The organism is Arthrobacter sp. PTI12, from assembly GCF_056679915.1.
In genome coordinates this window covers 3,077,805-3,190,899 of the sequence record NZ_CM155256.1, presented here as the reverse complement: position 1 = coordinate 3,190,899, position 113,095 = coordinate 3,077,805, and the positions used below count along the sequence as shown (strand labels likewise).

Annotated in this window: 106 protein-coding genes, 1 tRNA gene and 2 riboswitches (2 of these 109 only partly in view); of the genes, 58 read left to right on the top strand and 49 right to left on the bottom strand. The window is 64.5% G+C overall.

The features are described 5' to 3' along the window. The 4 genes in view from AC1MBU_RS15230 to mnhG are tightly spaced (at most 7 nt apart) and all read left to right on the top strand, a layout consistent with a single transcriptional unit that may run on beyond the window. Positions 1-1,497, top strand: the 3' portion of a protein-coding gene (locus AC1MBU_RS15230) for a Na+/H+ antiporter subunit D (protein WP_479787845.1). Its footprint begins 144 nt before the window's first position; 1,497 of the gene's 1,641 nt are visible here — the last part of the coding sequence; its start codon lies off the left edge, out of view; it ends in the stop codon at positions 1,495-1,497. Then, positions 1,497-2,066 carry a Na+/H+ antiporter subunit E gene (locus AC1MBU_RS15225; protein ID WP_277357464.1) on the top strand — a complete coding sequence of 190 codons (570 nt, stop codon included), beginning with the start codon at positions 1,497-1,499 and terminating at the stop codon, positions 2,064-2,066. The genes AC1MBU_RS15230 and AC1MBU_RS15225 overlap by 1 nt, the downstream gene beginning before the upstream one ends. Beyond that, positions 2,063-2,320, top strand: coding sequence for an MrpF/PhaF family protein (locus AC1MBU_RS15220; protein WP_056544404.1), 258 nt, complete (start codon positions 2,063-2,065; stop codon positions 2,318-2,320). Before AC1MBU_RS15225 ends, AC1MBU_RS15220 begins: the two co-directional genes overlap by 4 nt. A 7-nt stretch (positions 2,321-2,327) precedes the next feature. Next, positions 2,328-2,711 (top strand): monovalent cation/H(+) antiporter subunit G, encoded by a 384-nt coding sequence (mnhG, locus tag AC1MBU_RS15215; RefSeq protein ID WP_056544401.1) that lies wholly within the window; start codon positions 2,328-2,330, stop codon positions 2,709-2,711. Positions 2,712-2,753: 42 nt separating this feature from the next. Here the strand turns inward: mnhG and AC1MBU_RS15210 are convergent, their stop codons facing one another. Both AC1MBU_RS15210 and AC1MBU_RS15205 read right to left on the bottom strand, forming a co-directional pair. Continuing rightward, positions 2,754-4,235: an HNH endonuclease signature motif containing protein gene (locus AC1MBU_RS15210; RefSeq protein WP_479787844.1), complete on the bottom strand. Its 1,482-nt coding sequence runs from the start codon at positions 4,233-4,235 to the stop codon at positions 2,754-2,756. A 99-nt stretch (positions 4,236-4,334) separates the two neighbouring features. Continuing rightward, on the bottom strand, positions 4,335-4,595 hold the full coding sequence (locus AC1MBU_RS15205; protein WP_056543288.1) for a DUF4235 domain-containing protein: 261 nt from the start codon (positions 4,593-4,595) through the stop codon (positions 4,335-4,337). Between the two features lie 142 nt (positions 4,596-4,737). After that, positions 4,738-4,853, top strand: a riboswitch (TPP riboswitch). A gap of 55 nt (positions 4,854-4,908) precedes the next feature. Here AC1MBU_RS15205 and AC1MBU_RS15200 point away from each other — a divergent pair. The 4 genes from AC1MBU_RS15200 to AC1MBU_RS15185 all read left to right on the top strand — a co-directional run bounded on the left by AC1MBU_RS15200 (position 4,909) and on the right by AC1MBU_RS15185 (position 8,454). After that, on the top strand, positions 4,909-5,520 hold the full coding sequence (locus tag AC1MBU_RS15200) for an ECF transporter S component (protein WP_056543290.1): 612 nt from the start codon (positions 4,909-4,911) through the stop codon (positions 5,518-5,520). A gap of 1 nt (position 5,521) precedes the next feature. Beyond that, positions 5,522-7,015, top strand: coding sequence for an ABC transporter ATP-binding protein (locus AC1MBU_RS15195; RefSeq protein WP_479787842.1), 1,494 nt, complete (start codon positions 5,522-5,524; stop codon positions 7,013-7,015). A 2-nt stretch (positions 7,016-7,017) separates the two neighbouring features. Next, a complete protein-coding gene (locus AC1MBU_RS15190) occupies positions 7,018-7,809 on the top strand; it encodes an energy-coupling factor transporter transmembrane component T family protein (protein ID WP_479789808.1) in 792 nt (263 codons plus the stop codon). 132 nt (positions 7,810-7,941) lie between these two features. Beyond that, on the top strand, positions 7,942-8,454 hold the full coding sequence (locus tag AC1MBU_RS15185) for a sigma-70 family RNA polymerase sigma factor (protein ID WP_056543299.1): 513 nt from the start codon (positions 7,942-7,944) through the stop codon (positions 8,452-8,454). Positions 8,455-8,468: 14 nt separating this feature from the next. On the opposite strand, the gene AC1MBU_RS15180 is transcribed toward AC1MBU_RS15185, so the two are convergent. The 12 genes from AC1MBU_RS15180 to AC1MBU_RS15125 all read right to left on the bottom strand — a co-directional run bounded on the left by AC1MBU_RS15180 (position 8,469) and on the right by AC1MBU_RS15125 (position 20,827). Continuing rightward, complete coding sequence (locus AC1MBU_RS15180; RefSeq protein WP_082565800.1) at positions 8,469-9,038, bottom strand: COG4315 family predicted lipoprotein; 570 nt, start codon at positions 9,036-9,038, stop codon at positions 8,469-8,471. A 145-nt stretch (positions 9,039-9,183) separates the two neighbouring features. Continuing rightward, positions 9,184-10,785 (bottom strand): multicopper oxidase family protein, encoded by a 1,602-nt coding sequence (locus AC1MBU_RS15175; RefSeq protein ID WP_479787839.1) that lies wholly within the window; start codon positions 10,783-10,785, stop codon positions 9,184-9,186. A gap of 170 nt (positions 10,786-10,955) precedes the next feature. Then, complete coding sequence (locus AC1MBU_RS15170; protein ID WP_277357462.1) at positions 10,956-12,161, bottom strand: O-succinylhomoserine sulfhydrylase; 1,206 nt, start codon at positions 12,159-12,161, stop codon at positions 10,956-10,958. An 88-nt stretch (positions 12,162-12,249) separates the two neighbouring features. Next, positions 12,250-12,783 carry a rhodanese-like domain-containing protein gene (locus AC1MBU_RS15165; protein ID WP_277357374.1) on the bottom strand — a complete coding sequence of 178 codons (534 nt, stop codon included), beginning with the start codon at positions 12,781-12,783 and terminating at the stop codon, positions 12,250-12,252. A gap of 6 nt (positions 12,784-12,789) precedes the next feature. Further along, positions 12,790-12,915, bottom strand: a riboswitch (SAM riboswitch). Between the two features lie 305 nt (positions 12,916-13,220). Beyond that, positions 13,221-14,075, bottom strand: a complete 855-nt coding sequence (locus AC1MBU_RS15160; RefSeq protein ID WP_479787835.1) for an aminodeoxychorismate lyase — start codon at positions 14,073-14,075, stop codon at positions 13,221-13,223. A 25-nt stretch (positions 14,076-14,100) separates the two neighbouring features. Beyond that, entirely contained in the window at positions 14,101-14,385 is a 285-nt protein-coding gene (locus AC1MBU_RS15155) for a hypothetical protein (RefSeq protein ID WP_277357372.1), read from the bottom strand. 97 nt (positions 14,386-14,482) lie between these two features. Then, the gene (gene pabB, locus AC1MBU_RS15150) at positions 14,483-16,546 is read right to left on the bottom strand and encodes an aminodeoxychorismate synthase component I (protein ID WP_479787833.1); all 2,064 of its coding nucleotides are present in this window, start codon (positions 16,544-16,546) and stop codon (positions 14,483-14,485) included. A 3-nt stretch (positions 16,547-16,549) separates the two neighbouring features. Further along, positions 16,550-17,167: a LysE family transporter gene (locus AC1MBU_RS15145; RefSeq protein ID WP_479787832.1), complete on the bottom strand. Its 618-nt coding sequence runs from the start codon at positions 17,165-17,167 to the stop codon at positions 16,550-16,552. 155 nt (positions 17,168-17,322) lie between these two features. Further along, the gene (locus AC1MBU_RS15140; RefSeq protein ID WP_471672140.1) at positions 17,323-17,784 is read right to left on the bottom strand and encodes a low molecular weight protein-tyrosine-phosphatase; all 462 of its coding nucleotides are present in this window, start codon (positions 17,782-17,784) and stop codon (positions 17,323-17,325) included. A gap of 105 nt (positions 17,785-17,889) precedes the next feature. Next, positions 17,890-19,503, bottom strand: coding sequence for a phytoene desaturase family protein (locus AC1MBU_RS15135; RefSeq protein WP_471672139.1), 1,614 nt, complete (start codon positions 19,501-19,503; stop codon positions 17,890-17,892). Between the two features lie 45 nt (positions 19,504-19,548). Further along, complete coding sequence (locus AC1MBU_RS15130) at positions 19,549-20,346, bottom strand: methyltransferase domain-containing protein (RefSeq protein ID WP_277357368.1); 798 nt, start codon at positions 20,344-20,346, stop codon at positions 19,549-19,551. A gap of 10 nt (positions 20,347-20,356) precedes the next feature. Further along, positions 20,357-20,827 carry a MarR family transcriptional regulator gene (locus AC1MBU_RS15125; protein ID WP_082565801.1) on the bottom strand — a complete coding sequence of 157 codons (471 nt, stop codon included), beginning with the start codon at positions 20,825-20,827 and terminating at the stop codon, positions 20,357-20,359. A 91-nt stretch (positions 20,828-20,918) separates the two neighbouring features. Here AC1MBU_RS15125 and AC1MBU_RS15120 point away from each other — a divergent pair, with 91 nt between their 5' ends. The 9 genes from AC1MBU_RS15120 to AC1MBU_RS15080 all read left to right on the top strand — a co-directional run bounded on the left by AC1MBU_RS15120 (position 20,919) and on the right by AC1MBU_RS15080 (position 30,538). After that, a complete protein-coding gene (locus AC1MBU_RS15120; protein WP_277357367.1) occupies positions 20,919-23,096 on the top strand; it encodes an MMPL family transporter in 2,178 nt (725 codons plus the stop codon). A 129-nt stretch (positions 23,097-23,225) separates the two neighbouring features. Beyond that, positions 23,226-24,074, top strand: coding sequence for an esterase/lipase family protein (locus AC1MBU_RS15115; protein ID WP_479787831.1), 849 nt, complete (start codon positions 23,226-23,228; stop codon positions 24,072-24,074). A gap of 188 nt (positions 24,075-24,262) precedes the next feature. Then, the gene (dnaK, locus tag AC1MBU_RS15110) at positions 24,263-26,137 is read left to right on the top strand and encodes a molecular chaperone DnaK (protein ID WP_056543330.1); all 1,875 of its coding nucleotides are present in this window, start codon (positions 24,263-24,265) and stop codon (positions 26,135-26,137) included. 2 nt (positions 26,138-26,139) lie between these two features. Beyond that, positions 26,140-26,826: a nucleotide exchange factor GrpE gene (locus tag AC1MBU_RS15105; RefSeq protein WP_056543333.1), complete on the top strand. Its 687-nt coding sequence runs from the start codon at positions 26,140-26,142 to the stop codon at positions 26,824-26,826. Positions 26,827-26,977: 151 nt separating this feature from the next. Further along, positions 26,978-27,973, top strand: a complete 996-nt coding sequence (locus AC1MBU_RS15100) for a DnaJ C-terminal domain-containing protein (RefSeq protein WP_479787828.1) — start codon at positions 26,978-26,980, stop codon at positions 27,971-27,973. Between the two features lie 37 nt (positions 27,974-28,010). Beyond that, a complete protein-coding gene (locus AC1MBU_RS15095; RefSeq protein WP_277357365.1) occupies positions 28,011-28,433 on the top strand; it encodes a heat shock protein transcriptional repressor HspR in 423 nt (140 codons plus the stop codon). Positions 28,434-28,489: 56 nt separating this feature from the next. Beyond that, complete coding sequence (locus AC1MBU_RS15090) at positions 28,490-29,095, top strand: hypothetical protein (RefSeq protein WP_479787826.1); 606 nt, start codon at positions 28,490-28,492, stop codon at positions 29,093-29,095. A 5-nt stretch (positions 29,096-29,100) separates the two neighbouring features. Continuing rightward, a complete protein-coding gene (locus AC1MBU_RS15085; protein ID WP_479787825.1) occupies positions 29,101-29,793 on the top strand; it encodes a PspA/IM30 family protein in 693 nt (230 codons plus the stop codon). A 52-nt stretch (positions 29,794-29,845) separates the two neighbouring features. Then, on the top strand, positions 29,846-30,538 hold the full coding sequence (locus AC1MBU_RS15080; protein ID WP_277357362.1) for an SDR family NAD(P)-dependent oxidoreductase: 693 nt from the start codon (positions 29,846-29,848) through the stop codon (positions 30,536-30,538). Positions 30,539-30,563: 25 nt separating this feature from the next. On the opposite strand, the gene AC1MBU_RS15075 is transcribed toward AC1MBU_RS15080, so the two are convergent. From AC1MBU_RS15075 to AC1MBU_RS15060, 4 genes are read right to left on the bottom strand one after another with little or no spacing between them, the layout of a single operon-like run. Continuing rightward, on the bottom strand, positions 30,564-31,400 hold the full coding sequence (locus AC1MBU_RS15075; protein WP_277357361.1) for an ABC transporter permease: 837 nt from the start codon (positions 31,398-31,400) through the stop codon (positions 30,564-30,566). Next, positions 31,397-32,329, bottom strand: coding sequence for an ABC transporter ATP-binding protein (locus tag AC1MBU_RS15070; protein WP_277357360.1), 933 nt, complete (start codon positions 32,327-32,329; stop codon positions 31,397-31,399). The genes AC1MBU_RS15075 and AC1MBU_RS15070 overlap by 4 nt, the downstream gene beginning before the upstream one ends. Next, a complete protein-coding gene (locus AC1MBU_RS15065; RefSeq protein ID WP_204532227.1) occupies positions 32,326-32,634 on the bottom strand; it encodes a transcriptional regulator in 309 nt (102 codons plus the stop codon). The genes AC1MBU_RS15070 and AC1MBU_RS15065 overlap by 4 nt, the downstream gene beginning before the upstream one ends. Then, positions 32,627-33,295, bottom strand: coding sequence for a hypothetical protein (locus tag AC1MBU_RS15060; RefSeq protein ID WP_277357359.1), 669 nt, complete (start codon positions 33,293-33,295; stop codon positions 32,627-32,629). Before AC1MBU_RS15060 ends, AC1MBU_RS15065 begins: the two co-directional genes overlap by 8 nt. 102 nt (positions 33,296-33,397) lie before the next feature. Between AC1MBU_RS15060 and AC1MBU_RS15055 the strand changes: the two genes are divergently transcribed. Then, entirely contained in the window at positions 33,398-33,910 is a 513-nt protein-coding gene (locus tag AC1MBU_RS15055) for a DinB family protein (RefSeq protein WP_277357358.1), read from the top strand. A 7-nt stretch (positions 33,911-33,917) separates the two neighbouring features. Here the strand turns inward: AC1MBU_RS15055 and trmB are convergent, their stop codons facing one another. Together trmB and AC1MBU_RS15045 are read right to left on the bottom strand one after the other, a co-directional pair. After that, complete coding sequence (gene trmB / locus AC1MBU_RS15050; RefSeq protein WP_479787822.1) at positions 33,918-34,787, bottom strand: tRNA (guanosine(46)-N7)-methyltransferase TrmB; 870 nt, start codon at positions 34,785-34,787, stop codon at positions 33,918-33,920. Positions 34,788-34,856: 69 nt separating this feature from the next. After that, positions 34,857-36,086 (bottom strand): M20 metallopeptidase family protein, encoded by a 1,230-nt coding sequence (locus tag AC1MBU_RS15045; protein WP_479789807.1) that lies wholly within the window; start codon positions 36,084-36,086, stop codon positions 34,857-34,859. A 318-nt stretch (positions 36,087-36,404) separates the two neighbouring features. Between AC1MBU_RS15045 and AC1MBU_RS15040 the strand changes: the two genes are divergently transcribed. Beyond that, positions 36,405-38,051 carry a DEAD/DEAH box helicase gene (locus AC1MBU_RS15040; RefSeq protein ID WP_479787821.1) on the top strand — a complete coding sequence of 549 codons (1,647 nt, stop codon included), beginning with the start codon at positions 36,405-36,407 and terminating at the stop codon, positions 38,049-38,051. A 161-nt stretch (positions 38,052-38,212) separates the two neighbouring features. On the opposite strand, the gene AC1MBU_RS15035 is transcribed toward AC1MBU_RS15040, so the two are convergent. Further along, positions 38,213-40,177, bottom strand: coding sequence for a penicillin-binding transpeptidase domain-containing protein (locus AC1MBU_RS15035; protein ID WP_479787819.1), 1,965 nt, complete (start codon positions 40,175-40,177; stop codon positions 38,213-38,215). Positions 40,178-40,276: 99 nt separating this feature from the next. Here AC1MBU_RS15035 and AC1MBU_RS15030 point away from each other — a divergent pair, with 99 nt between their 5' ends. Together AC1MBU_RS15030 and clpB are read left to right on the top strand one after the other, a co-directional pair. Next, entirely contained in the window at positions 40,277-41,275 is a 999-nt protein-coding gene (locus tag AC1MBU_RS15030; RefSeq protein WP_479787817.1) for an aldo/keto reductase, read from the top strand. Positions 41,276-41,394: 119 nt separating this feature from the next. Beyond that, a complete protein-coding gene (clpB, locus tag AC1MBU_RS15025; RefSeq protein WP_277359836.1) occupies positions 41,395-43,992 on the top strand; it encodes an ATP-dependent chaperone ClpB in 2,598 nt (865 codons plus the stop codon). A 57-nt stretch (positions 43,993-44,049) separates the two neighbouring features. On the opposite strand, the gene AC1MBU_RS15020 is transcribed toward clpB, so the two are convergent. Further along, complete coding sequence (locus AC1MBU_RS15020; RefSeq protein ID WP_471672127.1) at positions 44,050-45,384, bottom strand: septum formation family protein; 1,335 nt, start codon at positions 45,382-45,384, stop codon at positions 44,050-44,052. A 275-nt stretch (positions 45,385-45,659) separates the two neighbouring features. Between AC1MBU_RS15020 and AC1MBU_RS15015 the strand changes: the two genes are divergently transcribed. Next, a complete protein-coding gene (locus AC1MBU_RS15015; RefSeq protein WP_056543382.1) occupies positions 45,660-45,887 on the top strand; it encodes a DUF3073 domain-containing protein in 228 nt (75 codons plus the stop codon). A 178-nt stretch (positions 45,888-46,065) separates the two neighbouring features. Here AC1MBU_RS15015 and purM read toward each other — a convergent pair whose 3' ends face one another. The 7 genes from purM to AC1MBU_RS14980 form a co-directional block, all read right to left on the bottom strand. Then, entirely contained in the window at positions 46,066-47,190 is a 1,125-nt protein-coding gene (gene purM, locus AC1MBU_RS15010) for a phosphoribosylformylglycinamidine cyclo-ligase (RefSeq protein WP_277357780.1), read from the bottom strand. After that, positions 47,187-48,746, bottom strand: coding sequence for an amidophosphoribosyltransferase (purF, locus tag AC1MBU_RS15005; RefSeq protein ID WP_277357779.1), 1,560 nt, complete (start codon positions 48,744-48,746; stop codon positions 47,187-47,189). The genes purM and purF overlap by 4 nt, the downstream gene beginning before the upstream one ends. A gap of 41 nt (positions 48,747-48,787) precedes the next feature. Continuing rightward, positions 48,788-49,075: a hypothetical protein gene (locus AC1MBU_RS15000; protein ID WP_277357778.1), complete on the bottom strand. Its 288-nt coding sequence runs from the start codon at positions 49,073-49,075 to the stop codon at positions 48,788-48,790. Between the two features lie 18 nt (positions 49,076-49,093). Then, positions 49,094-50,542, bottom strand: coding sequence for a DUF2079 domain-containing protein (locus tag AC1MBU_RS14995; RefSeq protein WP_479787813.1), 1,449 nt, complete (start codon positions 50,540-50,542; stop codon positions 49,094-49,096). Next, the gene (locus AC1MBU_RS14990) at positions 50,539-50,928 is read right to left on the bottom strand and encodes a sterol carrier family protein (RefSeq protein WP_479787811.1); all 390 of its coding nucleotides are present in this window, start codon (positions 50,926-50,928) and stop codon (positions 50,539-50,541) included. Before AC1MBU_RS14990 ends, AC1MBU_RS14995 begins: the two co-directional genes overlap by 4 nt. Before the next feature lie 2 nt (positions 50,929-50,930). After that, complete coding sequence (locus AC1MBU_RS14985; protein WP_479787809.1) at positions 50,931-51,935, bottom strand: asparaginase; 1,005 nt, start codon at positions 51,933-51,935, stop codon at positions 50,931-50,933. Positions 51,936-52,026: 91 nt separating this feature from the next. Continuing rightward, positions 52,027-53,640 (bottom strand): molybdopterin-dependent oxidoreductase, encoded by a 1,614-nt coding sequence (locus AC1MBU_RS14980; protein ID WP_479787807.1) that lies wholly within the window; start codon positions 53,638-53,640, stop codon positions 52,027-52,029. Between the two features lie 114 nt (positions 53,641-53,754). Between AC1MBU_RS14980 and purD the strand changes: the two genes are divergently transcribed. Both purD and AC1MBU_RS14970 read left to right on the top strand, forming a co-directional pair. Further along, a complete protein-coding gene (gene purD, locus AC1MBU_RS14975; protein WP_479787805.1) occupies positions 53,755-55,080 on the top strand; it encodes a phosphoribosylamine--glycine ligase in 1,326 nt (441 codons plus the stop codon). A 2-nt stretch (positions 55,081-55,082) separates the two neighbouring features. Then, positions 55,083-55,949: a phosphoribosylaminoimidazolesuccinocarboxamide synthase gene (locus tag AC1MBU_RS14970; protein ID WP_346027329.1), complete on the top strand. Its 867-nt coding sequence runs from the start codon at positions 55,083-55,085 to the stop codon at positions 55,947-55,949. 84 nt (positions 55,950-56,033) lie between these two features. Here the strand turns inward: AC1MBU_RS14970 and AC1MBU_RS14965 are convergent. The 5 genes from AC1MBU_RS14965 to AC1MBU_RS14945 form a co-directional block, all read right to left on the bottom strand. Then, positions 56,034-56,110, bottom strand: a tRNA-Pro gene (locus tag AC1MBU_RS14965). 103 nt (positions 56,111-56,213) lie between these two features. Then, positions 56,214-57,983: an ABC transporter ATP-binding protein gene (locus tag AC1MBU_RS14960; RefSeq protein WP_479789805.1), complete on the bottom strand. Its 1,770-nt coding sequence runs from the start codon at positions 57,981-57,983 to the stop codon at positions 56,214-56,216. 104 nt (positions 57,984-58,087) lie between these two features. Further along, a complete protein-coding gene (locus tag AC1MBU_RS14955; protein WP_277357771.1) occupies positions 58,088-59,908 on the bottom strand; it encodes an ABC transporter ATP-binding protein in 1,821 nt (606 codons plus the stop codon). A gap of 120 nt (positions 59,909-60,028) precedes the next feature. Further along, positions 60,029-60,964: a metallophosphoesterase gene (locus tag AC1MBU_RS14950; protein WP_479787802.1), complete on the bottom strand. Its 936-nt coding sequence runs from the start codon at positions 60,962-60,964 to the stop codon at positions 60,029-60,031. Positions 60,965-60,966: 2 nt separating this feature from the next. Next, the gene (locus AC1MBU_RS14945) at positions 60,967-63,312 is read right to left on the bottom strand and encodes a transglycosylase domain-containing protein (RefSeq protein ID WP_277357769.1); all 2,346 of its coding nucleotides are present in this window, start codon (positions 63,310-63,312) and stop codon (positions 60,967-60,969) included. A gap of 37 nt (positions 63,313-63,349) precedes the next feature. Here AC1MBU_RS14945 and sp36 point away from each other — a divergent pair, with 37 nt between their 5' ends. The 4 genes from sp36 to AC1MBU_RS14925 all read left to right on the top strand — a co-directional run bounded on the left by sp36 (position 63,350) and on the right by AC1MBU_RS14925 (position 66,029). Next, a complete protein-coding gene (gene sp36, locus AC1MBU_RS14940; RefSeq protein ID WP_157358939.1) occupies positions 63,350-63,511 on the top strand; it encodes a Sp36 family protein in 162 nt (53 codons plus the stop codon). Then, on the top strand, positions 63,508-63,990 hold the full coding sequence (locus AC1MBU_RS14935; RefSeq protein ID WP_277357768.1) for a RidA family protein: 483 nt from the start codon (positions 63,508-63,510) through the stop codon (positions 63,988-63,990). Before sp36 ends, AC1MBU_RS14935 begins: the two co-directional genes overlap by 4 nt. Before the next feature lie 5 nt (positions 63,991-63,995). Beyond that, positions 63,996-64,907, top strand: a complete 912-nt coding sequence (locus tag AC1MBU_RS14930; protein ID WP_346027327.1) for an NUDIX hydrolase — start codon at positions 63,996-63,998, stop codon at positions 64,905-64,907. 138 nt (positions 64,908-65,045) lie between these two features. After that, the gene (locus AC1MBU_RS14925) at positions 65,046-66,029 is read left to right on the top strand and encodes a hypothetical protein (protein ID WP_479787799.1); all 984 of its coding nucleotides are present in this window, start codon (positions 65,046-65,048) and stop codon (positions 66,027-66,029) included. 116 nt (positions 66,030-66,145) lie between these two features. On the opposite strand, the gene AC1MBU_RS14920 is transcribed toward AC1MBU_RS14925, so the two are convergent. Then, positions 66,146-66,823 (bottom strand): Crp/Fnr family transcriptional regulator, encoded by a 678-nt coding sequence (locus tag AC1MBU_RS14920; protein ID WP_026544229.1) that lies wholly within the window; start codon positions 66,821-66,823, stop codon positions 66,146-66,148. 207 nt (positions 66,824-67,030) lie between these two features. Here AC1MBU_RS14920 and AC1MBU_RS14915 point away from each other — a divergent pair, with 207 nt between their 5' ends. From AC1MBU_RS14915 to AC1MBU_RS14900, 4 genes are all read left to right on the top strand, one after another. Further along, a complete protein-coding gene (locus AC1MBU_RS14915; RefSeq protein ID WP_277357765.1) occupies positions 67,031-68,215 on the top strand; it encodes a MarP family serine protease in 1,185 nt (394 codons plus the stop codon). 162 nt (positions 68,216-68,377) lie between these two features. Further along, a complete protein-coding gene (locus tag AC1MBU_RS14910; RefSeq protein WP_479787796.1) occupies positions 68,378-70,072 on the top strand; it encodes an ABC transporter substrate-binding protein in 1,695 nt (564 codons plus the stop codon). An 85-nt stretch (positions 70,073-70,157) separates the two neighbouring features. Further along, positions 70,158-71,162, top strand: a complete 1,005-nt coding sequence (locus AC1MBU_RS14905) for an ABC transporter permease (RefSeq protein WP_056543435.1) — start codon at positions 70,158-70,160, stop codon at positions 71,160-71,162. Continuing rightward, entirely contained in the window at positions 71,159-72,103 is a 945-nt protein-coding gene (locus AC1MBU_RS14900; protein WP_056543438.1) for an ABC transporter permease, read from the top strand. Before AC1MBU_RS14905 ends, AC1MBU_RS14900 begins: the two co-directional genes overlap by 4 nt. 167 nt (positions 72,104-72,270) lie before the next feature. Here AC1MBU_RS14900 and AC1MBU_RS14895 read toward each other — a convergent pair whose 3' ends face one another. The 4 genes from AC1MBU_RS14895 to acs all read right to left on the bottom strand — a co-directional run bounded on the left by AC1MBU_RS14895 (position 72,271) and on the right by acs (position 77,978). Next, the gene (locus AC1MBU_RS14895) at positions 72,271-74,004 is read right to left on the bottom strand and encodes an ABC transporter ATP-binding protein (RefSeq protein WP_479787793.1); all 1,734 of its coding nucleotides are present in this window, start codon (positions 74,002-74,004) and stop codon (positions 72,271-72,273) included. 4 nt (positions 74,005-74,008) lie between these two features. Beyond that, the gene (aroQ, locus tag AC1MBU_RS14890; protein ID WP_277357761.1) at positions 74,009-74,485 is read right to left on the bottom strand and encodes a type II 3-dehydroquinate dehydratase; all 477 of its coding nucleotides are present in this window, start codon (positions 74,483-74,485) and stop codon (positions 74,009-74,011) included. Between the two features lie 50 nt (positions 74,486-74,535). Further along, positions 74,536-75,834, bottom strand: coding sequence for an MFS transporter (locus AC1MBU_RS14885; RefSeq protein WP_277357760.1), 1,299 nt, complete (start codon positions 75,832-75,834; stop codon positions 74,536-74,538). A 161-nt stretch (positions 75,835-75,995) separates the two neighbouring features. After that, complete coding sequence (gene acs / locus AC1MBU_RS14880; protein WP_277357759.1) at positions 75,996-77,978, bottom strand: acetate--CoA ligase; 1,983 nt, start codon at positions 77,976-77,978, stop codon at positions 75,996-75,998. 304 nt (positions 77,979-78,282) lie between these two features. On the opposite strand from acs, the gene AC1MBU_RS14875 reads away from it, so the two are divergent. Genes AC1MBU_RS14875 through AC1MBU_RS14865 form a run of 3 tightly spaced genes read left to right on the top strand, consistent with a single transcriptional unit; the run spans position 78,283 to position 81,197 of the window. Further along, positions 78,283-79,698, top strand: coding sequence for a hypothetical protein (locus AC1MBU_RS14875; RefSeq protein WP_479787790.1), 1,416 nt, complete (start codon positions 78,283-78,285; stop codon positions 79,696-79,698). Positions 79,699-79,737: 39 nt separating this feature from the next. Continuing rightward, positions 79,738-80,517, top strand: coding sequence for an endonuclease III (gene nth, locus AC1MBU_RS14870; RefSeq protein WP_277357757.1), 780 nt, complete (start codon positions 79,738-79,740; stop codon positions 80,515-80,517). Next, positions 80,514-81,197: an NUDIX hydrolase gene (locus AC1MBU_RS14865; RefSeq protein ID WP_277357756.1), complete on the top strand. Its 684-nt coding sequence runs from the start codon at positions 80,514-80,516 to the stop codon at positions 81,195-81,197. The genes nth and AC1MBU_RS14865 overlap by 4 nt, the downstream gene beginning before the upstream one ends. Positions 81,198-81,239: 42 nt before the next feature. On the opposite strand, the gene AC1MBU_RS14860 is transcribed toward AC1MBU_RS14865, so the two are convergent. Then, on the bottom strand, positions 81,240-82,946 hold the full coding sequence (locus AC1MBU_RS14860) for a bifunctional 3'-5' exonuclease/DNA polymerase (protein ID WP_479787787.1): 1,707 nt from the start codon (positions 82,944-82,946) through the stop codon (positions 81,240-81,242). Positions 82,947-83,100: 154 nt separating this feature from the next. Between AC1MBU_RS14860 and ssd the strand changes: the two genes are divergently transcribed. From ssd to AC1MBU_RS14825, 7 genes are all read left to right on the top strand, one after another. After that, a complete protein-coding gene (ssd, locus tag AC1MBU_RS14855) occupies positions 83,101-84,168 on the top strand; it encodes a septum site-determining protein Ssd (RefSeq protein ID WP_479787785.1) in 1,068 nt (355 codons plus the stop codon). Then, positions 84,165-85,355: a TadA family conjugal transfer-associated ATPase gene (locus AC1MBU_RS14850; RefSeq protein WP_479787783.1), complete on the top strand. Its 1,191-nt coding sequence runs from the start codon at positions 84,165-84,167 to the stop codon at positions 85,353-85,355. The genes ssd and AC1MBU_RS14850 overlap by 4 nt, the downstream gene beginning before the upstream one ends. Positions 85,356-85,357: 2 nt before the next feature. Continuing rightward, complete coding sequence (locus AC1MBU_RS14845; RefSeq protein WP_277357752.1) at positions 85,358-86,083, top strand: type II secretion system F family protein; 726 nt, start codon at positions 85,358-85,360, stop codon at positions 86,081-86,083. Further along, positions 86,080-86,643, top strand: coding sequence for a type II secretion system F family protein (locus AC1MBU_RS14840; protein WP_471672112.1), 564 nt, complete (start codon positions 86,080-86,082; stop codon positions 86,641-86,643). Before AC1MBU_RS14845 ends, AC1MBU_RS14840 begins: the two co-directional genes overlap by 4 nt. Positions 86,644-86,924: 281 nt before the next feature. Beyond that, complete coding sequence (locus tag AC1MBU_RS14835; protein WP_479787780.1) at positions 86,925-87,251, top strand: DUF4244 domain-containing protein; 327 nt, start codon at positions 86,925-86,927, stop codon at positions 87,249-87,251. 5 nt (positions 87,252-87,256) lie between these two features. Continuing rightward, positions 87,257-87,625 (top strand): TadE family type IV pilus minor pilin, encoded by a 369-nt coding sequence (locus AC1MBU_RS14830; protein ID WP_277357749.1) that lies wholly within the window; start codon positions 87,257-87,259, stop codon positions 87,623-87,625. After that, entirely contained in the window at positions 87,622-87,993 is a 372-nt protein-coding gene (locus tag AC1MBU_RS14825) for an Rv3654c family TadE-like protein (RefSeq protein WP_346027311.1), read from the top strand. Before AC1MBU_RS14830 ends, AC1MBU_RS14825 begins: the two co-directional genes overlap by 4 nt. Here the strand turns inward: AC1MBU_RS14825 and AC1MBU_RS14820 are convergent. Together AC1MBU_RS14820 and AC1MBU_RS14815 are read right to left on the bottom strand one after the other, a co-directional pair. After that, positions 87,990-90,359: a DEAD/DEAH box helicase gene (locus tag AC1MBU_RS14820; protein ID WP_479787778.1), complete on the bottom strand. Its 2,370-nt coding sequence runs from the start codon at positions 90,357-90,359 to the stop codon at positions 87,990-87,992. The two genes, AC1MBU_RS14825 and AC1MBU_RS14820, sit on opposite strands and share 4 nt — an antisense overlap. 27 nt (positions 90,360-90,386) lie before the next feature. After that, positions 90,387-91,037 (bottom strand): GNAT family N-acetyltransferase, encoded by a 651-nt coding sequence (locus tag AC1MBU_RS14815; RefSeq protein ID WP_277357746.1) that lies wholly within the window; start codon positions 91,035-91,037, stop codon positions 90,387-90,389. Between the two features lie 98 nt (positions 91,038-91,135). On the opposite strand from AC1MBU_RS14815, the gene trhO reads away from it, so the two are divergent. Then, positions 91,136-92,053, top strand: a complete 918-nt coding sequence (gene trhO, locus AC1MBU_RS14810) for an oxygen-dependent tRNA uridine(34) hydroxylase TrhO (protein WP_479787775.1) — start codon at positions 91,136-91,138, stop codon at positions 92,051-92,053. Between the two features lie 23 nt (positions 92,054-92,076). Here the strand turns inward: trhO and srmL are convergent, their stop codons facing one another. Next, entirely contained in the window at positions 92,077-93,192 is a 1,116-nt protein-coding gene (gene srmL / locus AC1MBU_RS14805; protein ID WP_479787773.1) for a PheS-related mystery ligase SrmL, read from the bottom strand. A gap of 187 nt (positions 93,193-93,379) precedes the next feature. Continuing rightward, the gene (locus AC1MBU_RS14800) at positions 93,380-93,835 is read right to left on the bottom strand and encodes a hypothetical protein (protein ID WP_277357744.1); all 456 of its coding nucleotides are present in this window, start codon (positions 93,833-93,835) and stop codon (positions 93,380-93,382) included. Positions 93,836-93,882: 47 nt separating this feature from the next. On the opposite strand from AC1MBU_RS14800, the gene AC1MBU_RS14795 reads away from it, so the two are divergent. The 4 genes from AC1MBU_RS14795 (at position 93,883) to proC (ending at position 100,521) form a co-directional block, all read left to right on the top strand. Next, positions 93,883-95,511: a DUF7059 domain-containing protein gene (locus AC1MBU_RS14795; protein WP_346027307.1), complete on the top strand. Its 1,629-nt coding sequence runs from the start codon at positions 93,883-93,885 to the stop codon at positions 95,509-95,511. A 113-nt stretch (positions 95,512-95,624) separates the two neighbouring features. Further along, positions 95,625-98,384: a type I DNA topoisomerase gene (gene topA / locus AC1MBU_RS14790; protein WP_277357742.1), complete on the top strand. Its 2,760-nt coding sequence runs from the start codon at positions 95,625-95,627 to the stop codon at positions 98,382-98,384. A gap of 68 nt (positions 98,385-98,452) precedes the next feature. Next, complete coding sequence (locus tag AC1MBU_RS14785) at positions 98,453-99,439, top strand: Ppx/GppA phosphatase family protein (RefSeq protein WP_277357741.1); 987 nt, start codon at positions 98,453-98,455, stop codon at positions 99,437-99,439. Positions 99,440-99,687: 248 nt separating this feature from the next. After that, entirely contained in the window at positions 99,688-100,521 is an 834-nt protein-coding gene (gene proC, locus AC1MBU_RS14780; RefSeq protein WP_277357788.1) for a pyrroline-5-carboxylate reductase, read from the top strand. A gap of 37 nt (positions 100,522-100,558) precedes the next feature. Here proC and AC1MBU_RS14775 read toward each other — a convergent pair whose 3' ends face one another. Together AC1MBU_RS14775 and AC1MBU_RS14770 are read right to left on the bottom strand one after the other, a co-directional pair. Beyond that, positions 100,559-101,227, bottom strand: coding sequence for a potassium channel family protein (locus AC1MBU_RS14775; protein ID WP_056543507.1), 669 nt, complete (start codon positions 101,225-101,227; stop codon positions 100,559-100,561). Further along, positions 101,220-102,632 (bottom strand): TrkH family potassium uptake protein, encoded by a 1,413-nt coding sequence (locus tag AC1MBU_RS14770; protein WP_277357740.1) that lies wholly within the window; start codon positions 102,630-102,632, stop codon positions 101,220-101,222. The genes AC1MBU_RS14775 and AC1MBU_RS14770 overlap by 8 nt, the downstream gene beginning before the upstream one ends. A 158-nt stretch (positions 102,633-102,790) precedes the next feature. Between AC1MBU_RS14770 and AC1MBU_RS14765 the strand changes: the two genes are divergently transcribed. From AC1MBU_RS14765 to AC1MBU_RS14745, 5 genes are all read left to right on the top strand, one after another. Then, entirely contained in the window at positions 102,791-103,939 is a 1,149-nt protein-coding gene (locus AC1MBU_RS14765; RefSeq protein WP_346028021.1) for an acetoin utilization protein AcuC, read from the top strand. Between the two features lie 111 nt (positions 103,940-104,050). After that, positions 104,051-104,500 (top strand): ArsR/SmtB family transcription factor, encoded by a 450-nt coding sequence (locus AC1MBU_RS14760; RefSeq protein WP_479787769.1) that lies wholly within the window; start codon positions 104,051-104,053, stop codon positions 104,498-104,500. Between the two features lie 286 nt (positions 104,501-104,786). Then, positions 104,787-105,866 carry a 3-deoxy-7-phosphoheptulonate synthase gene (locus tag AC1MBU_RS14755; protein ID WP_479787766.1) on the top strand — a complete coding sequence of 360 codons (1,080 nt, stop codon included), beginning with the start codon at positions 104,787-104,789 and terminating at the stop codon, positions 105,864-105,866. Positions 105,867-106,020: 154 nt separating this feature from the next. Beyond that, complete coding sequence (locus AC1MBU_RS14750) at positions 106,021-106,233, top strand: helix-turn-helix domain-containing protein (protein WP_056543520.1); 213 nt, start codon at positions 106,021-106,023, stop codon at positions 106,231-106,233. Between the two features lie 197 nt (positions 106,234-106,430). After that, positions 106,431-106,529 carry a 30S ribosomal protein bS22 gene (locus tag AC1MBU_RS14745; RefSeq protein ID WP_003792170.1) on the top strand — a complete coding sequence of 33 codons (99 nt, stop codon included), beginning with the start codon at positions 106,431-106,433 and terminating at the stop codon, positions 106,527-106,529. A 48-nt stretch (positions 106,530-106,577) separates the two neighbouring features. On the opposite strand, the gene AC1MBU_RS14740 is transcribed toward AC1MBU_RS14745, so the two are convergent. Next, positions 106,578-107,420, bottom strand: a complete 843-nt coding sequence (locus AC1MBU_RS14740) for an HAD family hydrolase (RefSeq protein WP_479787761.1) — start codon at positions 107,418-107,420, stop codon at positions 106,578-106,580. Between the two features lie 132 nt (positions 107,421-107,552). Here AC1MBU_RS14740 and AC1MBU_RS14735 point away from each other — a divergent pair, with 132 nt between their 5' ends. Together AC1MBU_RS14735 and AC1MBU_RS14730 are read left to right on the top strand one after the other, a co-directional pair. Then, positions 107,553-107,822 (top strand): glutaredoxin family protein, encoded by a 270-nt coding sequence (locus tag AC1MBU_RS14735; protein WP_277357737.1) that lies wholly within the window; start codon positions 107,553-107,555, stop codon positions 107,820-107,822. 142 nt (positions 107,823-107,964) lie between these two features. Next, positions 107,965-108,675, top strand: coding sequence for a redox-sensing transcriptional repressor Rex (locus AC1MBU_RS14730; RefSeq protein ID WP_277357736.1), 711 nt, complete (start codon positions 107,965-107,967; stop codon positions 108,673-108,675). A gap of 25 nt (positions 108,676-108,700) precedes the next feature. Here the strand turns inward: AC1MBU_RS14730 and AC1MBU_RS14725 are convergent, their stop codons facing one another. Together AC1MBU_RS14725 and AC1MBU_RS14720 are read right to left on the bottom strand one after the other, a co-directional pair. Then, entirely contained in the window at positions 108,701-109,369 is a 669-nt protein-coding gene (locus AC1MBU_RS14725) for a hypothetical protein (RefSeq protein WP_277357735.1), read from the bottom strand. Positions 109,370-109,481: 112 nt separating this feature from the next. Continuing rightward, positions 109,482-110,033 carry a YceI family protein gene (locus tag AC1MBU_RS14720; protein ID WP_277357734.1) on the bottom strand — a complete coding sequence of 184 codons (552 nt, stop codon included), beginning with the start codon at positions 110,031-110,033 and terminating at the stop codon, positions 109,482-109,484. Between the two features lie 202 nt (positions 110,034-110,235). Here AC1MBU_RS14720 and AC1MBU_RS14715 point away from each other — a divergent pair, with 202 nt between their 5' ends. From AC1MBU_RS14715 to resB, 4 genes are all read left to right on the top strand, one after another. Next, positions 110,236-110,901, top strand: coding sequence for a histidine phosphatase family protein (locus AC1MBU_RS14715; RefSeq protein WP_277357733.1), 666 nt, complete (start codon positions 110,236-110,238; stop codon positions 110,899-110,901). Positions 110,902-110,987: 86 nt separating this feature from the next. After that, positions 110,988-111,560: a TlpA family protein disulfide reductase gene (locus AC1MBU_RS14710; RefSeq protein ID WP_346028020.1), complete on the top strand. Its 573-nt coding sequence runs from the start codon at positions 110,988-110,990 to the stop codon at positions 111,558-111,560. A gap of 35 nt (positions 111,561-111,595) precedes the next feature. Beyond that, the gene (locus AC1MBU_RS14705) at positions 111,596-112,363 is read left to right on the top strand and encodes a cytochrome c biogenesis CcdA family protein (RefSeq protein WP_479789804.1); all 768 of its coding nucleotides are present in this window, start codon (positions 111,596-111,598) and stop codon (positions 112,361-112,363) included. 31 nt (positions 112,364-112,394) lie between these two features. Further along, positions 112,395-113,095, top strand: the start of a protein-coding gene (gene resB / locus AC1MBU_RS14700) for a cytochrome c biogenesis protein ResB (protein ID WP_479787756.1). It continues 988 nt past the right edge of the window; the window shows 701 of its 1,689 coding nt (coding positions 1-701); its start codon is at positions 112,395-112,397; its stop codon lies off the right edge, out of view.

The window sequence follows — 113,095 nt, the reverse complement described above, 5'->3', positions numbered from 1 at the left end:
CTGCTGATCGACACCAGCGGGAAAGGCACCACGGCGGTCTTCATCGGCAATTGGGCGGCGCCGTTCGGCATCACGATGGTTGTGGATCAGTTTTCTGCCCTGATGCTCGTGGTGTCCTCCGCAGTCAGCCTGGCAGTCCTGATCTATGCCACGGGCCAGGGAATGACAGACGGGGACGAAGACGGTCCCATCTCGATCTTCCATCCGACCTACCTGATTCTGGTGGCAGGGGTCTCCAATGCGTTCCTCGCAGGTGACCTGTTCAATCTGTACGTGGGATTCGAGATCCTGCTGACCGCAAGTTACGTGCTCATGACCCTCGGAGGCACCACGCCGCGCATCCGTGCGGGGGTGACCTACGTCGTCGTCAGTGTGGTGTCATCGATGCTGTTCCTCATCAGTATTGGAATGATCTATGCGGCTACCGGCACCATCAATATGGCGGACCTTGCGCTGAAGCTTGCGGACATTGATCACGGAACGCAGATGATCCTGCACCTGATGCTGCTGGTCGCTTTCGGCATCAAGGCTGCGATCTTCCCGTTGTCCTTTTGGCTCCCTGACTCCTATCCGACTGCCCCTGCGCCCGTCACCGCTGTGTTTGCGGGTTTGCTGACGAAGGTTGGCGTGTACGCCATGGTCCGGACCGAAACCCTTCTGTTTCCCGGAGACCGCATCAACACGCTGCTGATGGTGGTTGCGATGCTCACCATGATCGTCGGAATCCTTGGTGCGCTGGCGCAGTCGGATATCAAACGTATGCTCTCTTTCACGCTGGTCAGCCATATCGGTTACATGGTCTTCGGGCTCGCCATTTCGACGGTTATCGGTCTGGGAGCGACGGTGTACTACGTTGCGCACCACATCATTGTGCAGACCAGCCTGTTCCTCGTGACCGGGCTGATTGAACGTCGGGGTGGGACGGCCAACATGGACCGGCTGGGTGGACTCGCGAAAATCTCCCCGCTACTGGCTCTCTTGTTCTTTGTTCCGGGCATGAACCTGGCCGGCATTCCGCCGTTTTCCGGCTTCCTTGGCAAGCTGGGACTGCTGCAGGCCGGTGTGGAACTGGGAACGCCGTTGGCGTATGTGCTTGTGGGTGCGGGAGTGCTGACGAGCCTGCTGACGCTGCTGGTGATTGCACGGGTGTGGAACCGGGCCTTCTGGCGCCGGCCGGAGGATGCAACCCACCCCGATCCCATCCTGATGGCAACGTCAGCCGACGGCTCAGCCGTTCGAACCTCACGGAGGGTTTCAGGGCATAGCACCGGAAAATTTGCGGGCCGGACTGCCGTGAACCTGTTGCCCCGCAGCATGGTTGGCGCTACTGCCGGGCTGGTGCTGCTGGGCGTCAGCCTGACCCTGTTGGGAGGTCCGCTGTTTGCCCTCAGTGACCAGGCGGCACAGCAGATGCTTGAGCGGACACCCTATATTGACGCTGTCCTGGGCGAAGGCGCTACCGAAGCGGCCACCGAAGCGGCAGGAGCAACCCCATGATGTCCAGACAAAAGATCCCGCTCCGGGTCGAACTGCCGCTGCTGGTCTGGCTCGTCATCGTATGGGGAGCGCTCTGGCAGGACTTCAGCCTGGGAAACATGGTGTTCGGAGCGATCATCGCGTTTGCTGTCGCCAACCTGCTGTATCTCCCGCCAGTTGAGCTCAGTGGGCGGTTCAACGTGCTCTATGCCGTCGGATTCGCCGGACGGTTCCTGCACCAGTTGGTGCTGGCAAGCTTTCAGGTATTCTGGCTGGCACTCACCCGGGGCCCGAAGCTGCAGAACGCAGTTGTGGCTGTGCGCTTGCGCAGTCCGTCCGACCTGCTGGTCACCGCGACCGGGCATGTCCTTTCCCTGATTCCGGGATCCCTGGTGGTGGAGGTGGACCGCTCCACATCCACGCTGTATCTGCACTGCCTGAATGTCACTACCAGGGACGACGCCGAGAAGGTGCGCCAGAACGCCCGGCGTACCGAGGAATGGCTAATCCGGGTCATGGGCACCCGGGAGGACCTGGCGCTGCTCGGCACCGATGCGCCGCACCACCTCGACGGAAGGGGACACCCGTGAACGTGATTCTCGGAATCATCGCTGTAATCCTCGGAGTCTCGGCGTTGTGCGCCATTTACCGGGTGGCGCGTGGTCCTTCGATCCTCGACCGGGTGCTGGCCGTTGACGTTCTGCTCGCGATTGTAGGTGGCGCGCTCGCTGCTGACATGGTCTTCAACGGGCACACCAACAGCCTCGTGATCCTCGTGGCAACGTCCGTCGTCGGATTTATTGCTTCGGTGACGGTCGCCCGGTTCGTCACGGAAAAGAAGTGAGCCGCTGATGGATGCTGCCCTGGATGTCCTGACCGCCGTTTTGCTTCTCGGTGGAGCGCTCATGTCGCTGGCTGCAGCCGTCGGACTGTTGCGGTTTCCTGACCTGCTGAGCCGCATGCACGCGGCAACCAAACCCCAGGTGCTGGGACTGTTGTTGTTCCTGTTGGCCATCGCGGTGCAACAGCGCTCCTGGGCAGTTGTGCCCGTCCTGATCGTCTGCTGGATCTTCCAGTTGCTCACTGCGCCGGTGTCGGCACACATGGTGGGACGCGCCGGGTACCGCACCAAGCACCTGCGCAAGGACCTGCTCAGCATGGACGACCTTGATGATGTCGTGGAACACGCGGCCACCCGGCGCCGTGAGGCCGGGGACCGTGCGTCCGGCGAGTAGGCCCAGCCAGTAGGTTACTGGCTGCCGCAACACTGCCGCTGATCACGGTGGTGCCGTGTGGGTGCCGGCGCCGGCATCGGTGCCGGCATCGGTGCCGATGTGGGTGCGGGTGCTCCTGGACGCGTTGGAGCTCATGCCGGTGTCAGAGCGCGCGAGGTGGTTGTGGATGGCTTGTTCTACTTGCCAGTAGCGGTTGCGTTTGGGTGTTCGTTGCGGGTCGAGGTATGTCGGTGGTGTGAACCAGGGGATTCCGTGGACTGATTCGACTGTCCAGTTTCCTTCGTGGATCTGGTGGTGGTGTCGGGTGCAGAGCAGCACGCCGTCGTGGATGTTGGTGGTTCCGCCTGCAGCCCAGGGGATGATGTGGTGGGCTTCGCACCAGGTTGCGGGTGTGGTGCAGTCGGGGAACGCGCAGCCTTTGTCCCTGGCCACGAGCGCCCGTCGCAGGTGCGGTGGGAAGAGACGTTGGGTGCGGCCGATGTCCAAGACCTGACCCTTGCCGCCGAGAACGAGCGGGAGGATGTCGGCATCGCAGGCAAGCTTGCGGATGCTGCGGGCACTTATCTGTTGGGCGAAGACCGAATGCCCGTCATGTCCACCGTGCCCGTCGTGTCCGCTGTCTGCCAGGTCTTTGAGGAGGTCACGGTAGTTGATGGTGACCATTACCTGGGGTCGGTGTCCTCCGGTCGCTGGAAGACCATCACCTGTTAGCGCGATCCGGCATGCTGAAACCAGCCCGTCGAGCAGGTTCTGTTCACGGGTCGGCTCGTCGGGCGCTGAAACGGTGCCCTGAGTTCTGGGGTTGGCGGCGGTGTTCATGACGGTGATGAGGTGTTCGAACTGCTCATCGGTGGCGCCGATTTCCATGAAGTGCAGTCCGTGGCGCCTACCGCGCAGGAACACGCCCTGACGTGCACGCAGCGTTTTTTCGGTGGGCTCGGTGCCGTCCTGATCGATGATGTCTTCCCAGCGTTGGGCGAGGGCCCGTAGGACGTCTTCGTCGGACTCGACGGCCTGGCGGACCAGGTGCTCTTCCATGGCATCCAGCTCACGGCCGGTCGCGACGGTGGAGACCCGGTGTACGGCGTTGCGGATGATGGTGGCGGCACGGCTGCTGAGCGCACCGACCTTGGTCGCTTCAGCCAGCACACCCAGGGTAGGTGCGGCGGTGGCGCCTGGCCCGGGAACCTCGGGCAGGACGTCATGTCCGAGGCGTAACCGGCGGTTGGCTTCGGAGCGGCTGATACCGATTTTCGCCCGCAAATAGTCCGCAGTGTTCTTGTACGGGTCCCGGGCGTCAACGGTAGCGAGTTGGTGGTCCTCAGCGGCACGGGCAACCACAGTCTGCAAGTGATCGACCAGGTTGGAGAGCTGCTCAACCTCGACCAGGGTCACCGCGACTTCCTCAGGCCGAAGCGTCAGGTAGTTGGACTCGAGATCCCGCACGTAAGCCAGTAAGCCGGACCGCATCCCACCCAGGAGAGACGTGTCCTCCGGGCGGGGTTCGAGCAGTGCGACGGCCATACCCAAATTTTATCGAACACGTGTACTAACCGCGACCGAAAACCACCAATGTGCAGGACAAGTCAAACCGACTTATCCACAGGCCTGCAAAGGAGTGGCCTAGGTGAGGTGGCGGGTGCGCTCGTAGCGGTGGATGGCCCGCTGCGTGGTGCGGTTGGTGAGCACGCGGATGGTGGTGCTGACCGAACCCGAGATCACGGCGAACGCCAGCGCCGACCGGAGGCTGTTCTCCAGACCCTCTTTGTCCTTCGGTGGCTCGTTCCCGGTGGCACGCTTCCAGATGAAGTCCACCAGTTGCGTGCCCACGAGGCCCGCTCCGATGCCCAGTCCAACGCCCATCAGTTTGAAAATCGTGTTCATGGTGCCTCTTTCAGTCGGCTTGGCTTTGGTCCCAGCCTAGCGTTATAGCGGTGATCCATGGAGGGTCCGTGGGTCATCCAGGGACAACCACAATTACGACGACGGCCCCGGCACGGCCCCCGGTGTAGAGTTGGTATCGCTCAAACAACGACAGGGGAGCGCAACCACGTAGGTGGTGGGCGCTGAGAGTGCGGATCACCGCAGACCCTCGAACCTGATCCGGTTAGTACCGGCGAAGGGAGTCGAGTTCTCGAGGCTTCACGGCGTCCTGCCGGAAAGCCTTCCCCTCCTGTACCCAGGAGGATCAACAATCATGACTGCAACACAAAGCATTACCCCGTCCCAATCCCGGCGCCGCTATGAGTGGCGTGTCGTCGATATTGTGGTCGCCTCGGTCATCGCGGTGGCCGTGGGCGTCATCTTCTTCGCCTGGTCCGCCGGCTACAGCGGCATTGCCGCGGTAACAGCTGCCTTTCCGCCTCTCGCCGGGCTGTACTCAGGCGGCTGGCTCATTGCCGGGGTGCTGGGCGGACTCATCATTCGCAAGCCAGGCGCTGCCATCTACTGCGAGGTACTTGCGGCGGCCGTGTCTGCGCTGATCGGAACGCAGTTCGGCATGGCGGTCCTTCTCTCCGGGCTGGTCCAGGGCATTGGCGCGGAACTGATTTTCGCACTGTTCCTCTACAAACGCTGGAACCTCGGCGTAGCTCTGCTCGCAGGTCTGGGCGCCGGACTTGCCCTCGCCATCAGCGAAAACATCATGTACAACGTCGAGTGGACCTTGGACTACAAGTTGATGTACGGAGTCTTCGCCGCCATTTCCGGTGTTGTGCTCGCCGGTCTGCTGCCGTGGCTTGCCACGCGCGGCCTTGCAAAGACCGGTGCCCTGTCCGCGTTTGCCGCAGGCCGCACGGCAGACGTCTAGCATGACCGCCGTCGCGGAGCCCGTCCCGGCGTCGATCACAGCGAAGGGCTGGGGCTGGCGCCACCCCGGACGAACACGCTGGGCCGTCCGAAACATCGACCTGACGATCGAGCCGGGTCAGCGTGTCCTCCTCCTCGGCGCTTCCGGCGCCGGAAAGTCCACACTGCTGCATGGACTCGCCGGCGTCCTGGGAGATCAGGACGAGGGCGAGCAGGCCGGCGAACTCACTATCGACGGCGTCAGCCCGGCTGACTCACGAGGCCGCTCCGGGCTGGTGCTCCAGGACCCGGACAGCCAACTGGTGCTCGCCCGGGTCGGCGACGAAGTGGCGTTCGGTGCCGAAAATCTGGCCGTGCCGCGGAACGAAATCTGGCCACGCGTACGCCAGTCGCTGGACGACGTCGGCCTCGATGTCCCGCTGAATTCCTCCACCACCGCGCTGTCCGGCGGTCAGAAGCAGCGGCTGGCGCTTGCAGCAGTCCTCGCGATGCAACCCGGGTTGCTGCTCCTTGACGAGCCGACCGCCAACCTGGATCCTGCCGGAGTACTGGAAGTGCGTGATGCCGTTCTCCGCGTACTCAACCGAACCTCGGCGACGCTCGTTGTGGTGGAGCACCGAGTTGAGATCTGGGCTGACGTCGTTGATCGGGTAGTGGTGCTCGATTCGGACGGCGGCATCCTCGCCGATGGTGCTCCGGCTACAGTGCTCCGGCACGAATCCACGCGGGCCAGGCTTATTGAGGCAGGAGTCTGGGTGCCGGGTTACCGGCCGGAGACACCAACAGTTCGTACCGGCTCCGGAACGGACCTGCTGCAGGCGTCCGGGCTGTCCGTTGCGCGCACCAAGCGTGGACCGGCAGTTCTCAGCGGCGTCGACCTCACTCTGCGACAGCAGGAAGCAGTCAGCGTGTTGGGGCCCAACGGTGCCGGGAAATCAACGCTCGCGCTCACTCTCGCCGGGCTGCTCCGCCCCCGGGGAGGCGGACTGACAGCTCTGGAGCCGCTCGCCCGCGGCGCCGGCGCGACACCATATGAGTGGAAGTCCGCCGACCTGGTCAACCGGATCGGCACGGTTTTCCAGGAGCCCGAACACCAGTTCCTCACCAACACAGTGCGTGAGGAACTGGAGTTCGGCCCGCGCAGGGTGGCCCGGCTTACCGAGGAGGAGGTACGACGGCGGATTGACCCCATCGCCGAGCGGCTCCGGCTCACGGGGCTGCTGAAAGCGAATCCGTTCACGCTGTCCGGTGGTGAAAAGCGACGGCTGTCCGTTGCCACCATGCTCGCCACCAACCCGGACATCCTCATCCTGGACGAGCCGACCTTCGGCCAGGACGCCAACACCTGGGCGGAGCTGGTAACCCTGCTGGTTGAACTCATCCACGGGGGGACCTGCGTGGTTTCGGTGACGCATGACCGCGAGTACACGGCAGCGCTCGGAAGCCGCATTGCGGCCGTTGACGGTACGTCCGCAACGCTGGAGGCGGCGGCGTGAGCATGAACGTGGTGAATCCCACCGTCACCGGAACGGTGCTTCCGCGGGCCAATCCGCTCTCGAAGCTCTTCGCGGCTGTGGTGATCACCGTCGTCGTGATGCTGAGCGTGGACTGGGTGAGTGCCGGCGTCGTCCTTGGCAGTGAACTGCTGCTGCTCCCGCTGCTGGGCATCAGCGTGCGGAAGCTCTTCCTGAGGACGTGGCCGTTTGTTATCGCGGCGGTGGTCGCCGCGTACGGCACCGCGCTACTGGCTGAAAAGACCGGACGCGTTCTTCTCGAGTTCGGGCCCGTTCTATTCACGCAAGATTCAGTCAACGCCGGGCTCGCGATTGGCCTACGTGGGCTCGCAATCGCGCTGCCCGGGCTATTTCTCCTGACCACCACCGACCCGACGGACCTTGCCGATGCCCTGGCGCAGCGGCTGAAGGCGCCGCACCGGTTTGTGTTGGGAGCACTCGCCGGAATGCGGCTGGTCGGCTTGCTGTTCGACGAATGGCGCACATTGGGCCTCGCCAGGCACGCCCGCGGCGTAGGGCATGAGGGGAACCCGGCAGCGCGGTTCGGGCATTTTCTGGGGCAGGCGTTCGGGCTCATGGTCCAGGCCATCCGCAGGGCCACCCGGCTGGCTGTGGCCATGGAGGCTCGTGGTTTCGGAGCCGGTCCGCGCACCTGGGCCAGGGAAAGCACCTTCAGCCGAGTGGACGTCGTCGTTGTCCTGGTGGGTGTGCTGATCGCAGCGAGCGCCGTGACCGCGGCGGTCCTCGCCGGCACCTGGAACTTCATTTTCGGCTAGCAGGCCCCTGTTCCGGATGCGCTCCGGGGGTGCATCATGAAGGCAGCGTTTCGAAAAGCGCAGGCTTTTCCCAACGTTCCATCGTCTCAATGGGTAGGTACTGCGGTGTGATGTCGAACGTGGGGAACGAACATGGCCGATGGACAGGCTGACTGGCTGAGCGTGATCAGGGACAACCACCTGCGCCCGCTGAGGCGCTTCGTCCGTCGTCTGACAGCGGACGCCTTTCTGGCTGACGAGGTGGTCCAGCTCACCCTGTTGCGGGCGTGGGAGCATCCGGTGATGCGCGGTCACAGCGAGCTTGAAATCCGTGCCTGGCTCTTTGTCGTTGCCCGGAACATCCTGGTGGACTCGTTCCGCAGCGGTTTCCGCCGCCACGAGTTCGATGTGGACGAGGTTCCGGATACTCCTTCCGATGACGAGGTCGAGCAGTTGCTGACCTCGTGGCTGCTGACGGATGCACTGAATGAGCTGTCGCCTGAACACCGCGACGTGGTACTTCACTTCTACTTCCGCGGCGAGACAGCGGCGGAGATTTCACGGTCCCTGTCCATACCGGAAGGGACCGTGAAATCCCGTCTGCACTACGCTTTGCGCTCCCTCAAGAGTGCCCTGCTTGCCCGGGATGTGGCCTCGAGCGGTTAGCCGCGGCCGTTACCTTACTGGATCATCTCGCCGTCAGGGGCTACGACGTACCACACCTCGTTGACGCCCTGGCCGTTGGTGTCACCCGGAGCCTCATCTTCGGCGAAGTAGTAGATCGGCATGCCGTTGATCGTGACCTGCAGTTCACCCTCGGGTGTTTCAATGGTGCCCACTTCGCCCGTAACGCCTTCCACTTCGGGTGTCTCGCTGTCGCTGAGCACCGGCGGCCAGGCTTCAAGGCAGCCGCCCTCACAGGCGCTCACCCCGGAGTTCGCCTCGTCATTGGTGAAGTAATAGACCACCATGCCTTCGGAGTCGACGACGATCTCACCCAGGTCGGTCTCGGCGACACCGAGCGGCGTTCCGACGGTTCCGCCGGCCGCTGCTTCACCGGATGGTTCCTCGGAAGCCCCCTCCGTTGTCTCCGCCTCGGTGGGCTCAGCGCTTGTCGGTTCTTCTGCCGGCGTGGTTTCTGCGGCTGGGGGGCTGGTCTCGGTCTCGGTTGAGGTGGAGCCGCCACAGCCGGTCAACGCCAACAGGCAAACGGCGATGACGGCGAACAAGACACGCATTGCTTTACTCATGTTGATTCCTCCCGTAAACACCCCCTGGACACCCGGGGGATGGGAGTGGCCACTCGACCCCTCTGCTGGGAAGACGCACGAACTACCCCGGATGGTTCAATTTGCGGGAGAACTCACAGGTGAATCCCAGCTTCAGGTCGCCGCGCTACCCGACAGGGCTGTCGAAGACCGGGCGTGCGGCGGTGATGGGGTCGTTGGGATCCGGTTCACCCTGCAACAGGCCGACCCTGAACTGCAGCATCATGTCGTGGTCCTCATGGGGGAGGTTATGGCAGTGAACCATGTAGCGGCCTTTCTGGTGTTCGAACCGCATTATCGCCTGAACGGTCTCGTTCTCACCCACGTACATGACGTCCTTCGGGCCCTCCTCATAGCTGAAGGGGCGCTGTCCGTTCCGGCTGAGGATGTGGAAATCAACCAGGTGGATGTGCACGGGATGGAACCAGCCGCCCGACTTGTTTTCGATTTCCCAGATCTCGACGTCGTTGGCACCGGGATTGGCGATGACCTTCTGGAAGTTGCTCGCGATCACATCCGCCCAGCTCATACCGTTGATCTTCCACTCCCCGTTCTGGCGCTCCACCCGTAGCCGGCGGGTGGCCTTGGCCATCGCCCGGGTCAGCTGCATCGGACTGCTGTTAGCGAGGACTGTGGGAAGTGTCAGCGCAGTCGGATCATTGCGGTCGAAGGCGTCGTCCGTGACGTCAAAGGCCATGACCCGGCGGGTATTGCCGAACTCGATGTTGTTGGGGTTGGAAACGTTCTGCAACTCAATCCGCTGACCCGCCCTGTACTTTGAGAAATCGATCAGGACCTCATAGCGTTCCGAGTTGGCATGCCGGTACTGGGCCACCGGGATCGCGCGAGGCATGAGTCCGCCGTCGGTCGCCACGACTGTCAGCGGCTCCCCGGTGCTGAGCTTGAACCGGAATGATCTTGAGATGCCGCAGACCAGCACCCGGAAGCGGTAGATCCGGCGCTTGACCTTCATGAGCGGCCAGGGGACCCCGTTGACCAGGTTGATGTCACCCCAGAGGCCACTGTGGTTGTGGTCGTCATAGTTTGCGTTTCCGTCGGCGCGCAGCTGGATGTCGCTCACCATGAGCGGCACGTCGAATTCGCCCTGCGGTAGTAAGGCGCGCTCAGCCGGATCGTGGATCTGATACATGGCGACAAGGCCCGAGTATGCGTTCTGCGCCGTGTAATGGACGCCGTGGTCGTGATACCAGAGTGTGCGTGCGGGTTGGAAGTTGGGGTAGTGGTAGTCCTTCCGGAACCCGGGCAGCGTGGTGTCGGAGGCGTAGCCGTCGTATTGCGGCAGGGACGCTGAACCGTGCAGGTGGGTCGACGTTGCCATCGGAGTCCCGAAGTCGGGATGGGCTTTCGGCAACTGGTTCCGCATCGTCACAACGGCATGCGTGCCCTGATCGATGGAAATGGTGGGACCCGGGAAGATCCCGTTGTAGCCGAGGATGCGTGTCTTCAGTCCCGGAACAAGGGAGGCCGTCGCAGCCTTCTGGGTCACGTTGTAGAAGTTCTGCGGTTTCCCGTCCAACGGGTTGATTCCCGTCTTGTACGGCGCCAGGAACGGCGGACGGGTGAACGCGAGCTGATAGGGCTTGAGCTTTGAGCCGTCCAGGACCGGCGCGGACTTCGCGCTGATGGAGGCCAGGGGAGCGGTGAGGGTCGCGGCGGCCAGAGCACCGAAGCCGCCCATCGCCAGGAAATTGCGCCTGCTGACAGACATGGGAACATCCCTTCCAAAGGTGTTTCTTTTGGTGGGACGCGCATCGGGGTGCGTTGAAAACGCCCGCCCAGACTACGTACTCGATGTGTGCCTCAGCAGCAAGATTGCTCCTGCCTTCTTGGGGAAACCTTGGACGATCGTTTGGGTTACGGGGTGAGGCTACCCAGACATCAGGAAGTGAGTGCCTTGCCCAGATCAGTCTGCAGGTCGCTTACGTCTTCAAGGCCCACCGAGAGCCGGATGACGCCGTCGGTCAAGCCGATTGCGGCACGCCCTCCTGGACCCATGGCGCGGTGTGTGGTGGTAGCAGGGTGGGTGATCAGCGTCTTTGAATCGCCCAGGTTATTGGAGATATCGATGACTTTCAGGGCATCGAGCAGCGCAAAGGCGCGCTCCTTCGCCTTTCCCTCGGGTGCATCCAGTTCAAAGGTCACCACCGTGCCGCCGGCTGTCATCTGGGCGGCAGCGAGATCAAACTGCGGGTGCGATTCGAGCAACGGGTAACGGACCCAGTTCACAGCCGGTTGGGCTTCAAGCCAGCGGGCGAGGGTCAGCGCCGAGGACGAGGAGTGGTTCACCCGCAGGGAAAGGGTTTCCAGTCCCTTGAGGAGGGTCCAGGCATTGAATGACGACAGCGCGGGCCCGGTGTGCCGCATGAGTGTCTTCACCGGACCCTCGATGAACTCCCTGCGGCCGAGGATCGCGCCGCCCAGCACCCGGCCCTGCCCGTCGATGTGTTTGGTGCCGGAATAGACGACGACGTCGGCACCCAGTTCCGTACACCGCTGCAGCAGCGGTGTGGCGAAGACATTGTCGACGACGACCTGCGCACCGGCCGCGTGGCCGAGCTCAACGACCGCCCGGATATCGACGATCTCCTGCATCGGATTGGACGGCGACTCGAAGAAGACCGCCGTGGTGGGAATGCTCAGTGCTTCCTGCCACTGGCCGAGGTCCCAGCCGTCCACGAAGACAGTCTCCACACCCCAGCGCGGCAGAATCTCGTTGAGGATGACGAAGCACGAGCCGAAGAGGCTGCGTGAGGCAACAACGCGGTCGCCCGAGGCCAGGAGGGCACCGAGCGCGGTGAAGACGGCAGACATGCCGCTGGCTGTGGCGAAGCACGCCTCCGCACCCTCGAGCAGGCGAAGCCGCTCCTGGAACATGGCGACAGTCGGGTTGCCGTACCGGGAGTATACAAAGCGGTCGACGTCCCCGGTGAAGGCTGCCTCCGCCGCCGCAGCAGAGGAATACACAAAGCCCGAGTTCAGGAAGAGCGCCTCGGACGTCTCCTCGAAGTTGGACCGTGCCAGCCCCCCGCGTACCGCGAGGGTATCGGGTGACCAGGCAGCGCCGTCGTCATCCGGGCGTTGGATTCGGGGGTAGCCGCCGTTCCCCGCGATGGGCTCACGGCTGGCCGCCGGAGAGAACGACGACGGCGCGGGCTCACTTACTGGCGTGTGCTCATTCACGGGCGTCGCCACGGTCCGTTGCCGAACGGGCAGCGCCGGTCCGTTCTGTGATCGCGGTCTGTCCTGTGGTCGTTGCGTGATCTGTCGTATCCGTGCTCTCTGGGGCTTCTTCTGCATGCACTGTGGTGGCGAGGCCGCTGGAGCGCCAGCCGCCGTCGGCCTCAAATCCGTGCAGCACGTTGTAGGCAGTGTGACCGGCGGCGGTGGCATTCTGTGCTGCTGCCACAGAACGGACGCCGGAACGGCACAGGAAAAGCAGTTCGCGGCCCTTGAGCCCGTTCAGCTGGTTGAGGAAGGAGACGTTACGGCTGCCGTCGGAGCGCGTCCACTCGAGGAAGAGGGGGACGGTCCCGGCGTCGGTGAGGTCGGGAACGCCGACGCTCCGCCATTCCTCGACAGTGCGGACATCCACCAGCACGGCGCCCTTGCTGACGCGTTCCACCGCATCACGTGCGGTGATGTTGCCGGCATAGCCGTTGCCGGGCCGGGAATTCGCCGGGGGATGGGGGTTGGAATGCAGTGCCATTGTGTCTCCTCACGCTGTGCACGCTGGTGATCATGGGATGTGATCGTTGTGCCGAGTAGTCACCTGAGGCACCCCGCCGTGAAAGAGGGTTGCCGTCCAGCAAGTCAGGGCTTGGCGCTGGCACTCGTTACTCCGGAATGAACGTAGCACCGGCGGCGCCATGCCTGCCATGCCGGGCCGTAACGTGCGGTAACGCCCGTGGTACTCGGGCCAAAGGCGCCGGGGCGTGGCAGGTCCGAGCCAAAGGCGCCGGGGCGTGGCAGGTCCGAGCCAAAAGCGCCGATGCGTGGCAGGCCTGAGCCAAAAGTGCCGATGCGTGGCAGGTTCGTGGGGATGTCCCCACGATCCTGCGAATTCCCGGCACTTTTGCGGGTGGGGCAGGAGACGGACGAGTGGGCCAGGGAACGGGCGGTCGGGCTGGGGGACGGGCGCTCGGGCTAGGAAACGGACGCTACGAGACCGCTCAACTCCGCGGTCAACTCCGGTGAAACCGTCACCGGCTTTCCGTCGATGGACTCGACCTCGGCGAGCCGACGGACGCTCGAAATCAGCCAAACGCCGTCAGACGCGAACAGGTCTTCCGGCACGAGCGGTCCGTAACCCAATTCCCAACCTGCCTCGCGCGCCGCCGCAAACAGTGCGCCCTGCGAGGTGCCGGGGAGGATCCCGCTCTCAAGCTGAGGCGTGATGAGGTGCTTGACGCCGTCGATGACCCGCGCAATCAGGACCGTCGAGGTCGGGCCTTCGAGGACCTTGCCGTCAGACGAGGTGAAGATGACATCGTCGGCGCCGTGCGAGCGGGCGTAGCGGACCGCCGCCATGTTCACCGCGTAGGAAAGGGTCTTCGCGCCCATCAGCAGCCACGGAGCACGCTGGGCAACCGTGCTGTCATAGCCGCGGTCAAGCAGGAGGACCGACAGCCGCTGGCCGCGCAACCCGACCGGTACGGCGGACACCTGGACCCACGCGGTGGCTCCCGCCTCTGGTTCGCCCCGGGTGGCGACGACCTTGACCACGAGTTCGCCGTCGTCGTCGGCTGCCGCCAGCGCGGTGGTGATGGCGCGTTCCCACACGTCCGACGACGGAATCTTCAGTTCCAGCGCATCGGCGGACGTCGCCAGCCGGGCGAGGTGGGCCTGCAGCTTCCGGGGAGCGCCGTTGACCGCGAGCATTGTTTCGAAGATGCCGTCACCCCGCGTGATCCCGGTGTCGGTAACCATCAGCTGCGGCTGTGCTGCGTCAGCTATGCGGCCGTCGGGACGGGCGGGGTCGAGGAACACCAGAACAGTCATGCGATCAGCATAGTGACCGGGCAGGTCAGGAGCTCGTGTCGTTGTCCTCGTTCAGCCCGCGCTGGGCAAAGTCTGCTTCATCGGAAGCTTCCGCAGGGAGGGGATCGGCAGCGTCCGGAACCTGGTCCGGTGCGTAGTCGATGAGACCGGCGTCGACCCGTTCCTGCTCCGTTGCGGCCGCCAGGGCATCGTCATCGAGGCGTTCAGGCTGCCCCGCATGGCCCTGATGGATGCGCTTGGGAAGGAACTCGTTATCGGGCTCCGGAACGTCGTTCAGGTTGGGCGTGTTTTCATCGTTGGAGCTAGTCATGACCGTTCTCCTTCGTTGCACTTTCCTCGGGCGTCCCATGCTTCCACAGACGCCAAGTGGACGAAAGGCCCGCTCAGCGAACCGCTCGATCGCAGCGTCAGCTGGGGAAGCTCGAACCAAGCGCAGACAGCACCCCGAACGCCTTCGTCCGGACCTCGTCCCACTCCTCGGCGGGGTCGGAATCCGCAGTGATCGCGCCGCCCACTCCGAGTGTGAGGCGGGTGCCGCCGTCGTCGTCCTCCAGCACGAGAGTGCGGATGACGACGGCGAGATCCGCCGCCCCATCGAGGGAAAAGTAGCCGGCGGCGCCGGCGTAGACGCCGCGGGGTGCTTCCTCGAGCCGGTCCAGGATAGCCATGGTGCTGATCTTCGGCGCACCCGTCATTGAGCCGGCGGGAAATGCGGCCGCAACGGCTTCGGCACGGGAGGAACCGGGCCGGAGCCGGGCGTCGATGGTGCTCACCATCTGGTGAACGGTTGCATAGGTCTCGATGTCGCACAACCGGGTCACCGTCACGGTGCCGGGGACTGCAAGGTGGGAGAGGTCATTGCGGAGCAGGTCCACAATCATGATGTTCTCTGCCCGGTCCTTCGTGCTGGTGCGCAGATCCTCCTGGAGGGCGGCGTCTTGGGCTGGGTCCGGGGAGCGGCGCCGGGTTCCTTTGATTGGTTCGGCCCGCATTCCGCCGGTGGAGTCCAGCCGCAGGAATCGTTCGGGCGAGGTGCTCGCGACGGCGAAGCCCGGGAAGGTGAAGTAGTGCGCAAACGGGGCAGGATTGGCGCCTCGCAGGGCGAGGTAGATGCCGAATGGGTCGACGGGCGTTTCCTCGCGTGAGGTCAGGGCCGTCGTCAGGCACACCTCATACGAGTTGCCGTCCGTGATTTCCGCCTTGGCCGCACGGATTTTCTCCAGGTAGGGCTCGCGTGTGTCCCGCGCAGTGAAGCGGGGTGCACTCAGTGGGCGCGGTGCACCCACCGGACTTGTCACCGCCGGAGCAGCGCCCCCGGAAAGCATGACGGCGCGGGCACGTTCCAGCCACGCATCGGCGTCGGCGTCGCGGGAGCCGTCGCTCAAGGTCAGCAGGTAGGTGCGCTGTTCCCGGTGGTCAAGGACGACGGCACGCCCCGCGAAGAGCAGCGAAGCATCCGGAACCGAACTGGAACCGTGCGCAGGAGCGGAACCACCGGTTTCACGCTTCAGCTCGTAGCCAAGGTAGCCCAGCCAGCCGAGTGCGAACGGCCCCGGATAGTCCTCCGGCGACCGGACCGCGCGGCGACCCCACACGCCGTCGAGCCAGCGGAAAAATGGACCGGCAATCCGGGCAGTAACCGGGCCGCTGCTGACCATGGTGACGCCGGAGGTGTGCTGCGCAACCTGCCCGAACCGGCCGCCGTCGTCAGCCAGGATGGAGAAGCGGCTGCGGCCCTGCGGGTCCTGGGCCGCGGAGCTGTCCAGCCAGGCAGCGGCCTCAGCTCCGCCATACAGGGTGGAGAAAACGCCTGCGGCGTCCGGACACCCTGCGACGCTCTCAACCTGCAGCGTAAGACCCCGCCGTGCGGCACGCTCCATGGACATGAGCGATTCACACTGCGGCAGTCCGGCCAAGGCACGACGAAGCTGGTCCGGAACGGCGTTGCCGCGATGGCCCTGGACCAGCAGGTCAGCGTGGGGCGCGGGCCGGTCGGTTGCGAGCCACCGCTCTTCCTGTTCGGACCAACGCTGCCAGAACGGCGCATACGTATTGCCGTCCCGGACGAGTGCACTGGTCCGGCGGAGATTGTCGTCAGCGTGTATCCACACCACCACGTCGAGCAGTTCCCGGGCAGCTGCGCAGGCCGCACCCACGCCCTCGACCACCACAATGTCAGCGGGTTGGGTGAGATGGGTGGCGCCGTCGTCGTTCGTTGTCCAGTCCCACGCCGTCCACCGGGCGGGCAGTCCGGAAGTCAGCGGGGTGAGCACCGTGCGGACGTACCGCTCCATGCCGTCGGCCAGGCCGTCCCAACCGGGGTAGATGTCCTCGAGGTGGAACAGGCTGACGGTGTGGTGTTCGCGCAGCAGTGCAACAAGTTCCACGGCGAGGGTGGTTTTACCCGCTCCGGACCGGCCGTCCACGGCAATGATGAGCGGAGCGACGGCGTTCGCGGACTTGTGACCCATACGTCAGGCGAATGCCAGCAGCGCACCCACGGCCACGAACAGGGTGCCGAACGTGCGGTTGAGGACGCGTTGCCCGCGCGGGCCGCTGGTGAACCGGCTGAAGGAACGTGCAGCGGCGGCGAAGAACAGCCACATCACCAGAACATCAATAACGACGACGGTTCCCGCCAGCACCCCGTACTGGCCGAAAAGCTCCTGCTCGGGCCGGATGAATTGGGGGACGAACGCGAGGAAAAACACGATCGCTTTGGGATTGAGCAGGTTCACCCAGAGGCCGCGGCGAAACATTGACGCAGCGCCCTCGGCGTGGAGTGTGGCCGCCTGCTCGGCTGGCACCAGGGGCTCAAAGAACTTCCGGATGCCCAGGTAAACCAGGTAAGCGGCACCGGCGTAGCGGATGATGCTGAATGCCAGCGGGGACCCGGCGACCAGGAGGCCAACCCCTGCCGCGACGACGCCGATGTGTACCAGCAGTGCCAGCTGCTGGCCGAGGATGCCCCACATGGAGCGGCGAAAGCCGAGGGTGAGCGAGTTGCTCATAGTGTTGACGGCTCCGGCACCCGGGGTGAAACTGATGAGCGCCTGGGCGCCGACCAGCGCCAGCCAAATCGAAAGGGTCACTGGTTAATCTTAGGGGCCGCACGGAACCTTCAACGCCGCTTTCATTGCCGCGGAGGCATACAGGGTCTCGTCCATGCTGCTGATGATCTTGCGAGGCCTCGGTCGAGAGCGTATAGGGCTCTGCCGGGGGAGTAGGACTCCAGCCTCGTCAGCACTCAGCGGGCGGCGTGGCCCCGCGCCAGTTCCTCCAGTACGTACTGAACGATCCCGGGAACGGCGTCGTTAACCATTCGCCACGTGGCTTCGAAGTCTGCCTGATCTCCGTACCACGGGTCGTAAATTCCGAGCTCGGAAACCGGTGTCCCGGCAGCGGCCGGATCGAATTCGCGAAGCATGCGCACCCGGCTCCGGCTCTCGGCGTCGGGCGCTTCCAGGCGGAGGTCCTCGTAGTGGTCAACATCGAGCGCGAGAATGAGGTTGCGCTCGCTGTACCACTCCGGGTCGAACTTCCTCGCACGGTGCGTATCGCTGACAAGCCCGAGTTCGGTGAGCTTCGCGGCCGCCCGCTCATCGATCGGGTTACCTGCTTCCCAGCCGGTGGTGCCGGCGGAATCCACCAGGACGTCATCGGCCAGACCAGCCTCCTCAAAGGCGCGGTTCAGCATAATTTCGGCCATGGGGGAACGACAGATATTGCCGGTGCAGACAGTGACGATCCTGTACATGAATCAATCCTAGGTACTGAAGCGGGACGGTCGCAGGGGACGTGCCGAAATCCTCGGCTAATCCTCTTCCAGCAGCGCCATCGCGGCGCTGTAACCACCGAGTCCGCTCACGCCGCCGCCGCGCCGTGACCCCGCTCCGCACAGCAGGACGCGCGTGTGATCCGTTGCGACACCCCACCGGCGAGCGGGCGTGTCCAGGGGTTCGTCGTCGTCCGCAAAGGGCCACGACAGCGGTCCGTGAAAGATGTTCCCGCCCGTCAGGCCCAACGTTTCCTCGAGATCGAGGGTGGTCTTGGTTTCAATGCAGGGCTCACCCGAGGGTCCGGCGAGGATGCAGTCCTCGATCGGCTCGGCCAGCACGCTGTTCAGCGACGCCAGCACAGCCTGCTGCAGCGCAGCGCGGCGAGCATCGTGGTCCCCTGAAGCGAGCAGCCGGTGAGGGGTCTGCAGGGAAAAGACGGTGAGTGTGTGCGCCCCCGCCTCCCGCAACTCCGGCGACAGGATCGAAGGATCCGCCAGCGAGTGACAGTAGATCTCGATCGGCAACGGGTCGGGTACCCGGCCGGCGGCCGCCTCGTCATAGGCCTTCTCCAGCTGCGGGTACGTCTCGTTGATATGGAACGTCCCGCCGAATGCCTGCTCGGGTTTCACATTCGGGTCGCGGAGCTGCGGAAGCCTGGACAGCAGCATGTTCACCTTCACCTGGGCGCCTTCAGCAACAGGGTGCGACGCCGGTGGGAAGCGTGAGGCATCCGGCCCGCCCATCAGCCGGCCCAGAGCGGCCGGCGTGACATTCGCGAGGACAATTTCGCCGCTCACCCGCTGAGGACCACCGCCTTCGCTGTAATACACAACCGGTGTTCCGCCGACTGTAGCTGCCACAGCGGTCACTTCCGCTTCCGTGCGGATCACCACGCCTGCTTCGCGCGCCGCCCGCTCCAGCTCTCCCGAGACCGCGCCCATTCCACCGACGGGCACATCCCAGTTCCCGGTGCCACCGCCGATCACGTGGTACAGGAGGCACTTGTTCTGCTGCAGATCCTCGTCGTGTGCCTGGGCGAAAGTGCTGATGAGCCCATCGGTCAGTAAGACCCCGCGCACCAGATCGCTGTCCACGCAGCGTTCGATCACCTCACCGACCGGCCGCTCGATGAAGTCTTCCCACACCGAGTCGTCGCCGACCAACGCGCGCGCCTCAGCCCGGCGCAGCAGCGGCTGCGTCACCGTCGGCCACAACTTTTCGCCGAGTATCGAAGTGCTCCGGTGGAAGGACGCGAATCCGCCGGTGTCGTTTTCAGCACCGATGCGTTCGAAGCTGGCGCGGGTCGCCTCGTCATCGGAGATATCGATGAGTAGCCCCACGTCAAAGCCGGGCAGCGGCGTATAGGAGGAGTACCGCCGTCGTACCAGTTGCAGGTCAAGATCGAGGTCCTCGATGATCTGCTGCGGCAGGAGGCTCACCAGGTAGGAGTAGCGGGACAGCCGGGCACCGGTGCCTGGAAACGCTTCGGCCGAGACCGCTGCGCCGCCCACCCGGTCCAGCCGTTCAAGGACCACCACGGACCGGCCGGCACGGGCCAGGTACGCTGCCGCAACCAGGCCGTTGTGGCCGCCACCGACCACCACGATGTCGAAATGCTCAGGATCGGTTGGCAGGGTCCGGCTCATCATCGCCTCACCCTACAACTTCACACGCGAACCGAATCGACAACTGTTTCACACACGGATGATGAGCTCCCCGCACGGAATGAGGAACCAGCCGTCGGGCGATTCACCCCAGCGCCGCCAACCGGCAGCCATCCGTTCCAGCGCGGCGCTGTCCGCCAGACCGCGCTCAAGCGTCTGCTCCGCGAAGCCCGAGCTCAGCACGCGCTCCGCCCAGGTCTCCGCGTGCCAGCGGCGGCGCTCCTGCGTGGCATACAACCAGTTCGACGACGATACCTCCACCTCCGTCAGGCCCGCCTCGTGAGCCCAGGCAAGGAGGTGGCGGCCGGCGTCGGGCTCTGCCCTGTTGCTGCGGGCGAGCTGTTGGTAGGTTTCCATCCACTCGTCCAGCTCCGGAGCCGGCGGGTACCAGGCCATGGCGTGGAAGTCCGCATCACGGACGGCGATGATGCCGCCAGGGCGGGTGACGCGCTGCATCTCGCGTAGCGCCGCAACCGGGTCCGTGAGGTGCTGCAGCACCTGATGGGCGTGCACCACATCAACGGATTCGTCCTCAAGATCGAGGTCATACACATTGCCCGTGCGAAATGAGAGGTTCTCAATGCCGGCATAGGTGCGCGCCGCCAGAGCCACGACGTCCTCGGCCCGATCCATGCCGATCACCACTGCGGGGTCCAGCAGTGCAGCAAAATCGGCGGTAATGCTCCCCGGGCCGCAGCCGATATCGAGCAGGCGCATCCCGGAGGAAAGGTGCTCCAGCAAGTATCCGGCGGAATCCTGCGCCCGGCGCATTGCATGGGCGCTCGTCACGCTGGCGTGGTGGCCATGGGAGTAGACCTCATCATTCATGACCGACAGGTTACTCCGGCGCGTCCTCCGACGCCTGACGGCGCGCGTTCACGGTGGCGTCCGTGACCTTGCGCATCATGGTGCTGAACAACTCGAGTTCTTCGGGGGCGAACCCGGAGAGGGCCTGTTCCACTTCACGTGCCAGGGGGATGAATAGCCGGGACCCGGTTTCGAGTGCCTTCTCCGTCATCTCGAGGTGTACCTGCCGCCGATCCACAGAACTCCGGGAGCGGCGGACGTGCCCCGCTTCATCGAGCCGGTCTATCAGCGCCGTGGTTGCCGGTGAACTCAGGTTCAGGGCGTGGCGGAGCATCCCGGGTGTCACGGTGGCGCCGGCGCGCGCAGCACCCATCATGATCCCCAGTGCGTTCAGATCCGTGCGGTGCAGGGAATCGCGGACGCTGACCGTGTCCACGTAGCGGTCAGTCTCAACGGTGAACTGCTGAAGCAAAGCCAGTAGTTCACGTGATGCGGCGGCCATCTTCCTCCTGTTCATCTCCAAGATTAGAATACTGCGAATTATCTCGATCGTGGATATAGTAGGCAGCAGAGATACTCCAGGAAGGTTGCGCATGTTCAACAAGAAGTGGGTCCGGGTGTTCTTCCCGGCATTCATCGTGGTGCTGTGGTTCATCGGTGCCGGCTTCGGCGGTCCCACTTTCGGCAAGCTGGAGGAGGTTTCCAGTAACGATCAGGCGTCCTTCCTCCCGGCCAGCGCCGAATCGACGGAGGCCGGCGAGCTGCAGGCAGCGTTCACGGAATCCACCGCGGTGCCCGCGGTGATCGTGGTTGAGTCGGAGACCGAGATCCTTCCCCAGGAACTCCCGCTCTATGAGGAGTTGGCTGGTCAGCTGACTGAGGTGCCCGGCCTTGAGCCTGCCGCCGAGGGGCAGCCGGCTGTCATCGGTCCCATCCCCTCGGAGGATGGCCTTGCCATCCAATACATCGCCTCAGTGTCCGACGGCGCCGAGCTGGGTGAGGTGGTCATCGAACTCCGCGAGGTGCTTGAGGCGGAGCTTCCCGCGGGTACCGAGGGCTATGTCACCGGGCCGGCGGGCTTTACCGCTGACCTCGTCAGTGCATTCGGCGGAATTGACGGGATCCTCCTGGCTGTTGCCCTGGCAGCGGTGTTCGTGATCCTCCTGGCCGTGTACCGTGCGCTCATCCTGCCGTTCCTGGTGCTGTTCACCTCCGTCTTCGCGTTGGCAACCTCGATTCTGCTCGTCTACGCCTTCGCCCTGTGGGGCTGGATCGAGCTGAGCGGGCAGAGCCAGGGGATCCTGTCGATCCTGGTGATCGGCGCGGCAACGGACTACGCGCTGCTGCTGGTTGCCCGCTACCGTGAAGCACTCACCGAGTTCAGCTCTAAGTGGGATGCCATGAAAGTTGCTTACCGGGCCTCGGTCGAGCCGATCATCGCCTCCGGGGCCACGGTGATCCTCGCCCTGCTGTGCCTTCTCTTTTCCGATCTCAACTCGAACCGCAGCCTTGGTCCCATTGCCGCGATCGGCATTGTCTTCTCCCTGCTGGCCGCGCTGACCCTCCTGCCCGCCTTCCTCCTGCTTTTCGGGCGAAGCGCTTTCTGGCCGCTACGGCCGAAGGCCGGCACTCATCCGGCCGGTGTCCACGGCCGCAACGTCACCGGTCTGGAAGGACTGCGCGGCGTCTGGAAGCGGGTCGGTGGACTCATCTCACGGTCTTCCCGGCCTGTCTGGATCGTTTCCCTGCTGGTCCTCGTGGCAGGATCCCTCGGGCTGCTTCAACTTCAGGCTTCGGGTGTCCCGCAGTCCTCGCTGATCCTGACTCCGTCGAATGCGGTGGATGGTCAGGATGCACTGGCCCGCCACTTCAACGCCGGCGCCGGCAGCCCGGTGACCATCATCGCTCCCGAAGGGCAGGAAGACGGCGTGCTCGATGTCCTCGAAGCGCAGGAGGGCGTCGCTGAGGCGACCGTTGCCGCTGACCAGGCGGGCGACGTCGTCGTACGCGATGGAAATGTGCTGGTCAGGGCCACGCTTGACTACCAGGCTGACTCCGCAGAGGCCGAGGAGCTCGTCAAGCAGTTGCGCACCGATCTGGACACGGTGAGCGCGGACGTGCTGGTCGGTGGCGTGACCGCCGTCGCGCTGGATACCAACGAGACCGCCCAGGCAGACCTGACGAAGATCATCCCCATCGTCCTGGTGGTGATCCTGGTGGTCCTCATGCTGCTGCTGCGGTCCGTCCTGGCGCCGGTGCTGCTCATCGGTTCAGTGGTGTTGTCCTACGCCACTGCGCTCGGTGTCTCGGCGCTGGTGTTCAACAACCTGCTCGGGTTCGATGGCGCGGACGCGTCGGTTCCGCTGTTCGGCTTCGTGTTCCTGGTCGCGCTCGGCGTCGATTACAACATCTTCCTGATGACCCGGGTACGGGAAGAGTCACTGCGCATCGGAACACGGCCTGGAATTCTCCGCGGGCTGGGTGTGACGGGCGGGGTCATCACCTCCGCGGGCGTAGTGCTGGCTGCAACCTTCGCGGCCCTGGGCGTCATCCCGATCCTGTTCCTCGCGCAGATCGCCTTCATAGTGGCATTCGGCGTGCTGCTCGACACGGTGATTGTGCGTTCACTGCTGGTTCCGGCGCTCGCGTACGACATCGGACCGAAAATCTGGTGGCCTTCCAAGCTGGCACAGCACGACGGCGGCACCCACCCAGACCGGCAGTCTGAAACTGAGCAGGAAGGGCGGAAAGAGCCGGCTCACCGGGCGTAGCTGCGGCGGTTGGCGGGCGCAACCTGCACAAATTCTCACTGGTATTGCGGTTGCTACCGGCGAGTAGCTAGCGTCTGTGCGATGCCCGCTCCCGCCCGGGGAGCGTCGATGATACGAAGAGGTTTCACCATGCCGCACCGCCTGTCGACAATCTTTGCCACCGCCGCCCTGCTAGGCGGAAGCCTCGCCGGGGCAGCTCCCGCCGCTGCCGACACCGAGGACATTTCGCCGCCCGGTGCCAACAACTGGTCCTGCACGCCGAGCGAGGAGCACCCTCATCCCGTCATCCTGGTGCCGGGAACTTTCGAGAGCATGGTGAAGAACTGGTCCACGCTCTCCCCGGTGCTGGCCGGACAGGGGTACTGCGTATTCGCCCTTAACTACGGGACCACGAACGGTATTGACGCCACGGGCCCCGTGGCCGATTCCGCAGCGGAACTTGGCTCGTTCGTCGACGCCGTTCTCGCCGCCACCGGAGCCCGGAAAGTTGACCTGGTGGGACACAGCCAGGGCGGCATGATGCCGCGCTATTACATCGGCTTCCTGGGCGGGGCGAAGAAGGTCAACCACCTGGTGGGAATTGCGCCCTCGAACCATGGCACCGAGGGAGTCCTGGTGCCGGCAGGCGAGGACGCGCCCCTCACTACGTCGGATACCAGCTTTCTCTGCCAGGCCTGCGCAGATCAGGAGGCAGGTTCGCCGTTCCTCACCGAACTCAATTCGATTGGCGACACGGTCAGTGGGCCGTCCTATACGGTCATCAGCACCAGATATGACGAGGTCGTGACGCCCTACACGAGCCAATTCCTGGCGGGCCCTGCACGGCAGGTCACGAACATCACCATCCAGGACATGTGCGCCCTTGACCTGATCGAGCACGACCAGGCACCGAACGATCCGGTAGTGCACAGGCTCGTGACCCATGCCCTCGCCCAGGACGGCCCGGCGGACGCCAAGTTCCAGCCACGCTGCCTCTGACCGTTTGCAGCTGGCTGTAGATGCCCGAGACTGCAGTGCAGGATTCTAGTTGAGTGTTCCTGACTCAACTTCAAATTGACATCCGTGGCGAGCGGAGTACAGTTGAGTGCAGAACGCTCAATCTGGGCGGAATCCCGAATTTCTGGTTGATGGCCACAAGGCCGCCGACTCGCTGAAAGGAAATACGCATGTCACGTGCAGTAGGTATTGACCTCGGAACCACCAACTCCGTCGTTTCCGTGCTCGAAGGTGGCGAGCCCACCGTCATCGCCAACGCAGAAGGCGCCCGCACCACTCCGTCCATCGTCGCTTTCTCCAAGAGTGGAGAGGTCCTGGTCGGCGAGATCGCCAAGCGCCAGGCAGTCAACAACATCGACCGCACCATCGCCTCCGTCAAGCGCCACATGGGAACGGACTGGACCAAGCAGGTTGATGACAAGACTTACACTCCGCAGGAAATCTCCGCGCGCATTCTGCAGAAGCTGAAGACTGACGCCGAGAGCTACCTGGGCGAGAAGGTGACCGACGCCGTCGTCACCGTTCCGGCCTACTTCAATGACGCTGAGCGTCAGGCCACCAAGGAGGCCGGCGAGATCGCGGGCCTGAACGTCCTGCGCATCGTGAACGAGCCCACGGCTGCCGCGCTCGCCTACGGCCTGGACAAGGGCAAGGAAGATGAGCTCATCCTGGTCTTCGACCTCGGTGGCGGAACGTTCGACGTGTCCCTCCTCGAAGTCGGCAAGGACGAGGATGAGTTCTCGACCATCCAGGTGCGCGCAACTTCCGGTGACAACCGCCTCGGCGGCGATGACTGGGATCAGCGCGTCGTCGACTTCCTGCTTGCGCAGGCAAAGGCAAAGGGTGCAGACCTGTCCAAGGACAAGATCGCGCTGCAGCGCCTCAAGGAAGCCGCTGAGCAGGCCAAGAAGGAACTGTCATCCGCCAGCTCGACCAACATCTCCCTCCAGTACCTGTCCGTCACCCCTGACGGCCCGGTTCACCTGGACGAACACCTGAGCCGTGCCAAGTTCCAGGACCTCACCAAGGACCTGCTCGATCGCACCAAGAAGCCGTTCAACGACGTCATCAAGGAAGCCGGCATCAAGGTAGCCGACATCGATCACATCGTGCTTGTCGGTGGCTCCACCCGTATGCCTGCCGTTTCTGAACTGGTCAAGGAGCTTGCCGGAGGCAAGGAGCCCAACAAGGGCGTCAACCCGGACGAGGTTGTTGCAGTCGGCGCAGCACTGCAGGCAGGTGTGCTGAAGGGCGAGCGCAAGGACGTACTCCTTATTGACGTCACCCCGTTGTCCCTCGGCATCGAGACCAAGGGCGGCGTGATGACCCACCTGATTGAGCGCAACACGGCCATCCCCACCAAGCGAAGCGAGACCTTCACCACCGCGGATGACAACCAGCCGTCCGTGGCCATCCAGGTCTTCCAGGGCGAGCGCGAGTTCACCCGCGACAACAAGCCGCTGGGTACCTTCGAGCTCACCGGCATTGCCCCTGCGCCGCGGGGCGTACCGCAGGTCGAGGTGACCTTCGACATCGATGCCAACGGCATTGTGCACGTATCCGCCAAGGACAAGGGCACCGGCACTGAGCAGTCGATGACCATCACCGGTGGTTCCTCGCTCTCCAAGGAAGACATCGACCGCATGGTCCGTGACGCCGAGGAGCACGCTGCCGAAGACAAGCAGCGCCGTGCGGCAGCTGATACCCGTAACGGTGCCGAGCAGCTGGCCTACTCGACCGACAAGCTCATTGCCGATAACTCGGACAAGCTGCCGGAAGAGGTCAAGACGGAGGTTCAGGCTGACGTCGACGCCCTCAAGAAGGCCCTGGAAACCCAGGACAATGATGATGAGGTGAAGGCCGCCTTCGAGAAGCTCCAGGCATCGCAGAGCAAGCTGGGCGAAGCCATCTACGCCCAGGCACAGCAGGAAGGCGCCACCGGTCCCGGTGCTGCCCCAAGCGGTGAGCCGGGCGAAGACGGCACCAAGGCTGACGATGAGGACATCGTAGACGCCGAGGTTGTTGACGAAGACGAGAAGAAGTAGCCATGCCTCACCACGGAAACGAAGAAGAGCATCAGGAGCCGGTCAGCTTCCGGGACAACCGGAAGATCGACCCGGAAACCGGCCAGGTCCGTGGGCAGCAGGATGCCGGCGGGACCGCCGGCTCGGATGACACTGGTTCGGCGCCCTCAGCGGGTGCCGGTCAGGAGTCCGAAGCCCCGACCGACGGCCCTGCAGACGGCCAGGACGCATTGGCCCAGGCGGAAGTCATCCTCAACGAGGCCGGTGGCGGCGAAGAGGTTCCGGCTGCTTCCACCGATGTTGAGGCCGAGCTCCGGAACGACTTCCTGCGGCTGCAGGCGGAGTACGTCAACTACCGCAAGCGCGTGGAGCGTGACCGGGACGTCGCGCGGGACATGGCAGTGATCGGCGTGTTGAATTCGCTGATGCCGGTTCTCGACGACATTGACGCAGCCCGGCAGCACGGCGACCTCGCGGACGGTCCTTTCGCAGCAATCTCCACCAAGCTGGAGAACGCGCTGAAGACCTACGGTCTGTCCCGCATCGATGAGACCGGTGTGGAGTTCGACCCGAACATCCACGAAGCCCTCATCCAGCAGCCCAGCGCCGAGGTCCAGTTCGACAGCGTCAGCCAGATCCTGCGCGTGGGTTACAAGAAAAATGACCGCGTCCTGCGTGCCGCCCAGGTGATCGTCGCAGTTCCGGAGTAGCTGAGCGCGTCCTTTCCCTCCGACCGGGGGCAACGAAATTCCGAGACTCGCAGAGCTCGCTTCGGAATATTAAAGCCCCCTTCCTCGGAGGGAAAGGACGCAACGCTTCCACGAACAGGCAACTTAGAGAGTTATAGAGAGGAGGGGTCAGATGGCCAGTCAGGACTGGGTCGACAAGGACTTCTACAAGATTCTTGGTGTGCCCAAGGACGCCTCCGACGCCGACATCAAGAAGGCTTACCGGAAGCTCGCGCGGAAGCACCACCCGGACCAGAACCAAAGCACCGGGGGCTCTGACAAGATGTTCAAGGACATTTCCGAGGCCTACTCGGTGCTGTCCGACGCTGAGGAACGCCAGCAGTATGACGCGATCCGCGCCATGGGAAGCGGCGCCCGATTCACCGCAGGGGGCCCCGGCGGCCCAGCCGGCGGCGCAGGCTTCGATGACGTCTTCGGGAACCTCTTCGGCCAGTCCGCGGGGCGTCAACGCAGCGGCGGCTTCGGCGGCGGCAGTAACCTGCCACCGGAGTTCGCTGACCTGTTCGGGGGCGCAGGCGGCTACTCGTCCGGCGGCGGTTTTCCGGGCTACCAGACGCCGCCCCGCAAGGGCGCGGACCGCACCGCCAGCACCAGCATCTCCTTCGCAGGGTCAATCCGCGGGACCACCATCGGCCTGCGTGAACCATCGGGCGAAGTCATCGACGTGCGCATTCCAGCCGGCATCCGCGACGGCCAGAAAGTGCGTGTGCGCGGCAAGGGTCAGCCGGGAGCCGCAGGCAACGGGGACCTCATGGTCACCGTCAATGTGAAACCGCATTCCTTCTTCCAGCGCGACGGCGACAACATCCGTGTACACGTGCCGGTCACGTTCCCGGAAGCGACCCTCGGAGCGCAGGTGGAGGTGCCCACCCTGGACGGCGAGAAGGTCACGGTGAAAGTCCCGGCAGGCACTCCCTCGGGAAGGACCCTGCGCGTGAAGGGCCGCGGAGTAAAGACGTCGAAGGCAACCGGCGACCTCCTGGTGACAATTGACATCGTTGTTCCACAAAATCTGAACAAAGACGCCGCAGCCGCAGTGGACGCCTTCTCGAACGCCACGAAAGACGCTGATCCACGGGTCAATCTTGCCGAGAAGGCGCGGCTCTAAGGTGTGGGAGAGCTAGCCAGCGAAAGGGGAGCGACACATGCCTGTTGACATCAATATGCCCATCTATGTCATCTCCGTTGCGGCGGAGTTGGCGGACATGCATCCCCAGACGCTGCGTCAATACGACAGGTTGGGCCTCGTGATTCCCAGCAGGGCGCCGGGGCGTGCCCGGCGCTACTCACAGCGTGACGTCAATGTCCTGCGTGAGGTGCAGCGGCTCTCCCAGGAAGGCGTTTCGCTCGAGGGCATCAGGCGCATCCTGGAGTTGGAGAACCAGGTCCTGGCACTCCAGCACCGGGTGAGTGAACTCACGGACGAACTCGCCCAGCGCCGGAAGTCCGAGGCCACCCGTGTTTTCGCTGCCGGTCTCGCGGGCGACGTGGTTACCCTCGCCCGCGGGCAGCGTCCCCGCCCGCGCAGCCAGGCACTGATGATCTGGCGCGGCGAGCCAACCCGCTGACCGCTCCGGTGCTTCCCACGTGGCGCAACCTGCAATTCCACGGCACACTTAGATACATGCCTGAATCAGAGTTCGTTGACGCCGCGGAATTCCTGCTGGAGGGTGTTCTCCAGCTTCTCCTCTTCGGGGGTGCCGTCCTGGGAATCCTCGCGATTGGCGCTGCAACCGGAACCTGGTTGATTGTGCGCCGCATCCGTCGCTCAGTAATTCTCCGTCGCCGGATCGAGCGCGGCTCCAGCCGGCTGCGTTCCTTTTCCACGGACGCTTCGGCGCGGGAGCTCGCAAGGCTCCGGCTCCAGCTGGAGCGTTCCACTGGCGCCACGCGCCGTTCAGTTGCCGCCGCCATCGCGCAAGGGTCTCCGACGGGTGATCTGGCGGCAACGGCGGATGACCTCACGCGCGCCGAGGCAGTACTCTGCGAACGCATAGCACTTGCTGAGCGTGAACCTAACCGCGCGCTGCGCGAGGACCTCGCGAACAGCATCGGAGAGCAGGTCAACTCCCTGTGCGAACTGTCGGCCCAGCTGCGCCGTACCTTGCTGGAGGTACACCAGGAAACCGGCAGCAGGCAGCTGGAGCGGGCCACCTCCCGCCTCACCATGGAGATCGGCGCGCTGAGGACCTGGAACGCCGCCTACGGCACCGGCACCCGGCGGGCCTAGCGCCAGTGTCCGTCCGACGCCGCATCTCACGCATCATCGCCTCACGCCGAAACGCCCTTGAACCGGGCGATCCCATCACCGCCCTCGGCGAATCGCAGCGCCAACAGGAAGAGAACCTCGACCGCGCGCGCCGCAGCGTCGCTGACCTCGCCGCAGTCCGCCATCGCGTGGATACCCTTGCCCGGCAAGCAGCTGCAGATCTCGATGCGTGCAACCGGGAAGCGGAACGGGCGGTCGCGAACAACAATGACGACGCCGCCCGGTCAGCCCTGCGCCGCGCCCTGGAAATCCAGAAGAGACTCGAGACACTGACCCGCCAACGCGACGACGTCGATCAGCAGTTCCGCTCGCTGGAGTCAGACCTGTACTGGCTTGAAACCTCCCTGCAGGACAACGCGGTGCGCTACGAATCCCTGAAGGCTCAGCACGGTGCAACCCAGGCAGCGCTGGACGTTCGGGGAGCAGTCTCGTCCTCCGCAGGCAACAGTATGGAAACCGCCCGCGCTGCCCGCGAGGCGGAGCAGGAAGCCCGGCGGCTGAGGCACCTGCAGGCTGCGCAGGAAGAACTCGCCTGGTCAGACCCAACTTCCGGGAAGCTCGAAGACGCCTTCGGTGAGCTGGAAGCACGCGAAGCTGCCGAGCAGGAACTCCGCCAGCTGAAGGGTCGGGTGCAGGGAAACCGTCCAAGTTCCGCCTGACAGCCCGGGCACTTCAGGGGGAACCGTCAGGGCCGGTTGTTAGGCTCAGGCAATGGATGATCTCAATGGCAACGGAATCAGCGGCAAACAGTTCCTGGTGGTCGGCGCAACGGGTGAGCTCGGCTCGCGCATCGCGGGGGAGCTGAGCTCCAGGGGAGCTGAACTGACGCTCAGCGGCAGGGACCAGGAGAAACTCGGTGCGCTCGCTGGCCGGCTTGGCGCTCAGTCCATCGCCGCTGACCTCACGCTGCCGGGCGGTCCGGCCGGCATCGTCGATGCGCTTGACGGCCAACCGCTGGACGGCGTGGTGTACGCCGCCGGTGTGGTTGCGTTCGGCGCCTTGGCGGAGCTCGACGACGACACCCTGGATGAGCTGCTCCTCACCAACTTCGTAGGCTATGCCCGGCTTCTGCGGGCAGTGCTTCCGCGCCTGGAGAAGGGCGGGCAGGTGGTTCAGATCAGCGCCGTCGTCGCCGATAGTCCCACCGCAGGAATGGCGGCGTACTCGGCCAGCAAAGCAGCCCTGAGTGCCTTCGGGAAGGCAGCCGCTCTCGAACTGCGCCGCAGCGGTGTCCGTGTGCTGGACGTGCGGCCACCCCATACCGAGACCGGCCTCGCTACCCGTCCAATCGATGGCCAGGCACCCCGCCTGCCGCAGGGCAAGGACCCGGATGCGGTTGCGCGGCGGATTGTGGATGCGATGGCTGCGGGGGAGCGGGACCTGCCGTCGTCGTCGTTCGACTGAGCGGAGGGACAGGAACGCGAAGGGGTCAGCGGAAGCGGCGGCCCTGATCGCGCCGCGCAGCCCAGAGCGCTGCCGCTCCCAGTACCAGCAGCCACGCCAGCAGGCAGACGACGGTGGTCGAGTGCAGCCCCTCACCGGTGAGCGCGAAGACGGACAGGTCCCGTGCGGCACGCGAGGGGAGGAACAGCGAAAGCGTGTTGAGCCACTCAGGGAACATCAGCGGTGGGAGCATCATGCCGCCCGCAAAGGCCAGTGGGAAGAACACCACCTGCGTCACCGCAACGGCTACCTTCGAGGTGCACAGGTGCCCGATGAACAGCCCAAGCGCCAGGAACGGCAGCCCGCACAGCAGCCACACCGCTACAGCGAAGGGAACGCGCCACCAGGGCAGGTCGCCGCTGGTGAAGGCGTCCGGTGCGGAGGTGAGCAAGGCGCCCAGAATCAGGACCGGCAGCAGCGACATGAACGCAAACAGCATTCCGGTCACCGCTCTCCCCAGGATTCCAGGCAGCGCTCCCACCGGGAGTGAGCGGACATAGCTGCTCCACGGGTTGGCGCGGTCCTCCGCCACTCCGACTCCGTAGTTGAACAGGAACGCGCTCATCACACCGAACACGCCAAGCTGCGCTATCGATTCCAGCGAGGCCATCGGATCGGCAGTCACCGCCGGCTGCGGCACCACGAAAAACATCAGCACCAGTGCCGGAAATACCACCGAGGAGATCACCGCGACCGGAATGCGCAGCTGCTCAAGGAGCTGTGCTTTCGTATGCGTGCGGATCAGTGAAAGCTGGGACGGCGCAGTGTGTGCCGTCGCGGTGTTGTGACGAGCCGCGGCGTCAGGTCCTGTGACGGTGCTCATTGCTGCTCCTTGGCGGTGAGGGAAAGGAAGGCTTCTTCGAGGGTTGCCCCATGGACCTCAAGCTGTGAGAACGGCAACCCGTCCTGAACCAGCTGCCGGACTGTGGCGTCGGCGTCCTGGGTTACCACGGTGGTGCGTCCGGTGTCAGCGACCGTGACGTCCACCGTGCCCGGGAGGCACAGGAACGACGACGCGGGCAGGTCCGTTAGGAAGGACACCTTGCTGACTGCCACCCGGCTGCGGATATCATCCACCGTTCCGTCAGCAATGACCGTGCCCCGGTCGATCACCACTACCCGGCTGGAGAGGGCCTGAATCTCCTCGAGGTAATGGCTGGTGATGAGCAGCGTGCCGCCGGAACTGCGGTAAGTGCGAAGTTGGCTCCACAGCGTCTCGCGTGCGTCCACGTCCAGACCGGTGGTTGGTTCATCGAGGATGACCAATTCCGGCCTTCCCACAAGTGCCAGCGCTACCAGCAGGCGCCGCTGCTGGCCGCCGGAGAGGCCGCCGCACTGCTTCCGTTCCGCCTCCACCAGCCCAAAATCCTTCAGCAGCTGTGCGGACGGAATGGGGTCCGGGTAATGTCGTGCGACAAACTGCACGGCTTCATGGACTGTCAGGTTCTGCGGAACCGCAGTGGCCTGCGGAGTGATGCCGAGCCGTAAGCGCGTGCGGGGATGGGAAGGGTTCTCTCCGAATAGCCGGACGGTTCCCGAGTCAGGCCGCCGGAGCCCTGACAGCAGCCCGATCAGGGTTGACTTGCCGGCACCGTTCGGGCCAAGAAGCCCCACAGATTCGCCAGGGTGGATCTGCAGGCTCACTCCGGTGAGCGCAGCGGTCCTTCCGAAGGATTTGGTGACTGCCTCCGCAGAGGCGAGCGGCGCCGTCGTAGTCGGATGGCGCTGTACCAGTGCTGCTGGTGAGGTCATGACTTCTCCGTAAGTTCGGTGGTGAGGAGTTGATGTAGTGCCAGGCGGTAGGCGGCGTAGGCGGCGGTCCCCGCCGGGGTGATGGCCACGTAGGTTGCCGGGGTGCGGCCCTCGATGGTCTTGGAAACGGTGATATAGCCGGCGTCTTCGAGCTTGCGCAGATGGGTTGAGAGATTGCCGGCCGTCATGTCGAGGATCTTCTGCAGCTTGGTGAAGGCGATGCGGTTGCGCTCGCCGACTTCGTTCAGCGTGGTGATGGCCCGCAACCGCGACTCGGCATGGATCACGGGGTCGAGCTCAGGCATGCGTCGGCCTCCGGCGCTGACGGAGCGCCTGTACTACGGCCCCCACAAAGAAGCCGCCGGAACCGAAAATGAAGAACACGGTGAGGAAATGTTCCGGTCCTGCGATGATCGACGCGATATCCACCACGAGGAACCAGACGCCCATGACCACCTGCACCACGTCGTTGAAGGTGGTGCCACCCGTGATGTACAGCAGGCCGACAATCAGGATGGCGATGCCATTGATGAGCATCCCCCGGAGCCAGAAGTCGTCCACTGCCATCCCGATCGTGCCGCTCAATGCCCCCATGACTATGAACCCCAAAATCCAGGCGAGCGCATAGAAGCCTCCCGTGAAGCGTGAGTGCCCGCGGATACCCCGGCCTTGACGGCCGAAAATCACGATGGTCACCGCTACACCGGCGGCAACGAGCAAGCCGAAGAGCGTGAGCGCGGTTTCGGGCTCGAGAGGAATCCAGCCGTTGCGGGATCCATGCAGGGTGCCGAACCCGCTGAGCCAGGTGAGGGCCCACAGGAGATACACCCACGCACCGTTGCCACGCAGTTCCCGTCGTGCACGCCTTTCTGCGGCCTCAACTACGTTGAGCGCGGCGTTCAGGTCCAGAGGGCGTTCGTCGTCGGCCTGATGTGCGCCGTCACTGAGCTTCTTTCGCGAGTTCACGCAAACTACTTTGCGGCACAAACCTGTTTGTCGCAAGAGGCAAGGTGCAATTCACCGTCACAGGATGCAGGCGAAGGGGTAGGTCTGGATACGCTTCCTCCTATGGCGATTGAACCGGATACCAAAGACTGGACCTGGGTGCTCGAGCGTCCCTGCCCCCAGTGCGGCTTCGACGCGTCGGACTATCCGTCCGAAAGCATCGCGGGAAAACACAGGCTGGACCTGCCGCGGTGGCGGAAGGCGCTTGGCAGGGCTGACGTGCGGGACCGCCCGGATGAGGGCACCTGGTCAATGCTTGAGTATGCTGCTCACGTCCGGGATGTCTACGTCCTGTTCAGGGAGCGCACCGAGCTGATGCTGGCGCAGGAAGATCCCATTTTCGAGGACTGGGACCAGGACCGCACTGCCCGGGAGAAGAACTATGCGGCGGAGGATCCGGGCCGCGTAGCGGGCGAGCTGGCGGCAGCGGGGGAGGCCTACGCAGCCCTGTTGGAGTCAGTTCGTGAATGGGACCGGGTTGGACGCCGCAGCAACGGCTCGCGCTTCACCGTGGAAACCCTTGCCCAGTACGGGCTGCACGACGTCGTCCATCACCTTTCCGACGTCCGCGCCTGACGCAGCGCTACCGGACCCGGCGGTACGCCAGGTCGAAGATCGAGCGGCCAGCGTCGTGGGCCTTGTTCTCGAAGCTCGTCAGGATGCGGCCATCGAACCGCGGCGCCCAGCCGCCGATCGAGTCTTCGCCTTCCTGGGCGGAAGCCGTCCCGGCTGGTTCGCGCCCCTCGCGGCGGGGCGTTCCGCCGACCTCGTGCTCTACACCGCTGGCCCAGATCTGGGTGAGCGGGCTGTCGGAGCCGGCGCGTTCGCCGTCGTGCAGGTTCTCGAAAAGCGGTGAGTCATCGGCGGCCGCGCGCATCTGCACTGCGTAGTCGGACCAGTCGGTTGCGAGGCGCAGAATGCCGCCCGGTGACAGCACACGGCCGGCGAGCGCAACAAAGGAGTCTTTCACCAGCCGGCGCTTGTGATGGCGGGTCTTGTGCCAGGGGTCCGGGAAAAACACCCACAGTTCAGCAACCGAGGCCGGGCGGATCATGGTGGCCAGAGCCTCTGCCGCGTTCACCTGCGCAACGCGGACGTTGGTGAGCCCGCCCTGATCGATGCGCAGCAGGGTCTGGGCGAGCCCCGGCTTGTAAACCTCGAGCGCTAGAAAGTTGCGGTCGGGATCGGCCGTCGCGGCGGCCGCCACCGCTTCTCCGAGTCCTGACCCGACCTCCACCACCAGCGGGGCGTCGCGGCCAAAGGAGGCAGCGGCGTCGTACTCCCAGGCAGGATCCACGGACGTGTCCGCTGCAGTGTTGCGGGGCACATCCACCACCAGGCCCTCAGACAGTTCAGCCCAGGCATCACGACGGCGGCCCTGCAGGCGGGAGCCTCGGCGGACGAAAGATACGGGTTGGGTAAGGAAGGGCTGGGGTTCAGGGCGCGTGCTCATCGGTATAAGCGTAGCGAGGCCCGCAAAAGCGCGGTGTCGCTGGATGGTGCCGCTGGATCGTGCCCTGGATCAGACGCCGGACAACTCGGCGATCCGTGCCACGGCCAGCTGCGCGTACAGCGCGGTGCCGTCAGCGAGAATGCTGTCATCGAAGGCAGCGTAGGGAGAGTGGTTGAAGGCGGTGCCCGCCGGATCCACACCGGGTTGAACCGCGGACAGGAAGACGAAGCTTCCGGGCACGGCCGCAAGCACCCGTGAAAAGTCCTCGGAGCCGCTCAGCGGGTTCACCATTTGCGTGTACCGCTCGTCGCCGAAGAGGTCGCGGACGTGCTTTTCGATGTTCGAGGTCTCGCTCGCGTCCGTCACGGTCAGCGGGTACTCCGTTTCATACTCGACCGTCGCGTGGAGCCCGTGCGCCTCGGCGATACCGTTCACCAGCCGGGGGATGGCGGTGCGCATCAGCTCCCGGTTCTGCTCGGAAAACGTCCGGATCGTCGCTTCGATGCGCGCGGATTCGGGGATGACGTTGCGCTTGGTTCCGGCGTGCAGCAGACCAACGGTCAATACCGCGGGGTCGAACATGTCGAACTGGCGGGTGATCATCGTCTGGAGGCTGGTTACGATCTCCGCTGCAACGGTGACCGGATCCTTCGCACGGTGGGGCGCTGATCCATGACCGCCGGCGCCGTGGACGGTCACATACAGCCCATCCGATGCTGACATCAACGTTCCCGGTCGGCTTGCAAACAGACCGTTCGGCAGCAGCGAGGACACCACATGGATGCCGTATGCGGCGTCGGGCCGCCGCCCGGCTGCCTCAAGCACACCCTCGCGGATCATCACGCCTGCGCCGTCGAAACCTTCTTCACCCGGCTGGAACATCAGGACGACGTCGCCGGCCAGTTGATCACGCCGGTCGGCAAGGATTCGCGCGGCTCCTGCGAGCATCGCCGTATGCAGGTCGTGTCCGCAGGCATGCATCGCGCCATCGATGCGCGACGCGTAGGGCGCACCGGTCTGCTCCTGCACCGGAAGCGCGTCCATGTCGCCCCGCAGCAGCACCACCGGCTTCTGGGAGGCCGACGACGGTGCCGTTCCGCGCAGTACGGCCGTCACCGACGTCGTGTCCTTGCCGACGCTCACCTCGTAGGGGAGTCCATCGAGCGCTTCCAAGACCTTTTCCTGCGTCCGTGGAAGGTGCAGTCCAATCTCCGGCTCCTGATGTAGCCGGTGGCGCAACTCCGTCACTTCCCCGGATAAATCTGCAGCATGGGAGCGGATAGCGGCGGCTGTGGACATGGTTCCTCCTGCGTGGATGACGAGGTGTCGGTGGGCAGGCATGGTGGGCTTGCTCACACAAACCCCATCCTCACCAACCGTCGTCAGGAGCGCAACCGGACCACTGATAGACTTGTTTCACTTGCTTGCGGCATCTGGAGCTTTTCCTGGAGATTTCCGGGTTCCTTCAGCCGCAGCCTGCGTCGATGAACGCATTCTTTTGTCCCGCGCTATCTCCCAAGATCGTGAGAGCGGTTGACACTGTCTGACTTTCCTTCGGCGGACTCTGGGCACCAACCGGTGCGCAGGGAAGATGAGAAGAAAGTTCGTGTACTTTACATGACTACCTTTGCTGCGCTTGGCGTGCCCACAGCGCTGGTCCGTTCCCTCACCGACCAGGGAATCACCGAACCGTTCCCCATTCAGGTCAAGACCCTCCCCGACACGCTCGCGGGCCGGGACGTCCTTGGCCGCGGCCGCACCGGCTCCGGCAAGACCCTGGCCTTCGCGCTGCCTATGGTGTCGCGTCTTGCCGAGCGCGAAGCTGCCTACCGCCGCAAGCCCGGCCGTCCGCTGGCTCTGATCCTTGCTCCTACGCGTGAGCTCGCTACGCAGATCAACGCCACCGTTGAGCCTCTGGCCTCCGAACTCGGTCTCAACACCACCGTCATCTACGGTGGCGTGTCACAGGCCCGCCAGGAGAAGGCGCTGCGTGCCGGCGTCGACATCGTTATTGCCTGCCCCGGCCGGCTCGAAGACCTGATGCGCCAGAAGCTGGTTACGCTCGAGTCGGTCGAAATCACCGTGCTTGACGAGGCCGACCACATGGCTGACCTCGGCTTCCTCCCCGTCGTCAAGCGGATCCTCGACACCACGCCCACCGAGGGCCAGCGCATGCTGTTCTCGGCCACCCTGGACAACGGCGTGGACAAGATCGTGCAGCGGTACCTGTCCAACCCGCTGACCCACTCCGTGGACACCACGCAGGCTTCGGTCACCACCATGGAGCACCACGTGCTGCTGATCGGTGACCAGACCCAGAAAAAGCAGCTCATTGTGCAGCTCGCTTCCGGCAAGGGCAAGCGGGTGCTGTTCATGCGCACCAAGCACCACGCACGGAAGCTTGCCAAGACCCTGACCGACGCCGGCATCCCCGCTGTCGATCTGCACGGCAACCTCTCGCAGAATGCGCGTGACCGCAACCTTGCCGAGTTCTCCACCGGAGATGTCCGGGTTCTCGTCGCGACCGACGTCGCAGCGCGCGGCGTCCACGTGGATGACGTCGAGCTCGTGGTGCACGTTGACCCGCCCACTGAGCACAAGGCGTACCTCCACCGCTCCGGCCGTACTGCACGCGCCGGTTCTGACGGCACCGTTGTGACCATCACCCTGCCCGAGCAGAAGGGTGAGGTGCAGAAGCTCATGAAGGCAGCCGGAGTGAGCGTCGGGTTCGAGAACGTCTCCGCGACCTCCCCGCTGGTGGGCAAGCTCATCGGCGATGTTGCAGAGAAAGTCGACCCACGCACCCGCGCCGCCCTGCTGGCCCAGCGGGAGACCCCGCGCGGTGGCGGCTCCTCGACCGGAGCAAACGCCGAGCGCAAGCGAAACCGGCGTGCAGCCCCAACAGCAGGCGGACGCGGCCGCGTGGCAGCGGACGCACAGGGCAACCGAGCAGAAGGCAACCGCGCAGAGCGCCGCAAGGACCAGCCGCAGGCAGCACGTTTCGGTACCGACGGCGAGCGTCGTCGTACCGGTGAGGGTGCAGCAGCCGGCGGCAACCGCACCCGCCGCCCGCGTCCGGCGCGTTCGGGTGACGTCGCCGCTCACAGCGCCACCGGCGGTACCCGTGGTTCGCAGGGCAAGGCGCAGGCCGGTTCCGGGCAGCGCAGTCACGCGCCGTCGTCGGCTGGACGTCCGGCGGGCTCGCGTGGAGCCGGCTCACGCAGGGCGAGCGCACCGGCGTCGAATGAGCGCCGCGGCCGCTAGGTAGCATCCTTGAAACGCCCCTGCCCACCGAGTTGACGAACAACTCGGTGGGCAGAGGCGTTTTTGCGTCGATCAGAACAGTGGCTACCAGGAACGATCGGCAAGGAGATCGTTCCGACATCGGGCAGCCGGTACCTGCAGCGGTTGCGGTAGCGGCCCGGCTACTGACCGGCCCCGCGAAGGAATTCCTCCATCAGCGGGCCGCCGGAGATGGAGCCGCGTTCACCCTCCTCAACGAAAACGGCAACCGCAAGATCCCCCTGCAGAGCTACCACCCAGGCATGCGTCCGGGGCGGATCTTCCGTGCCGAATTCGGCCGTGCCGGTCTTGGCGAGGACCGGCTCGCCCGGGATATCCGCGAGCAGTTGCGCACCACCCACCGTGACGACGGCGCCCATCATCTCCCGAAGTGCTGCCGCCTCGTCGGCCGTCAGGCTACTTGGCGTTGGAGCCGGCTGTGTCTGGGCTTCTGCTGTTTGTTCAGTTGAGGGCTCAGCAGAAGCCAACGACGACGGCGCCTCCTCCGGCGCTGCGGTCCCTGCCAGGAGCGTGGGTGCCACCCGTTCTCCGGCGCCGACCGAGGCGGCCATGATGGCCAGGGACAGTGGGGAGACCAGGACCTCGCCCTGCCCGATCATGGATGCTGCATGAGCAGTGCCGTCCGCCTCCGTCGGAACCGAGCCGAAGAAAGCGGGGGTTCCAATGGGAACGTCGATTCCAATGCCCAGGTCCGCGGCAGCCGAGGCCAGCGCTTCCTGGGAAACGACGTCGCGCTGTGAGATGAAGCCAGTGTTGCAGGATTGCGCAACGGCCTGCAGGAGCGGAATTTTCCCGGTGAACTGCGCGGGATACCCCGGCACGTTGTTGAACGCGCGCCCCTCGACCACCAGCTCCTCGGGGCAGCTGGTGGGGGTCTGCGGGGTGAAGCCGTTCTTGAGCAGGGCAAGTGATGTGGCCACCTTGAAGGTAGATCCGGGCGGATACTGGCCAAGCAGTGCGGTCTGCAAACCCTCGCTGCCGGGGCCGTTCGCGACCGTCAGGATTTCTCCAGTTGACGGCCGGATAGCCACAATCGAGGATGCCGAGGGTTCTTCTGCGAGCACGTTCTCTGCCAGTGTCTGCAGCGCCGGATCAAGTGTGAGTTCCAGCGGCTCTCCGGGAACCGGCGCCTTCTCGAAGAGGACTTCGCTGGTGCGTGCTTCTCCCTCCCCGGTCACGGCTTCGATGACCATCCCGGGGGTGCCGCCCAGCTGCTCGTCATACTGCAACTGAAGACCCGATAAGCCCGCAACATCACCCGGTTCGAGGCGACCAGCAGACTGCTCCACCAGCTCAGCCGTCACCGGCCCAACGGACCCCAGCAGCTCCCGGGCAAAGGTGCGGGTGGGGGCAAGGGACATGGTGTCCGGGATGCCGGATGCTCCCGGGATAGCGTCAATCTCTTCGTCCGAGACGGGGCGGTCCTCGTTGTCACGCAGGACGATCGCCTCGACGAAGGCCTGCTCGCCGGCACTCAGCACCTGTTCTGTGTAGGCGGCAGGATCGATGCCGACTAGTTCGGCCAGCGCGGCGGACGACGATTCAAGCCCGGAAGCATCGATCCGCGTCTTGTCGATGCCCACCCTGATGACCGGGCGGTCTGTCACCAGAACCTCGCCACCGGCGCCGAGGACTTCCGCGCGTTCGGCCGGTGTGCGGGAGACCGCAAGCGAAGCTTCGGCACTGAGGCCGTCAACGGCGACGGAGGGATCCCAGCCCGCCTGCCATTGGTCATCAACCAGCGTCAGCTCGGCGGTGGTGGTGTAGGTCCAATCCTTGTCGCTGTCATCAAGATCCCACACATGATTCAGCTGGGCCGTTGCGGTGTCTTCTCCCGTCGATTCCACGCCCGCAACGGAAACCTTCGGTGAAACCGCGTCAAGGGCAGCGGTGATTTCTTCGAGCTGCGCTGTGGCATCCTCACCGGAGACGGCGGCAAAAGCAACGCTGCTCAGGTCCCCGCTGGCCAAGCCCTCGGCGAGGCGTGTGGCTGCATCCTCGGCCGTAGGACCATCCTGTGAGCAGGAGGTCAGCGTCAACGCCAACGCGGCAACGGTCAGGACGGACGTGATGTTGGTTTTCCCCATGGGTTCATTATTGCCTAGGTGCTTCCCGGATGATCCCGCTTGTCCACATACGCCGCGCAGGCCTGTCGGGCGGCCTGTCAGCGGAATACCATCGAGGGCATGACCCTCATCCGAACTGAACTGGCAACCGGCCTCACCGTGAGCGCCCAGGGATTCGGCGGCATGGCGCTCACCGATGTCTACGGCGGGCTCGATCAGGAACAGGCACTGAAAACGCTCCACCATGCTGTCGACACCGGCGTGACGTTCATCGACACGGCTGACGTGTACGGTGCGGGCAGCAACGAAGAACTCGTTGGCCGGCTGCTCCAGGGGCGGCGGGACGAGGTGGAAGTCGCCACCAAGTTCGGAATCGAGGGGAGCCCGGCTTCAGGCTACACGGGCGTCCGCGGAGATGCTGCCTATGTGCAAAGCGCAGCAGAAGCCAGCCTGCGGCGGCTGGGAACGGACGTCATCGACCTCTACTACATGCACCGGCGTGATACTTCCGTACCGATCGAAGAGACAGTCAACGCGATGGCGGTATTGGTTGCAGCGGGAAAGGTGCGCCATCTGGGACTCTCAGAGGTGACTGCGGATGAGTTGTCGGCCGCCCATGCCGTGCATCCGATCGCCGCCGTACAGAGCGAATGGTCCATTTGGAGCCGGGACGTCGAACGTCAGGTTGTGCCCGCAGCTGTACGGCTCGGGGTTGGGTTTGTGCCTTATTCGCCGCTCGGTAGGGGGTTCCTCACCGGGACGGTCCAGGCCCGGTCACTCTCTGCCGGCGACTTCCGGCATCGCGTGCCGAGGTTCAGCGCGGACGCGATGGATGCCAATGCCGCCGTGGTGGAAGCCGTCCAAGCGGTGGCCGTCAATGCCGGAGCCACGCCCGCGCAGGTGGCCCTTGCCTGGCTCGGGGCGCAGGGCTCCAAGTTTGGGCTTCCGGTAGTTCCGATTCCCGGCACCCGCAAACCGGAGCGCATCGACGAGAACGCAGGCGCGCTTTCGGTGACGCTTTCCGACGCGGATCTGGATGTGCTGGATGCGGCTGCGGACCTCGTGGTGGGCGAGCGCAGTGCCAACCCCGGCTGGGTGTCGAAGGGCAGGGAGGCCTGAGGCGGCTCTGTGCATCGGCAGCGGTTCGCCTGAAGTGAAAACGCCCTCCGAGCACTGCGGCGTGAAGTTGAGCGTAGTACACTCAACTTAGTAGTTTGCGCTAATGCAGGAGGGCCAGCATGGACACCAAGTTCACCACCAAGAGCCAGGAAGCACTGTCTGCTTCCGCTATGAATGCCTCCACCGCAGGAAACCCCCAGGTGGAGCCCGCACACGTACTCAAGGCGTTGATGGATCAGCGGGACGGTGTGGCTGTCGCGCTGCTCTCGGCTGCCGGTGTGGGTGCTGACAGTGTCAGCGTCAAGGCGAGCGCCGCGATCAAGGCGATGCCGTCGTCGTCGGGTTCATCCGTTGCCCAGGCACAGTTTTCACAGCCCATGCTGAGGGTCATCACCGCTGCGCAGCAGGAGGCGGAATCGCTGGGGGACTCCTTCGTCTCCACCGAACACCTCCTCCTCGGGATCGCCGCTGACTCCGGGCCTGCAGGCCGGATTCTGCGCGAGGAAGGAGCCTCCCGTGATGCGCTGATTGCGGCACTCCCGGGCGTGCGTGGGGACCGGCGCGTCACCAGCCCTGATCCTGAGAACACCTTCCAGGCGCTTGAGAAGTTCGGTGTGGACCTGACGGAGATCGCGCGCTCGGGCAAGCTGGACCCGGTCATTGGGCGTGATACCGAGATTCGCCGAGTGGTGCAGGTGCTCTCTCGCCGTACCAAGAACAATCCCGTGCTGATCGGTGAGCCGGGGGTCGGCAAGACAGCCGTCGTGGAAGGCCTGGCGCAGCGCATGGTCGCGGGGGACGTTCCTGAGTCATTGAGGGGCAAGACGCTCATCAGCCTCGATCTGGGTTCGATGATCGCCGGTGCCAAGTACCGCGGGGAGTTCGAGGAACGCCTCAAGGCGGTCCTTGAGGAGATCAAAGCCTCGAACGGACAGGTGGTCACCTTCATCGATGAGCTGCATACCGTTGTCGGAGCGGGTGCGTCGGAAGGGTCCATGGACGCCGGCAACATGCTCAAGCCCATGCTCGCCCGCGGCGAGCTGCGCCTGATCGGCGCCACCACCCTGGACGAGTACCGGGAGAACATCGAGAAAGACGCGGCGCTCGAACGCCGGTTCCAGCAGGTCTACGTCGGTGAGCCAAGCGTTCAGGACACCGTGGGCATCCTGCGCGGACTCAAGGAACGCTATGAAGCCCACCACAAGGTGTCCATCGCGGACTCGGCGCTGGTTGCGGCCGCAACACTGTCCAACCGGTACATCAGCGGACGCCAGCTACCGGACAAGGCCATCGACCTGGTGGATGAAGCGGCGTCCCGGCTGCGGATGGAGATCGATTCCGCACCAGAGGAAATCGACCAGCTGCGGCGCGCCGTCGACCGCCTCACCATGGAGGAACTTGCGCTCGAGGGTGAGTCTGATGAAGCCTCGGTTGAGCGTCTGGAGGCCCTTCGCGCGGACATGGCGGACCGCAAGGAGCAGCTCGCCGCGCTGAACGCACGCTGGGAGGCGGAAAAGGCCGGGCTGAACCGCATCGGCGATCTGAAGGCGAAGCTGGATGAACTGCGCTCACAGCAGGAACGCACCCAGCGCGAGGGTGATTTCGAGACTGCCTCCCGCATTCTCTACGGCGAGATACCGCAGGTCCAGCGGGAACTTGATGCCGCGCAGGCTGAGGAGGAGCGGTCCGCGGATTCGCCGGAGCTGATGGTCGCGGAGGAGGTCACGGCGTCGGACATTGCGGAGGTGATCTCTGCGTGGACCGGTATTCCGGCGGGCCGCATGCTGCAGGGTGAAAGCCACAAGCTGCTCCACATGGAGGAAAACCTTGGTGAGCGCCTGATCGGCCAGAAGAAGGCCGTTGCGTCGGTTTCCGATGCAGTGCGTCGCGCCCGTGCCGGGATCTCGGACCCGGACCGGCCCACCGGATCTTTCCTCTTCCTCGGGCCTACCGGTGTAGGTAAAACTGAACTCGCCAAGGCCCTCGCGGACTTCCTGTTCGACGATGAGCGTGCAATGATCCGCATCGACATGTCCGAGTACTCGGAGAAGCATGCGGTTGCGCGGCTGGTCGGCGCGCCTCCCGGGTACGTGGGGTATGAGGAGGGCGGGCAGCTCACCGAAGCGGTCCGGCGCAGGCCCTACAGCGTGGTGCTGCTCGACGAGGTGGAAAAAGCTCATCCCGAGGCGTTTGACATCCTCCTTCAAGTGCTCGACGACGGCCGGCTCACCGATGGTCAGGGCCGCACGGTGGACTTCCGCAACGTGATCCTGGTGATGACATCCAACCTGGGTTCCCAGTTCCTGGTGGACCCCACCGTGGATGAGGCCGCGCGCCGGGATGCGGTCATGTCGGTGGTTAACTCAAGCTTCAAGCCGGAGTTCCTCAACCGGCTCGATGACATCATCATGTTCGACGCGCTCAGCATTGAGGAGCTCTCGCAGATTGTGGATCTGCAGGTGGCTGCGCTCGCGGCCCGGCTTCAGGACCGCCGGCTCACACTCGATGTCACCGACGCCGCGCGGGAATGGCTGGCACTCACCGGGTTTGACCCCGCGTACGGTGCCCGGCCGCTTCGCCGCCTGGTGCAGCGTGAGATCGGCGACCGCCTCGCGCGCGGATTGTTGTCAGGAGAAATCAGCGACGGCGACAAGGTCCGGGTTGACCGTGCAGCGGACGGGGCAGCAGGGCTGAGCGTCGGCAGCGTTACGGCCTAAAAGTGGCAGATCCCCGTGCCGGCGGCGTCGGTACGGGGATCCAGGCACTTCTTTCGGTCACCCGGCCAGCAGGGTGTCTGTGATGACGTTGCCTTCATCGGAGACTACGAAGCAGTCGATGCGCCGGTCGCCGTCCGCCCAGGTACCCGACGTCGGGGTAACCTGGGTCAGTGTGAGGCCCGCGTACTCTGCGGCCGCGTTCTCATCAATCGCCACCGAGTTGCACAGATCGTCTCCGCTGGCATTCAGTGCAGCTTCCCCGGGGAACTCCGAGTCCTCGGGGAAGGAGGTGGTGGCCAATAGCTGGGCATTGTGCGGCGTGGTGCACGTAACGGTGGTGACGTCAGCGCTGAGGTCAGTGGAATCGAAGCCGTGGATACAGTCTCCGGCGACGAGTTCGAGGGGCGAGATGCCTTCCGCGATGATGCCGTCCGCACCCGGAGTGGTGCTGGCAGAGGACGCGGCATCGGAAGTGTCCGCACCCAGCGCATTGACGATGCTCGCGATCGCGAAGATCAACAGGGCGAGCACCACCAGTCCTGCAACACCCAGAATGATCAGCTTTTTCCGGCTTCCGCCGCGGGAAGAGCGGCCGGCGGAACGGGCTCGGATGCGCGTAGGGGCAGGGTCATCCCCTCCCGCCGGTGGAAGGCCATAGGGCCCGCCCACAGGCGGAACAGGGCTCCCGGGAGCCTGCGGTTGCCCGCTCGCGAATGGTTGGGCCCACGGCGCTTCGGGAGCGGCCGAATCTGAGGATGCGCTGGTTGCTTCCGGTTCTTCAGTTCCGGGTTCAGCGGCGACTTCAGTCTCGGTTCCAGCTCCGGTTCCAGTTCCGGTGGGGTCGGTTGGTTGCGGGTCCCCGGCGGCGGTTGTAACCTCGTCGGCCTTCACGGCGGCGGCGGACGCATCAGCTTGGCCGGCGTCGAACAACGCGTCCCAGCGGGCCTCATCGCTGCCCGGGCCTGTCCAGGCCGGCTCGGTGCCTGATGCCGCGAAACTCGTCAATCCGCCTGGCGGGGCGTCTCCTGCTGCGCCGCCGGCAGGCGCAGTGCCCGCCGGCGCGGCAGCCTCAGCCGGGTCCTCGGTGGGACGGGGGCCGGCTACCAGTGTGCCGACGTCCTCTGCTTCTTTCGCTACCTGCGCGGCCTCTGCAGCCGCATCATCCAAGGAGGCGGCTTCGGCTGCGTCCCCGCTGATTTCCGCCGCTCCAAGGGACGGTTCAATGAGCCGGACATCCTCGGCCGAGGTGTTGAGGGTAGGTTCCACCGCATCCCCGGAGACATCCGGATCCGCAAGGTGAACGTCCTCGGCCTTGAGGATCTCGGGCTCCGGAACGGAAGCGTCTGCCGATGCCGATTTGTCATCCTCCGGCGTGTCCGGCTGATCACTCATAGTGAACTGCCCCCCTCATGCGCCTGCCGGAACGGCGGGCTGGCTATGGTCATGATTACCCCACGACTCTAGCTAACAATGGGCTTTTCCCGCATGGAGGCAGACCTTCGTTGGGTCTCCGGCTCCATCCGGCGGTGGGGCCCGCACGTTCGGCCCGAGAAACCATGTAACCTATACATACGACACATTAACCGGATACTCCGGGGCCTCGCTACGCCGTTATTTTGTTGGCCATGGCGACCACCTCCGGATCGACGCAAAAAGGGGGTCACGCCATGGGGCGCGGCCGTCAGAAGGCGAAAGCCACCAAGCAGGCACGGGACATGAAGTATTTCAGCCCGTCCACGGACTACTCGGCGCTGCAACGCGAGCTCAAGGCAACCGGTAGTCGTGCCTCCCGCCATGATGATCCGGTTGAGCCGGATTATTCGGCGTATGAGGACAAATACGCGGAGCAGTTTGATGATGAAGAGGATGACGGCGGCACCCGCCGCATCGGATAACCTCCTCTTCTGAGCAGAACGCTCGCATAAGACGTTGAGAACCAGCGGCCACGACGATCACGTCAGGCCGCTGGTTCTTGTTGTGCCCGGGAATTGTGATGCGGCTCGGTAGCCGCCGCCCTGGGACAGTTTCGGGGCCCCCGCCCGGAACAGCGCCGAGCGGGGCTCCCGAAGAAGATCAGGCGTAGGAACCGACCAGCCGCACGGAGCCGCCATCCACACCCTTTGCACCCTGCACATAATCAGGTCCGTCGGTGCTCTCATGGGAAGCGCGTGCCACCTGGCCCATGACCCACGCGGGAACGCCGCGATCGTTCAACCGTGCAACAGCGCTGTCGGCTCCTGCGGCGGAAACGACCGCCACCATTCCGACACCAAGGTTCAGCGTGCGCTCCAGATCCGGCAGCGGTACGCTCCCCAGCTCGGACACAAGGCTGAAAACCGGCGGAAGCGACCAGGTGGAGCGATCCACGGTTGCTTCAAGTCCACGCGGCAGAACGCGCGCGAGATTGGCGGCAAGACCTCCGCCGGTGACATGGCTGAAACCGTGGACGGCGCCGTCGGAATCGAGCGGGAAATGCCGGGCGAGGTCCAGGCAGTCGGCCGCGTAGACGCGGGTGGGCTCGAGGAGTTCCTCACCGAGCGTGCGCCCGAGTTCCGAGACCTGCCGGTCCAGTGCCCAGCCGGCCTGGTTGATGACCCGGCGGACCAGCGAATAGCCGTTGGAGTGCAGGCCGGAGGACGCCATGCCGATGATGACATCGCCCTCGCGCACCCGGTCAGGGCCAAGCAGTGCGTCCGCTTCCACGACGCCGGTGGCGGCGCCCGCGACGTCATATTCATGCTCACCCAGGAGGCCGGGATGCTCGGCGGTCTCGCCGCCCACGAGGGCCGTTCCCGCGACGGAACAAGCGGAGGCGATTCCGCGCACAATAGCTGCGATGCGGTCAGGGACCACCTTGCCGCAGGCGATGTAGTCGGTCATGTAGAGGGGCTCCGCCCCAACCACCACGATGTCATCCACAACCATTCCCACCAGGTCGAATCCGATGGTGTCGTGGATATCCATGGCCTGCGCGATGGCAACCTTGGTTCCCACGCCGTCAGTTGAGGTGGCGAGCAGCGGCTTGCGGTACGTCAGCAGCTTCGAGACATCGTAGAGACCCGCGAAACCGCCGACGCCGCCGACAACATTGGCTGTGTGGGTGGCCTTGATGGCGTCCTTCATGAGCTCCACCGCCCGATCGCCGGCTTCGACGTCTACTCCGGCGCTTGCATAGGTGATGGGGTCAGGTGAGCTCATACCCGCTCTTTCTTGTCTGCTTCGGTGAGGAGGGTCTCAAGTTCGCTGCCCGGCCCGGGGTCGCAGCCGGTGGCGCCCGGCTTTTCGGCCGGATCAGCCCGCTCAAGGAGGTTTTTGCCGCGGCGGTCTTCCTCGGGAAGCTTGATCGGGTAGTCCCCGGTGAAGCACGCCGTGCAGAGCCGCTCCCGCGGCTGCTTGGTGGCTTCGATCATGCCGTCCTCGGAAATGTAGGCCAGGCTGTCTGCGCCGATCGACGCGGCGATCTCATCCACTGCCGCGCCGTTGGCGATCAGCTCTGCGCGTGAGGCAAAGTCGATGCCGTAGAAGCAAGGCCAGCGCACCGGCGGGGAGGAGATCTTGATGTGGACTTCGGCGGCGCCGGCCTCGCGCAGCATCCGCACCACGGCCCGCTGGGTGTTGCCGCGGACGATGGAGTCATCAACCACGATGATCCGCTTCCCCTTGATGACGGACTCCAGCGCGTTGAGCTTCAGCCGGATGCCCAGTTGGCGGAGCGTCTGGCTGGGCTGGATGAAGGTGCGCCCCACGTACGCGTTCTTCACGAATCCGTGGGCAAACGGAATCCCGGACTGCTCAGCGAAACCAACGGCGGCAGGTGTGCCGGATTCCGGAACCGGAATGACGACGTCGGCCTCCGCCTTGTTCTCCCGGGCCAGCTGCCGGCCCATTTCGACGCGCGAATCATAGACCGAGCGGCCGGCAATCGAGGCGTCGGGCCGGGCAAGGTAGACGTACTCGAAAACGCAACCGGCCGGCGTGGTCGGTGCAAAGCGGCGGGAACGGACGCCCCCCTCGTCGATCGCGATGAACTCGCCGGGCTCAATCTCACGGATGATGCTGGCGCCCACGGTGGCGAGCGCAGCCTGCTCCGAGGCAACAACCCAGCCGCGTTCCAGCCGGCCAAGCACCAGCGGACGGACACCGTGGGGATCGCGTGCGGCGTACAGGGTGCCCTCATCCATGAACACGAAGCAGAACGCGCCCTCAATGGTGGGCAGGAGGTCCATGGCGGTGTCTTCGAGGGAGCGGCCGTCATCCCCGGCCAGCAGGGTGGTGACCAGGGCTGTATCCGAGGTGTTGCCCTGCGCCATCTCTCCGGAGCGCGGCTTCCCATGGCGGTTGAGGACGGTCTGGTAGAGATCGGCCGAGTTGGTGAGGTTGCCGTTATGAGCCAGGGCAACGGTGCCTACGGCGGTGGCGCCGAGGGTGGGCTGCGCGTTGGCCCAGTTGGAGGACCCGGTGGTGGAGTAGCGGCAGTGGCCCACCGCAATGTGGCCGGTGAGGGTGTTCAGCGTGGCCTCGTCGAAGACCTGGGACACCAGGCCCATGTCTTTGTAGACGTTGATCCGGGTGCCGTCACTGGTGGCGATGCCCGCTGACTCCTGGCCGCGGTGCTGCAGCGCATACAACCCGTAGTAGGTCAGTTTGGCGACTTCCTCGCCGGGGGCCCACACGCCGAAGACGCCGCAGGCATCCTGGGGGCCTTTTTCGCCGGGAAGTAGATCATGGGAAAGCTGTCCGTCACCGCGCACCATTACCCCATTCTCTCACGGCGTAATGAGGCTGGATTGCCGGGCTATTCGTCGTCGGTGCGCTCCGCCGTCGCCTGCTTCATGCGGCGTACGCTGATCCGGTCGAGCAGCAGTGCCAGGAGACCACCGATCAGCACTCCGGGAATCGCGAAAACCACAGTGAAGAAGCCCAGGACGGACTCGCGGGTCAGCGTGGGGTCAGCCGGGCCGGTGTAGGCCACGATCAGCGCGGCGATGAATCCGATCAACGCACCGAGGCCCATGAACGGACCGAATTTCGGCGCCCGTCGAATGGTGACCTGCCGGCGCTCTGGAGGCTGCTGCGAACTCATGGTTCAAGGCTACCGGGATCAGGTCTCCCGCTTGACCAGCTGGTACCCGGCCTCATCGAAGACCAATGTGTAATTTTCGCCCGGATAGGTCTCCTCAGCGTGCTGTTCCGCGCTGGCCGGGCGGGTGGGCCCCCAGCTCCAGTCCTCGGCGTCGACCACCAGGTAGTCAGGCGCCGGGTTCTCATTGCCGATCCAGTACACCTCGGTCTCCGGCACCAGGTACGGCATCAGCAACACGCCGGACTCAACCGCTGCGCCGGATGGAATCTCGTCCATCATCCGGTGCGCCGCATCCCAGCGCGGCGACTGCTGAAACGTCTCCAGCTTCGCAAGCGCAGCCAGCGGCTGCCCGGGCAACAGCATGAGCGCCACCACACTGACCACCGGCACGACGGCGGCGCTATAGGAGCGCAGCCAGCCGCGCCTGCTCTCGCGGGCGCGAAGAATCGCATGAATGAGCGCGGCGAACAGGATGGGCATGAGAACGGCGTTGTAGTGCCAGTCCGGCCCCCAGTAGGACTCATTCCCCGCAGCAAAGCGCCATATCAGGGTGGGAAGCAGCACTGCGGCCAACGGCGAGAGGAGGAACAGGAACCCGCCGGCGAGGCACAGCAGCCACAGGGTCTCGTATTTCTCCACGACCGTCATCATGGTGATTACGGTGCCCACGGGGTTGGCCAGGAGCGCGTCCACGTCGATGCGATCGGAGTAGTCGTACGTGCCGCCGGTGTTCAGTGCCGGCAGAATGACCTTCACTGACAGGAACACCCACGCGAGCCCCCAGACTGCCAGCCCCAGGCCGGCCTGGTAGCGGCGTCGGAAGCGCCAGGCCAGCACCAGGCCGAACGCGAAGACGGTCAGCCCCATGTCCTCCTTCACGAACACCAGCAGTGCGCCCGCGACGACGGCGGTGCGCAGCCGGCCCTCGATATACGCCTCCAACGCCAGCGCCAGCAGGGGCAGCGCCAGCGCCACCTCATGAAACTGCACAGCGACGGCGGCCTGGATGCCCCAGGACAGGCCGTAGGCGGCTCCAAGGAAGAGCCCCGGGACGCGCCCAACATGATGCACGGCCAGGCGGGTGAGAATCAGGACCGACCAGCCCACCAGCAGGTTCTGGAAGACCAGCAGGGTCAATCCGGACGGGAAGAGCGCATACACGGGTCCCAGGATGACGAGCAGGGGGTGGAAATGGTCGCCGAGGAGGTTGAACCCGTGACCTTTGATCGGCACGATGGGCGCGTCGAACCCCGCATAGGCCTTGGCGAGCTGGGTGAAGATACCGAGGTCCCAGGACGGGGTGTCGAACCGGTTCCACTGAGCGACCGAGAAGATCGTGTACAGGGCAGTGACAACACCGGCAACCACCCAGGCTTCCGCCGGTTGCCGGCGAAGGGCAGCGAGCGCGCCACGCCATCCCCGGACCACGAGGTTCGGTTGCGTGGCATGGTGGCGCTCGAGGATCATGCCGGGCCTGTCGCAGGCCCGGGCGGTTCCTGCGGAAACAGTGGCAGAAGCGCGGAGAGGTCCGCCCGCTGACCGGATGCCGCGACTGCGCCGGAGGTGAGGGCTTCGGCCCAGGTCAGGGTCCCCAGGACGAGGGCGAGCCAGGTGTCAGCGTCGGTCTCAATGACGTTGGGCGGGGTTCCGCGGGTATGACGGGGACCTTCGACGCACTGCGTCACGCCCAGTGGCGGGACGCGCACTTCCACGCTGTTGCCGGGTGCGCGGAAGGCGAGCTCCTCCAGGGAGTAGCGAACCGCCGTCGTACGTTCTGTGCGGTCGGTGCTGCCGGCGGCCACCGCGCGGACTGCAGCGTTGCCGTCCGCGGGTGGGATACGCCGTCGTGCCATGGTTAGTCCAGCAGCGCCATGACCGGAGCGGCGAGGCGCAGTTGGCCGACGGGCTCGCCGCCGCCCAGCACGGGCTGCACAACCTTCTCCAGTACCGGTGCTACAGCCTCCGCCTCGAGGGCACCTGAGGCGGCCAGAAGAGTGAGCCCTACCAGTGTGGTCGCCCGGATATTGCCGTCCAGGATCTTGAGCGCCATGGACACGCCGGTGGGCGTAGCCATGACGAGGACGCCCTCGGCTCCGTTCTTCGCCAGGATCCCGAGGTCTTCCATCACTACCGAGTTCTCGCGTCCGTGGCCGTGGACCGCCCATGGATAATCCAGCATGGCGGTTGCGATGGTGGCCGCGCGGGCATCGGCGTTCTTGTCACTGGGGGCCTTGGCGATCTTGCCGATTCCCCGCGCGAGACCGGTGAGTGAAACGGCGCCGAGCGGAGCGCCGCAGCCGTCCACTGCCCAGTGCTCCACTTTCTCTTCGGTGTATTCCTCGATGATCGCGGCGATGCGCTGCTGTAGCGGGTGGCTGCGGTCCAGGTAGGTCTTGTGGTCCCACGAGTTTTCGGTGCAGGCCCAGAGAAAAGCGGCGTGCTTGCCGGAGCAGTTGAAGGCTACCCGCTGGCGGCCCTTGTCGCTGCGGATGAGCGAGTGTCGGGCTTCCTCGTCCTGCGGCCAGTCAGCCGGGCACTGCAGGTCCTCTTCGGTGACTCCGGCGGCGCTCAGCATGGACTTCACGACGTCCATGTGTTCGAAGCTGCCGACATGGCTGGCAGCTGCCAACGCAACCTGGGCTCCGCGGAGCGGGACGCCGGCCTGCATGGCAGCCAGTGCCTGGAACGGCTTCAGGGTGGAGCGGGGGAAGATCGGCGCGTTGACGTCACCGAGTTCCGTGACGGTGGTGCCGTCCGCTGCGAGGACCACGGCTGAGCCGATGTGGCGGGACTCAATGAAGCCGTTGCGCTCCAGGACCGCGAGGTCAACCGCGCTGGAGGAGGTAAAGGTGGAGGGCATGGTTCCAGTATTACGCATCCCCGAGGCGGATGTAGCTTGTGCCCACCGGAGGGAACGGGTCATCCGATGGGCACAAGGATAGGGGGCTGTCCTACTCCGCTGAGAACTGGACCGTGTGCCAGCCCGATGCGCCGTCCGGAACGGTATCGGCGCGCTCTTCGGTCTGGACGCCGTCGGGATCGTAAGCCCGTGAGCGGATGCGGTGGGAACCGGGCTCGAGCTGCACTTCGTGGGTCCATTGCCGCCAGGTGTCCACGGTGTATTCGGCGGCGAGGGTCGCTTCCTCCCAGGGCCCGTCGTCAATCTGGACCTCCACCTTGTCGATCCCGCGGTTCTGCGCCCAGGCAGTGCCGCCCACCCGGAAGGTACCGGCAGCCACGTTGCCGAACGGCCGCGGAACCTCAATACGCGACTGCGTCTTGATGGGGCCCTTCTCAGCCCAGCCGCGGTCCGTCCAGTAAGCCGTGGCGTCCGCGAAACGGGTCACTTCAAGGTCAATCACCCATTTGGTGGCTGAAACGTACCCGTACAACCCAGGGACCACCATGCGCACCGGATAGCCGTGCTCGAGGGGCAGCGGCTCGTCATTCATGGCTACTGCGAGGATGGCGTCCCGCTCATCCTGCAGGATGGGCAGGGGAGTGGAGGCGCTGAAGCCGTCGGTGCTGGTGGACAGGACCATGTCAGCGCCTTCGGTGGGACGGGCGCGTGCAAGGAGCTCGCGGATCGGGTAGCCGAGCCATTTGGCGTTGCCGATCAGCTCCCCGCCTACCGGGTTGGAGACGCAGGTCAGCGTGATGTGCCGTTCGATCAGCTCCGAATCCAGCAGGTCCTGGAAGTTGATGCGGATCTCCTCCTCCACCATGCCGTGGACGCGCAACTCCCAGGTGTCCACGTCGATGGTGGGGACCTGCAGGGCTGTGTCAATCCGGTAGAACTCCGGATTTGGCGTCAGCCACGGCTCAACACCGTCAAGGTCCACGTCCACACCCGGTGGGACCGGCATCGCAGGGCTGGCGGGTGCCGGGAAGCTCAGGCGTTCACGGGCAACATTGACGGTGTTGCGGATTCCACTGACGACGGCGCCTCCCGCTGCAGTAGCGGCGGCGACGACGGCGGTAACGCCCGCTGCCGCGAAGAACCCGCGCCTGCTGACGGAAGTCCTGGCGTTTGTACTGGCACCCACCGGGCGGGAACCGCCGGCGTTGAAGGCGCCGTCGTCGTCGTTGGTTGTGGTCTCGGTCTGTGGCTGCGCCGAATGCAGCTTCCGGATCATCAAGCGCAGCGCTGCCAGCCCGGCCAGGGTGCCGATCACCGAAGGGATCGCGTCACTTACGGATGCACCGGCACGGGAGACGACGGCGGCAACCATGACGGCGCCCATGAAGAGGACACCCGCCACACCCAGGATCCAGCGCCGCCAGGCCAGGTAGCCGAGGATCGCGGCGAGGATGATGATGGTGACGGCCATGCCGACGAAGAGCGCGAGCTTGTCGTTGGTGCCGAAGGTATCGATTGCGAAGTCCTTCAGCCAGGCCGGCGTGAAATCGATGAACGTGGAGCCCAGTGCGATCAGCGGTGCCGATCGGGTGGAGAAGAAGGCGCCGATCAGCTCGGCCACACCGAGGACCAGCCCGGCCGCGAGTATGCCCGCGAGCATGGCTAGGGTCGAGGCGGAGCGGCTGGACGTGCGAACGGCTTTCATACTGGGTGTTCGGAGAGACAGGCCCGGTGTATTGGTATTCCGGACGTGCCGGCTGACTTCACAGTTTCTGCGGCCAGTAGTTGGGTGGGGGAGGACCCAGTACCCTGAACTACTGTGAAGGTTCTCGTTATTGGCCCTGGAGGCCGCGAACACGCCCTTGTCCGAGCGCTCCTCGCCGATCCATTCGTGGGCGAGGTGCATGCCGCTCCCGGTAACGCCGGAATGGCCCAGGATGTCCCCGTGCACAACATCGATGCCAATGACCCGGTTGCCGTGACGGAACTTGCCTCGCGCCTGGGGTCGGACCTGGTGGTTGTGGGCCCCGAGGCTCCGTTGGCTGCAGGTGTGTCCGACGCGCTGATTGAAGCAGGCATCCCCGTTTTCGGACCCACGAAGGCTGCGGCGCAGCTCGAGGCCTCGAAGGCCTTCGCCAAGCAGGTCATGGCGGCTGCCGGTGTTCCTACCGCGATGGCGAAGGTCGCGTCAACTGCAGCCGAAGCCGAAGCCGCGCTGGATTCCTTCGGTGCCCCGTATGTGGTCAAGGATGACGGCCTCGCCGCGGGCAAGGGCGTGGTGGTCACGTCGGACCGGGCAGCCGCCCTTGAGCACGCCGAGGTGTGCTTTGGCGCCGGCGGCTCGGTGGTGATCGAGGAATACCTTGACGGCCCCGAGGTGTCCCTGTTTGTCCTCTCGGACGGCACCAGCGTGGTGCCCCTTGCCCCGGCACAGGACTTCAAGCGCATCTTCGACAATGACGAAGGACCGAATACCGGCGGCATGGGTGCCTACTCGCCGCTGGAATGGGTGCCGTCCGGTCTGGTGGATGAGGTGATTGAGCGCGTTGCGCTGCCCACCATCGAGGAGATGGCACGCCGCGGCACTCCGTTCACGGGGGTCCTGTACTGCGGGCTCGCGCTCACTTCGCGCGGGCTGCGCGTGATCGAGTTCAACGCCCGCTTCGGGGATCCCGAGACACAGGCTGTGCTGGCCCGGCTCAAGACGCCTTTGGGTGGCGTCCTGCTCGCTGCCGCAAAGGGGGAACTGGACACGGTCGACAATCTGAACTGGTCTTCGCAGGCCGCGGTCGCCGTGGTCCTCGCGTCAGCAAACTACCCCGATTCACCGCGCACCGGCGATCAAATCCGTGGTCTCGCGGACGCGGCTGCCCTGGATGGCGTTTCCGTGCTGCACGCCGGCACTGCGCTGAGTGGGGACGGTTCGGTGGTCTCGGCCGGTGGCCGGGTGCTTGCCGTCGTCGGACTGGGCAAGGATCTTGAGGAAGCGCGCAACAAAGCCTACGACGGCGTGAGCCGCCTTGACCTCGAAGGCGGCCAGTACCGCACTGATATTGCTGCGAAGGCCGCGCGGGGCGAGGTTGTGGTGTCACAGGCGGCTTCAGTGACTGGTTCAGCGGCGGGTTCACAGACGGGCGGGGTATAGGCATGGCACAGGAACTTACGGGTTGGCGGCACATCTACTCCGGGAAGGTCCGGGACCTGTATGAACCCGTGACGGGCGAGGATGACCGCGTGCTGGTGGTCGCCAGTGACCGGATCAGCGCCTACGACTTTGTGTTGTCTTCCGAGATCCCGGACAAGGGACGCGTGCTGACCCAGCTGAGCCTGTGGTGGTTCGAGCAGCTGGCCGGCATCCCCAACCATGTCCTCTCCACCGACGTTCCCGCCGAGGTTGATGGCCGGGCCATGATCTGTCAGCGGTTGGACATGTACCCCGTGGAGTGCATAGCGCGTGGATACCTGACCGGTTCCGGGCTCCTCGAGTACAACGAGTCGCGGACCGTGTGTGAGCTGCCGCTGCCGGAAGGCCTGGTGGACGGCTCCCGTTTGGACGAGCCGCTGTTCACCCCATCCGCCAAGGCTGAGGTGGGCGAGCACGACGAGAACATCACCTATGACGCCGTCGTCATGATGCTGGGGGATGATCTCGCCGCGAAGCTGCGCTCGCTGACGCTCGATATCTACTCCCGTGCGGAGTCGATTGCACTGGATCGCGGCATCATCCTTGCGGACACCAAGGTGGAGTTCGGAATGTCCCGCTCTGGAGCTGTGACCCTCGGCGACGAGGTGCTGACGCCGGATTCGTCGCGTTTCTGGGACGCGGCCCTGTATTCGCCGGGTAAGGCCCAGGCCTCCTTCGACAAGCAGTTTGTCCGCGACTGGCTCACATCCGACGACGCCGGTTGGGACCGTGTGTCAGAACCGCCTGCACTGCCCGCCGAGGTTATCGCGAAGACACGCGCCCGGTACATCGAAGCCTACGAGCGGCTGACCGGCCGGACGTTCGTCTGACCTCGCTTCGTGTGACGCTTCACCGCGTCTGACGCAGAAACGAAAAGGTGCCCGCAGTGTGAACTGCGGACACCTTTTCTTCTCTGGTCGGGGTGACAGGATTTGAACCTGCGGCCTCGTCGTCCCGAACGACGCGCGCTACCAAGCTGCGCCACACCCCGATTGAGCTGTTCCGAGAAGCCCCGAAAGCAACCTCTCAAGGATAACGGACAACGGCGTCCCTGACGAACTAGCGGTCCGTGGGCAGCAGCTCGCTGACCAGCGCTAGACGAGCGAGTCCTGCCAGGCTGCGTGCAGGGTGGCGAAACGGCCGTTGCCGCTGATCAGGTCAGCGGGTGTGCCGTCCTCGACAATCGCGCCATCATGCACCACCAGCACGCGGTCCGCGATCTCCACCGTGGAGAGCCGGTGCGCAATAATCAGCGCGGTCCGGTTACCGAGCAGCTTCTGCAGGCCCTGCTGGACCAGCCGTTCGCTGGGGATGTCCAGCGAGGACGTTGCCTCGTCCAGGATCAGGACCGCCGGGTCCGCGAGGAACGCCCTGGCAAAGCTGATGAGCTGCCGTTGCCCCGAGGAGACCCGGCCGCCGCGCTTGTTCACATCGGTGTCGTAGCCCTCGGGCAGCGACGTGATGAACTCATGTGCTCCTACAGCCCTGGCGGCCTGCTCGATCTCTTCGCGGCTCGCCTCCGGCTTGCCCAGGGCGATGTTGTCAGCCACGCTCCCACTGAACAGGAACGCCTCCTGCGTCACCATGACGACGGCGCGGCGCAGGTCCTGCGGGGACAGTTGCCTCAGGTCCACACCGTCGAGGGTGATGCTGCCTTCGGAGACGTCGTAGAACCGGGCGATGACCTTGGCGAGAGTGGACTTACCGGCGCCCGTCTGGCCGACGAGGGCAATCGTCTGCCCGGCCGGGATCGTGAGGTCCATGCGCGGCAGGATGACGGGACCATCCCCGTAACGGAACTCAACGCCGTCGAACTCTATCCGGCCCTGCGCGTCCTTCAACGGCACGGGGTTCTTCGGCGGGCGCACCGTCGGTACTTCCTGCAGGAGCCCGGACACCTTCTCGAGAGCCGCCGCTGCTGACTGGAACGAGTTGTAGAACATGGCCATCTGGTCAACCGGTTGGAAGAACCGCTTGCTGTACAGCAGCAGTGCCAGCAGCGCGCCGACCTCGAGCGATCCGCCAAGCACCCGGAAGCCTCCGAACAGGAGCACCGCGGCCACCGTCACGTTGCCGATCAGGACCAGGCCCGGCTGGAAGACGCCGTTGAGGTTGATCGAGCGCACCGTCACCTTGCGGTAGTCCTCGGCGAGCTCGTCGTAGCGGTCTGCGTTGACCTTCTCGCGGCGGAACGCCTTGACCGCACGGATGCCGGTCATGGTCTCGATGAAGTGGACGATCAGCTTCGCCGACACCACCCGCGATGACCGGTAGGCGATCTGCGAGTGCTTCTGGTACCAGCGCGCCAGGAACGTCATGGGGATAGCCGCGACCAGAAGGAGCAATCCGGTGGGCCAGTCGAGCACGAAGATGGTGACAGCGGTGAAAATCATGTACATCAGGCCGGACGCCAGGGAACTGACGCCGGAGTCGAGCAGCTCGCGTAGCGCTTCCAGGTCCGAGGTCTGGCGGGAGATGATGCGCCCGGAGGTGTACTTCTCGTGGAACTCGAGGCTGAGCCGCTGGGTGTGCCGGAAGACGCGCAGGCGGAGATCCAGCAGCATTTCCTGGCTCAGCCGGGCTGCTGCGAGGACGTAGCCGGCTGTGAGGGTCGCTGCCAGTACGGCCGCGATGAGGTAGGTGATGCCCGCAGCCCAGAGCAGCGCGGACTCGCCCTGCAGCAGCGAGGGGAGAGCGTGGTCGATACCGAAGGCGATGATCGCCGGCCCGGCCACCCGTGCGATCTGGGAGAAGACCACGAGGAACGCGGTCCAGATGAATTGCCGGCGGTTGGGGCGGATCAGGGAGCCGAGCAGTTTGAAGGACCGTGTCCGCACCGATTTGTTCTGTGCCCGGTCCAGCATCACGTCGTCCTCGTTGGAGACTCCTGAAGATATGACCGACGGCGGCTGGCCCGCGCGGGTGCGCCTGTTCGGCTTTTCCTGCTTCTCCTGTTTCGGTGCTGCACTCATGCGCGGGCCTCCTGGTCGTTGTGCTCCAGCTCTTCCAGCTCGCTGTCCAGATCCACGGGTTCCTCGGTCAGGCTCGCAATGACGTAGCGGTAGTGGTCGCTGCGGACCAGCAGTTCGGTGTGGGTACCGACCTCGGAGATGCGTCCGTTCTCCATGAGTGCGACGCGGTCGGCGAGCGCCACTGTGGAGGGGCGGTGGGCCACAATCAGTGTGGTGGTATCCGCGAGGACCTCGCGCAGGCGCTCCTCCACAAGTTCCTCCGTGCGCACATCGAGCGCGGACAGCGGGTCGTCGAGGACCAGCACCCGCGGCTTGGCCGCGATGGCCCGGGCGAGCGCCAGCCGCTGGCGCTGCCCGCCGGAGAGGCTGAGTCCCTCTTCACCGATGAGCGTATCCACGCCCTCGGGAAGCGAATACACGAAGTGCGCCTGCGCAACGTCCAGCGCCTCGGTGAGGATGGCGTCGTCGTCGTCCTGGGCGTCCACACCCATCAGTACGTTTTCGCGGACCGAGTTGGAAAACAGTGTGGTGTCTTCGAATGCCACCGCTACGTGGCGGCGCAGTTCCTCCAGAGAGAACTCGCGGAGATCGATCCCGTCGATGCGGATAGCTCCACCGGTGACATCGTAGAGGCGGGGTACCAGTTGGAGCAGGGTGCTCTTGCCGCAGCCGGTCACTCCCACCAGAGCCATGGTTTCGCCGGCCCTCAGCGTGAGGTTGACTCCGTCTATGACCGAAGTGGATGTGTCCTTCGCATCGGGATAACGGAAGGAGACGTCGTCGAACGTTACTTCGCCGTGCGGATCGGTGAGGGTGCGGGGATCAGGCGGTCCGGTGATGGTGTTCTCAGACTCCATGACCTCGTAGTGGCGGTCGATTGCCGTTTTGGCTGTGAACGTCATGGCGAGCAGCGGGCCGATAAACTCGACGCGCCCCGCCACCACGCCGGCGGTTGCGAAGAACGCGACCAGTCCGCCGATGGTGACGTCACCGTTGACAGCGAGGAGGATGCCGGTGACCAGCGAAGCGCCCAGGGCGAGTTCGGGGAGCAGCGTCACGATCAGTGAGAACGTGGCCAGGCTCTTGGCTTTGTGGATTTCCGTTTCACGCAGTTCCTCGGCCTGGTCACTGAAGGCGTCCAGGGCTTCCCGGCTCCGCCCGAAGGCCTTCAGGACGCGGATACCGTGGACGGACTCCTCGACGGTGGTGGCGAGGTCACCCGCCTGGTCCTGGCTCTTGCGCGAGACCCTGCTGTAGGAGGTCCGGAAGCGGAATCCGTAGATCATCACGGGTACCGCCGCTGTAAGGAAGATCAGGGCCAGGGGCCAGCTCATGAAGAACATGATGGCCACGCCCGCGGTCAGCGTGATTGCGTCCACCACGAGCATGATGGCGCCGAATGCCATCCACCGCCGCATGAGGTTGAGGTCTGACATGGCACGCGACAGCAGTTGGCCGCTGCCCCAACGGTCGTGGAAGGCTACCGCGAGGTTCTGCAGATGACGGTAGAACGACGTGCGCAGGTTGGTTTCTACCGTGGTTGCAGGATTGATGACGAAGAACCGCCGCAGGGCAACGAAGACAGCCTCGAGCACTCCGAGCACCAGGACAATCCCGGATGCGATCCACACGGTGGAACTCGCCTGACCTTCCGCCAGGGCGTCATTGACGAGGACCCGGAAGACCTGCGGGATGGCAAGCACCATGACGCTGGCACCGAGCGCGGCAAAAAGGCCGAGAACCAGTCGCGGAATGATCGGCTTGAGGTGCGGGTACAGGCGCCTGAGAGACTCCCACAGCGTTGTTTGCGTCGGCATGTACTTCTCTCGAAAGTTGAAGATTCGAGGGAGCCGAAATTTTCGTGTCCCCCAGCAACAATCCTATGTCAGACCGTGCGCGACGCGCTCGTCAGGGAACCGTCACCGCGGACCCGTTGCTCAGCGTGACGTGAGCGTCAGTAATACTGCTTCGGGGCGGCAGGCGAAACGGACTGGCGCAAACCGCGAGGTTCCGATTCCCGCTGACACGTTCAGCGGGACTGCCCGGCCGTTGTGCTCCCACTGGGTCAGACCACGGGCACGCCAGGTGGGCAGATCACAATTGCTGACGAGGGCGCCGTACCCGGGAACGCATACCTGTCCGCCATGTGTGTGGCCGGCGAATATCAGGTCTGCTCCGCCGTCGGTGAAGGTGTCGAGGACACGCTGGTACGGGGCATGGGCGACGCCGACACGAAGGTGGGGTGCCTCGCCTGCGGTACTGCTTCCCGCCGGGAAGCCGGCGAACTTGTCCCGTCCCAAATGGGGATCATCAACGCCGCTCAGATCCAGCCGGACGCCGCGAACAGCAACCGACTGCGACCGGTTGGTCAGATCAACCCAGCCAGCGGAGCCGAACCGCGCGAACATCTGCTGCCAGGGAAGTTCCTTCAGCGGCTTGTCTGCCTTGCTTGAGGAGGGACCGGTGAAGTACTTGAACGGATTCTGCAGCCGCGGTGCGTAGTAATCGTTGGAACCGGGAACAAAGACACCCGGGAACTCGAGGAGCGGTTCGAGCGCATCCAGTAGGGGCGCAAGCGCCTTGGCGTGGCTGAGGTTGTCGCCGGTATTGACCACGAGGTCCGGCTTCAGCTCTGCAAGGCCCTGCAACCACTTGGTCTTGGCGGCCTGACGGGGCACCATGTGGATATCCGAGAGGTGCAGGACCTGCAGCGGCCTGCTGCCCTGGGGAAGAATCGCGAGGTTCTCCTTGCGAAGTCCGAAGAGGTTGCGCTCGACGAACGCTGCGTAGCCGAAGGTGGCGACGCCGGCCGCTGCTGTTATGCCCAGCGCTACCGCTGCGCCGTTACGCGAACCCTCTGTGGTTGTCCCCACGATCAGCCGTTACCTCCGCCGTTGCCGTTTCCATTACCGTTGCCGTTCCCATTGTTCCCTGAATTGTCTGGGGGCGTAACGGGCAGGGTGTTACCGCCGGGTGCCGGGGGGAGAATCAGCTGACCGTTGTTGGTTGTGCCGTTGGTTGTCCCGTTGGAATTCGGCTGCTGTGATAACTGGTCCTGCTGTTCCTGGCGGCTGGTATTGATCATGTTCGACGGCGGGTCAGCAAACGGCTCGGGCTGGTAGGAACCTTGGATCTGCTGCATGTAGCGGGCCCAGGACGGCGCAGCGATCAGCGAACCGTCGATCTCCGGGTAAGTCCGTCCGCCAATCTGCATTCCGCTAAGGCTCGTGTTGCCTTCTTTCCAGTTACCGATCCACGAGGCCGTTGCCATGGCGGAGTTGTAACCCATGAACCAGGTCTGCGAGCGGGCGTCATTGGTGCCGGTCTTGCCGGCCATGGGGATGTCGCCGAACTCAAGCAACTGGCCCGAACCGCGCTCTATCACTGCCTGGGTGGCGTAGTTCACTCCGCGCGCGATTTCCTTCGGGATTACCTGCTCACATGATTCCGGCGGAACCGGATAAGTGTCTCCGTTGACCGCAGTCACTTCAACAAGTGCCCGAGGCTCGCATTTGAGGCCTTCGGCGGCAAGGGTGGCATAGGCGGTTGCCATTGACATCGGGGAGACGTCGCTCGAACCACCGATGAGCATCGGGACGTTGACATCGACCGGAAGTGGCTCACCCTCCGAGCTCTTCCCGTTGTGCACGCCCATCTCGAAGGCCATGTCACGGATCTTGCAGAGATCGAGCTGTTCGGCGGTCTCGAAGGTCACCGTGTTGTAGGACTGCGCAAGGCCTTCAAGGACGGTGTAATTACCGTAATTGGTGTCGCCATAGTTCTGCGGCTCGTACTCGTAATTCGGGTCGTCGCTGAGGATCTCGTAGAACCCTCGCGGCAGGCAGCTGGCCTCCCAGCGATCGCCGGCAGGGTAAGCCTTCTTGCTGCCGTCCACCACTGTATTGAGCGACCGGCCGTCTTCCAGCCAGGCGGCCACGACAAACGGCTTGAAGGTCGAGCCCGGCTGGAATCCGCCGAGACCGCCAATGGGCTTGTTCGGATCACCCTTGTAATACGCGTCTACATTGAAGTTCTGAACGGAGTCGCCCGGTGTTTCACCCGGCATGAAGCGCGTGTTCTGAGCCATGACCAGGATGTCTCCGGTGCCCGGCTCAAGGCTCACCATGGAGTGGCCCACGGCGGGATCGGTGGTCTCGCGGTTGGCGGTCTCATTGATGGCCGTCTGCGCAGCTGCCTGTGCGCGCGGATCAAGGGTGGTCTTGATGGTCAAACCGCCGCGGTACAACAGGTTCTCCCGGTCCTCACGGGTTTCGCCGTAGGCAGGATCATTGAGGACCAGGTGCGTCACATAGTCACAGAAGTAGGGTGCCTGCTCGGCGCCTACGCAGCCATTCAAGACCGGCGTGATGTTCAGTCCGAGATCCGAGGCAACGGCGGCGTCATACTCTTCCTGAGTGATTTTTCCGGTCTCCAGCATGCGGCCGATCACCAGATTGCGGCGTTCGAGCGAGCGCTCCGGGTAGAGCTCGGGGCTGTAGAAGGTGGGGCCGTTGACCACGCCGGCAAGCAGCGCAGCCTGCTGGATGTTGAGGTCTTTTGCCTCGACGTTGAAGAAGTACTTCGAGGCGGCCTGGACGCCGTAGGTGTTGCCGGTGAACGGCACGATGTTCAGGTAGCCGGCAAGGATTTCGTCCTTGCTCAGCTCCTTCTCCACGGCGATAGCCAGCTTGGCTTCACGGAGCTTGTCGCCCAGGGTTTTCTGACCGCTGAAGGTGATGTCGCCGCCGCTCTGCATGCTGGCGTCTATGAGTACGTTGTTGACGTACTGCTGCGTGATGGTGGAAGCGCCGCGGGTGGTGTCGCTGCTGATGTTGCTGATGGCGGCGCTGATGATGCCCTGCAGGTCAACACCGCCGTGGTTGTAGAACTGATCATCTTCAATGGCGATCAGCGCATCCGTCATGTTCTCGGAGACCTGATCCAGCGTCACGGGCTGGCGATTCTCCTCATACAGGGTGGCGATCAGCGAGCCGTCGGAGGCAACGATCTTGGAGGGTTGGGCGAGCGCACCGCGCTCAAGCTCAGCCGGGAGGTTCTCGAAGAACTGGATGGACGCGGAGGCGCCGGTGCCGGCAGCAGCAGCCACGGGCACGAGGAGACCGGCAGCAAGCACCCCACTCAATCCACTGATTCCAAGAAATGCAATGATTTTCCCCAGGGTGGTTGCCGTGTCAAAGAAAGGAGATTTACGAGCAGCCATGTACTCCAGTTTACAAGCACGCGCTACCCTGTGAGTCATGACCAAATGGGAGTACTCCACAATTCCGCTCATCATCCACGCGACCAAACAGATTCTCGACCAGTGGGGTGAGGACGGCTGGGAGCTCGTGCAGGTGGTTCCGGGGCCTGACGGCAACGGTCTGGTTGCATACCTCAAACGGGAGAAAAACGCGTCGTGACCAGCGCCAATGAAGCAGTGTCAGCGGTAGAGAGCAGGCTGAAGGATCTCGGGATCACCCTCCCCGAGGTGGCCGCTCCGGTGGCCGCCTACATTCCCGCAGTAGTCTCCGGCAACTACGTCTACACCTCCGGGCAGCTTCCGTTTATTAATGGTGAACTCCCAGCTACAGGCAAGGTCGGCAGTGATATAGAAGCCGAGCAGGCCAAGGAGTTTGCGGCCGTCTGCGCAGTCAATGCACTCGCGGCTGTGAAGTCCCAGATCGGAGACCTCGACCGCATCAGCCGGATCGTCAAGGTGGTGGGCTTCGTCGCGTCGGATCCCACGTTCACGGGCCAGCCCGGGGTCATCAATGGAGCGTCCGAGCTGCTGGGGCAGGTCTTCGGCGAGGCCGGCGCCCACGCGCGTTCCGCCGTCGGGGTTGCGGTACTACCATTGAATGCGTCGGTAGAAGTCGAGATTATCGCGGAGTTCATCTAGTCACCGTGAACCGTTCAAGCACCAGGCTCTTCCCAGTCCCGGAAGAGCAGCAGGGTGCCGCCCGCAGCTGGATTGATCACGGCGAGCGCACCCCAATGAAGCCGCGTCCGGCGTCGTCGGTCGTGTTGATCCGTGACGCTCCGGTCGGTACCGAGGTGTACCTCTCCTACCGTCGGGGGGAGTCACCGCTTGGCGTGGTGGCCTTCCCCGGCGGCAGCGTGGAGGAGAACGACGACGAACCGGTCACCTGGTTCGGCCCCTCACCTGCCCACTGGGCAGCGGCGCTGGCAACCGACGATCATCATGTTGCGCGGCGATTTGTGATTGCCGCGATCCGCGAACTTTTCGAGGAGACCGGCGTGCTGCTCGCCGGCCCGGACGCATCGAGCCTTGTCGAGGGCACCCGCCACCCGCAGTGGATGGAAGCCCGTGAAGCAATCGCCGCCGGTGACAGGACGTTTGCGGAGATCCTCGCGAAGCGGGGGCTCGGTCTGCGCACCGACCTCATCAAGCCGCTGTCCGCCTGGCTGAGTCCGGATTTTGCCCATCGCCGTTTTGACACGCGGTACTTTGCTGCGGCGCAGCCGGTAAATCAGGAGCCCACCCTGCTGGCGAGCAAGGGCGTATGGGGCCAGTGGCGGTGGTCTGCCGAGGAGATCATGCAGCGCAATACCACCTCCCTCGGCGATGAAGTCAACCAGCCGAACACCGTCGGCCGGGGGCTGAGTGAACTGACTGTGCCCGCGGTTGAACTCATCCTCGAGAAGATCGGCTCCTCGCGCGGCTGCATCGCCTATCTTTCCCACAAGCGGCCGATGAAGGTCTTCTCCCCCCGGCTCGTTGAGGCCGAGGGTGAAACGAAGATCGAGGTCGAGTGCTCAACCGCCACGGAAGGCTCGGAGCAGCGCGGCCGGTAGCCGCCGTCGTCCAGCTTCAATCCGGAACTTTTGCGCACCTACGGTGACTTCCCGGCGTCGGAATCCACGTGATCTGCGCAGAAGTTACCGTCTGTGGATAGTCGGCGCACAGGATTCGGGAATGCGTTGAGATAGAACATGCCCAAACGCGCTCCCTTGCCCGACGAACTGGTTGGACGGTCCTTCACCTTGCGGTCAGCGCTCAGCGCTGACCTGTCGATCAGCCGAACGCGCGCGAAGGATCTGACCACCCCCAGCCGGGAAGTGCGCGTGCCCGTCGGCGCTATCCAACCCGTTTTATCGCGCTGCCGACCCTACGTGGAGTTGCTGCCGGGGAGTTTCGTTTCGCATACGACCGCCGCAGAGATTCACGGGATACACCTACCGCACTGGATTTCCCACGAGCAGGTGCACTTGTCCCGTGGTAGACAGACAGCCGGACCGCGCAGGAAGGGAGTCAAGGGCCATCGCCTCGATATCTCCGAAGGAGACGTTGTTGAGATCGACGGGTTGCCTGTGACGTCGCTCGCCCGAACCTGGCTGGATTTGGCAACGGTGCTACCGCTCGAGGACCTGGTGGTTGCCGGCGACCAGATCATCAGCGAACACACCCGCTCCTTCGGCCCGCCGAGGATCCCAATGGTCCCGAAACGGGACCTGGAGCGGTTCATCGCAACACACGGACGGAGCTGGGGCATACAGAAGGCGCGGTCAGCTTTTGATCGGCTTCGCGTCGGCGTCGACTCGCCACCGGAGAGTCTGGTGCGCCTGATCCTGGAGGACGCAGGGTTGCCGGAATTCTCGGTGAACTGTCCGCTACGGGACGCAAACGGGGTGATCGTTGCCTGGACGGACCTCGGCTGCGAGGCGTTCCGGGTCTGCATCGAATACGACGGCGAGCATCACCTGACGCCCGAACAGCAGGCCAAGGATATGGCCAGAGATGCCAAAGTTGCAGAGGTTGAGTGGGCGCAGGTGAAACTGAACCGCCTTGACCTGCCGGAGGGCGGCTGGCGGGTCGTCGCGAAGGTCAAGAAGGCACTCCTCCGGCAGGGATGGCGCCCGGGATCCCAGGAACTTTTGGGCACCTCTAGTGAGTTCCCAAGCCGTAGACCCGCCTGACCTGCGCAAAATTCCAGGAGGGAGGTGCGGCCCCACTTCCAGGAACTTTTGCGCACCTACGGTGACTTCCCGGCGGGCGGAGTCACCTGACCTGCACAAAAGTTCCCAAAGGGGGGCTAGCGGCTGCGCTGACGCAATCGCTGGATGTCCAGGATGACGACTGCGCGCGCCTCCAGGCGCAGCCAGCCACGCTGGACGAACTCGGCCAGCGCTTTGTTCACGGTTTCACGCGAGGCGCCGACAAGCTGCGCGAGTTCTTCCTGGGTCAGTTCGTGAGCTACGAGGATGCCGTCAGTGGCAGGGCGGCCGAAGCGGTCCGCGAGGTCCAGCAGTGCCTTGGCCACGCGGCCCGGTACGTCGGAGAAGACCAGGTCCGCCAGGGATTCGTTGGTGCGGCGCAGCCGGCGGGCCAGGGCCTGCAGCAGCTGGGCGGACACCTCGGGGCGGGTTTCCAGCAGGGCACGAAGATTCTCGTTCTTGAGGCCGGCGAGGCGGGTCTCGGACACAGCCGTGGCCGTGGCGGTGCGGGGGCTGGGATCGAACAGGGCCATTTCGCCGAAGAGCTCACCGGGGCCGAGGATTGCCAGCAGGTTCTCGCGGCCGTCCTGTGCGGTACGGCCAAGCTTGATTTTGCCGGAGACGATGAAGTAGAGCTGGTCGCCCTGATCGCCTTCCCGGAAGACCGATGCGCCGCGCGACAAGTCCACTTCGGTCAGCTCGTCAGTGAGCGCCGCAAACACCTCGTCGCCCAGTGAAGCGAACAGGGGCGCCCTGCGCAGTACCTCGATATCCATGAAATCTCCTCTGTATGATGCAGAACCAGCCAGTTTCCCGTCTTTTCCCATCTTGCCGTACGCAAGGACGTTGTGACACCTGCTACACGCATGTTCGCCCACGGGGTAGGGGAAATCACTCCAATCCTTCCCGGCGGACTGTCAGCGCGGGACCGTAGAATCAAAGCTCAGCAGGGGAAGTGCAGCGCTTCCTGGAAAGGGAGTGGCGTGTTCGGTTTTACACTCCTGGACATCATCCTGGTGCTGATGCTGATTGGCTACCTCATTGCCGGGCTGAAGAACGGCTTCCTGGTCACCCTTGGCGGCATCATCGGGTTCGCGGCCGGCGCAGTGGCCGCCTTCTTCGCCATACCGCTGGTCAGTGCGTCGGTATCCGAGGACTCCTGGCGGCTCGCCGCGGTGATCGCCACTGCCCTGCTCCTGGTCATCATCGGGCAGGCACTCGGCGCGGGACTGGGACGCGCGCTCAGCAGCAGGGCCGGGTCAGCTCCCGTGCGCGTCATCGACCGCCTTCTGGGAGGGGCCACCAATGTCGTCGTGGCCGCGCTGGTACTTGCCATGCTGGCTTTCAGCATCAGCACCATGGGCGTGCCCTTCCTTTCCCAGTCAATCGCATCGTCGAAGGTGCTCGGCAGTATTGACACCCTGACGCCGTCGCCCGTTCGTGCCTGGATGGCGCAGATCCGCTCCATTGCCGTTGCTGACGGCATACCCACGCTTCTTGAGGGTGTGGCGCCGGCCAGCCCGGCTCCGGTACCGGATGCATCAGTGGACACACCGGCGCTCGCCACCGCATCCCAATCGGTCCTGCGCATCGCCGGAACCGCCTACCAGTGCGGCCAGAACCAAACCGGGTCCGGATTCATCGTCGCGCCGGGTCGGGTAGTGACCAACGCCCATGTGGTAGCAGGGGTAAACCAGCCGGTCGTCGAGGTTCCCGGTGCAGGCGCAGTGCCGGGAAGCGTTGTCTATTTCGATCCGGTGAGGGACATCGCCGTGATCGCTGTGGACGGCCTGGACCGCGCGCCGCTTGCACTCGGGGAGGACCTCGAAACCGGGGACACCGCGGCCTTCGCCGGATACCCAGCGGGCGGGCCGTTCCAGGTTCAGCCGGCAAGCATCCAGAACCGGTCCGACGTCCTTGTCGAGAATATCTACGGTGCTGACCCGACGGCGATCGACGTCTACACGCTCGCCGCAAACGTTCAGCAGGGGAATTCCGGCGGACCGCTCCTGGACATGGAGGGCCGCGTCGCCGGAGTCATCTTTGCGAAATCCACGGCTGATGTGCCAGTGGGGTACGCGCTGACGTTGGAGGAGCTCCGTCCGGTCGTCGAACAGGCGGCAGCGCTCAGTGAAACCGTGTCCGCCGGGCAGTGCACCGAACGCTAGGAAGTGCCGGCGCTTAACCAAATCGTGATCGCTTGCTGGCGGGAAATACTGCATGCGCCCGCGCTGGGAGTTAGGCTCGTCACATTAGGCAACACGGCCTGCCCGTGCGCCGCCCGGGCACAGTGACGTGTCCGCCAGGTAACAGATCATCAGGAGCACTTAATGTTCACAAGCACATCGGCGCGGGGGAAGCATCCCACAAAGAAGCGCGCTGCCGCCATTACTGCCGGCGCCGCAATCAGCGCTCTGCTGCTCAGCGGCTGCGTCCAGAGCCAGCGTGAAGAGGACGGCGGCGCAGCGGCGGAGGGCGAGGTCGACTCGACTTTCGTCTTCGCGGCCTCGTCCGACCCAGCATCGCTTGACCCCGCCTTCGCGAGCGACGGCGAGTCCTTCCGCGTCAGCCGGCAGATTTTCGAGGGCCTTGTAGGCGTCGAGCCGGGCACGGCAGACCCGGCACCGTTGCTGGCGGAATCATGGGAAACATCCGAGGACGGACTGTCCACCACGTTCGCGCTGAAGGAAGGCGTGACCTTCCACGACGGCACCGAGTTCAACGCCGAAGCCGTCTGCTTCAACTTTGACCGCTGGTACAACTTCACCGGTCTGGCCCAGGCGCCGTCGGTGTCCTACTACTACAACAACCTGTTCCGCGGCTTCGCTGATTCGCCGGACGCTGCGGTGTATGAGTCCTGCGAAGTGAACGGGGACCTCGAGGCCACCGTCACGCTTGCCAAGCCGTTTGCCGGGTTCATCCCCGCTCTGTCCCTGCCGGCATTCGCCATGCAGAGCCCCACCGCGCTGCAGGAGTTCAACGCCGATGACATCGGAGGTTCCTCCGAAGCTCCCCAGCTGAGCGAGTACGCGGAAGGCCACCCGGTGGGAACCGGTCCGTTCAAGTTTGACTCCTGGAACGTCGGCGCAGACCTCACCGTCACCGCCAACGAGGAGTACTGGGGCGAGCAGGGCGACGTCCAGACGGTCATCTTCCGCATCATCGATGACCCGCAGGCACGCACCCAGGCGCTGCAGGCCGGAACCGTCGACGGTTTCGACCTCGTCTCCCCGGCGGACATTCCCGTTCTTGAGGAGGAAGGGTTCATGATCGTTCCGCGCGATCCGTTCACCATCCTCTACCTCGGCATCAACCACGCCGTCGAAGAGCTGAGTGATCCGCTGGTCCGCGAGGCCATCCACCACGCAATCGACAAGCAGGCGTTGATCGACCAGACGCTGCCCGAGGGAACCCAGCTGGCCACCCAGTTCATCCCCGATGTTGTGGACGGCTACAACGAGGACATCACCACGTACGAGTATGATCCTGAGCGCGCCAAGGAACTGCTGGCCGAGGCCGGCTACCCGGACGGCTTCGAGGTCCAGTTCAACTACCCGACTGACGTCTCCCGCCCGTACATGCCTACTCCGGAGCAGGTGTTCACGAACCTCAGCGACCAGCTCAAGGACGTCGGTATCACGGTCACCCCGGCGCCGGATGTCTGGACGCCTGACTACCTCGACCGCATTCAGGGCACCGAGAACCACGGCATCCACCTGCTCGGCTGGACCGGCGACTACAACGACACCGACAACTTCATCGGCGTCTTCTTCGGCCAGGAGAAGCCCGAGTTCGGCTTCGACAATCCGGAACTGTTCAACGCACTCAGCGAGGCTCGCGGCATGACTGACCGCGAGGAGCAGACCGCCACGTACGAGGAGATCAACGAGCAGATCGCCCAGTTCAACCCGGCGATTCCGCTGGCGCACCCGGCGCCGTCCCTGGCGTTCGCTCCGCGGGTAGATTCCTACCCGGCGAGCCCCGTCAATGACGAAGTCTTCAACATGATCGAACTGAACGAGTAACAACTCTGGCGGAGGGACCGGCCCATCGGTCCCTCCGCTTTTGTTTGCTCTCGTCCACTCGATGCCACACTGTTGAAAGGACCTCGTGCTTCGCGTCATTGGTAAACGCCTCGCCCTGCTCGTTCCGACCCTGTTTGGACTTTCGGTCCTGCTTTTTCTCTGGGTTCGAGGCCTGCCGGGCGGGCCTGCAACAGCCCTGCTGGGCGAGCGGGCAACCCCGGAAGCGGTCGCCCGCGTCAACGAACTGTACGGTTTCGACGAACCGATCCTCCTCCAGTACTTCACCTACATGGGTAAACTGCTGCAGGGCGATTTCGGCACCTCGATCATCACGGGCCGTCCCGTACTGGAAGAGTTCGCAACACGCTTCCCGGCCACGCTTGAACTGAGCGTGGTGGCGCTGATCTTCGCGATCGGCGTCGGTATCCCGCTGGGCTATATGGCCGCCCGCCATTACGGCAAGCTTGTCGATCATGGTTCGGTAGTCCTCAGCCTGATCGGCATCACTGTTCCGGTCTTCTTCCTGGCCTTCATCTTCAAGTACCTGTTCGCCATCCAGTGGCCCATCCTGCCGCCGGATGGACGCCAGAATCCGCGCATCAACGCGACGCACGTCACGGATTTCTATGTGCTGGACGGCATCCTGACGGGCGAGTACGACGCCGCGTGGGACGCCTTCCAGCACCTGATCCTTCCGGGGCTCGCACTGGGAACCATCCCGCTGGCCATCATTGTGCGCATCACGCGCGCTTCGGTGCTGGAAGTGCAGAACGCCGATTACGTTCGGACGGCCCGCGCAAAGGGCCTCATGGAAAGAACAATTCGAAGCCGGTTCATCCTGCGCAACGCGATGCTCCCGGTCGTGACGACCATTGGCCTGCAGACCGGCCTGCTCATTTCAGGTGCGGTCCTCACCGAAACGGTGTTCGCCTTCCCCGGCATCGGAAGTTTCCTCCGCGACGCCATCTTTGAACTGGACTATCCGGTGCTGCAGGGCTTCGTCATCTTCATCGCGATCCTGTACGCCCTGATCAACCTCCTGGTTGACGTTTCGTACTCCGTCATCGATCCAAGGGTGCGTGTGCAATGAGCACAGTATTGCCTCCCGCCGCGGGCGGGCCAACTTCTCCGACCACTGATCCGAGCCTCGCCGAGGGCGGCGGCACCGGCCTCTGGAAAGACGCGTTCCGACGGCTGCGCCGAAACCCGCAGGCGATTGCCGGCGCGATCATCATCGGGCTGTTCCTCCTGGTCGCCGCGCTGGCGCCGATCCTTGCACCCTACGGCGGGGAAGCACTGCCCGGGCGCACGGAAATCACCCCGACCAACATCCCCGGACCCGGCGAACTCGCGGAGTACCCGTTGGGCCTCGACCGTTTCGGTGGTGATGTGCTCAGCAAACTGATCTGGGGGGCGCAGGCGTCGCTGCTGATCGGCGTCATTTCGACGGCGATCGGCCTGGCCGGCGGAATGCTGCTCGGGCTGCTTGCCGGTGGATTGGGCGGCTGGGTGGACAGCGTCATCATGCGCTTCGTGGACATTCTGCTGTCCGTCCCGAACCTGCTCCTCGCCGTCAGTATCGCGGCCATTCTGGGACAGGGGCCCTACGCGGTGATGATCGCAATCGGTGCCTCGCAGCTGCCGATCTTCGCGCGCCTGCTGCGTTCATCCATGCTCTCGCAGCGTGGTTCGGACTACATCCTGGCAGCGCAGACGCTCGGCCTGAGCAAGCGCACCATCACCATGAGCCACCTGCTGCCCAACAGCGTGGGGCCGGTGATCGTGCAGGCGACACTGTCCCTTGCGACAGCCGTGATCGACGCCGCTGCCCTGTCCTTCCTGGGGCTCGGCGGCGGGGTTCCGCAGACAGCCGAATGGGGCCGCATGCTGACCTACGCACAGCGGGAGCTGGCCTCGGATCCATACCTGGCGTTCCTGCCCGGTGCGTGTATCGCCATCACTGCGCTCGGATTCACCCTGCTGGGCGAATCGCTGCGCGAAGCGCTGGACCCGAAGACCCGCCAGAAGTAGATCTTTCACGAAAAGCAGAGGACGACGCGGCCGGTCACCTTTCGAAGCGAAGGTGACCGGCCGTCGTCGTACGTTAAGGAACTTTTGTGCAGCTCCGGCGGCTTCTGGGCGTCAGAAGTCGCCGGAGGTGCGCAAAAGTTCCCACAGAAGGGCCCTCGGAGGAGGGGTCAGGCGATATTGAGTTCGTTGCCCGGGATGGAAGCCAGGAGCTTCCGGGTGTAGGGGTGGCGCGGGTTCTGGAAGACTTCCTCGGAGCTCGCCGCTTCAACCAGCTCGCCGTCCTTCATGACGCAGACGTAGTCGGAGATGAGCCGCACAACAGCGAGGTCGTGGGAGATGAACAGGTAGCTCAGGCCCAGCTCGGACTGGAGGTCACCCAGAAGCTTGAGGATCTGTGCCTGCACCAGCACGTCGAGGGCGGAGACGGGCTCGTCGCAGACGATCAGTTCCGGCTTCAGCGCGAGGGCCCGGGCGATGGCGACGCGCTGCCGCTGGCCGCCGGACAACTCCGAAGGGTAACGCCGCAGCGCGTTGTGCGGCAGGGACACCTGGTCCATGAGCTCGCGTACGCGGGCAGCGCGCTCCTTCTTCGAGCCGCGTTTATAGGCGTTGAGGGGTTCCTCAACGATCCGCTCGATGGTGAACATGGGGTTCAGTGAGGAGTACGGATCCTGAAAGACAGGTTGCACGCGCTGGCGGAAATCGGCGAGCTGCGCCTTGTCGAGGGCCGCCACGTCCATGCCGTCGAACTTCATGGTGCCCGAGGTGGGTTCGATGAGCTTCAGGAGCATGCGCGCCGTCGTCGTCTTGCCTGAGCCAGACTCACCCACGATGGCGACGGTCTGGCCCCGGGGAATGTCCAGCGTGACATTCTTCGCGGCGTAGAAGTCTTCGGAGCTGCCGCGGCGTTTGTAGATCTTCGTCAAGTCACGGATCTCGACGATGTTGTTCGTCGGCGCGGCCTCGTCAACGGAGTCGTCGTCTGCCTGATGCTCCTCAAAGGCTGCCTGCGCCGCAGCGGAGCGCTTCGCGGCGTCCTCGTGATAGGCGCCCGGACGCAGGCGGACCGCCGCCACGCTCGGTGCGGCCCGGACCAGTGACTGCGTGTAGGGGTGTTTGGGATCGTTGAGGAGGTGGGCAGCGGGACCGGTTTCAACTACACGGCCGCGGTGCATCACCACGAGCTCCGACGCGCGCTCCGCGGCCAGACCGAGGTCATGGGTGATGAGCAGCACCGAGGTTCCGAGCTGCTCGGTCATCGTGTCGATCTGGTCGAGGATAGTGCGCTGCACGGTGACGTCGAGGGCGCTGGTCGGCTCATCGGCGATCAGCAGGCGCGGACGGCACGCGAGCCCGATGGCGATCAGCGCGCGCTGGCGCATGCCGCCGGAGAACTCGTGCGGGTACTGCTTGGCGCGGTCCGCGGCGTCGGGCAGGCCGGCAGCGGAGAGCACCTCGACCACGCGTTCCTTGACGTTCTTCTTGTCCGCGAGCCCATGCACCAGCAGGGTTTCCGCCACCTGGGTGCCGATTTTCGCGACCGGGTTGAGGTTTGACATGGGGTCCTGAGGCACCAGGCCGATAGCCCGGCCGCGGATGGTGCGCATCGCGGACTCCGGAAGGGGAACGAGGTCCCTGCCCTCGAAGAGGATGCTTCCGCTGGTGACCCGCCCATTGCCGGGCAGCAGGCCGATGCAGGCCATCGCCGTCGTCGATTTGCCCGAACCCGACTCGCCCACGATGGCCAGCGTCTGTCCGCGGTGGAGGGTGAAGCTCGCATCCTCGACGGCGTGTACCTCGCCGTAGGTGGTGCGGAAGCTGACTGCCAGGTTCTTCACCTGAAGCATGGGGGCATTCTTGGCGTCATCGACAACGTCGTCGATAGAGGTGATTTCCGTCATAGCTCTATCGTCCCTCATAACCGCCCTGCATCAGGTCATGGCGCGTCAGTTTGCGCACCAGGTGGTCGATGGCCATCCGGTAGCCGTCCACGCCGGCGCCCACAATCACCGCATCGACCACGGGGGAGAGGTAGGACTGGTGCCGGAATTCCTCCCGGCGGTGCACGTTGCTGATGTGCACCTCGACGATCGGCAGGCCCACCGCGCTGACTGCGTCCCTCAGCGCTACCGAGGTGTGGGTGTAGGCGCCGGCATTGAGAACAATTCCGTCTGCTGTTCCGGCAGCGCCCTGGATGGCGTCGACAAGATCACCCTCATGGTTCGACTGCCTGCAGTTGACGGCCCACCCGTGAGCACCGGCGGCGGAGGCGCAGAGGTTCTCAACGTCGTCGAGCGTGTGGGAGCCGTAGACACCCGGTTCACGGGTGCCAAGCAGGTTCAGGTTGGGGCCGTTGAGGATCAGCAGGGTAGTGGTCGCCATGGCTTAACTATGCCTGATTCGTCAGCGGTGGACCCGCCGTTTGGCGGGCGTCAGTCGAGGGCGGGCACAGGCCGGCGGAGGCGTGCTGCCGCCGTCGCGCCGGCAACGGTCACGAGGCTCATGAGAGCCAGCACGACGCCGGGATGCCACCATGCGCCGTCTGTCGCCGCACCGAATGCCTGCGTGATCGACGGCGCAAAACCGGCCACGATCGCGGCAATGCTGTAGGAGAAGGAAAGCGCGGTGAAGCTGGTGCTCGGTTCGAAGAGGTCCGCCATCAGGCCGCCAAGCGCTGCCCAGCTTGCGGTGGGCAGGATTCCGCCGAGCAGGATCGCGGCAACGTAGAGCGGAGCGTCCGCAATGCTGATGACCCAGTACAGCGGGAAAGCGATCAGCGCGGTGCCGATCGCCCCGCCGGCCACGACCTTCGCCGACCCGATTTTCATGGCCAGCCAGCCGAAGGCCGGGATGGTTGCAAGCTGCAGTAGTGAACCGATGAGCGCCGCGTTCAGCACTGTTTCCTGCGATAGTCCCAGCCGCTCGGTTCCGTAGGCCTGCGTGTAGGAAACCATGAGGAAGTAGGAGCCGATCCCGAGGACGGCGGACGCCGTGGCAACGACGACGGCGACCGGTTGGGAGCGCAGCACGCTCACCAGCGGTACGCGCACCTTTTTGGTGGTCCGGAAGACCGGCGTCTCATCGATTGCCAGGCGCAGGTAGAGCGCGACGGCGAGGAACGGGAACGCAAGGAGGAACGGGATGCGCCAGCCCCACGTGGTCATGACGTCCGGTACGGTCACCGCGAGGATGAGGAAGATCAGCGAGATCAGCATGGTGCCCACGGGCGAGCCGAGCTGGGGAATGGCCGCGTACAGGGCGCGCTTCCGAGGGCTGGCATGCTCCGTGGCGATCAGGATGGATCCGCCCCACTCGCCGCCCAGCGACAGACCCTGGAGCAGGCGCAGCACGGTGAGGATGATGGGCGCCCACACGCCGATGACGCTGTAATCAGGGAGGAGCCCCACAGAACCCGTAGCCAGGCCCATCAGCAGGATGGTCCAGATGAGGGTTTTCTTCCGGCCGATCCGGTCGCCGAGGTGACCGAAGAGGATGGCTCCCAGCGGGCGGGCCACGAAGCCCATCGCGAAGATCAGGAACGCCGAGAGGGTGCCCGCGAGGGGGTCCTGGGCGGCGAAGAAGACCTCATTGAACACGAGCGCGGCTGCAGTGCCGAAAACGTAGAAGTCATAGGACTCAAGGGCGGTTCCGACGAAGGACGCAGCGGCGGTCTTCCGGGCCATTCCTGGGCGGGTGGCCGGCGTCGGGCGGGGTGCGGTAGAGGTGGACACGCTTCAGAATTGTCCTCGCCGCGACCCTGGCGCGGCCAGCTTTCCCGGGCAAGGTCACAGTGCCGGTTGACGCACCTCACACTGCGGGCGCCGGACCGCCTCCCCTGAGGGTGGCAATCCGGCGCTCAGCCCGCCTTTGGCGTAATCGTCAGGCGCAAGCGCTACTTCCGCAGCGACGCGGCGATCTGCTGCATGATCGTTGGATCCGACAGCGTGGTCGCGTCGCCGACCTCGCGGCCTTCCGCCACGTCCTTGAGCAGGCGGCGCATGATCTTCCCGGAGCGGGTTTTGGGCAGCTCCGGGACCACGAGGATGTTGCGGGGTTTGGCAATCGGCCCGATCTCCTTGGCAACGTGATTGCGCAGGGTGGTAACGACGTCGTCGTCCTGAGCTGCGGAGCCGCGCAGAATCACGAACGCAACCACAGCCTCACCGGTGGTCTCATCAGAGGCACCGACGACGGCAGCCTCCGCCACCGATGGGTGGCTCACCAGCGCGGACTCGATTTCCGTTGTGGACAACCGGTGCCCGGAGACATTCATGACGTCATCCACGCGGCCGAGCAGCCAGATGTCGCCGTCTTCATCGCGCTTGGCGCCGTCTCCGGCGAAGTACATGTTGTCGAAGCGGGACCAGTAGGTCTCCTTGAACCGCTCCGGGTCTCCCCAGATTCCGCGCAGCATCGCGGGCCACGGTTCACGGATCACCAGGTAGCCGCCGGAACCGTTGGGCACCGACTGGCCCATCTCGTCCACCACGTCCACGGCGATGCCGGGCATTGCCACCTGCGCAGACCCGGGCTTGCACGCCGTGACCCCGGGCAGCGGGGACACCATGTGCGCCCCGGTTTCGGTCTGCCACCATGTGTCCACAATCGGAGCGCGGGTATCCGAGCGTCCGCCGTTGCCGCCGATAATCTCCCGGTACCACATCCACGCTTCGGGGTTGATGGGTTCACCGACCGAGCCGAGGACCCGGATGGAGGAGAGATCAAATTTGGCCGGGATGTCCCGTCCCCACTTCATGAAGGTGCGGATGGCTGTGGGAGCGGTGTAGAGGATGGAGACCTTGTACTTCTCGATCAGTTCCCACCAACGGCCCTGGTGCGGGGTGTCAGGCGTGCCTTCATACATCAGCTGGGTAGCGCCGTTCACCAGCGGTGAGTACGCAACGTAACTGTGGCCGGTAACCCAGCCGATGTCCGCGGTGCACCAGAAGACATCGGTCTCGGGGTGCAGGTCGAAGGTGTACTTCTGCGTGAACGCTGTCTGCGTGAGGAAGCCGCCCGTGGTGTGCAGGATGCCCTTTGGCTTTCCGGTGGTGCCGGAGGTGTAGAGGATGAAAAGCGGATGCTCTGAATCGTGCCCTTCAGCGGTGTGCTCATCCGATGCCGGCCCCACGACGTCATCCCACCAGGTGTCCCGCCCCTCGGTCCATTCGACCGGCTCCCCGTTCCGTTTAACCACCACCACGTTCTCGACGGTGTGTCCGGGACGTTCAAGAGCGCCATCGACGGCGGGCTTGAGGGCGCTGGGCTTGCCGCGGCGGTAGGTGCCGTCGGATGTGACCACCAGTTTGGCTTCGGCATCGTCAATCCGGCTGCGGAGGGCGTCGGCCGAAAATCCGCCGAAGACCACCGAGTGGACGGCGCCGATACGGGCGCAGGCCAGCATGGTAATGACTGCCTCGGGAATCATCGGCAGGTAAACCGCCACGCGGTCGCCCTTCGCCACCCCGAGCGATTCGAAGGCGTTGGCAGCCTTTTTCACTGCGGTGGTGAGCTCAGCGTAGGTGTACGTGCGGGTGTCACCCGGCTCACCTTCGAAGTGGATGGCAACGCGGTCCCCGCGGCCCTGCTCAACATGGCGGTCAAGCGCGTTGTAGGCGGCGTTGACCTTCCCGCCGACGAACCATTTGGCGAAGGGAGCCTCAGACCAGTCCAGGGCCTGCGAGAAATCCTCATGCCAGGTCAGTAGTTCCCGAGCCTGGCGTGCCCAGAATCCAGGGCCTTCCTTGCCCTGCTCATACAGTTCGGCCGTGGCAATGGCATGGGCAGCGAAATCCTCGCTCGGCGGGAAGCGTCGTTCCTCGTGAAGCAGATTTTCAAACGCGTCACCAGTGGAAATCCGGGTGTCTTCAGACATTGTGAGCCCCTTCGGCCAATCGGTACTTCAGGCGGGCTTGAACAGACTCAGTCGGCCCGCGAATGTGCTGTGTTCCACAGTAGTGGCGACCTCCCCCAAACCGTGTGCCACCGGTCACACAGCAGATGCGAAAGGCACGGATTCTGCGGTGAGCGGTGGGCGCGCGGACCCGACATGTCCCATCATTGGTAGGAAAGGAAGTGGGCGTTGACTAGGGTTGTCAAAGAAATCCGAATCCGGCTCAACGCCTTCGGCACCTTCGACTGCGGCACCCACCGCCGTTATTGAAACGGAGAATCCAGACATGACCGAACAGCGCCAGTACGACGGCGGCGCAGACACCGCGCACAGCTCGCCGGTGCAGCAATCCGGCCGGTCCGAAGCCCCTGCTGATGTTTCGCCGTCCGCCGGACCTACCGAACACGGACCCGAGGCGGTAGCCGGCCCCTTCACCCTGCGTGAAACCGTCATCGGTGTCTCCGTGCTGGTGATGTTTGTCGGAACCATCCTGCCGTTCGTTGACGGCGTCAACCTGTGGCGCACGTTTTCCCTCTTCTTTCTGGGTATCGGCATTCTCCTGCCCGTCGCTGCGCTGGTGCTGCTGGTGGCCCGCCGCCAGGGCAGCAAGCGGCTGCGCGTCGGTTCTCTCTCCGTTGACCAGTTCGCTTCGGTTGCGGCGGCGTTTGCCGCAGCGTTTTTCTTTCTCCAGACGGTCACGACGTTCGAGATCGGTGCGCTGATTGCTCTGCTCGGATCGGTCGGATTCCTTGTGGCCACCGTCGGCGGCCCGCATATTGGCCTGTTCAGGCCCGATTTCGCCGGCCGTCCGTCGTCGTCCGCTCATCCCATTGCCAGGGAAGCGCTGCCCGCGAAGCAGCGCCCGCCCAAGCCGGTCCCGGCGGAGAAGGTCAGCGGCTGGCACAGCCCGTCCTCCTCAGGGGAATCAACTGCGAGTGGCCCGAGCAGCGCCGGATACAGTGCCGGTTACGCCGTCGCGGGATATGCGGCTGGCCAGGGATCGGGTGCCGCCCAAAGTCCCTCGGTGCAGGAACCTTCCGGGCAGGAACCTTCCGCGCAGCAGGATCCGGTGCAAGATTCAGCACGTCAGACCGCGGGCTCTGCAGCGCACGCTGAGACTTCTGCAGCGGCGTCTCCTGAAGCCACGGAACCAGCAGCGCAGTCCGGCGCCGCTCCCGCCCCGGCCGTGCCGGCAGATTCCGGCGCTGAGGATTTGGCGACGTCCGCAGCGACCGCTCCTTCCGGGACGCACGCGGAGTCCGCGGGTACCGCTGGATCCGCTGCGTCTTCTGCACCCGCTGCCTCTGTCGCGCCAACGGAGTCCGCCGCGCCGGCAGCTACCGCCGCGCAACCCAGGATCGAGGGAACCACGCCGGACAGAACGGCGGCTCACCCCGTTGCGCAGCGCTCTAACGACACTGGGGATGAGCACTCCTCTCATCCCCGTACGGAATCCATCTCGGCTACCCGTGACGCTGATGAGGACGAGCCCATGCTTGAGGCTTTCTGGTTCGCCGTTGGGACACCCCGTTCAGTGGTTGACGAGCAGACGGGCGCGCCGCTGTTCGTACTTCAGCCCGGCGACTGGGAAGTCGGCATCGAGGACCGCGGACACGAGTTCCTCGTTCAGGACAAGCGCACCGGCCGTGTTGGCGTCATGAGGGATCTGCGGAACATCGAGCGGGCCCCCACCGAGGGATAGCAACGGGCCGGTAGGAACTACGAGGAAGGACGGGCCGGCGTGGACGTATCTCCAATTGCACTGAAGCGCCGCGCACGAAAGATTCATCGGATTCTGGCCGAAACCTACCCTTACGCCGTTGCGGAACTGGACTTCCGCAACCCGTTCGAGCTGCTGGTTGCAACGGTCCTGTCCGCCCAGACCACGGATGTCCGTGTCAATCTGACCACCCCGGCGCTGTTTGCCCGCTACCCCGACGCACGCAGCCTCGCTGAAGCCGCGGAAGATGAGCTCCAGGACATGATCCGTCCCACGGGATTCTTCCGGGCCAAGTCGAGGAGCCTTCTCGCTCTCGCTACCAGAATCGTTGATGAATTCGACGGAGACGTGCCCGGCCGTCTCGAAGACCTCGTCACGCTCCCGGGTGTGGGCCGCAAGACCGCCAATGTGGTCCTCGCGAACGCCTTCGGGATTCCGGGGATCTCGGTCGATACCCATTTTGGCCGACTGTCCCGGCGATTCGGCTGGACCACGGAGGATGACCCGGTGAAAGTGGAGTCGGAGGTCGCCGCGCTCTTCGATCGGAAGGACTGGACCATGCTCTCCCATCGGGTGATTTTCCACGGCCGCCGCATCTGTCACGCCAAGAAGCCGGCGTGCGGTGCGTGCCCGGTGGCATCGCTCTGCCCCTCCTACGGAGAAGGCGAGGTGGATCCGGAGAAGGCACGGAAGTTGCTCAAGTATGAGCTGGCCCCCGGTCGCGAGGAGCTTCACCGCCGCATGCTGGAGGGCGCGTCCCGCGCCGAGCTGCTGGCTGCCGGGCACACGTTGAGCGCATGAGCGCTTACGCTGAGTTGAAAGCTTTCGCCGAACGGGCAGCCCCCATCGGCCCGGGCGCGGAAACCACCGAGTCCTGGCAGCTCCGCGGGATCGACCTGGGAACCGCGCGGCCTGCCGCGGTCCTTATCCTCTTTGGACACCTCGACGACAGACCCGCCAGGACCCATTCCGCTGCCGTCCCCGACGATCTTGATGTCCTGTTCGTGACGCGCGCGGGAACCTTGCGCAGCCATCCCGGCCAGGTGGCGTTCCCCGGCGGGAAAATCGACGACGACGACGCCAGTCCCGCCGCCGCAGCCCTGCGTGAGGCTGAGGAAGAGACCGGGTTGGATCCCGCAGGTGTGGAAATCCTGGGCGCGCTGCCGGTAGTCGGCCTGCCCGTCAGCAACTATCTAGTGACGCCGGTGCTCGGATGGTGGGCGTCTCCCACCCCGGTGCGCGTGGTGGACCACGCGGAATCATCACATGTGTTCCGCGCGCCGGTAGCGGACCTGCTGTCGGACGAGGTGCGCTTCACGGCGGTGGTCAGGCGTAACGGGCGCAAGCACAGCACGCCTGCTTTCACCATCGACGGCATCACCATCTGGGGCTTCACCGGGCTCCTGCTGTCACGGCTCTTTGACGGACTGGGCTGGGCCCAGCCCTGGGACGAGAACCGGGAGCGGGACGCGCCTCTCTAGCTGGCGGTCATCCAGTTATTTCGCCGCTACTTTGCCGTCCAGCTACTTCGCATCGGCGTAGGAGTTCACCACCTCAACGTTCACCGGGAACTCCACCGGGATGTGGCCGAACATCAGGTGCGCGGCGGACCGAGCAGCCTCGGTGACCATCGCCGATACCCGGTCGGCCAGCTCGGCCGGGACATGCAGCATCACCTCGTCATGCAGGAAGAAGACGATGTGCGCACTGCTGAAGTCGGCAGCTCCGGCCCGTAGCCGTCGTCGTAATTCCGCCAGCCAGCACAGTGCCCATTCCGCGGCAGTGGCCTGGACCACGAAGTTGCGTGTGAAGCGGCCGCGCGATCGAGCGAGGGAATCAGCGCGTTGCTGCTCGGCGGCGCTGCTGGTGCGCTGAGCGGCGAGCCACCGTTCCGACGGCGGAGGGCAGCCCCTGCCGAGGAAACTTGCGACGACGCCGCCCGCCTCGCCGGTTCGTGCTGCTGCCTCAACCACGGAGATTGCTTGAGGGTAGGTGCGGGTCAACTGGGGCATCAGACGGCCGGATTCACCGGTGGTGGCGCCATACATAGCTCCGAGCATCGCAAGTTTGGCCTTGGCGCGGTCGCCGCCGAAGCCCTGGTCTGCAATGCCCTGGTACAGGTCCAGCCCGCGGCCGGCCGTCGCCAGCGCGGAATCCTTGCCGAGCGCAGCAAGTACGCGTGGTTCAAGTTGTGCGGCGTCAGCGACAATCAGCACATGGCCCGGGTCCGGGCGGACGGCATCACGTACCTGGCGCGGAATTTGCAGGGCGCCGCCGCCATTGGACGCCCAGCGCCCCGACATGCTGCCGCCGACAATGTACTCGGGACGGAACCTGCCGCCATGTACCCAGGTGTCCAGCCAGGTCCAGCCATTGGCGGTGAGGAGGCGGGAAAGTTTCTTGTACTGCAGCAGCGGCGCAATGGCGGGATGTGTGTGGCGTTGGAGTTCCCAGGACCTTGTCGAGGACACTTCGATGCCCGCCCGGTGCAGCGCGCGCAGTAGTTCCTGCGGAGAATCCGGGTTGAACCGGGGATTGTTGAGAGCCCCGCGCAGTTCAGCCGCCAGGCGCTCAAGCTCTGCAGGTCGATGGCCTTCCCGCGGGCGGGGCCCGAGCTGGGAGGTGAGCAGCTCGTCGTGGAGGTCTGCGCGCCACGGAATGCCGTGAAACTCCATCTCGGCGGCGATGAGTGCGCCGGCGGACTCAGCTGCGACCAGCAGGGCCAGCTGTGCTGGTCGGTCGCTGTTTTTGAGCGCTTGCTGTTGCTCAGCGAATTCCGCCGCTACCTGAAGTGCGTCTGCGCCGCCGGCAGGCTGTGCCGCCTCGAACAGGCTGCCCTGGAGAGGCGACGCTGCCACGGGCGGCAGCACCCGGACGGGGTTCGCGTCCTCGGCTTCATCGGGGCGGGACTGCAGGCGGTTGCCGTACTCCGTTCCTGCGCAGGAGGGGGAGTGGCGCAGTATCTCCCTGCTGAGCGATACGTCGTGGCAACGCTCAACGGTGACGCCTGCGGCGAGCATGCGCGGGTACCAGGTGCGTGTGCTGTCCCACACCCAGCGGATTCCCGGCCGCTCCAGTTCCCGGACGGTCTCCTCGATGTTCATTGCAGGAACGACGACGGCGTCTGCCGTGGGCGCTCCCGCTGAGTCCACCGGTACAAACGCTGCCTGGGCATCGTCCACTCCGCTCAGGCGCTGCCCGCCAGACGGCGGTGCAAGGACGATATACACGCCTCCTATTGTTGCCCACCTTTTCCCCCGCGGTTTCGTTGGCGGCCACCAGGAGGCTCCGGCCGTTGCCCACAGTTCCTCCACTTCTGCTGAAGATATCCACATACGCCGCCAGCGGCATGACCCGGTGCACTCTGGAGGGCAGGCTGGCTGTATGTCTTCGTGGATCCCAGCAGCTGAATCGGCCGCCGTCGTGCTGGTCACCTCCTCACAACGCGTCCGCGATGAGGTGGCGCGCGTGGCGGTTGCTGCGGGGCTTGCCCTCACAAGTGTTTCAACGGTGGGCGAGGCGCTGGCGCTACGTCCCGCCGTCGTGCTGTTGGACTGCAACAGTGCGCGGCATGCTGTCTCGGGCTGCGCGGTGATCGTCGTTGGTCTTGACAGTGATGAGGCGGCAGCGTGGACGGCTGCCTCGCGGTGCAATGCCGATCGCGTGGCTATCCTTCCGCAGGCTGCCGGCTGGCTGGCTGAGCATCTGGGCATGCTGCAGCGTGTCCGTGATGAGGGAACGGTCGTCGGTGTGTTGGGGGCCGTCGGCGGGGTAGGTGCCAGCACAATCAGTGTTTGGTTGGCTGCGTCCGCGGCCTCACGGGAACTGCACCCGCTCCTTGTGGACGGTGATCCCTTCGGTGGTGGGCTCGAGCTCTCTCTCGGCGGTGAATCCGTGCCGGGCGTACGGTGGCCGGATCTTGGCGAAGTCCGCGGAACGTTGAACCCGGAACAGCTGATTCATGCGCTGCCGTCGCTCGGCGGCTTCTCGCTGCTGTCCATGGGCACCGAGCCGCCCGCCCCGGGAATTCTCGCATCAGCAGCAGTACCTCCCATTATGGAGGCGGCGCGGGGAGCGTTCAATCTGACGGTGGTAGACGTTGCGCGAGGATGGTCGGCTGACGGATCACTGCTTCCGTACTGTGACAGCGTCCTCATCGTTGTACCCGGCCGTGTCCGCGCTATTTCGGCTGCCCGCGCGCTCGTCGCGCAGCTGCAGCCGTTGCCCGTCCGGGCCCTCGTCCGCGGTCCGCTGGGCCCGGACCTCGACCCGGATCGGGTGGCAGATGCCATCGGTGTGCCGAACGCCGGGTATCTGCCTTACTTTCGTGCCGCCGTCGGCAGCGAAAACCAGGGGAGGGTACTGGATCTGGCAAGGCATCGCGCCGTGCGGGCTTGCGCCCGCTCAGTCCTCGACACGGTGCTTCCCGGGGCGAACAAGGCCATCGCATGAATCAGCAGGTCAGAGCCCGCAGTGTCCGCGCTGATGCCCTGCCGGCAGACGCCGCCATGGTTGCGCAGGTACGGGACGCCGTGCTCAATGAAGCAGAGCCCGTCACCGGAGCCCGGCTCGCTGCCGCAGTCCAGTCGACCGGGCGCCTACTGGGGTCCGAGGGCGCATTCCGGACCCTCGACCGCGTCCGCGCTGAGTTGCAGGGGCTGGGACCACTACAGCGGCTCGCGGAGGACCCGGAAGTCACGGACATCCTGGTCAACGGTCCAGGCGCAGTCTGGGTTGACAGCGGCGGCGGTTTGCAGCGCAGGGATCTCACCTTCTCCAGCGATGCTGATGTGCGCGCACTTGCCACACGCCTGGTTGCAGCGGGCGGTCGCAGGCTTGATGACGGCAACCCCTGCGTTGATGTGCGGCTGGACCGGTTCCGGGTGCACGCCGTCCTCCCGCCGCTTTCCACAACGGGGACACTACTCTCCATCCGTATCCAACGGCAGAGGCACTATTCCTTCGACGAGCTCGTGTCCTCCGGGGCGTTGGATGCTCAGATGGCCTCGGTACTGCGAGGGATCGTGAGCAAGCGTTTGAACTTCCTGATCAGCGGCGCTACGGGTACGGGGAAGACAACCCTGCTCGCTGCCCTGCTGTCGCTCAGCGGGTCCAATGAACGCCTGGTCACGGTCGAGGATTCCGCTGAACTCAGTCCTGCACATCCCCATGCCATCGGACTCCAAAGCAGGCACGGGAACCTTGAGGGCAGCGGATCCGTGGATCTGGCTGAACTGGTACGTCAGGCGCTGCGGATGCGGCCGGACAGACTGATTGTCGGCGAGTGCCGCGGCGCCGAGGTCCGCGAACTTCTGGCAGCCATGAACACGGGGCACGACGGCGCCGGTGGAACAATTCATGCAAATTCTGCGGCGAGCGTTCCTGCCCGGCTTTCCGCGCTCGCAGCCCTGGCCGGGATGGAAGCGCAGCCCCTGGCGCAGCAGGCGGCTAACGCCCTCGACGTCATCGTCCACGTCGTCCGGGCAGGCAGCGGCCGCACCGTCTCGGAGGTCGGCGTCCTCGAGAGGACCGCCGGCGGTGATCTGGTGGTCAGAACTGCGCTCGCGCGACGGGGAGCGGTATCGGAGCGTGGGCCGGCGTGGGAGGCGCTGGCTCTGAAGCTCGAGCGGGGCCGCTGACAATGAGCGGAGTACTGATTGCCTGCCTGCTCTTCGCAGCGTGCGGGGTCCTGGCGTTTCCCCGCCGCTCCCCGCGCAACGAGGGCCGGGGGCGCAGGAAGGTGGGTGCGCTTCTGCGGCCTCTCTCTCGGGGGCGTCCGCTGAAGACTGATCCACACGAAATCCCCTTGTTCATCCATCAGTTGACCGGCCTGCTTCAGGCTGGACGGACGCCTTCCCAGTTGTGGGGAGATGCACTCAGCGTCCATGGCGGCAGTACCGGAACGGCCTTCTCGTCCGCGGTGAAACCCGCGCTGTGGTCAGCCCATCAGGCTGCCCAGCTCGGACTCAGTGTTCCGGAGGTTTTGCGGGAGGCAGCCACCCGCAGCAGGGACACGGCGCTGCGGACACTGTGGAAGGACCTGGCTGCCTGTCTCGAGGTGGCCGAGCGCAGTGGAGCGCCCCTCGCGGCCGTACTTGCCCGCTACGCAGTGCAACGCGAATCGCAGCTGGACTCTGATGCTGCCCGCGATACGGCGCTCGCCGGACCCAGAGCCACGGTCCGCTTACTTTCCTGGCTTCCGCTGTTCGGGTTCGCGGTGGGCTACCTCATTGGAGTGGATCCCCTCGCTGTCCTTCTCGGTTCGGTGCCGGGCGTCGCAGCACTCAGTGCAGGATGCGTGCTCACCATCATGGGCCGGCTCTGGTCGAGCAGGCTGGTGCGGACAGCCGAAGGCGATCCCATATGACCGGTGCACTCATCGCCGCTGCGCTCTTCGTTGCCTGTTGGGTCCTGCATCGATCCCCGCCCCTCAGCGCCTATCCGGCAAGTCCGCTACCGGGTGGTGCGGGGAGGCTTCGGGATGATGGGCTGGATGATCCAGCGCTGATGATGGACCTGATGGCGTCCATGCTTGCGGTCGGCTCATCCCTGGAGCGCGGTCTCGACGTCCTCGCCCGGTCAGCATCAGCACCGGCAGGCGCTGCCCTGACCTCCGTCAAGACGGCACTGGACCTCGGAGCCTCCTGGGACGTCGCGTGGGCGGCGGTTCCGCACACAAAGGACGTCAGGGCGGCCCAAGAACTGGGAAATGCCCTGCGGTTCGCCGGAACCACGGGGGCGCCGTCGGCTGCGGTGGTCACCGCCCACGCAACACAGTTCAGACGGAGAAGGAACCGGGAAGCAGAGCAGCGCGCTGCTGCTCTCGGCGTGCGGCTCGTTGTGCCCCTGGGTCTCTGCTCCCTGCCCGCGTTCGTCTGCCTCGGCGTCATTCCCATCCTGGTCGGCCTCTTTCCGGCCTTCACGTAGCGGCGGTCGCCACATCGCCGCGGCCACGAGCATCGCTTACCACCGTTGCCCTCCCGCCGCAGTGCCCACCACCATCGCCGCAGCTACCGCTGCCGTGCCGCTGGTGTCGTGCTCCACAACCGAAGGGAAGTGCTGCACTTTTCCACTTACCGGTATCTCGGTGGGCCTGCCGACGGGCAGCGCGAAAGACTCGAATCAGCCGCTGAAGCGGTCCGGACGGTTCAGCAGCCGCTGAACCGCCAGCCAGGATCAAACCGGAATCCGTCAACCAAGGAGTCGTCATGACACGTTCCACCACCGCAGCAACAGCCCCCACCGCAGCAACAGCCCCCACCGCAGCAACAACCCGGACCAGCGGCCCGCAGAAATTCCCCGGCGGAGCGAGGCCACTTGCCACAGTGACGTCACTGCGGCCCGAGCCCGTCACGGCCAACCGCCGTACACGGCGTGCGCTGATGCGGTCCGAGGCAGGGCTGGCAACCGCCGAGTACGCGATCGCCACCCTCGCCGCCGTGGGGTTCGCGGCGCTCCTGGTCGCAGTCCTTTCCAGTGGGGAAATCCGCGGCATGCTCATGTCGCTGATCACCAACGCCCTCAGCTTCGGCTGACCGGCGTGGAACGGACTGGACCGCGGGTAGCGCAGCCCAAAGAAGCAGGGGCCGTTACGGCGGAAGTGGCAGTAGCACTTCCGGCTGTGGTGGTTCTGCTGGCCGTCGTGCTCGGTGCTGCGGCACTCGGCTTGTCCCAGTTGCGGATTGAGGAAGCGGCGAGGGCCGGGGCCCGCGAGATCATGCGCGGCGAGTCTTCGGACGTCGTCGAGGGAACAGTCCGGCGGATTGCCGGTGAGCAGGCGGATATCGCGGTCCAGTCCAACGGCTCCACCAGCACCGTCACCGTCAACACCGCGGTGGATGTGCCTGTACTGGAGTTGCTCGACGTTAGTCTCTCAGCCCGCGCAGTTGCACTGCCGGAGCAGGAATGATGGGTCTTCGTGCAGGCAAGGAAGCTGGATCCGGCACCGTCCTGATGACCGGCGTCGCCTTGGCTGCCCTGCTGCTGCTCTCAGTTGTAGTCCTGTTTGCGCAGGCGTCAGTGGCGGCCTCGAGGGCAGCTACGGCCGCGGACCTGTCCGCGCTTGCGGGGGCTGATGCTGCGCGCGGGCTCCGAGACGGGAACCCGTGCGCGGTAGCCGCCGAAGTAGCTTCCCTCCAGGACGCCCGGCTGACGGGATGCGTGATCGAGGGAGAATCAGGACACATCGTGCGGATTTCCACCGAGGTCGATTCCATTCCCGCGCTTCCCCCGGCATCGGGGCGTGCCCGAGCCGGTCCACCGTCATCAGATCCCTAGTGGAAGGAGGATTGCCCGCCCGACATGTCCTTGCCTGGCGCAGGCTCCCCGTCCGGGGCCTGCGCCAGCAGCATGCTGAGCAGGGTGAGTGCACCGTGCTTACTCAGCGGGTTGTTGCGGTTGCCGCACTTGGGAGACTGAACACACGAGGGGCAACCGGTGTGGCACTCACACGAGCGGATGGCCTCAGCGGTAGCACCGAGCCAGGTCTTCGCCGCCTCAAAACCCCGTTCAGCAAAGCCCGCGCCGCCCGGATGGCCGTCGTACACAAAAATGGTGGGGAGCCCGGTATCAGCATGGAGCGCAGTGGACACTCCGCCGATGTCCCATCGGTCACTCGAGGCGACCAGCGGCAGCAGACCGATCGCGGCATGCTCAGCGGCATGAAGAGCGCCCGGCAGGTCAGCCGCGCTGATCCCACTGCTCTCAAGCAGGCGGTTATCGCACTCGAACCAGACGCTCTTCGTGAAGAGATCCCGCGTACCGAGCTCCAGCGGTTCCTCCCCGAGGATCTCGTTCGAAACAAAGGCCTTGCGCTGGAAGGAGATCACCTGGGTGGTTACCTTGACCTCCCCGAAGCACACCCGGATGGGGCCCCACGAGGTGTTGCGCAGCTCGGAAATCACCTCAATCTGCGTGACGTCCCGGGCCTGTGTGTAGTAGTCGGGATTGGAACGGGTCACTATGGCGCAGTGATCCTGTTCGTTCAGTTCCTCCACCACGTAGCTCTGGCCCTGATGAACATAGACGGCGCCCGTGTGAGCCTGATAGTGGCTCTGCGGTGAATCCATGGTTCCAAGAACGGTGCCGGTTTCGCTCTCGATGATATTGATCGGGCCGCCGCCGTCCGCCCGCAGGTTCACCATGCCGGCAGCACTCTGCGGGTGCGTCCAGAACCACCCTGCCGGACGGTTGCGCAGCAGCCCCTGATCCACCAACTGAGCCAGCAGGGCAGGAGCCGTTTCCCCGAAGAGGGGAAGGTCCTCAACCGTCAGCGGCAGTTCCGCCGCTGCTGCACAGAGGTGCGGTCCCAGCACATAGGGGTTGGCGGGGTCGAAGACCGTTGCCTCCACACCAACGTCGAACACCGCTTCGGGATGGTGCACCAGATAGGTGTCCAGCGGATCGTCGCTGGCCACGAAGGCGGCGAGCGCGTCCTGACCTGACCGCCCGGCCCGCCCGATCTGCTGCAGCAGGGACGCACGGGTCCCCGGCCAGCCCGCCACGAGGACGGCATCCAGACCTGTTATGTCGATCCCCAGCTCCAGCGCGGACGTGCTCGCCACACCGAGCAACCGGCCGGACCGCAGCGCACCCTCCAACTGACGGCGCTCCTCGGGCAGATACCCTGACCGATAGGCTGCGACGCGCGCCGGCAGCGTGGGATCCACTTCGCTCAGCAGCCGTTTGGTATTTGCCGCGATACTCTCGGCACCTCGGCGGGACTTGATGAAGGCGATGGTCCGAACCTGCGCAGAGACCAGATTGGCCAGTAGATCGGAGGTTTCCGCAATGACGGTCCTGCGCTGCCGGGCGCCGTTCTCGCCGCGAAGATCGGTCAGCTGCGGTTCCCAGAAAGCCACCGTCGTCGACCCGTGTGGCGACGTGTCCTCGGTGAACGCCTGAGCTGGAGCGCCGATCAGCTTGCCGAAGGACTCCGCGGGAGCAGCCGATGTCGCCGAGGCCCCGATGAACACGGGGTCCGCGCCGTAGTAGGCACAGACGCGTCGCAACCTGCGTAACAGGTTGGCGACGTGGGAACCGAAAACACCGCGGTAGCTATGCGCTTCATCCACGATCACGTAGGTAAGGCGCCGGAAAAACCTTGCCCACCAGGTGTGATTCGGCAGGATGCCGTAGTGAAGCATGTCCGGGTTCGCCAGAACCAGGTTTGCGTGGTCGCGGATCCAGCGACGCGCACCGGAGTCGGTGTCGCCGTCGTACGTATCTGCGCGGACCGTAGCCAGCCCCAGAGAGGAGATGGCTGAGAGTTGGTCAGCGGCCAGCGCTTTTGTCGGCGAAAGATACAGCGCGACGGCGCCGGTCGGCTCAAGCGACACTCTCTCCTCAAGTGCCGAACGGTGGATGGCGTCAAGGACCGGCAGTTGATAGCTCAGAGACTTGCCCGAGGCAGTACCCGTGGCAATGACGACGTGGGACCCCGCATGGGCGGCATCCGCCGCAGCACTCTGATGCTTCCAGGGCTCTACTATTCCCCCGGCCTGGTAGGCCTCCACCACCTCAGGGTGCACCCATGCCGGCCACGGGCTGTGCACTGCGTCGCGGGCAGGGAGTTCCCTGACAGAAACGAGCTGCTCAGGATCAACTCCGCCGAGCAGCGGAATCAGGGAATCATGGGCAGCCACTTGCCCAGTTTGTCACCCCGGCACAAATCAGCGGCGGATCACAAAAGCATCAGCCAGGTGCGTCCACCCCAAATACTGGTACAGCTGGCGTCCCTCCTCGGATGCCATCAGCAGGCCGGTTTCAACATCGTCTTCCAGGATGTCGGCGGTCAGCGCGCGCATGACAAAGCTGCCAAGGCCCCGCCGCCGGTGCTGCGGAGACGTGATGATGCGGTCGTAGACTGCGTGTTCATCCTGCTTGGCCACCGAACCCCGGGCAGCCTCCTCACCGTTCACGGTCACCGAAACACGCCTGCAGTCATCCTCGCGAATGTGCTCGAGTTTGAACTCGTCGTCCGGTGGCCGGGGGGCTTCGACATCCTGGCCGTCCATCTCTGCGCACATCAGAGCCTGCTGGCGGTCCGTGACCCGAAGACCGAGCGGAGCCGCGGCTTCGAGGAGTTCCTGCGCGCGGTTGGTGACGACGGTCAGCACACGAAGCGGATCTTCGCGGGTCTCTCCGGCGAGCTCGAGCAATTCTCCGATCGTGGGCTCATAGACGATGGTTTCGAGGTGGTTCTGTTGGTCCGTGAGCAGAACGGACAGGCTGCTCCCGTTCTCCTGCGGCGTGTAGCCTCGGCATTTTGCCCAGCCGAAAACCCAGGTGCGGACAAGTTGATCGGAAAGAGCGGCTCCCATGCCTGAACGATAGTGGGGACCAGACCGTAAAGACATAGCCCGGGAAAGAGGTTGCCGATTTGAGACCTCGCGGGCGGCCTGCCGGTACCCTTGAATGCGTGTCAATGAACCGGATTGTCCTGTATTACGCGTTCACTCCGCTGTCCGATCCCGAAGCGGTGCGGCTCTGGCAGCGCGCCCTGTGTGAAAAATTGGGACTCCGCGGCCGCGTCCTCGTCTCCAAGGACGGCATCAACGGCACCGTCGGCGGGGAACTGAACGCCGTCAAGCAGTACGTGAAGGCAACCCGCGAGTACCCGGCGTTCAAAAAGATGGACATCAAATGGTCCGAGGGCGGGGCGGAAGACTTCCCCCGGCTCAGCATCAAGGTCCGCGAGGAGATCGTGTCCTTCGGCGCGCCGGGGGAGTTGAAGGTGGATGAAAACGGCGTGGTGGGCGGCGGCACCCATCTCAAGCCGGAGCAGGTGCATCAGCTGGTCAGCGAACGCGGCGACGACGTCGTCTTCTTTGACGGCCGCAATGCCCTCGAAGCGCAGATCGGCAAGTTCCGGAACGCGATTGTCCCGGAAGTGAACACCACCCATGACTTCGTGCGCGAACTCGATTCCGGGAAGTACGACCACCTCAAGGACAAACCGGTGGTCACATACTGCACCGGGGGCATCCGCTGTGAGGTGCTTTCCAGCCTGATGGTCAACCGCGGATTCAGCGAGGTCTACCAGCTTCAGGGCGGCATTGTGCGCTACGGAGAGACGTACGGGGACGCGGGTCTCTGGGAAGGCTCGCTGTACGTCTTCGACAAGCGCATGCACGTAGAGTTCAGCAAGGATGCCAAGACGATCGGCAAGTGCGTTCGCTGCTCCGCGCCCACCAACAAGTTCGAGAACTGTTCCAACCTGAGCTGCCGGAACCTGACCCTGTACTGCTCCCAGTGTGCCTCCGACCCCGCCACGCTTCGCTGCCCGCAGGGGTGCGAAACGGACGAGGCGGAAGCCACCGCAGTGGGCGCCGCCTGAGCTGAGCCGGCTTTCCCCAGCTCTCACCCGGCCGCCAGCTCAAGCACGTGTCCCTCGTGGAGCGCGAGGTACACGCGATCCCGTAGGGCGTTAGCTTCGGTATCGGTGAGTGTCCGGTCCAGTGCCTGCAGCGTCAGGCGAATCAGCAGGTTCACCTGCCCCGGCTGGGCGTCAAGACGGAGGACGGCGGCAGCCGGAAGCTGCTCCACCGGCGTGCGGGCGCGGATCACCAGCGACTCCAGGATTTCCGCCTCCGGACCGAGCGCTTCCCGGGCCGCATCTCCCAGCGTTTCCTCGTCTGCGTCTGGACAGCAGAGAATCGAAAGATCGCGGCGGACAGCCGGCATGAGGGAGACGGGGCGCCATGGTTGAAGATCCAGCATCTGAGCGGCGATACGGGGGTCGGGTGAGCGCAGCAGCCGGATGTCATCCACGCCCTTTCGCAGCATGAGCGCCCGGTCCAGTCCCATTCCGAGCGCGAGGCCGCTCCAGCGACGCGGATCCAGTCCCGAGTTGCGGAGGATCCCTGCCCGCACGAGGCCGCACTCAGCCAGTTCGAGCCAGCCGGCGGGCGTCTCTACGTCGATCTGCAGGCCGTGCGACGTATAGGAATGGTTGGCGGGAACGGTTCGCCAGCGAGCCCCGGGCAGGACTGCCTCGACAACGGCGGCGGCCATACTACGCAGGTCAGCCTCACCCAGCAGCCCACGCGCGTTCAAGCGCCATAGGTCAACCTGGTGCGGTGTGCCTACGTGCGTGCGGTCGACGGCGTCGCGGCGGTAAACCAGGCCCGGAAGGACATGGAGCCGATCGTACGGCTGCTCGATGTCCGCGAGGGAGTCAAGAACGGCGGGGATCCCGGCGGACGTATGGCTTCGGAGCATCACCGTTGGGCTGGCATGGCGTGAGTACCGGGCGTCCCGCGTGACGTCGTCGGGGGCGTAGCCCAACCGGTCGTAGTTGTCCGTCGTGGCAACGAGGCCAGTGGTTCGCTGCAGCTCGGCGGGAATGCTCCAGGCCCGCGTCAACGAAGTGATGACGCCGTCGAGCAGGTCCTGCAGCGCGTGAGGTCCCTGTTCCGGATCGGTGAGGTCACGGATGGACAGGGCGGCGGTGAGCTGGGGGATGGAAAGGTACATGGTCGGTCCTTCGGGAAGTGTCTAAGGAGGGGGTGGAGGAAACCCCCGGCCGCGGACACCGTGCGGACCTGGCTGCTAGAAGACGTACAGCGGATAGCCCTCACGGCCGACAGGCGGCCGGGGGCTGGTAAATCGCTGGCTGGTAAGCATGGAGCAATGGTACGCGACGGACAGATGTTGCGGAACGCTACGGCGCTTCTGCCGGCTTCCCGCCGGGGACCAGCCCCGCGGTCCACACCATTTCCGCACCGGAGTTGGTCACGCGGAGGGTGAGCTCGTCCGCCGCCGCACGAAGCTCAAGATGCGCTGTCACTGCCGGACTGTCGCAGCTCGTGGTGCCATTGCTGATAGTCGTTCCGTCTGCAAGTAGTTCCAGGGCCATCGCGTCCCCGCCCGCACACGCCATGGTCAACTCGTACCACCCTGGTTCGACGTCATAGAAGGATCCGCCGCTCGCCGCGTCCCCCTGATGTCCGCCGGCGAAAGACATTCCGCGTTCCGTCCCCAACATTGACTGCGACCAGGACTCCAGGTCCACCGAGGACGGATCAACCTCCGGTTCGGCCGCCGTGCAGGCGCTGGTCATCAGGGCAACGAAAAGGCCGGAGACTGCGAGCGCTACCCGCCGCGGTTGAGTTCCCATGCGCTCAGTAAACAGCATGGAAGGCTCCGGCCCAATAGGCTTGCTCCGTGTCGATCATTGCCGCAGTACCCCACGCCCCGCGCAGCGATGACCAGAGTCTGCTCGACCGTCTTGCAGCGGACCTGACCGCGGCGAACTACACGGTCGACGGCGTGGCAGACCTCGTGGGCACTGATGCCTACGCCTCGCTGGAGCGGGACCAAACGGTTCCCGCTCTCCTGGCCGCACGCGCCGCCCAGCGCAGCGAAGGGGAGGACAGCGCCGGAAGACCGGACAGCACAGAAAGCCGGCTTGCCGCCGTCGTACTGGTTTTCCTGCTCGGCGAGGCGCTGCCCACGGCCGTCCTGGACGGCGCACTTCCGTCAATTGGTGCGGGCGGGTTGCGCTCGCTGGGACTGGTTGAAGAGTACGACGGCGGTCTCCGCGCCCTGATCGACCTGCGCCCCTACTCGTCAGACACCGGAGGCGGAATCTGGGTAGCCTCGGACCTCGGCTCCCACGTCCGGCCCGGGGTCCTGCGGACCGACCATGTGCTCGGGATCGGCCGGGCGTCGCTGACGCTCGCCCAGTTCGCAACACGCGCGCCGGTCGAACGCGCGCTGGACCTCGGCACCGGCTGTGGAATTCAGACCTTCCATCTCCTGGCGCACGCGGAGCACGTCACAGCGACTGACGTCTCGGAACGCGCGCTCGCAGTCACGCGATTCAACTTGCTGCTCAACGCTGCGGCACTGGGGATCGATCCGGAAAACCTGGAGGCCCGGGTTTCGCTTCGGCGGGGCAGTCTGCTGGAGCCGGTGAGCGGCGAGACGTTCGACCAGGTGGTATCCAACCCGCCGTTTGTCATTACACCGCGCCACTCCGGCGAAACCAGGGATGAGCAATTCACTTACCGGGACGGCGGCCTCGCTGGTGACGACATCGTCTCCTCCCTGATCCGCGACCTTCCATCCGTTCTGATCCCGGGCGGATCGGCGCAGCTCCTGGGAAACTGGGAGATCCCGGACGGTTTCACCTGGCAGAGCCGGTTAGCGGGATGGCTGCCGGAAACCGCAGACGCCTGGATTGTTCAGCGGGAACAGCTCACGCCCACCCATTACGCCGAGACGTGGCTGCGCGATGCTGCCGAGAACCGGAACCCGACCCGCTTCGCCGACCGCTTCAGCGACTACCTCGCCGACTTCGCCTCCCGTTCCGTCGAGCACATCGGCTTTGGCATGGTGTGGCTGCGGAACGCCGGAGGACCGGCGACGCTGCGCCGGTTCGAGGAAATCACTTACGAGCTCGAACAGCCCATCGGACCGCATCTCGTCGCAGCGGTTGAACGGCATGACTGGCTCGGAAACTGCCGCGACCTGGCCGACGAGCACCTGCTCGTCGCCGGGGACGTCACGGAAGAGCGGCACCAGCGTCCGGGCGCTGAGCATCCCGGGGTGATCCTGCTGCGGCAGGGCGCGGGCTTCAGACGCACCACGCTGCTCAGCACGGAGCTGGCCGGTTTCGTGTCAGCGTGCGACGGCGACCTCACCGCCGGCCAGATCATCGGCGCCCTTGCGTCGCTGTTGGACCGCGACGACGACGCCTTCGCTGCTGCACTGCTGGACGAGGTGCGCAACCTGGTTGCGGACGGCTTCCTCGTCCCCGAACCGGTGTCTCCAGCCAAGCCGTTACCCTAGTGCAGGTAGGCGTACCGCATACTGAGAAGGGCAGGACGCCCACCAATTCGAATATTGAGCTCAGAATGAGCGGCTGTTCTGCTGTTTAAGAAGCACCTGTATCGAGGAGTGAAGTGCCAGCTAAGGCAACGGACAAAAAGCCCGGCAAGAAGCTCGTCATCGTCGAGTCTCCAACCAAGGTCAAGACGATCGCCGGCTACCTCGGCGAGGGCTTCGAAGTCGCCGCATCGATGGGACACATCCGGGATCTGCCCCAACCATCGGACCTGCCCGCGGAGCTGAAGAAGAGCTCGCTCGGCAAGTTTGCGGTGGACCTCGAGAAGGACTTCGAGCCGTACTACGTAGTATCGGCAGACAAGAAGAAGCGCGTCGCCGAGTTGAAGGCGGCTCTGAAGGACGCCACCGAGCTGTACCTCGCAACTGACGGTGACAGGGAAGGCGAGGCTATCGCCTGGCACCTGCTCGAGGTACTGAAGCCGAAGGTCCCCGTGTACCGGCTCACCTTTCCGGAAATCACGCGTGAGGCCATCCAGCGTGCCATGGAGGAGCTGCGCGATCTCGACATTCCAATGGTTGATGCCCAGGAAACGCGTCGAATTCTTGACCGGCTCTATGGCTATGAAATCTCCCCGGTGCTGTGGCGCAAGGTTGCGCGCGGCTTGTCTGCTGGGCGCGTTCAATCGGTAGTCACCCGTCTGGTGGTCGAGCGTGAACGTGAGCGTATGGCATTCCGTGCGGCGTCGTACTGGGATCTCACGGGTACGTTCTCGCCGGAAGACACTTCGAAGGGCGAGTCCTTCAGCGCGAAACTCATCTCCGTGGACGGCACCCGGGTTGCCACAGGCAAGGACTTCAGTGACCTCGGTCAACTGAAGTCGCAGAACGTCACTGTGTTGAACGAGGCAGCCGCTACCGCCCTTGCCGAAGGGCTTGAGCAGGCCGCATTCGAGGTTCGCTCGGTTGACACCAAGCCGTACACGCGCCGCCCCGCCGCGCCCTTCACCACCTCGACGCTGCAGCAGGAAGCCGCACGCAAGCTTCGCTACTCATCACGGGTCACCATGCAGGTTGCCCAGCGCCTGTACGAGAACGGTTACATCACCTATATGCGTACGGACTCTGCGGCGCTGAGCGATCAGGCGATCAACGCCGCGCGACGGCAGGCCTCGGAGCTTTACGGTCCCGAGTTCGTGCCTGATGCTCGCCGCGTCTACAAGGGAAAGTCCAAGAGTGCGCAGGAAGCCCACGAGGCCATCCGTCCGGCCGGTGACTCCTTCCGCACACCCGCCCAGGTGGCCAAGGAACTGCACGGTGACGAGTTCAAACTCTATGAGCTGATCTGGAAGCGCACCGTCGCTTCCCAGATGGCGGATGCAAAGGGTTCGACGGCGTCGGTACGCCTGGGGGCCCATACGCCCGATGGCAAGGACGCGGAATTCTCGGCCTCCGGTACCGTCATCACCTTCCGCGGCTTCATGGCCGCCTATGAGGAGGGCAGGGACGCTTCTCGGGACGAGGATGACGCAACAGGCGGGACCGATCAGTCCGGACAGGGCGGCCGGTTGCCGAACCTCACCACGGGCGATGCCCTCGGCGCCGAAGCTATCCAGCCCATCGGTCATGAAACCTCCCCGCCGCCGCGCTACACAGAAGCGTCGCTGGTGAAATTGATGGAGGAACGCGGTATTGGCAGACCCTCCACCTATGCGGCAACAATTTCCACCATCATGGACCGCGGATACGTCCGAACGCGCGGACAGGCGTTGGTGCCGAGCTGGATCGCGTTCTCCGTGGTCCGCCTGCTCGAGGAGCACTTCCACGACTATGTGGATTATGACTTCACTGCTGCACTGGAGGAAGACCTCGACCGCATCGCGCGTGGCGAGGAGAGCCGCGTCCAGTGGCTCAACTCCTTTTACTACGGGGACCGCAAGGACACCGGGCTAAGCACGATCGTGAACGACCTCGGGGAAATCGATGCACGCCGCATCAACTCGGTCGAAATTGCCGAGGGCATCATCCTGCGCGTGGGCAAGTTCGGCCCGTACCTGGAGAAACCACTGCCCGCTGATGCGCCCGAGGGCACCGAGCCGCAGCGGGCCAACGTGCCCGAGGACCTCGCTCCGGATGAGCTGACGGCGGAGAAGGCCGTTGAGCTGATGAACACTCCAGCGTCCGAGGAACGCGTCCTTGGCACGGACCCCGAAACCGGGCGCACCATCGTGGCGCGTGACGGTCGCTACGGCCCCTACGTAATCGAGCTCATTCCCGAGCCCACTGCCGAGGACCTGGCCAACCAGCCGGTGGAATACTACAAGAACGGCAAGCCCAAGCCACCCAAGAAGCCCGTCAAGGTGAAGCCGCGCACCGGATCGCTCTTCAAGTCGATGACCGTTGAGACGGTCACTCTTGAGGAAGCGCTGAAGCTGATGAATCTTCCCCGCGTCCTCGGTAAGGATGCTGAAGGTCATGAGGTCACCGTCCAGAACGGACGCTTCGGGCCCTATCTGAAAAAGGGTTCGGACTCCCGGTCGATCGGTTCGGAAGAGGAAATCTTCACGATCACGCTGGAGCAGGCGCTTGAAATCTACTCCCAGCCGAAGCAGCGCGGCGGGCGCACTGCGACGCCGCCGCTGGCCGAATTCGGCGATGATCCCGTGTCGGAGAAGCCCATTGTCGTCAAGGAAGGCCGGTTCGGCCCGTACATTACGGACGGCGTCACGAACATCACCGTGCCGAGGTCCACTGCCATCGAGGAGCTGACCCGGGAAACTGCTGTGGCGTTGCTGGCAGAGAAGCGGGCAAAGGGACCGGCGCCGCGCAAGTCCGGCGGCCGCGCACCCGCGAAGCGCAAGGCCACCGCACGCAAGTAGTTCCAATCTCCGACGCCGGCTCGGCTGACGGTTGAGCCGGCGGAACCGGCGCGCGACATAATGGGGGTATGCGGCTAGGCGTCCTCGATATCGGGTCCAATACAGTGCATCTACTTCTCGTGGATGCTCATCCGGGGGCGCGGCCCGTGCCCTATGCATCCCACAAACGTCCGCTCCAGTTGGTGAGCTACCTCGACGCAGAGGGACTGATCAGCGACGAAGGGCAAGCGGAACTGGTCGGTTTCATTCGCGAGGCTCGTGCGTTTGCAACCGATCATCGCGCAGAGGATTTTCTCGCGTTCTGCACCTCGGCCATCCGCGAGTCGGGGAACGGCGAGGACGTGCTTCGTCGCGTTGAGGCGGAGACCTCCGTGGTCCTGCAGGAGCTTTCCGGTGACCAGGAAGCGGCCATGACCTTCCAGGCGGTGCGGCGCTGGTATGGCTGGAGTACTGGGTCGCTCCTCAACCTGGACATCGGCGGGGGTTCATTTGAAATGGCGATGGGCCGCGACGAACTTCCTGAAGTTGCCCGCTCGGTCCCACTTGGTGCGGGGCGCCTTACACGTGAGTGGCTGCCCGGTGACCCGCCTGCGCCCCTCGACGTCAAAAATCTGCGCAGGCACATCCGGCAGACCCTCAAGGAACCGGCGGCCAGCTTCGCCCGTCTCGGTACACCGCATCTGGTTGCCGGGACGTCGAAAACCTTTCGATCCCTGGCCCGCATCGCCGGGGCTGCGCCGTCGGCGGCCGGACCCTTTGTTCGCCGTACCCTGCGTCTGCAGGATCTTGCACTGTGGGCGAAGCGTCTGGAAGCAATGTCAGCGGCGGACCGGACAAACCTGGACGGGGTGTCCGAGCTGCGGGCCCGACAGGTTCTTGCCGGTGCGCTTGTGGCTGAGGCAGCGTTTGAAATCTTCAATGTGTCCGAGATGGATATCTGCCCCTGGGCGCTGAGGGAAGGCCTGATCCTCCGCCGCTTCGACACTCTCATGTTTGAAGCGGATGAACCCATGCCCTCTGTTGGGGTTGGCCATGTGCGTTTGGGGACCCATTGAGCGCAAGTACATTAACGCGGGGCCGGTCGAGTGAGCAAAAAAGTGTGCCGGTGAGCCGCAGCGTGATTGGGGGAAACACTGCTGCGGCTCACCGGCACAGACCGAGCCAGGGAGAGCCCGGTCTCATCACTCGCACCTTTATGAGGTAATAACGACTGTACTGCTATTTCTGGATATTCAGCCCCATGCAGGCTGTGAGGATGCTGGGAATCACTTCCTCATGACACGATGGGCCGATGGCTATCAACATCCCACAGCACATTTCCTTTCTAGGCTGCGGCTCCATGAATGGCGCAATTCTGGCGGGCTTGCTTGCCGCCGGGCTTTCTCCGGCGCAGGTGACCGCCACTGTACGAAATCCTGAGAAGGCGGCCGATCTCTCCCGAAGGAACGGCGTGTCCGTTCTGTCATCAGTGAAGGACCCGGATGCCAACCGCACAGCGGCGGCCAAGGCCGACGTCGTACTGCTGGGGGTGAAGCCAGTTGGCATCCTTGACCTGGCACGGGAAATCTCACCGGCACTGAAGCCGGGCACGGTGGTGATCAGTGTTGCCGCTGCTATCTCCCTCGCCATGCTTGAGGCGGCTTTGCCGGAGGGCCAGCCGGTCATCAGGAGCATGCCCAACACGCCGTCGAGTCTTGGTCGCGGCGTGCTGTCCATTTCCGCCGGCACCAGCGCGACGCCCGAGCTCATGGAGCAGGCGCGCACCGTCCTGGGAGCCGCGGGCACCGTCGTCGAGATCCCGGAAGAGCAGGTCGATGCCCTTTCTGCGGTGAGCGGCTCCGGGCCGGCGTACGCGTTCTACCTTGCCGAGGCAATGGCGGCCGCCGGGGTCAAGCTCGGCCTCGATGAGGAACTCGCGAAGCTGCTCGCTACCGAGACCGTGGCCGGTGCCGGATTCATGCTTGCGGAGGAGGGTGCTGACGCAACGGCACTACGCACGGCAGTGACCAGCCCGAACGGAACAACGGAGCGCGCGATTGCCACCTTCGATGAGCAGGGCCTGCCGGATATCGTGGCTGCGGGCGCCCGGGCGGCAGCTGAGCGTGCCGCTGCCATCACCCGTGAACTCGGCGGTTGATCGTTCAGCGGTAGCCGGACGGGCGGTAGGCAGGCACTCAGGGGCGGGCGGCGAAGCGCTCGAGGAGGTCCACGTGTCCCGAGACGATCAGCATGTCGCGGCTGGTCACTTTAGTTTCCGGCCGGGCGTAGGTGAAGTCCTCACCGGGTGACTTCACACCGACCACAGTGATCCCGTACTTTGAGCGCACCGCCGATTCGCCAAGGGTGAAGCCCTGCGTTTCTTTCGGCGGGTACATCTTCACGATGGCAAAGCCGTCGTCGAACTCGATGAAGTCGAGCATCCGCCCGCCCACGAGGTGAGCGGCCCGCTGCCCGGCGTCGGCTTCGGGGTAGATCACGTGATTGGCGCCGATGCGCTTCAGTATCTTGCCGTGTGAGGGTGTGATGGCCTTGACCCAGAGGTTGTCAATATTGAGGTCCACCAGATTGGCGGTGATGAGGACGCTTGCCTCAATGGAGGTTCCCACACCGACGACGGCGGCGGGAAACTCCTGTGCGCCGAGCTGGCGAAGCGCGTCGATATTGGTGGCGTCGGCCTCCACCACGTGGGTTAGTGTGCCCGACCACTTCTGAACCAGTTGCTGGTCCTTCTCGATCGCAAGGACCTCACGGCCCTGCTTCACCAACTGTTCCGCCGTGGCTGAGCCGAATCGTCCCAGCCCGATCACGAGTACGGGCGCATTGTGTGCTGGTCTGTCAGCCAATGATCGGCCTCTCTTCGGGGTAGTGGTAGAGCGTGCTGCGCTGCCGCAGGGCAAGCGCAGAAGCAACGGTAATCGTTCCGAGGCGTCCGGCGAACATGAGGGCCGAGAGCACGTACTTTCCTTCCGGTGGAAGTTCGGCGCTGAGGTTGGTGCTGAGCCCGCAGGTTGCGAAAGCAGAAATGACCTCGAAGAGGACCCGGTTCAGCTCCTCTCCGGAGATCCACAGGATCAGGCCCGTGCCGATGAGCACGATCGTTGCGCCGGTGAAGATGACAGAGATGGCCACCCTCATGGCGCCCTGCGGAATCTTCCGTCCGTAAGCGCTGACGTCCGAGTCGCCGCGGGCTTCGGCGAGGATCGCGAGGAACATGACGGCGATGGTTGTGACCTTGATGCCGCCAGCCGTGGAGGCCGACCCGCCTCCGGCAAACATGAGGGCGTCAGTCAGGAGCATCGTTGTCGGCTCCATCTGTCCCTGATCGACCAGGTTGAAGCCGCCGGAGCGGGTCATAATCGAGGCAAAGAGCGCGTTGATCACCTTGTCGCTGCCGCTCAGGTCGCCGATGGTTCGGCTATTGGACCATTCCATCAGCCCCCACAGCACCATCCCGGCGAACACGAGGATGAGGGACACGTTGATGGTGAGCTTGGTGTGCAGGCTCCACTTCCGGACGTGGTGGCGGAACTGGACGAGGATGAGGATGACCGGGAATCCGAGGCTTCCGACGAACACACCGATCATCAGCGGAATGAGGATCCAGAGATCGGTTTCGTAGGGCACCAGGCCGTCCGAGTGCGGAGTGAATCCGGCGTTGTTGAAAGCCGAGATGGCGTAGAAGAATCCGTGCCAGACTGCTAGCCAGAACGGTTCGCCGAGGATTATGAAGCGCGGGATCAGGGCCAGCGCAAGCACCAGTTCCACCACGACGGAGGTGGTGATGACGATTCGCAGCAGTGTGCCCACTTCACCGAGGCGGCTGGCGTTGTTCAATGCGGATTGCGCGAGTAACTTGCCGCGGACGCCGAGCCGCTTGCTGACCACCAGTGCCAGGAGCGAGGCGAGGGTGAGGGTTCCGAGCCCGCCGACGAAGATGCCGATGAGGATGATCAACTGACCGAAGAACGACCAGTGGGCTGCCGTGGACACCACAGTCAGTCCCACTACGCACACTGCGGAGACCGCTGTAAACATGGCGTCGTGCAGGGGAGTGACTTCGCCGGTGCTGCTGGCGAACGGGAGGCTGAGTAATCCGGTGAAAATGAGGACAACCAGGGCAAAGACCAACAGCGCAACGCGTGCCGGTGAACTGTTTACTACGCTGTCGATGAAGTCGCGTGCCCGGCCAAGCAGCTGCAGATGAACCTGGTCTTCCCCTCCTAACCAGGAGGGGTGTGTTCGTGCCATGCTTGCTGATCCGCTCCGTTTCGCCTGCTGAGTCCTTCGAGTAGTAAATCACTTCCACTCCTGCGCCGTGGGCAGGACGGGTCCGGATCGCGTAGCCTGCTTGAGTGGCCAGTAGCTCCGTTCCCGCCGTTGCAACGAGAGTGGTGTGGGACGAATCCATGCTCGCGTACAACTTCGGTGCCCATCACCCCATGAATCCGCAGCGGCTTGAGCTGACTGCCCGACTCATTCGCGAGCTGGGTTTGTTCGACCTTCCGCAGGTTTCCGTGGAGGTTCCGGATGTGGCCGATGAAGCCAGTCTACGGACGGTCCATGACGCCTCGTATGTGCAAGCCGTCAAGGCGGCGGACGAGGATCCCGAGGCCTGCGATGGCACATCGGGGTTTGGAACTGACGACACTCCTGCCTTCGCCGGAATGCATTCCGCCAGTGCCCGATTGGTTGGCGGTTCTCTTGCTGCAGCTGATGCAGTCCTGTCCGGCACCGTTCAGCATGCCGTGAACTTCGGCGGGGGAATGCATCATGCCGGCCGGGCCCGGGCAAGCGGGTTCTGCATTTACAACGATGCCGCTGCAGCGGTCCAACGGCTGCTGGATGCCGGTGTGAAACGCGTGCTCTATATCGACGTCGATGCTCATCATGGAGATGGGACCCAGGAGATTTTCTGGGATGACAAACGCGTCATGACCATCTCGCTTCACGAGACCGGCATGAGCCTTTTTCCGGGAACGGGATTCCCAAACGAGATCGGCGGTGCGTCGGCTTCCGGGTACGCGGTCAATGTCGCGCTGCCCACTACCACCGGGGATTCCGGATTCCTGCGGGCGTTCCATGCCGTTGTGCCGCAGCTGGCCGCCGCATTCGCGCCTGAGGTGATCGTCAGTCAGCACGGTTGCGACGGTCACGTGGACGATCCCCTCACCAACCTGCGCATCACCGTCGATGCCCAGCATGCCGCAGCGGTAGCGGTTCGCGATCTCGCCTCGCAGCACTGTGACGGCCGTTGGATCGCGACCGGTGGCGGCGGGTACAACATCACTTCGGTTGTGCCGCGCTCGTGGACCCTCCTTACGGCGGTGGCAGCCGGTGCCGACATCACACTGACGACGCCGGTACCCGCCCCGTGGCGGACGTATGTCGCCGAGCGCTTTGGTCGCGAAGCACCTTCCTTAATGGGTGATGGCTCTGACACCTGGTGGCAGTCGTGGGAAGCCGGGTTTGACCCAAACGAGAATTTGGACCGGTCGATCATGGCAACACGCAAAGCCGTATTTCCGCTTCACGGGCTGGATCCCTGGTTCGATTGACCTGGTTCGATTGACCCTCTGGATGGTGTTGGCTGACGCACGGCTGCTGCCAGCAACCCCTGTGGGAAACCGAGGGATGCCGCTTTCGACATATACGGATATGGTAATGGGATGGTCATGGATGATGTGTTCGGGGTCATCGCCGAAGCCACCCGCCGCCAGATTCTGGGCTCATTGCGGGACGGGGACAAAGCGGTGGGTGAGTTGGTGCTAGAGCTTGAAGTGAGCCAGCCCACAGTTTCGAAGCACCTCAAAGTTCTGCGGGAAGCAGGGCTTGTCACCATGCGGGCGCAGGGCCAGAAGCGCTTTTATTCACTCGAGCCGCAGCCATTGCTCACCGTTGCCTCCTGGCTTGCCGAGTTCCAGTTGCCCGCTCAGAAGGTCAACTCCTCGCTCCCGCCAGCCGTCCTGGAACCGGAACTCGATGCGCTGGTCTCAGTAGGGCCGGGCGTTACTCCCATCGATGGCGCTCAACCGTTCGGGCGGACCGTCGGCAGAGCTGCCGAACGCGCTGCCGACCTTCTGTCCCAGTTTCCGAAGCTGCGCCGCCGTAAGGACTAGCTGACGTGGGCGCTCCGTGCCCACCGGCTGGGTGGGAGAGCGCTTAGCCCACCGCCGTCACATACCGACACCAAAGTTCACAATTCAGATGGCGCCGTCTAACCTCGTTTCATGACAACCCGTTGGTATGCGTATTTTGCGTTGGCTCTGGAGGAGCCTGCGGCCTGACACGCTGACCAACACCTTCAGAGCCAACAGGGCAGGACACGTTTCCTGCCCTTCGTCGTTTCCACGGCGGGTTCTGTAGGACAGCCCCGCCGAAGAACCACCTTCGAAAGCCGGGACCATGAAAACCCTCACTTCAGCCTCTTCCAATCTCAATGTCCGCAGCATTGATCCGCTGCCCACGCCCGCCGCAGTTCTCGCTGAACTTCCTGTCACTTCCGAGGTTGCGGCATCAATCCGCCGCTCGCGCGAAGAAATCCGGGCAGTACTCGATGGCGTGGATGATCGCCTGCTCGTCATCGTCGGTCCCTGCTCAATTCATGACCCCGACGCCGGTATCGAGTACGCGCGCATGCTGGCTGACGCCGCGCAGATGCACCGCGAAGATCTGTTGGTGGTTATGCGTGCATACTTCGAAAAGCCCCGCACCACGGTGGGTTGGAAAGGGTTGATTAATGACCCGCACCTGGATGGGAGCCATGATATTGCCGCCGGCCTGCGAACGGCCCGTAGGTTCCTTCAAGAGGTTGCCACCCTGGGACTTCCACTTGGCACCGAGTTCCTCGAGCCGATCAGCCCCCAATACATTGCGGACCTGATCAGTTGGGGTGCAATCGGCGCCCGGACCACCGAGAGCCAGATCCACCGCCAGCTGTCCTCCGGCCTGTCCATGCCCGTGGGGTTCAAGAACGGAACCGACGGCGGCATCAGGGTGGCACTCGACGCCTGCGCTGCCGCAGGTGCACCGCAGACCTTCCTGGGGGTCGATGAGGGCGGACGCGCAGCCCTCGTCTCGACCACCGGAAACCCGGACACCCATTTGATCCTTCGCGGCGGATCCGACGGACCGAACTACAGCCCCGCCCACATTGCGCACGCCTCTGCCGCGCTTGCTGCGGCAGGTCAGAACCAGCGCCTTATCGTGGATGCCAGCCATGCGAATAGTGGCAAGGACCATCGGCGGCAGGCGGACGTCGCCCGGGAACTTGCGGATGCAGTATCCGGTTCCGGCACCATAGCCGGCGTCATGCTGGAAAGTTTCCTCGTAGAGGGCGCGCAGAAACTTGATGTGACAGCTGGAGGCAGACTTGCCTACGGCCAGAGCGTGACCGACGCCTGCATGGGCTGGGGTGTTACGGCATCGGTGCTTGGCGATCTCGCGAGAGGTTCGCGCCGTCGTCGTCAGGGTGGCGTTTCGTGACCTTGGCGTGCTTTCACTTTGGTCACAGGAACCACTAGAGTATCTCCCTAGACGGATAATCCTCAGGTCTCAAGGCGACACGCCGTCCGGCGTTCCATCAAGTGCGGTGGGCGCGCCTCTCAGGGTTAGCTCCAGAGAAAAGGACAGTGGTGAGATGGCGAGCGGCAGCAACTTCTCCGACGTGCGCTTCCTGACAGTTGCGGAAGTTGCCGAAGTGATGCGGGTATCGAAGATGACCGTATACCGGCTGGTGCACTCAGGGGACATGCCGGCGGTTCAGTTCGGGCGTTCCTACCGGGTGCCCGAATCCGCTGTGCAACAGTATCTGCGCTCCGCATCCGTGGAGGGTGAGTCGGGTACAGGCTAGGGTCGCGGATGGTGCCGGTCAGGAAGACCGGTCTGAGCGGGTACTCTGTTAAGAAGCGTTTTGCGTAGACGGTCGTATGTGCGGCCGCATGATGTACGTCACCGCGATGTGCGTCTTTTGTCAGATTCGAACGCCCCTGCCGCAGTTCATGCGGTAGAGGTTGTCCGGAACCGGAATGAATAGTTTGTGAGGACTCTATGGGTTCAGTAATCAAGAAGCGCCGCAAGCGGATGGCGAAGAAGAAGCACCGCAAACTGCTTCGCAAGACCCGCCACCAGCGCCGCAACAAGAAGTAGCATCGCATCCGGTCCGCCAGTGAGGCGGACCGGTTTTGCATTTAAGGACTAGCCCCTCATGCGGGCGAAGCCGCGCCATAGGCCGTAGATGGCACCGGCTCCCGTTGCTGCCTTGAGCCCCAGCGTTGCCGCACGGCGGCCGCTTCGAAAATCATAGATTGGCCAGTTGGAGTCACGGGCGTGCTTGCGAAGACGATGGTCAGGGTTGATAGCGACCGGGTGGCCAACAATGCTGAGCAGTGGCACATCGTTGTAGGAATCGCTGTACGCCCAGCAGCGGGACAGGTCCAGGCCCTCTTTCCCGGCAAGTTCGTTGACGGCCGTGGCCTTTGCCGGCCCGTGGAGGAACTCACCCACGAGCTTGCCTGTGTAGAAGCCCTCAGAGACCTCTCCCACAGTGCCGAGTGCACCCGTGAGCCCAAGCCGGTTGGCGATCACGCTGGCCACTTCGACGGGAGTGCCCGTGACCAACCAGACGCGGCGCCCGTTGCGGAGGTGCTGTTCCGCGAGGGCACGCGCTCCCGGCCAGATCTTCGACGCGATCATTTCGTCATAGACTTCTTCGCCAAGGGCCAGCACATCTTCATGCGCAATGCCGATAGCGAAGGCAAGAGCGGCATCACGGACAGCATGGATGTCGGTCATGTTCTCGCCGCGCATCACGAAGCGCAGCTGTTTCCAGGCCAGCCCTGCGGCAAAACGAAGCGTGAAAGCCCGCCGCTGGTACATCTTGCGCGCCACATGGAAGAGACTGGCGCCGCGCATCATCGTGTTGTCGACGTCGAAAAATGCTGCTTCCCCGGCCGGTCCGCCCAGCGGAGAAGATTCGGCAGGCACAGTCTCCGTGGAAGACCCGGGCTCGACTGCGGGTCGGAGGCTGGCTGCGGACATAGCACGAGTCTAATCACTGGTTGGCGTTCAGCGTGTCCGCGGACACCCACAGCAACCAGCCGATTTTCACGCTTCGAGGGCGTTCCGTAATGGCGACCTGCACGGAGCCCGCGGCCAGTAAGCTTGTGGACCATGACTCAGCAGACCCAACCGCCTGTCGCGGAATGGAGCACGGGCCTCGTGTTGGTGACGAGGCCGGACTGCCACCTCTGTCACGCCGCCCGGGAGACAGTGAGCCGCGTGGCTGCCGAACTGGGCGTGCTTTGGCGGGAAGAGTCGATTGCCGATCACGCCGATCTGCTGGAACGATTCTCGGAAGAGGTGCCGGTTCTGCTTCTCGACGGGGTCCAGCGGGACTTCTGGACAATCGACGAAGCGCGCCTGCGCAGGCTACTCACCTGAGCCGTTGTGCTCAGCGCCCTCCTGACTTTGAGGGCTTCCATCAGGGACCTAAAGTGGGACTATCCCGCCGTCATCCTCCGGCGGGCGGGCGGAGCAGTTCAGGCCGCCGGCGAACAAATAACGGAGAGATGAACCAGTGACCATGTCGGAGCTTCCCGGATTACGGTCCGCCGCGAGCGATCAGCAGGGCAGGCAAATTCCGCCTGCATCGCTCGCCCGCCTGACCATTTATCTGCGCGCCCTCAACTCCCTTCTGGCGGAGGGGATTGAACGAGTGTCTTCGGAGGAACTGGCAGACGCGGCGGGCGTGAATTCGCCCATGCTCCGCAAGGACCTCTCCTACCTGGGTTCCTACGGCACGCGGGGTGTCGGCTACGACGTCCAGTACCTGAACAGCCAGATCTCCACAGCCCTGGGACTGACTCAGGACTGGCGGGTAGCCATCGTCGGAGCCGGAAACCTCGGGCGTGCGCTCGCCGGGTACTCGGGGTTCCAGTCGCGGGGCTTCGAGGTGGTCGCGCTGTTCGACGCAGATCAGATGATCGTCGGTACGGAGGTCGGCTGGCTGCGCGTCAGCCCAGTGGAGGATCTGGCAACCGTGCTTCACAGGACGCGCGCCAATATGGCTGTTCTCGCGGTACCAGCGGGCGTTGCACAGCAGTTGTGCGATGAACTTGTTGCGGCCGGGGTGACAAGCATCCTAAGTTTCGCGCCGGTAGTGCTGCAGGTTCCTGACCGGGTGCAGCTGCGCAAGGTGGACATGGCCACGGAGCTGCAGATCCTCGCTTACCACGCACAGCGGGCGCAGGATCCGGATCTTGATGCCGGTTCCAGCGCCCGCGCGGCCCAGTAGGGCCGGTCCAGCAAGCTTCTGCGCGCTAGTGCGTGATTTGCTGCCGCTTGAAGTAGGCGTTGGACGGCTTGAGCCAGCACAGCACAACTCCGGCGACGCCAAGCAGCACCACGAGCACGTTCAGCGCGATGGAGAATCCGCTTGGCTGCAGGCTTTCCCCACCCAGCTGCGCCTGGACTTCAGCGTTGCCCTGCAGCGCGGCGAGCGTCACCCAACTCATGATCATGAGCAGAACCGAAATACCCGCAAGAACAGTGGCGGTTATGCGTGCCCAGTTGTGTCCCTTGCGGATGAAGACGGCCAGCAGTACGTATACGCCGGTGGTAAGGATGCCGACAACGATCCCGATGCCGACACCGATTGCAGCCGCTCCCGCCGGCCCACCCGTGGTGCCTGATCCCATCAGGGTGGTGATGAAGTTGAGAACCCCAGCGGCGATGATCAGCCAAAAAGCCAGATTGACTTCCTTGGGGAGGGGCGGCCGCGCCTGTTCCGGCATGCGGGCTGCACTCGGGTAGGCATACCCTGCGGGCTGGGCCGACTGGTAGGAGTATGGAGATGCAGGTTTCTGCGGTTCGGGGGAGAGGCCCGCACCGGAGTTCTGTGTTGGTCCGGGCTCATTGGGATTGAGTGACTCAGTTCCGGAGAGCTGGTGCGGATCGCGTTCTGAAGGATCGTGTGATGGCGTACTCATGCGCTCAGCGTACCGCCGTCAAGCTTTCGCCGTCGGGCTTTCAGGACAGAAAAAACGAGGGGGCGTGCCGGAAAGCCGGCACGCCCCTCGAAGGGATTCGTGAGCAAAGAGCCTAGTTGGCCGAGGGTGCCACGAAAGCGGCGTCAAGGTTGATGGTCACCTTGTCGCCCACCAAAACACCGCCGGCCTCAAGAGCTGCGTTCCAGGTCAGGCCGAATTCCTTGCGGGAGATGACCGTTTGGCCGGAGAATCCAGCGCGGGTGGCACCGAAGGGGTCAACAGCAACACCGTTGAACTCGGTATCGATGGAAACTTCCTTGGTGATCCCGCGGATGGTCAGGTCGCCGATCAGCTTGTAGGTCTCGCCGGCGCCTTCGACCCGCTTGGACACGAAAGTCATCTCGGGGAACTGCTCAGCGTCGAAGAAGTCGCCGCCGCGAACGTGGGCGTCGCGGTTCTCATCGTTCGAGTTGAAGGATTCGGTCTTGATGGTTGCGGTGACCTGCGAATCCTCGAGTGAGGATCCAACCTGCAGGGTGGCGTCGACGGTGTCGAAGTTCCCGCGTACCTTGCTGATCCCGGCGTGGCGGACGCTGAAGCCCACTTCGCTGTGCGAGCCGTCGAAGTTCCAGGTGCCCTGAGTGAGTCCGGTGGGGATAGCCATGATGTTTCTCCTGATCTGTCGTGCTTTGGGTTGGTGTGCGGCCGAGGCGACCGAACGAGCGTGTACCTCTAATAAACATGCATTTGCATCTTTTATTCCAGAGATTGCTTCAATCTTCAAATATTTTTCTCTACCGCCTCTTCCGACAACCAGTCGCAAGCCGATTTAGCCCTCTGGCGCGAGGGATGCGAAACTTGATGACATGCCCTCAGCCACCGTTCACCTCGTGCGCCACGGCGAAGTCCACAACCCGGACGGGATCCTCTATGGCCGCCTGCCCGAGTTCCATCTGTCAGAGCTCGGTCGTGAGATGGCCGAGCGGGTTGCGGGCTACTTTGCGGAGCGCAGGAACGACGGCGCCGACATCGTGCATCTCGTCGCCTCACCCCTCACGCGCGCACAGGAGACCGCTGAACCGACAGCTCGTGAGCTCGGCCTCACCGTTGTAACCGATGAGCGCATCATCGAGGCGGAGAACCGGTTCGAGGGGATGGCGCAGGTCGCCCAGCAGATCAAGCACCCCCGGCACTGGAAGTCCCTGCGAAACCCGTTCACTCCATCCTGGGGTGAGCCGTACAGTGCCCAGGTTGAGCGCGTCATGTCCGCTGTCCATGATGCGCGGCGCGCGGCGTTGGAAGCTTCCGGCGGCAAGGACGCCGAGGCGATCATGGTCAGCCATCAGCTGCCCATCTGGGTTGCGCGGCTGGCAGCCGAGAACCGGCGGTTGTGGCATGATCCGCGCCAGCGTAAATGCACGTTGAGCTCCGTAACCTCCCTCTATTTCGACGGCGACCAGCTCACTGGCGTGCGGTATGAGGAGCCCTGTGCTGATCTATTGCCGCGCGCGAAGAACATCCCGGGAGCGTAATACAATTACTACACGTTGTAGAACTCGTGGAAGCCGTTGTGACTCAAACTGAAGCCGCCCCGCGCCGCCGGCCAGGCCGCGCACTGATGTGCCTTGCCGCGTCGGCGATTGCCGCCGTCGTTGTCCTTTCTGGCTGTGCTGCACAGGACCCGCTGGCCCAGCAAGCGGCCGAGGGCAGCAACAAGAATTACATTGCCGGCGATGGTTCCGTCACCGAGTACGCCGCTGCCGAACGCGGTGAACCCGTCCAGATCGAGGGGACCCTCTACAACGGCGAAACTGTTTCCTCATCCGCGTGGCCAGGAGAGGTGACGGTACTGAACTTCTGGTACGCAGCGTGCGCACCCTGCCGGGAAGAGGCTCCGGACCTCGTTGCGCTGCATGAGGAGTACCAGTCGGAGGATGTGCAGTTCTATGGCGTCAACATCAGGGACAGCAAGGAGAACGCCGAGGCCTTCGAGCGCAACTTCGGCATTCCCTACCCCAGCTTCAACGATTCCGACGGCGGGGTCCTCCTGGCGATGACCAGCCACGTCCCGCCGCAGGCTGTGCCGACAACTCTCGTGCTTGACAAGGAGGGCCGCGTTTCGGCCCGCATACTGGGCCTGGCCGACAAGGGAACCCTCAGCGCACTCATTGACTCCGCGCTGGCCGAGTAGTGGCTGTGTCCGCTTCCCTCCCACTCGGTGCCGCTATGGCCCTCGCGCCGGCCGGGAATGCCTTTGCCGATACGGTCCTGAACGGTTCAATGCTCCTTGCTCTGCCAGTGGCGCTGCTCGCAGGCCTGGTGTCCTTCGTATCACCGTGTGTGCTGCCCCTGGTGCCCGGGTACCTCGGCTACGTCAGCGGACTCACCGGTGTGGATCTGGAGCAGCAGAAGCGTGGACGGATGGTCGCGGGAATCGGGCTGTTCGTCGTCGGGTTCTCCGCAGTGTTCATGGCGTACGGAGCGCTTTTCGGTCAGCTGGGAGCCTGGCTGGCAGGCTCGCAGGAGTGGCTGATCCGGATCTTCGGGCTCGTGGTGATTGTGCTCGGCATCGTCTTCATGGGCGGGTTGTCCTGGTTCCAACAGGACCGGAAGCTCCACGCCCGCGTACCGAGCGGCCTCTGGGGTGCGCCGCTGCTGGGCCTCACCTTCGGTCTTGGCTGGGCGCCCTGCATCGGGCCCACGCTCTCAGCCGTGCAACTGCTGGCTTTCTCCAACGACGGCGCCAGTGCCGCCAAAGGCGCGCTCCTCACCTTCGTGTACTGCCTGGGCCTGGGACTGCCCTTCCTGCTGATCGCGCTCGGACTGCGGCGGGGGTTGGGAGCCATGAAATTCTTCCGACGCCACCGGCTGCTGCTGCAGCGAACCGGCGGCGGAATGTTGATACTGGTCGGCGTGCTCATGGCGTCCGGTGTCTGGAACCTGTGGATCAACGAGCTTCAGCAGTGGCTCGGCGGCGTGACGTTACCGATCTGAACAACTGATGGCTAAACCAAAGGAAGACTCCATGGCAACGAAGGAGCGAGAAGACGGCGTCGCGCTGCCCGCTCTTGGATTCCTCGGCACCGTGCGCTGGATGTGGACTCAGCTGACGAGTATGCGTACAGCCCTCTTCCTGCTGCTCCTGCTGGCGGTCGCCGCCGTGCCCGGTTCGCTCTTCCCGCAACGCCCGGCAAACCCGGCAGTCGTCACCCAGTACATTCAGGACAATCCGGAGACCGGACCCATTCTGGACTGGTTCCAGTTGTTCGATGTCTACTCGTCCGTCTGGTTCTCAGCGATCTACCTGCTCCTGTTCATCTCACTGATCGGGTGCGTCATCCCGCGCGCGATGGTCCACGGCCGTGCCTGGCGGTCGAAGCCGCCCCGGACTCCGAGCAGGCTCTCGCGGATGCCCGCTCACGGGACATTCGTCCTGCCGGCCGCGCAACAGTCCCAGCCCAGCGGCCAGGGAGGGGAGCGGCCCGTCTCGGCGGGTGCCGCCGTCGTCGACGCCGCAGCTGTGCTGAAGAAGCGCGGCTACCGGGTGGATGTGCGAGATGAAAACAGTGCGCGGCCCTCCGTCGGCGCAGAGCGGGGATTCCTGAAGGAGCTCGGGAACCTGGTGTTCCACGTGTCCCTTATCGGCGTGCTCATTTCCGTTGCCGTGGGTGGGCTGTTCGGATACCGGGGGCAGAAAATCCTGATCGAGGGTGAGACCTTCGTGAA

Excerpts from the sequence above, each read along its gene's own strand:
- AC1MBU_RS15225 (WP_277357464.1), top strand. The coding sequence starts at position 1,497 with ATGTCCAGACAAAAGATCCCGCTCCGGGTCGAACTGCCGCTGCTGGTC.
- mnhG (WP_056544401.1), top strand. The coding sequence starts at position 2,328 with ATGGATGCTGCCCTGGATGTCCTGACCGCCGTTTTGCTTCTCGGTGGA.
- AC1MBU_RS15210 (WP_479787844.1), bottom strand. The coding sequence starts at position 4,235 with ATGGCCGTCGCACTGCTCGAACCCCGCCCGGAGGACACGTCTCTCCTG.
- AC1MBU_RS15205 (WP_056543288.1), bottom strand. The coding sequence starts at position 4,595 with ATGAACACGATTTTCAAACTGATGGGCGTTGGACTGGGCATCGGAGCG.
- AC1MBU_RS15200 (WP_056543290.1), top strand. The coding sequence starts at position 4,909 with ATGACTGCAACACAAAGCATTACCCCGTCCCAATCCCGGCGCCGCTAT.
- AC1MBU_RS15195 (WP_479787842.1), top strand. The coding sequence starts at position 5,522 with ATGACCGCCGTCGCGGAGCCCGTCCCGGCGTCGATCACAGCGAAGGGC.
- AC1MBU_RS15190 (WP_479789808.1), top strand. The coding sequence starts at position 7,018 with ATGAACGTGGTGAATCCCACCGTCACCGGAACGGTGCTTCCGCGGGCC.
- AC1MBU_RS15185 (WP_056543299.1), top strand. The coding sequence starts at position 7,942 with ATGGCCGATGGACAGGCTGACTGGCTGAGCGTGATCAGGGACAACCAC.
- AC1MBU_RS15180 (WP_082565800.1), bottom strand. The coding sequence starts at position 9,038 with ATGAGTAAAGCAATGCGTGTCTTGTTCGCCGTCATCGCCGTTTGCCTG.
- AC1MBU_RS15175 (WP_479787839.1), bottom strand. The coding sequence starts at position 10,785 with ATGTCTGTCAGCAGGCGCAATTTCCTGGCGATGGGCGGCTTCGGTGCT.
- AC1MBU_RS15165 (WP_277357374.1), bottom strand. The coding sequence starts at position 12,783 with ATGGCACTGCATTCCAACCCCCATCCCCCGGCGAATTCCCGGCCCGGC.
- AC1MBU_RS15160 (WP_479787835.1), bottom strand. The coding sequence starts at position 14,075 with ATGACTGTTCTGGTGTTCCTCGACCCCGCCCGTCCCGACGGCCGCATA.
- AC1MBU_RS15155 (WP_277357372.1), bottom strand. The coding sequence starts at position 14,385 with ATGACTAGCTCCAACGATGAAAACACGCCCAACCTGAACGACGTTCCG.
- pabB (WP_479787833.1), bottom strand. The coding sequence starts at position 16,546 with ATGGGTCACAAGTCCGCGAACGCCGTCGCTCCGCTCATCATTGCCGTG.
- AC1MBU_RS15140 (WP_471672140.1), bottom strand. The coding sequence starts at position 17,784 with ATGGCCGAAATTATGCTGAACCGCGCCTTTGAGGAGGCTGGTCTGGCC.
- AC1MBU_RS15135 (WP_471672139.1), bottom strand. The coding sequence starts at position 19,503 with ATGATGAGCCGGACCCTGCCAACCGATCCTGAGCATTTCGACATCGTG.
- AC1MBU_RS15130 (WP_277357368.1), bottom strand. The coding sequence starts at position 20,346 with ATGAATGATGAGGTCTACTCCCATGGCCACCACGCCAGCGTGACGAGC.
- AC1MBU_RS15125 (WP_082565801.1), bottom strand. The coding sequence starts at position 20,827 with ATGGCCGCCGCATCACGTGAACTACTGGCTTTGCTTCAGCAGTTCACC.
- AC1MBU_RS15120 (WP_277357367.1), top strand. The coding sequence starts at position 20,919 with ATGTTCAACAAGAAGTGGGTCCGGGTGTTCTTCCCGGCATTCATCGTG.
- AC1MBU_RS15115 (WP_479787831.1), top strand. The coding sequence starts at position 23,226 with ATGCCGCACCGCCTGTCGACAATCTTTGCCACCGCCGCCCTGCTAGGC.
- dnaK (WP_056543330.1), top strand. The coding sequence starts at position 24,263 with ATGTCACGTGCAGTAGGTATTGACCTCGGAACCACCAACTCCGTCGTT.
- AC1MBU_RS15105 (WP_056543333.1), top strand. The coding sequence starts at position 26,140 with ATGCCTCACCACGGAAACGAAGAAGAGCATCAGGAGCCGGTCAGCTTC.
- AC1MBU_RS15100 (WP_479787828.1), top strand. The coding sequence starts at position 26,978 with ATGGCCAGTCAGGACTGGGTCGACAAGGACTTCTACAAGATTCTTGGT.
- AC1MBU_RS15095 (WP_277357365.1), top strand. The coding sequence starts at position 28,011 with ATGCCTGTTGACATCAATATGCCCATCTATGTCATCTCCGTTGCGGCG.
- AC1MBU_RS15090 (WP_479787826.1), top strand. The coding sequence starts at position 28,490 with ATGCCTGAATCAGAGTTCGTTGACGCCGCGGAATTCCTGCTGGAGGGT.
- AC1MBU_RS15080 (WP_277357362.1), top strand. The coding sequence starts at position 29,846 with ATGGATGATCTCAATGGCAACGGAATCAGCGGCAAACAGTTCCTGGTG.
- AC1MBU_RS15075 (WP_277357361.1), bottom strand. The coding sequence starts at position 31,400 with ATGAGCACCGTCACAGGACCTGACGCCGCGGCTCGTCACAACACCGCG.
- AC1MBU_RS15070 (WP_277357360.1), bottom strand. The coding sequence starts at position 32,329 with ATGACCTCACCAGCAGCACTGGTACAGCGCCATCCGACTACGACGGCG.
- AC1MBU_RS15065 (WP_204532227.1), bottom strand. The coding sequence starts at position 32,634 with ATGCCTGAGCTCGACCCCGTGATCCATGCCGAGTCGCGGTTGCGGGCC.
- AC1MBU_RS15055 (WP_277357358.1), top strand. The coding sequence starts at position 33,398 with ATGGCGATTGAACCGGATACCAAAGACTGGACCTGGGTGCTCGAGCGT.
- trmB (WP_479787822.1), bottom strand. The coding sequence starts at position 34,787 with ATGAGCACGCGCCCTGAACCCCAGCCCTTCCTTACCCAACCCGTATCT.
- AC1MBU_RS15045 (WP_479789807.1), bottom strand. The coding sequence starts at position 36,086 with ATGTCCACAGCCGCCGCTATCCGCTCCCATGCTGCAGATTTATCCGGG.
- AC1MBU_RS15040 (WP_479787821.1), top strand. The coding sequence starts at position 36,405 with ATGACTACCTTTGCTGCGCTTGGCGTGCCCACAGCGCTGGTCCGTTCC.
- AC1MBU_RS15035 (WP_479787819.1), bottom strand. The coding sequence starts at position 40,177 with ATGGGGAAAACCAACATCACGTCCGTCCTGACCGTTGCCGCGTTGGCG.
- AC1MBU_RS15030 (WP_479787817.1), top strand. The coding sequence starts at position 40,277 with ATGACCCTCATCCGAACTGAACTGGCAACCGGCCTCACCGTGAGCGCC.
- clpB (WP_277359836.1), top strand. The coding sequence starts at position 41,395 with ATGGACACCAAGTTCACCACCAAGAGCCAGGAAGCACTGTCTGCTTCC.
- AC1MBU_RS15020 (WP_471672127.1), bottom strand. The coding sequence starts at position 45,384 with ATGAGTGATCAGCCGGACACGCCGGAGGATGACAAATCGGCATCGGCA.
- AC1MBU_RS15015 (WP_056543382.1), top strand. The coding sequence starts at position 45,660 with ATGGGGCGCGGCCGTCAGAAGGCGAAAGCCACCAAGCAGGCACGGGAC.
- purM (WP_277357780.1), bottom strand. The coding sequence starts at position 47,190 with ATGAGCTCACCTGACCCCATCACCTATGCAAGCGCCGGAGTAGACGTC.
- purF (WP_277357779.1), bottom strand. The coding sequence starts at position 48,746 with ATGGTGCGCGGTGACGGACAGCTTTCCCATGATCTACTTCCCGGCGAA.
- AC1MBU_RS15000 (WP_277357778.1), bottom strand. The coding sequence starts at position 49,075 with ATGAGTTCGCAGCAGCCTCCAGAGCGCCGGCAGGTCACCATTCGACGG.
- AC1MBU_RS14995 (WP_479787813.1), bottom strand. The coding sequence starts at position 50,542 with ATGATCCTCGAGCGCCACCATGCCACGCAACCGAACCTCGTGGTCCGG.
- AC1MBU_RS14990 (WP_479787811.1), bottom strand. The coding sequence starts at position 50,928 with ATGGCACGACGGCGTATCCCACCCGCGGACGGCAACGCTGCAGTCCGC.
- AC1MBU_RS14985 (WP_479787809.1), bottom strand. The coding sequence starts at position 51,935 with ATGCCCTCCACCTTTACCTCCTCCAGCGCGGTTGACCTCGCGGTCCTG.
- AC1MBU_RS14980 (WP_479787807.1), bottom strand. The coding sequence starts at position 53,640 with ATGAAAGCCGTTCGCACGTCCAGCCGCTCCGCCTCGACCCTAGCCATG.
- AC1MBU_RS14970 (WP_346027329.1), top strand. The coding sequence starts at position 55,083 with ATGGCACAGGAACTTACGGGTTGGCGGCACATCTACTCCGGGAAGGTC.
- AC1MBU_RS14960 (WP_479789805.1), bottom strand. The coding sequence starts at position 57,983 with ATGCTGGACCGGGCACAGAACAAATCGGTGCGGACACGGTCCTTCAAA.
- AC1MBU_RS14955 (WP_277357771.1), bottom strand. The coding sequence starts at position 59,908 with ATGCCGACGCAAACAACGCTGTGGGAGTCTCTCAGGCGCCTGTACCCG.
- AC1MBU_RS14945 (WP_277357769.1), bottom strand. The coding sequence starts at position 63,312 with ATGGCTGCTCGTAAATCTCCTTTCTTTGACACGGCAACCACCCTGGGG.
- sp36 (WP_157358939.1), top strand. The coding sequence starts at position 63,350 with ATGACCAAATGGGAGTACTCCACAATTCCGCTCATCATCCACGCGACC.
- AC1MBU_RS14925 (WP_479787799.1), top strand. The coding sequence starts at position 65,046 with ATGCCCAAACGCGCTCCCTTGCCCGACGAACTGGTTGGACGGTCCTTC.
- AC1MBU_RS14920 (WP_026544229.1), bottom strand. The coding sequence starts at position 66,823 with ATGGATATCGAGGTACTGCGCAGGGCGCCCCTGTTCGCTTCACTGGGC.
- AC1MBU_RS14910 (WP_479787796.1), top strand. The coding sequence starts at position 68,378 with ATGTTCACAAGCACATCGGCGCGGGGGAAGCATCCCACAAAGAAGCGC.
- AC1MBU_RS14900 (WP_056543438.1), top strand. The coding sequence starts at position 71,159 with ATGAGCACAGTATTGCCTCCCGCCGCGGGCGGGCCAACTTCTCCGACC.
- AC1MBU_RS14895 (WP_479787793.1), bottom strand. The coding sequence starts at position 74,004 with ATGACGGAAATCACCTCTATCGACGACGTTGTCGATGACGCCAAGAAT.
- aroQ (WP_277357761.1), bottom strand. The coding sequence starts at position 74,485 with ATGGCGACCACTACCCTGCTGATCCTCAACGGCCCCAACCTGAACCTG.
- acs (WP_277357759.1), bottom strand. The coding sequence starts at position 77,978 with ATGTCTGAAGACACCCGGATTTCCACTGGTGACGCGTTTGAAAATCTG.
- AC1MBU_RS14875 (WP_479787790.1), top strand. The coding sequence starts at position 78,283 with ATGACCGAACAGCGCCAGTACGACGGCGGCGCAGACACCGCGCACAGC.
- AC1MBU_RS14865 (WP_277357756.1), top strand. The coding sequence starts at position 80,514 with ATGAGCGCTTACGCTGAGTTGAAAGCTTTCGCCGAACGGGCAGCCCCC.
- ssd (WP_479787785.1), top strand. The coding sequence starts at position 83,101 with ATGTCTTCGTGGATCCCAGCAGCTGAATCGGCCGCCGTCGTGCTGGTC.
- AC1MBU_RS14850 (WP_479787783.1), top strand. The coding sequence starts at position 84,165 with ATGAATCAGCAGGTCAGAGCCCGCAGTGTCCGCGCTGATGCCCTGCCG.
- AC1MBU_RS14845 (WP_277357752.1), top strand. The coding sequence starts at position 85,358 with ATGAGCGGAGTACTGATTGCCTGCCTGCTCTTCGCAGCGTGCGGGGTC.
- AC1MBU_RS14840 (WP_471672112.1), top strand. The coding sequence starts at position 86,080 with ATGACCGGTGCACTCATCGCCGCTGCGCTCTTCGTTGCCTGTTGGGTC.
- AC1MBU_RS14835 (WP_479787780.1), top strand. The coding sequence starts at position 86,925 with ATGACACGTTCCACCACCGCAGCAACAGCCCCCACCGCAGCAACAGCC.
- AC1MBU_RS14825 (WP_346027311.1), top strand. The coding sequence starts at position 87,622 with ATGATGGGTCTTCGTGCAGGCAAGGAAGCTGGATCCGGCACCGTCCTG.
- AC1MBU_RS14815 (WP_277357746.1), bottom strand. The coding sequence starts at position 91,037 with ATGGGAGCCGCTCTTTCCGATCAACTTGTCCGCACCTGGGTTTTCGGC.
- srmL (WP_479787773.1), bottom strand. The coding sequence starts at position 93,192 with ATGTACCTTTCCATCCCCCAGCTCACCGCCGCCCTGTCCATCCGTGAC.
- AC1MBU_RS14800 (WP_277357744.1), bottom strand. The coding sequence starts at position 93,835 with ATGGGAACTCAACCGCGGCGGGTAGCGCTCGCAGTCTCCGGCCTTTTC.
- AC1MBU_RS14785 (WP_277357741.1), top strand. The coding sequence starts at position 98,453 with ATGCGGCTAGGCGTCCTCGATATCGGGTCCAATACAGTGCATCTACTT.
- AC1MBU_RS14770 (WP_277357740.1), bottom strand. The coding sequence starts at position 102,632 with ATGGCACGAACACACCCCTCCTGGTTAGGAGGGGAAGACCAGGTTCAT.
- AC1MBU_RS14765 (WP_346028021.1), top strand. The coding sequence starts at position 102,791 with ATGCTCGCGTACAACTTCGGTGCCCATCACCCCATGAATCCGCAGCGG.
- AC1MBU_RS14760 (WP_479787769.1), top strand. The coding sequence starts at position 104,051 with ATGGTCATGGATGATGTGTTCGGGGTCATCGCCGAAGCCACCCGCCGC.
- AC1MBU_RS14755 (WP_479787766.1), top strand. The coding sequence starts at position 104,787 with ATGAAAACCCTCACTTCAGCCTCTTCCAATCTCAATGTCCGCAGCATT.
- AC1MBU_RS14750 (WP_056543520.1), top strand. The coding sequence starts at position 106,021 with ATGGCGAGCGGCAGCAACTTCTCCGACGTGCGCTTCCTGACAGTTGCG.
- AC1MBU_RS14745 (WP_003792170.1), top strand. The coding sequence starts at position 106,431 with ATGGGTTCAGTAATCAAGAAGCGCCGCAAGCGGATGGCGAAGAAGAAG.
- AC1MBU_RS14740 (WP_479787761.1), bottom strand. The coding sequence starts at position 107,420 with ATGTCCGCAGCCAGCCTCCGACCCGCAGTCGAGCCCGGGTCTTCCACG.
- AC1MBU_RS14735 (WP_277357737.1), top strand. The coding sequence starts at position 107,553 with ATGACTCAGCAGACCCAACCGCCTGTCGCGGAATGGAGCACGGGCCTC.
- AC1MBU_RS14730 (WP_277357736.1), top strand. The coding sequence starts at position 107,965 with ATGTCGGAGCTTCCCGGATTACGGTCCGCCGCGAGCGATCAGCAGGGC.
- AC1MBU_RS14725 (WP_277357735.1), bottom strand. The coding sequence starts at position 109,369 with ATGAGTACGCCATCACACGATCCTTCAGAACGCGATCCGCACCAGCTC.
- AC1MBU_RS14720 (WP_277357734.1), bottom strand. The coding sequence starts at position 110,033 with ATGGCTATCCCCACCGGACTCACTCAGGGCACCTGGAACTTCGACGGC.
- AC1MBU_RS14715 (WP_277357733.1), top strand. The coding sequence starts at position 110,236 with ATGCCCTCAGCCACCGTTCACCTCGTGCGCCACGGCGAAGTCCACAAC.
- AC1MBU_RS14710 (WP_346028020.1), top strand. The coding sequence starts at position 110,988 with ATGTGCCTTGCCGCGTCGGCGATTGCCGCCGTCGTTGTCCTTTCTGGC.
- AC1MBU_RS14705 (WP_479789804.1), top strand. The coding sequence starts at position 111,596 with ATGGCCCTCGCGCCGGCCGGGAATGCCTTTGCCGATACGGTCCTGAAC.